110 protein-coding genes, 5 tRNA genes, 3 rRNA genes and 3 pseudogenes (2 of these 121 only partly in view) are annotated in these 109641 nt (G+C 64.5%); 60 read left to right on the plus strand and 61 right to left on the minus strand.

All coding sequences use genetic code 11. The features are described from left to right. The 5 genes from LPB260_RS09180 to rrf form a co-directional block, all read left to right on the plus strand. Nucleotides 1-1155 (plus strand): 16S ribosomal RNA (locus LPB260_RS09180); it begins 382 nt to the left of the window's first position. Nucleotides 1156-1220: 65 nt separating this feature from the next. Further along, nucleotides 1221-1297, plus strand: a tRNA-Ile gene (locus LPB260_RS09185). A gap of 31 nt (nucleotides 1298-1328) precedes the next feature. Continuing rightward, nucleotides 1329-1404, plus strand: a tRNA-Ala gene (locus LPB260_RS09190). 250 nt (nucleotides 1405-1654) lie between these two features. Next, nucleotides 1655-4545, plus strand: a 23S ribosomal RNA gene (locus LPB260_RS09195). Nucleotides 4546-4685: 140 nt separating this feature from the next. Then, nucleotides 4686-4801 (plus strand): 5S ribosomal RNA (gene rrf / locus LPB260_RS09200). Together the 16S, 23S and 5S rRNA genes with 2 tRNA genes alongside form the textbook arrangement of a ribosomal RNA operon. Nucleotides 4802-4875: 74 nt before the next feature. Here the strand turns inward: rrf and LPB260_RS09205 are convergent. From LPB260_RS09205 to imuA, 3 genes and pseudogenes are all read right to left on the minus strand, one after another. Continuing rightward, a pseudogene (locus tag LPB260_RS09205) lies at nucleotides 4876-7978 on the minus strand (error-prone DNA polymerase). Then, a complete protein-coding gene (locus LPB260_RS09210; RefSeq protein ID WP_208708380.1) occupies nucleotides 7954-9369 on the minus strand; it encodes a DNA polymerase Y family protein in 1416 nt (471 codons plus the stop codon). Before LPB260_RS09210 ends, LPB260_RS09205 begins: the two are co-directional and overlap by 25 nt. 6 nt (nucleotides 9370-9375) lie before the next feature. After that, complete coding sequence (gene imuA / locus LPB260_RS09215; protein ID WP_208708381.1) at nucleotides 9376-9993, minus strand: translesion DNA synthesis-associated protein ImuA; 618 nt, start codon at nucleotides 9991-9993, stop codon at nucleotides 9376-9378. Between the two features lie 314 nt (nucleotides 9994-10307). Between imuA and LPB260_RS09220 the strand changes: the two genes are divergently transcribed. Genes LPB260_RS09220 through LPB260_RS09230 form a run of 3 tightly spaced genes read left to right on the plus strand, consistent with a single transcriptional unit; the run spans nucleotide 10308 to nucleotide 13876 of the window. Then, nucleotides 10308-10967, plus strand: a complete 660-nt coding sequence (locus LPB260_RS09220) for a paraquat-inducible protein A (protein ID WP_208708382.1) — start codon at nucleotides 10308-10310, stop codon at nucleotides 10965-10967. After that, complete coding sequence (locus tag LPB260_RS09225; protein WP_208708383.1) at nucleotides 10954-11577, plus strand: paraquat-inducible protein A; 624 nt, start codon at nucleotides 10954-10956, stop codon at nucleotides 11575-11577. The genes LPB260_RS09220 and LPB260_RS09225 overlap by 14 nt, the downstream gene beginning before the upstream one ends. Beyond that, entirely contained in the window at nucleotides 11570-13876 is a 2307-nt protein-coding gene (locus tag LPB260_RS09230) for a PqiB family protein (protein WP_208708384.1), read from the plus strand. Before LPB260_RS09225 ends, LPB260_RS09230 begins: the two co-directional genes overlap by 8 nt. Nucleotides 13877-13926: 50 nt before the next feature. Here the strand turns inward: LPB260_RS09230 and mksF are convergent, their stop codons facing one another. The 3 genes from mksF to mksB form a co-directional block, all read right to left on the minus strand. After that, entirely contained in the window at nucleotides 13927-16761 is a 2835-nt protein-coding gene (mksF, locus tag LPB260_RS09235) for an Mks condensin complex protein MksF (RefSeq protein WP_208708385.1), read from the minus strand. After that, complete coding sequence (mksE, locus tag LPB260_RS09240) at nucleotides 16758-17462, minus strand: Mks condensin complex protein MksE (protein WP_208708386.1); 705 nt, start codon at nucleotides 17460-17462, stop codon at nucleotides 16758-16760. The genes mksF and mksE overlap by 4 nt, the downstream gene beginning before the upstream one ends. 84 nt (nucleotides 17463-17546) lie before the next feature. Beyond that, nucleotides 17547-18788 (minus strand): Mks condensin complex protein MksB, encoded by a 1242-nt coding sequence (gene mksB, locus LPB260_RS09245; RefSeq protein ID WP_208708387.1) that lies wholly within the window; start codon nucleotides 18786-18788, stop codon nucleotides 17547-17549. A 353-nt stretch (nucleotides 18789-19141) separates the two neighbouring features. On the opposite strand from mksB, the gene LPB260_RS09250 reads away from it, so the two are divergent. From LPB260_RS09250 to rimI, 3 genes are read left to right on the plus strand one after another with little or no spacing between them, the layout of a single operon-like run. Continuing rightward, nucleotides 19142-20689: a 2-isopropylmalate synthase gene (locus LPB260_RS09250; RefSeq protein ID WP_208708388.1), complete on the plus strand. Its 1548-nt coding sequence runs from the start codon at nucleotides 19142-19144 to the stop codon at nucleotides 20687-20689. After that, nucleotides 20686-21483 (plus strand): energy transducer TonB, encoded by a 798-nt coding sequence (locus tag LPB260_RS09255; protein ID WP_208708389.1) that lies wholly within the window; start codon nucleotides 20686-20688, stop codon nucleotides 21481-21483. The genes LPB260_RS09250 and LPB260_RS09255 overlap by 4 nt, the downstream gene beginning before the upstream one ends. Beyond that, on the plus strand, nucleotides 21480-21932 hold the full coding sequence (gene rimI / locus LPB260_RS09260) for a ribosomal protein S18-alanine N-acetyltransferase (RefSeq protein WP_208708390.1): 453 nt from the start codon (nucleotides 21480-21482) through the stop codon (nucleotides 21930-21932). Before LPB260_RS09255 ends, rimI begins: the two co-directional genes overlap by 4 nt. Nucleotides 21933-21936: 4 nt before the next feature. Here rimI and LPB260_RS09265 read toward each other — a convergent pair whose 3' ends face one another. Then, nucleotides 21937-22308, minus strand: coding sequence for a serine kinase/phosphatase (locus LPB260_RS09265; protein WP_208708391.1), 372 nt, complete (start codon nucleotides 22306-22308; stop codon nucleotides 21937-21939). Between the two features lie 225 nt (nucleotides 22309-22533). Here LPB260_RS09265 and can point away from each other — a divergent pair, with 225 nt between their 5' ends. The 5 genes from can (at nucleotide 22534) to LPB260_RS09290 (ending at nucleotide 26437) form a co-directional block, all read left to right on the plus strand. Then, the gene (gene can / locus LPB260_RS09270; protein WP_208708392.1) at nucleotides 22534-23178 is read left to right on the plus strand and encodes a carbonate dehydratase; all 645 of its coding nucleotides are present in this window, start codon (nucleotides 22534-22536) and stop codon (nucleotides 23176-23178) included. Nucleotides 23179-23183: 5 nt separating this feature from the next. After that, nucleotides 23184-24089 (plus strand): DMT family transporter, encoded by a 906-nt coding sequence (locus LPB260_RS09275; protein WP_208708393.1) that lies wholly within the window; start codon nucleotides 23184-23186, stop codon nucleotides 24087-24089. Nucleotides 24090-24403: 314 nt separating this feature from the next. Further along, nucleotides 24404-25069, plus strand: a complete 666-nt coding sequence (locus LPB260_RS09280; RefSeq protein WP_208708394.1) for a hypothetical protein — start codon at nucleotides 24404-24406, stop codon at nucleotides 25067-25069. A 102-nt stretch (nucleotides 25070-25171) separates the two neighbouring features. Next, nucleotides 25172-25477, plus strand: coding sequence for a panthothenate synthetase (locus tag LPB260_RS09285; RefSeq protein ID WP_208708395.1), 306 nt, complete (start codon nucleotides 25172-25174; stop codon nucleotides 25475-25477). 231 nt (nucleotides 25478-25708) lie between these two features. Further along, nucleotides 25709-26437 (plus strand): MBL fold metallo-hydrolase, encoded by a 729-nt coding sequence (locus LPB260_RS09290; protein WP_208708396.1) that lies wholly within the window; start codon nucleotides 25709-25711, stop codon nucleotides 26435-26437. Nucleotides 26438-26580: 143 nt separating this feature from the next. On the opposite strand, the gene LPB260_RS09295 is transcribed toward LPB260_RS09290, so the two are convergent. Further along, entirely contained in the window at nucleotides 26581-27255 is a 675-nt protein-coding gene (locus tag LPB260_RS09295) for a hypothetical protein (protein ID WP_208708397.1), read from the minus strand. Nucleotides 27256-27904: 649 nt separating this feature from the next. On the opposite strand from LPB260_RS09295, the gene LPB260_RS09300 reads away from it, so the two are divergent. The 11 genes and pseudogenes from LPB260_RS09300 (at nucleotide 27905) to LPB260_RS09350 (ending at nucleotide 36968) form a co-directional block, all read left to right on the plus strand. Beyond that, nucleotides 27905-28597 (plus strand): SOS response-associated peptidase, encoded by a 693-nt coding sequence (locus tag LPB260_RS09300; protein ID WP_208708398.1) that lies wholly within the window; start codon nucleotides 27905-27907, stop codon nucleotides 28595-28597. Between the two features lie 152 nt (nucleotides 28598-28749). After that, a complete protein-coding gene (locus LPB260_RS09305) occupies nucleotides 28750-29817 on the plus strand; it encodes a P-loop NTPase (RefSeq protein ID WP_305888805.1) in 1068 nt (355 codons plus the stop codon). Between the two features lie 391 nt (nucleotides 29818-30208). Next, nucleotides 30209-30865 (plus strand): hypothetical protein, encoded by a 657-nt coding sequence (locus tag LPB260_RS09310; protein WP_208708399.1) that lies wholly within the window; start codon nucleotides 30209-30211, stop codon nucleotides 30863-30865. A 44-nt stretch (nucleotides 30866-30909) separates the two neighbouring features. Further along, nucleotides 30910-31560 (plus strand): hypothetical protein, encoded by a 651-nt coding sequence (locus LPB260_RS09315; protein WP_208708400.1) that lies wholly within the window; start codon nucleotides 30910-30912, stop codon nucleotides 31558-31560. Nucleotides 31561-31897: 337 nt separating this feature from the next. Next, nucleotides 31898-32128 (plus strand): GNAT family N-acetyltransferase, encoded by a 231-nt coding sequence (locus LPB260_RS29340; protein ID WP_371926131.1) that lies wholly within the window; start codon nucleotides 31898-31900, stop codon nucleotides 32126-32128. A gap of 560 nt (nucleotides 32129-32688) precedes the next feature. After that, the gene (locus LPB260_RS09325) at nucleotides 32689-33120 is read left to right on the plus strand and encodes a hypothetical protein (RefSeq protein WP_208708402.1); all 432 of its coding nucleotides are present in this window, start codon (nucleotides 32689-32691) and stop codon (nucleotides 33118-33120) included. Between the two features lie 513 nt (nucleotides 33121-33633). After that, nucleotides 33634-34044: a hypothetical protein gene (locus LPB260_RS09330; RefSeq protein ID WP_208708404.1), complete on the plus strand. Its 411-nt coding sequence runs from the start codon at nucleotides 33634-33636 to the stop codon at nucleotides 34042-34044. 231 nt (nucleotides 34045-34275) lie between these two features. Continuing rightward, complete coding sequence (locus tag LPB260_RS09335) at nucleotides 34276-34905, plus strand: hypothetical protein (protein ID WP_208708406.1); 630 nt, start codon at nucleotides 34276-34278, stop codon at nucleotides 34903-34905. A gap of 82 nt (nucleotides 34906-34987) precedes the next feature. Continuing rightward, nucleotides 34988-35266, plus strand: a complete 279-nt coding sequence (locus LPB260_RS09340; protein WP_208708408.1) for an MAPEG family protein — start codon at nucleotides 34988-34990, stop codon at nucleotides 35264-35266. Nucleotides 35267-35367: 101 nt separating this feature from the next. Then, nucleotides 35368-35983 (plus strand): annotated as a pseudogene (locus LPB260_RS09345) (hypothetical protein); the annotation flags it as partial. Then, nucleotides 35980-36968: pseudogene (locus LPB260_RS09350) on the plus strand (tyrosine-type recombinase/integrase). The pseudogenes LPB260_RS09345 and LPB260_RS09350, both read left to right, overlap by 4 nt. Here LPB260_RS09350 and LPB260_RS09355 read toward each other — a convergent pair. Continuing rightward, nucleotides 36953-37588 (minus strand): hypothetical protein, encoded by a 636-nt coding sequence (locus LPB260_RS09355; protein WP_208708410.1) that lies wholly within the window; start codon nucleotides 37586-37588, stop codon nucleotides 36953-36955. The pseudogene LPB260_RS09350 and the gene LPB260_RS09355 overlap by 16 nt on opposite strands. A 618-nt stretch (nucleotides 37589-38206) precedes the next feature. Between LPB260_RS09355 and LPB260_RS09360 the strand changes: the two genes are divergently transcribed. The 4 genes from LPB260_RS09360 (at nucleotide 38207) to LPB260_RS09375 (ending at nucleotide 41637) form a co-directional block, all read left to right on the plus strand. Continuing rightward, complete coding sequence (locus LPB260_RS09360) at nucleotides 38207-38923, plus strand: SOS response-associated peptidase (protein WP_208708412.1); 717 nt, start codon at nucleotides 38207-38209, stop codon at nucleotides 38921-38923. 76 nt (nucleotides 38924-38999) lie between these two features. Continuing rightward, the gene (locus tag LPB260_RS09365) at nucleotides 39000-39863 is read left to right on the plus strand and encodes a restriction endonuclease (RefSeq protein ID WP_208708414.1); all 864 of its coding nucleotides are present in this window, start codon (nucleotides 39000-39002) and stop codon (nucleotides 39861-39863) included. Nucleotides 39864-39951: 88 nt separating this feature from the next. After that, nucleotides 39952-41007 carry a DUF262 domain-containing protein gene (locus LPB260_RS09370; protein WP_208708415.1) on the plus strand — a complete coding sequence of 352 codons (1056 nt, stop codon included), beginning with the start codon at nucleotides 39952-39954 and terminating at the stop codon, nucleotides 41005-41007. A gap of 3 nt (nucleotides 41008-41010) precedes the next feature. Then, nucleotides 41011-41637: a hypothetical protein gene (locus tag LPB260_RS09375; RefSeq protein ID WP_208708417.1), complete on the plus strand. Its 627-nt coding sequence runs from the start codon at nucleotides 41011-41013 to the stop codon at nucleotides 41635-41637. Nucleotides 41638-41789: 152 nt separating this feature from the next. Here LPB260_RS09375 and LPB260_RS09380 read toward each other — a convergent pair whose 3' ends face one another. From LPB260_RS09380 to LPB260_RS09390, 3 genes are read right to left on the minus strand one after another with little or no spacing between them, the layout of a single operon-like run. After that, a complete protein-coding gene (locus LPB260_RS09380) occupies nucleotides 41790-42119 on the minus strand; it encodes a hypothetical protein (protein ID WP_208708419.1) in 330 nt (109 codons plus the stop codon). Between the two features lie 45 nt (nucleotides 42120-42164). Next, the gene (locus tag LPB260_RS09385; protein WP_208708421.1) at nucleotides 42165-42374 is read right to left on the minus strand and encodes a hypothetical protein; all 210 of its coding nucleotides are present in this window, start codon (nucleotides 42372-42374) and stop codon (nucleotides 42165-42167) included. Between the two features lie 54 nt (nucleotides 42375-42428). After that, entirely contained in the window at nucleotides 42429-42701 is a 273-nt protein-coding gene (locus LPB260_RS09390; protein ID WP_208708423.1) for a DNA-binding protein, read from the minus strand. A gap of 122 nt (nucleotides 42702-42823) precedes the next feature. On the opposite strand from LPB260_RS09390, the gene LPB260_RS09395 reads away from it, so the two are divergent. The 12 genes from LPB260_RS09395 to LPB260_RS09450 all read left to right on the plus strand — a co-directional run bounded on the left by LPB260_RS09395 (nucleotide 42824) and on the right by LPB260_RS09450 (nucleotide 50578). Beyond that, on the plus strand, nucleotides 42824-43096 hold the full coding sequence (locus LPB260_RS09395) for a DNA-binding protein (protein WP_208708425.1): 273 nt from the start codon (nucleotides 42824-42826) through the stop codon (nucleotides 43094-43096). Further along, the gene (locus tag LPB260_RS09400; protein ID WP_208708427.1) at nucleotides 43089-43253 is read left to right on the plus strand and encodes an Arc family DNA-binding protein; all 165 of its coding nucleotides are present in this window, start codon (nucleotides 43089-43091) and stop codon (nucleotides 43251-43253) included. The genes LPB260_RS09395 and LPB260_RS09400 overlap by 8 nt, the downstream gene beginning before the upstream one ends. A 39-nt stretch (nucleotides 43254-43292) precedes the next feature. Further along, nucleotides 43293-43625, plus strand: coding sequence for a DUF5447 family protein (locus LPB260_RS09405; RefSeq protein WP_208708429.1), 333 nt, complete (start codon nucleotides 43293-43295; stop codon nucleotides 43623-43625). Nucleotides 43626-44096: 471 nt separating this feature from the next. Beyond that, on the plus strand, nucleotides 44097-44456 hold the full coding sequence (locus tag LPB260_RS09410) for a hypothetical protein (protein ID WP_208708431.1): 360 nt from the start codon (nucleotides 44097-44099) through the stop codon (nucleotides 44454-44456). 15 nt (nucleotides 44457-44471) lie between these two features. Then, nucleotides 44472-44657, plus strand: a complete 186-nt coding sequence (locus tag LPB260_RS09415; RefSeq protein ID WP_208708433.1) for a hypothetical protein — start codon at nucleotides 44472-44474, stop codon at nucleotides 44655-44657. Beyond that, a complete protein-coding gene (locus tag LPB260_RS09420) occupies nucleotides 44654-44866 on the plus strand; it encodes a hypothetical protein (RefSeq protein ID WP_208708435.1) in 213 nt (70 codons plus the stop codon). Before LPB260_RS09415 ends, LPB260_RS09420 begins: the two co-directional genes overlap by 4 nt. A gap of 14 nt (nucleotides 44867-44880) precedes the next feature. Continuing rightward, the gene (locus LPB260_RS09425; protein ID WP_208708436.1) at nucleotides 44881-45123 is read left to right on the plus strand and encodes a major capsid protein; all 243 of its coding nucleotides are present in this window, start codon (nucleotides 44881-44883) and stop codon (nucleotides 45121-45123) included. A 151-nt stretch (nucleotides 45124-45274) separates the two neighbouring features. Next, nucleotides 45275-46636, plus strand: coding sequence for a virulence factor TspB C-terminal domain-related protein (locus LPB260_RS29015; protein WP_256625584.1), 1362 nt, complete (start codon nucleotides 45275-45277; stop codon nucleotides 46634-46636). After that, nucleotides 46636-46962 carry a DUF2523 domain-containing protein gene (locus LPB260_RS09435; protein ID WP_208708438.1) on the plus strand — a complete coding sequence of 109 codons (327 nt, stop codon included), beginning with the start codon at nucleotides 46636-46638 and terminating at the stop codon, nucleotides 46960-46962. The genes LPB260_RS29015 and LPB260_RS09435 overlap by 1 nt, the downstream gene beginning before the upstream one ends. A 12-nt stretch (nucleotides 46963-46974) precedes the next feature. Continuing rightward, nucleotides 46975-48165 (plus strand): zonular occludens toxin domain-containing protein, encoded by a 1191-nt coding sequence (locus LPB260_RS09440; protein ID WP_208708439.1) that lies wholly within the window; start codon nucleotides 46975-46977, stop codon nucleotides 48163-48165. A 140-nt stretch (nucleotides 48166-48305) separates the two neighbouring features. Then, nucleotides 48306-49589 carry a hypothetical protein gene (locus LPB260_RS09445; RefSeq protein WP_208708441.1) on the plus strand — a complete coding sequence of 428 codons (1284 nt, stop codon included), beginning with the start codon at nucleotides 48306-48308 and terminating at the stop codon, nucleotides 49587-49589. After that, nucleotides 49586-50578 (plus strand): tyrosine-type recombinase/integrase, encoded by a 993-nt coding sequence (locus LPB260_RS09450; RefSeq protein ID WP_208708443.1) that lies wholly within the window; start codon nucleotides 49586-49588, stop codon nucleotides 50576-50578. Before LPB260_RS09445 ends, LPB260_RS09450 begins: the two co-directional genes overlap by 4 nt. 2 nt (nucleotides 50579-50580) lie before the next feature. Here LPB260_RS09450 and LPB260_RS09455 read toward each other — a convergent pair whose 3' ends face one another. The 11 genes from LPB260_RS09455 to LPB260_RS09505 all read right to left on the minus strand — a co-directional run bounded on the left by LPB260_RS09455 (nucleotide 50581) and on the right by LPB260_RS09505 (nucleotide 58473). Next, complete coding sequence (locus tag LPB260_RS09455) at nucleotides 50581-51228, minus strand: hypothetical protein (protein WP_208708445.1); 648 nt, start codon at nucleotides 51226-51228, stop codon at nucleotides 50581-50583. Nucleotides 51229-51338: 110 nt separating this feature from the next. After that, nucleotides 51339-51415, minus strand: a tRNA-Met gene (locus tag LPB260_RS09460). Nucleotides 51416-51492: 77 nt separating this feature from the next. Beyond that, on the minus strand, nucleotides 51493-52593 hold the full coding sequence (ychF, locus tag LPB260_RS09465; RefSeq protein WP_208708447.1) for a redox-regulated ATPase YchF: 1101 nt from the start codon (nucleotides 52591-52593) through the stop codon (nucleotides 51493-51495). 39 nt (nucleotides 52594-52632) lie between these two features. Next, the gene (gene pth / locus LPB260_RS09470) at nucleotides 52633-53217 is read right to left on the minus strand and encodes an aminoacyl-tRNA hydrolase (protein ID WP_208708449.1); all 585 of its coding nucleotides are present in this window, start codon (nucleotides 53215-53217) and stop codon (nucleotides 52633-52635) included. A 68-nt stretch (nucleotides 53218-53285) separates the two neighbouring features. Continuing rightward, complete coding sequence (locus tag LPB260_RS09475) at nucleotides 53286-53927, minus strand: 50S ribosomal protein L25/general stress protein Ctc (protein WP_208708451.1); 642 nt, start codon at nucleotides 53925-53927, stop codon at nucleotides 53286-53288. 113 nt (nucleotides 53928-54040) lie between these two features. Continuing rightward, the gene (locus tag LPB260_RS09480) at nucleotides 54041-54982 is read right to left on the minus strand and encodes a ribose-phosphate pyrophosphokinase (RefSeq protein ID WP_208708453.1); all 942 of its coding nucleotides are present in this window, start codon (nucleotides 54980-54982) and stop codon (nucleotides 54041-54043) included. Nucleotides 54983-55027: 45 nt separating this feature from the next. Then, nucleotides 55028-55102 (minus strand) — tRNA-Gln (locus LPB260_RS09485). A 54-nt stretch (nucleotides 55103-55156) separates the two neighbouring features. Then, nucleotides 55157-55231: transfer RNA gene (locus tag LPB260_RS09490), tRNA-Gln, on the minus strand. 22 nt (nucleotides 55232-55253) lie between these two features. Next, entirely contained in the window at nucleotides 55254-56129 is an 876-nt protein-coding gene (gene ispE, locus LPB260_RS09495; protein WP_208708455.1) for a 4-(cytidine 5'-diphospho)-2-C-methyl-D-erythritol kinase, read from the minus strand. Beyond that, nucleotides 56126-56743, minus strand: a complete 618-nt coding sequence (gene lolB / locus LPB260_RS09500; RefSeq protein ID WP_208708457.1) for a lipoprotein insertase outer membrane protein LolB — start codon at nucleotides 56741-56743, stop codon at nucleotides 56126-56128. The genes ispE and lolB overlap by 4 nt, the downstream gene beginning before the upstream one ends. Continuing rightward, the gene (locus LPB260_RS09505) at nucleotides 56743-58473 is read right to left on the minus strand and encodes a tetratricopeptide repeat protein (protein WP_208708459.1); all 1731 of its coding nucleotides are present in this window, start codon (nucleotides 58471-58473) and stop codon (nucleotides 56743-56745) included. The genes lolB and LPB260_RS09505 overlap by 1 nt, the downstream gene beginning before the upstream one ends. A 185-nt stretch (nucleotides 58474-58658) precedes the next feature. Between LPB260_RS09505 and hemA the strand changes: the two genes are divergently transcribed. The 6 genes from hemA to LPB260_RS09535 all read left to right on the plus strand — a co-directional run bounded on the left by hemA (nucleotide 58659) and on the right by LPB260_RS09535 (nucleotide 64109). Next, nucleotides 58659-59936 carry a glutamyl-tRNA reductase gene (hemA, locus tag LPB260_RS09510; protein WP_208708461.1) on the plus strand — a complete coding sequence of 426 codons (1278 nt, stop codon included), beginning with the start codon at nucleotides 58659-58661 and terminating at the stop codon, nucleotides 59934-59936. Next, nucleotides 59936-61018, plus strand: a complete 1083-nt coding sequence (gene prfA / locus LPB260_RS09515; RefSeq protein WP_208708463.1) for a peptide chain release factor 1 — start codon at nucleotides 59936-59938, stop codon at nucleotides 61016-61018. Before hemA ends, prfA begins: the two co-directional genes overlap by 1 nt. 79 nt (nucleotides 61019-61097) lie before the next feature. Continuing rightward, complete coding sequence (gene prmC / locus LPB260_RS09520; protein ID WP_208708465.1) at nucleotides 61098-61931, plus strand: peptide chain release factor N(5)-glutamine methyltransferase; 834 nt, start codon at nucleotides 61098-61100, stop codon at nucleotides 61929-61931. Further along, complete coding sequence (locus LPB260_RS09525; protein ID WP_208708466.1) at nucleotides 61924-62697, plus strand: molybdopterin-synthase adenylyltransferase MoeB; 774 nt, start codon at nucleotides 61924-61926, stop codon at nucleotides 62695-62697. The genes prmC and LPB260_RS09525 overlap by 8 nt, the downstream gene beginning before the upstream one ends. Further along, a complete protein-coding gene (gene murI, locus LPB260_RS09530; RefSeq protein ID WP_208708468.1) occupies nucleotides 62687-63475 on the plus strand; it encodes a glutamate racemase in 789 nt (262 codons plus the stop codon). The genes LPB260_RS09525 and murI overlap by 11 nt, the downstream gene beginning before the upstream one ends. A 118-nt stretch (nucleotides 63476-63593) precedes the next feature. Beyond that, entirely contained in the window at nucleotides 63594-64109 is a 516-nt protein-coding gene (locus LPB260_RS09535) for an acyloxyacyl hydrolase (protein WP_208708470.1), read from the plus strand. 64 nt (nucleotides 64110-64173) lie between these two features. Here the strand turns inward: LPB260_RS09535 and LPB260_RS09540 are convergent, their stop codons facing one another. The 12 genes from LPB260_RS09540 to LPB260_RS09595 form a co-directional block, all read right to left on the minus strand. After that, nucleotides 64174-64491: a YkgJ family cysteine cluster protein gene (locus LPB260_RS09540; protein ID WP_208708472.1), complete on the minus strand. Its 318-nt coding sequence runs from the start codon at nucleotides 64489-64491 to the stop codon at nucleotides 64174-64176. Between the two features lie 37 nt (nucleotides 64492-64528). Next, nucleotides 64529-65053, minus strand: coding sequence for a DUF2878 domain-containing protein (locus LPB260_RS09545; protein WP_208708474.1), 525 nt, complete (start codon nucleotides 65051-65053; stop codon nucleotides 64529-64531). Continuing rightward, nucleotides 65046-66320: a cyclopropane-fatty-acyl-phospholipid synthase family protein gene (locus LPB260_RS09550; RefSeq protein ID WP_208708476.1), complete on the minus strand. Its 1275-nt coding sequence runs from the start codon at nucleotides 66318-66320 to the stop codon at nucleotides 65046-65048. Before LPB260_RS09550 ends, LPB260_RS09545 begins: the two co-directional genes overlap by 8 nt. Further along, complete coding sequence (locus LPB260_RS09555; protein ID WP_208708478.1) at nucleotides 66307-67107, minus strand: DUF1365 domain-containing protein; 801 nt, start codon at nucleotides 67105-67107, stop codon at nucleotides 66307-66309. The genes LPB260_RS09550 and LPB260_RS09555 overlap by 14 nt, the downstream gene beginning before the upstream one ends. Next, a complete protein-coding gene (locus tag LPB260_RS09560; protein ID WP_208708480.1) occupies nucleotides 67107-68354 on the minus strand; it encodes an NAD(P)/FAD-dependent oxidoreductase in 1248 nt (415 codons plus the stop codon). Before LPB260_RS09560 ends, LPB260_RS09555 begins: the two co-directional genes overlap by 1 nt. Continuing rightward, complete coding sequence (locus LPB260_RS09565) at nucleotides 68351-69130, minus strand: SDR family oxidoreductase (protein WP_208708482.1); 780 nt, start codon at nucleotides 69128-69130, stop codon at nucleotides 68351-68353. Before LPB260_RS09565 ends, LPB260_RS09560 begins: the two co-directional genes overlap by 4 nt. Then, entirely contained in the window at nucleotides 69127-69549 is a 423-nt protein-coding gene (locus LPB260_RS09570) for a nuclear transport factor 2 family protein (RefSeq protein WP_208708484.1), read from the minus strand. The genes LPB260_RS09565 and LPB260_RS09570 overlap by 4 nt, the downstream gene beginning before the upstream one ends. Further along, the gene (gene phrB / locus LPB260_RS09575) at nucleotides 69549-70991 is read right to left on the minus strand and encodes a deoxyribodipyrimidine photo-lyase (RefSeq protein ID WP_208708486.1); all 1443 of its coding nucleotides are present in this window, start codon (nucleotides 70989-70991) and stop codon (nucleotides 69549-69551) included. Before phrB ends, LPB260_RS09570 begins: the two co-directional genes overlap by 1 nt. Further along, complete coding sequence (locus tag LPB260_RS09580) at nucleotides 70979-71944, minus strand: MerR family transcriptional regulator (RefSeq protein WP_208708488.1); 966 nt, start codon at nucleotides 71942-71944, stop codon at nucleotides 70979-70981. Before LPB260_RS09580 ends, phrB begins: the two co-directional genes overlap by 13 nt. Beyond that, nucleotides 71941-72909 (minus strand): DUF523 and DUF1722 domain-containing protein, encoded by a 969-nt coding sequence (locus LPB260_RS09585; protein ID WP_208708490.1) that lies wholly within the window; start codon nucleotides 72907-72909, stop codon nucleotides 71941-71943. The genes LPB260_RS09580 and LPB260_RS09585 overlap by 4 nt, the downstream gene beginning before the upstream one ends. Before the next feature lie 129 nt (nucleotides 72910-73038). Continuing rightward, nucleotides 73039-73272, minus strand: a complete 234-nt coding sequence (locus LPB260_RS09590; protein ID WP_208708492.1) for a TIGR02450 family Trp-rich protein — start codon at nucleotides 73270-73272, stop codon at nucleotides 73039-73041. Nucleotides 73273-73291: 19 nt separating this feature from the next. Beyond that, nucleotides 73292-74284, minus strand: coding sequence for an NAD(P)/FAD-dependent oxidoreductase (locus LPB260_RS09595; protein ID WP_208708494.1), 993 nt, complete (start codon nucleotides 74282-74284; stop codon nucleotides 73292-73294). A gap of 197 nt (nucleotides 74285-74481) precedes the next feature. Here LPB260_RS09595 and LPB260_RS09600 point away from each other — a divergent pair, with 197 nt between their 5' ends. Both LPB260_RS09600 and hemH read left to right on the plus strand, forming a co-directional pair. Next, nucleotides 74482-75387, plus strand: coding sequence for a TIGR01777 family oxidoreductase (locus LPB260_RS09600; protein WP_208708495.1), 906 nt, complete (start codon nucleotides 74482-74484; stop codon nucleotides 75385-75387). A gap of 12 nt (nucleotides 75388-75399) precedes the next feature. Next, nucleotides 75400-76422 carry a ferrochelatase gene (gene hemH, locus LPB260_RS09605; RefSeq protein ID WP_208708496.1) on the plus strand — a complete coding sequence of 341 codons (1023 nt, stop codon included), beginning with the start codon at nucleotides 75400-75402 and terminating at the stop codon, nucleotides 76420-76422. A 129-nt stretch (nucleotides 76423-76551) separates the two neighbouring features. Here the strand turns inward: hemH and LPB260_RS09610 are convergent, their stop codons facing one another. Both LPB260_RS09610 and upp read right to left on the minus strand, forming a co-directional pair. Next, nucleotides 76552-77817 carry a uracil-xanthine permease family protein gene (locus LPB260_RS09610; protein ID WP_208708497.1) on the minus strand — a complete coding sequence of 422 codons (1266 nt, stop codon included), beginning with the start codon at nucleotides 77815-77817 and terminating at the stop codon, nucleotides 76552-76554. Between the two features lie 2 nt (nucleotides 77818-77819). Next, nucleotides 77820-78458 (minus strand): uracil phosphoribosyltransferase, encoded by a 639-nt coding sequence (gene upp, locus LPB260_RS09615; RefSeq protein ID WP_208708498.1) that lies wholly within the window; start codon nucleotides 78456-78458, stop codon nucleotides 77820-77822. A gap of 259 nt (nucleotides 78459-78717) precedes the next feature. On the opposite strand from upp, the gene LPB260_RS09620 reads away from it, so the two are divergent. From LPB260_RS09620 to LPB260_RS09630, 3 genes are all read left to right on the plus strand, one after another. Then, a complete protein-coding gene (locus tag LPB260_RS09620; protein WP_208708499.1) occupies nucleotides 78718-79275 on the plus strand; it encodes a hypoxanthine-guanine phosphoribosyltransferase in 558 nt (185 codons plus the stop codon). Between the two features lie 4 nt (nucleotides 79276-79279). Further along, entirely contained in the window at nucleotides 79280-79753 is a 474-nt protein-coding gene (locus LPB260_RS09625) for a WbuC family cupin fold metalloprotein (RefSeq protein WP_208708500.1), read from the plus strand. A gap of 101 nt (nucleotides 79754-79854) precedes the next feature. Then, nucleotides 79855-80865 carry an Ldh family oxidoreductase gene (locus LPB260_RS09630; RefSeq protein ID WP_208708501.1) on the plus strand — a complete coding sequence of 337 codons (1011 nt, stop codon included), beginning with the start codon at nucleotides 79855-79857 and terminating at the stop codon, nucleotides 80863-80865. A 333-nt stretch (nucleotides 80866-81198) separates the two neighbouring features. On the opposite strand, the gene LPB260_RS09635 is transcribed toward LPB260_RS09630, so the two are convergent. From LPB260_RS09635 to LPB260_RS09700, 14 genes are all read right to left on the minus strand, one after another. Next, complete coding sequence (locus LPB260_RS09635; protein ID WP_208708502.1) at nucleotides 81199-82782, minus strand: aldehyde dehydrogenase (NADP(+)); 1584 nt, start codon at nucleotides 82780-82782, stop codon at nucleotides 81199-81201. 111 nt (nucleotides 82783-82893) lie between these two features. Then, the gene (locus LPB260_RS09640) at nucleotides 82894-83841 is read right to left on the minus strand and encodes a dihydrodipicolinate synthase family protein (protein WP_208708503.1); all 948 of its coding nucleotides are present in this window, start codon (nucleotides 83839-83841) and stop codon (nucleotides 82894-82896) included. A gap of 148 nt (nucleotides 83842-83989) precedes the next feature. Next, nucleotides 83990-85021 (minus strand): proline racemase family protein, encoded by a 1032-nt coding sequence (locus LPB260_RS09645; protein WP_208708504.1) that lies wholly within the window; start codon nucleotides 85019-85021, stop codon nucleotides 83990-83992. Nucleotides 85022-85146: 125 nt separating this feature from the next. Next, a complete protein-coding gene (locus tag LPB260_RS09650) occupies nucleotides 85147-85869 on the minus strand; it encodes an amino acid ABC transporter ATP-binding protein (protein ID WP_208708505.1) in 723 nt (240 codons plus the stop codon). After that, nucleotides 85862-86512 (minus strand): amino acid ABC transporter permease, encoded by a 651-nt coding sequence (locus tag LPB260_RS09655; protein WP_208710149.1) that lies wholly within the window; start codon nucleotides 86510-86512, stop codon nucleotides 85862-85864. The genes LPB260_RS09650 and LPB260_RS09655 overlap by 8 nt, the downstream gene beginning before the upstream one ends. A 13-nt stretch (nucleotides 86513-86525) precedes the next feature. Further along, nucleotides 86526-87191, minus strand: a complete 666-nt coding sequence (locus LPB260_RS09660; RefSeq protein WP_208708506.1) for an amino acid ABC transporter permease — start codon at nucleotides 87189-87191, stop codon at nucleotides 86526-86528. A gap of 3 nt (nucleotides 87192-87194) precedes the next feature. Further along, nucleotides 87195-88964, minus strand: coding sequence for an aconitase X (locus LPB260_RS09665; protein WP_208708507.1), 1770 nt, complete (start codon nucleotides 88962-88964; stop codon nucleotides 87195-87197). Nucleotides 88965-89037: 73 nt separating this feature from the next. After that, nucleotides 89038-89856: a transporter substrate-binding domain-containing protein gene (locus tag LPB260_RS09670; RefSeq protein WP_208708508.1), complete on the minus strand. Its 819-nt coding sequence runs from the start codon at nucleotides 89854-89856 to the stop codon at nucleotides 89038-89040. A gap of 622 nt (nucleotides 89857-90478) precedes the next feature. Beyond that, nucleotides 90479-91240 carry an AraC family transcriptional regulator gene (locus LPB260_RS09675; RefSeq protein ID WP_208708509.1) on the minus strand — a complete coding sequence of 254 codons (762 nt, stop codon included), beginning with the start codon at nucleotides 91238-91240 and terminating at the stop codon, nucleotides 90479-90481. 62 nt (nucleotides 91241-91302) lie between these two features. Then, nucleotides 91303-92604, minus strand: coding sequence for an FAD/NAD(P)-binding oxidoreductase (locus LPB260_RS09680; protein ID WP_208708510.1), 1302 nt, complete (start codon nucleotides 92602-92604; stop codon nucleotides 91303-91305). Next, the gene (locus LPB260_RS09685; RefSeq protein ID WP_208708511.1) at nucleotides 92601-92837 is read right to left on the minus strand and encodes a (2Fe-2S)-binding protein; all 237 of its coding nucleotides are present in this window, start codon (nucleotides 92835-92837) and stop codon (nucleotides 92601-92603) included. The genes LPB260_RS09680 and LPB260_RS09685 overlap by 4 nt, the downstream gene beginning before the upstream one ends. Further along, nucleotides 92834-93955, minus strand: a complete 1122-nt coding sequence (locus LPB260_RS09690; RefSeq protein WP_208708512.1) for an FAD-binding oxidoreductase — start codon at nucleotides 93953-93955, stop codon at nucleotides 92834-92836. The genes LPB260_RS09685 and LPB260_RS09690 overlap by 4 nt, the downstream gene beginning before the upstream one ends. Beyond that, nucleotides 93952-94887, minus strand: a complete 936-nt coding sequence (locus LPB260_RS09695) for a 4-hydroxyproline epimerase (RefSeq protein ID WP_208708513.1) — start codon at nucleotides 94885-94887, stop codon at nucleotides 93952-93954. Before LPB260_RS09695 ends, LPB260_RS09690 begins: the two co-directional genes overlap by 4 nt. A 149-nt stretch (nucleotides 94888-95036) precedes the next feature. Continuing rightward, entirely contained in the window at nucleotides 95037-95252 is a 216-nt protein-coding gene (locus LPB260_RS09700) for a hypothetical protein (protein ID WP_208708514.1), read from the minus strand. Between the two features lie 164 nt (nucleotides 95253-95416). Between LPB260_RS09700 and LPB260_RS09705 the strand changes: the two genes are divergently transcribed. Continuing rightward, on the plus strand, nucleotides 95417-95758 hold the full coding sequence (locus tag LPB260_RS09705) for an FKBP-type peptidyl-prolyl cis-trans isomerase (protein WP_208708515.1): 342 nt from the start codon (nucleotides 95417-95419) through the stop codon (nucleotides 95756-95758). A gap of 22 nt (nucleotides 95759-95780) precedes the next feature. Here the strand turns inward: LPB260_RS09705 and LPB260_RS09710 are convergent, their stop codons facing one another. Next, a complete protein-coding gene (locus LPB260_RS09710) occupies nucleotides 95781-96455 on the minus strand; it encodes a GntR family transcriptional regulator (protein ID WP_371926170.1) in 675 nt (224 codons plus the stop codon). A gap of 201 nt (nucleotides 96456-96656) precedes the next feature. Between LPB260_RS09710 and LPB260_RS09715 the strand changes: the two genes are divergently transcribed. Beyond that, nucleotides 96657-96944 (plus strand): PA4642 family protein, encoded by a 288-nt coding sequence (locus LPB260_RS09715; protein WP_208708517.1) that lies wholly within the window; start codon nucleotides 96657-96659, stop codon nucleotides 96942-96944. A gap of 52 nt (nucleotides 96945-96996) precedes the next feature. Here LPB260_RS09715 and LPB260_RS09720 read toward each other — a convergent pair whose 3' ends face one another. From LPB260_RS09720 to LPB260_RS09750, 7 genes are all read right to left on the minus strand, one after another. Further along, complete coding sequence (locus tag LPB260_RS09720) at nucleotides 96997-98328, minus strand: DUF58 domain-containing protein (RefSeq protein WP_208708518.1); 1332 nt, start codon at nucleotides 98326-98328, stop codon at nucleotides 96997-96999. A gap of 22 nt (nucleotides 98329-98350) precedes the next feature. Next, the gene (locus LPB260_RS09725; protein ID WP_208708519.1) at nucleotides 98351-99403 is read right to left on the minus strand and encodes a MoxR family ATPase; all 1053 of its coding nucleotides are present in this window, start codon (nucleotides 99401-99403) and stop codon (nucleotides 98351-98353) included. After that, nucleotides 99400-100608, minus strand: coding sequence for a DUF4350 domain-containing protein (locus LPB260_RS09730; protein ID WP_208708520.1), 1209 nt, complete (start codon nucleotides 100606-100608; stop codon nucleotides 99400-99402). Before LPB260_RS09730 ends, LPB260_RS09725 begins: the two co-directional genes overlap by 4 nt. Next, on the minus strand, nucleotides 100605-102173 hold the full coding sequence (locus LPB260_RS09735; RefSeq protein WP_208708521.1) for a DUF4129 domain-containing protein: 1569 nt from the start codon (nucleotides 102171-102173) through the stop codon (nucleotides 100605-100607). Before LPB260_RS09735 ends, LPB260_RS09730 begins: the two co-directional genes overlap by 4 nt. Continuing rightward, a complete protein-coding gene (locus LPB260_RS09740) occupies nucleotides 102160-103140 on the minus strand; it encodes a stage II sporulation protein M (protein ID WP_208708522.1) in 981 nt (326 codons plus the stop codon). The genes LPB260_RS09735 and LPB260_RS09740 overlap by 14 nt, the downstream gene beginning before the upstream one ends. Continuing rightward, nucleotides 103137-103862 carry an RDD family protein gene (locus tag LPB260_RS09745; protein ID WP_208708523.1) on the minus strand — a complete coding sequence of 242 codons (726 nt, stop codon included), beginning with the start codon at nucleotides 103860-103862 and terminating at the stop codon, nucleotides 103137-103139. Before LPB260_RS09745 ends, LPB260_RS09740 begins: the two co-directional genes overlap by 4 nt. Nucleotides 103863-103970: 108 nt before the next feature. After that, nucleotides 103971-104732, minus strand: a complete 762-nt coding sequence (locus LPB260_RS09750; RefSeq protein WP_208708524.1) for a hypothetical protein — start codon at nucleotides 104730-104732, stop codon at nucleotides 103971-103973. Nucleotides 104733-104898: 166 nt separating this feature from the next. On the opposite strand from LPB260_RS09750, the gene sbcB reads away from it, so the two are divergent. Then, the gene (gene sbcB / locus LPB260_RS09755; protein WP_256625587.1) at nucleotides 104899-106326 is read left to right on the plus strand and encodes an exodeoxyribonuclease I; all 1428 of its coding nucleotides are present in this window, start codon (nucleotides 104899-104901) and stop codon (nucleotides 106324-106326) included. 388 nt (nucleotides 106327-106714) lie between these two features. On the opposite strand, the gene mvaT is transcribed toward sbcB, so the two are convergent. Continuing rightward, nucleotides 106715-107089: a histone-like nucleoid-structuring protein MvaT gene (mvaT, locus tag LPB260_RS09760; RefSeq protein WP_208708526.1), complete on the minus strand. Its 375-nt coding sequence runs from the start codon at nucleotides 107087-107089 to the stop codon at nucleotides 106715-106717. A 340-nt stretch (nucleotides 107090-107429) separates the two neighbouring features. Here mvaT and purU point away from each other — a divergent pair, with 340 nt between their 5' ends. The 3 genes from purU (at nucleotide 107430) to LPB260_RS09775 (ending at nucleotide 109050) form a co-directional block, all read left to right on the plus strand. Then, nucleotides 107430-108281, plus strand: coding sequence for a formyltetrahydrofolate deformylase (gene purU, locus LPB260_RS09765; protein ID WP_208708527.1), 852 nt, complete (start codon nucleotides 107430-107432; stop codon nucleotides 108279-108281). A 48-nt stretch (nucleotides 108282-108329) separates the two neighbouring features. Beyond that, the gene (locus LPB260_RS09770) at nucleotides 108330-108752 is read left to right on the plus strand and encodes a CBS domain-containing protein (protein WP_208708528.1); all 423 of its coding nucleotides are present in this window, start codon (nucleotides 108330-108332) and stop codon (nucleotides 108750-108752) included. 109 nt (nucleotides 108753-108861) lie between these two features. Continuing rightward, the gene (locus LPB260_RS09775; protein ID WP_208708529.1) at nucleotides 108862-109050 is read left to right on the plus strand and encodes a hypothetical protein; all 189 of its coding nucleotides are present in this window, start codon (nucleotides 108862-108864) and stop codon (nucleotides 109048-109050) included. Nucleotides 109051-109094: 44 nt separating this feature from the next. Here LPB260_RS09775 and LPB260_RS09780 read toward each other — a convergent pair whose 3' ends face one another. Next, nucleotides 109095-109641 carry the end of a methyl-accepting chemotaxis protein gene (locus LPB260_RS09780; RefSeq protein WP_208708530.1) on the minus strand. It continues 1331 nt past the right edge of the window, so only the last 547 of its 1878 coding nucleotides appear in the window; the start codon falls outside the window, past its right edge; its stop codon occupies nucleotides 109095-109097.

Consider the following 109641-nt stretch of genomic DNA (forward strand, 5'->3'; position numbering starts at 1 on the left):
ATCCAGCCATGCCGCGTGTGTGAAGAAGGTCTTCGGATTGTAAAGCACTTTAAGTTGGGAGGAAGGGTTGTAACCTAATACGTTGCAATTTTGACGTTACCGACAGAATAAGCACCGGCTAACTCTGTGCCAGCAGCCGCGGTAATACAGAGGGTGCAAGCGTTAATCGGAATTACTGGGCGTAAAGCGCGCGTAGGTGGTTTGTTAAGTTGGATGTGAAAGCCCCGGGCTCAACCTGGGAACTGCATCCAAAACTGGCAAGCTAGAGTACGGTAGAGGGTGGTGGAATTTCCTGTGTAGCGGTGAAATGCGTAGATATAGGAAGGAACACCAGTGGCGAAGGCGACCACCTGGACTGATACTGACACTGAGGTGCGAAAGCGTGGGGAGCAAACAGGATTAGATACCCTGGTAGTCCACGCCGTAAACGATGTCAACTAGCCGTTGGAATCCTTGAGATTTTAGTGGCGCAGCTAACGCATTAAGTTGACCGCCTGGGGAGTACGGCCGCAAGGTTAAAACTCAAATGAATTGACGGGGGCCCGCACAAGCGGTGGAGCATGTGGTTTAATTCGAAGCAACGCGAAGAACCTTACCTGGCCTTGACATGCTGAGAACTTTCCAGAGATGGATTGGTGCCTTCGGGAACTCAGACACAGGTGCTGCATGGCTGTCGTCAGCTCGTGTCGTGAGATGTTGGGTTAAGTCCCGTAACGAGCGCAACCCTTGTCCTTAGTTACCAGCACGTTATGGTGGGAACTCTAAGGAGACTGCCGGTGACAAACCGGAGGAAGGTGGGGATGACGTCAAGTCATCATGGCCCTTACGGCCAGGGCTACACACGTGCTACAATGGTCGGTACAAAGGGTTGCCAAGCCGCGAGGTGGAGCTAATCCCATAAAACCGATCGTAGTCCGGATCGCAGTCTGCAACTCGACTGCGTGAAGTCGGAATCGCTAGTAATCGTGAATCAGAATGTCACGGTGAATACGTTCCCGGGCCTTGTACACACCGCCCGTCACACCATGGGAGTGGGTTGCACCAGAAGTAGCTAGTCTAACCGCAAGGGGGACGGTTACCACGGTGTGATTCATGACTGGGGTGAAGTCGTAACAAGGTAGCCGTAGGGGAACCTGCGGCTGGATCACCTCCTTAATCGACGACATCAGCTTCCTTATAAGCTCCCACACGAATTGCTTGATTCATTGCGAAAGACGATTGGGTCTGTAGCTCAGTTGGTTAGAGCGCACCCCTGATAAGGGTGAGGTCGGCAGTTCGAATCTGCCCAGACCCACCAATTGTTGTGGGGTTTGGCCTTGTACGAATATGGGGCCATAGCTCAGCTGGGAGAGCGCCTGCCTTGCACGCAGGAGGTCAGCGGTTCGATCCCGCTTGGCTCCACCACTTACAGCACCGGTATGTAGAGTTCAGAAATGAACATTCCTGAGACTGTCAGTTGAATGTTGATTTCTGGTCTTTGACCAGTACGAAAATCGTTCTTTAAAAATTTGGGTATGTGATAGAAGTGACTGATTAATTACTTTCACTGGTAATTAGTTTGGTCAAGGTAAAATTTGCGTTGTTCTCAAGTGCAAATTTTCGGCGAATGTCGTCTTCACGTTATAGACAATAACCAGATTGCTTGGGGTTATATGGTCAAGTGAAGAAGCGCATACGGTGGATGCCTTGGCAGTCAGAGGCGATGAAAGACGTGGTAGCCTGCGATAAGCTTCGGGGAGTCGGCAAACAGACTTTGATCCGGAGATCTCTGAATGGGGGAACCCACCCAGCATAAGCTGGGTATCACACACTGAATACATAGGTGTGTGAGGCGAACCAGGGGAACTGAAACATCTAAGTACCCTGAGGAATAGAAATCAACCGAGATTCCCTTAGTAGTGGCGAGCGAACGGGGACTAGCCCTTAAGCTTCTTTGATTTTAGCGGAACGCTCTGGAAAGTGCGGCCATAGTGGGTGATAGCCCTGTACGCGAAAGGATCTTAGAAGTGAAATCGAGTAGGACGGAGCACGAGAAACTTTGTCTGAATATGGGGGGACCATCCTCCAAGGCTAAATACTACTGACTGACCGATAGTGAACCAGTACCGTGAGGGAAAGGCGAAAAGAACCCCGGAGAGGGGAGTGAAATAGAACCTGAAACCGTATGCGTACAAGCAGTGGGAGCCCACTTTGTTGGGTGACTGCGTACCTTTTGTATAATGGGTCAGCGACTTATATTCAGTGGCGAGCTTAACCGAATAGGGGAGGCGTAGCGAAAGCGAGTCTTAATAGGGCGTTTAGTCGCTGGGTATAGACCCGAAACCGGGCGATCTATCCATGGGCAGGTTGAAGGTTAGGTAACACTGACTGGAGGACCGAACCGACTACCGTTGAAAAGTTAGCGGATGACCTGTGGATCGGAGTGAAAGGCTAATCAAGCTCGGAGATAGCTGGTTCTCCTCGAAAGCTATTTAGGTAGCGCCTCGTGTATCACTGCTGGGGGTAGAGCACTGTTTCGGCTAGGGGGTCATCCCGACTTACCAAACCGATGCAAACTCCGAATACCAGCAAGTGTCAGCACGGGAGACACACGGCGGGTGCTAACGTCCGTCGTGAAAAGGGAAACAACCCAGACCGTCAGCTAAGGTCCCAAAGTTATGGTTAAGTGGGAAACGATGTGGGAAGGCTTAGACAGCTAGGAGGTTGGCTTAGAAGCAGCCACCCTTTAAAGAAAGCGTAATAGCTCACTAGTCGAGTCGGCCTGCGCGGAAGATGTAACGGGGCTCAAACCATACACCGAAGCTACGGGTTCATCTTAGGATGAGCGGTAGAGGAGCGTTCTGTAAGCCTGTGAAGGTGAGTTGAGAAGCTTGCTGGAGGTATCAGAAGTGCGAATGCTGACATGAGTAACGACAATGCGAGTGAAAAACTCGCACGCCGAAAGACCAAGGTTTCCTGCGCAACGTTAATCGACGCAGGGTGAGTCGGCCCCTAAGGCGAGGCAGAAATGCGTAGTCGATGGGAAACGGGTTAATATTCCCGTACTTCTAGTTACTGCGATGGAGGGACGGAGAAGGCTAGGCCAGCACGGCGTTGGTTGTCCGTGTTTAAGGTGGTAGGCAGAGTGCTTAGGTAAATCCGGGCGCTTAATGCCGAGAGCTGATGACGAGCGTTCTTTTAGAATGCGAAGTGGTTGATGCCATGCTTCCAGGAAAAGCTTCTAAGCTTCAGGTAACTAGGAACCGTACCCCAAACCGACACAGGTGGTTAGGTAGAGAATACCAAGGCGCTTGAGAGAACTCGGGTGAAGGAACTAGGCAAAATGGCACCGTAACTTCGGGAGAAGGTGCGCCGGTGAGGGTGAAGCATTTACTGCGTAAGCTCATGCCGGTCGAAGATACCAGGCCGCTGCGACTGTTTATTAAAAACACAGCACTCTGCAAACACGAAAGTGGACGTATAGGGTGTGACGCCTGCCCGGTGCCGGAAGGTTAATTGATGGGGTTAGCGAAAGCGAAGCTCTTGATCGAAGCCCCGGTAAACGGCGGCCGTAACTATAACGGTCCTAAGGTAGCGAAATTCCTTGTCGGGTAAGTTCCGACCTGCACGAATGGCGTAACGATGGCGGCGCTGTCTCCACCCGAGACTCAGTGAAATTGAAATCGCTGTGAAGATGCAGTGTATCCGCGGCTAGACGGAAAGACCCCGTGAACCTTTACTATAGCTTTGCACTGGACTTTGAGTTTACTTGTGTAGGATAGGTGGGAGGCTTTGAAGCGTGGACGCCAGTTCGCGTGGAGCCATCCTTGAAATACCACCCTGGTAACCTTGAGGTTCTAACTCTGGTCCGTTATCCGGATCGAGGACAGTGTATGGTGGGTAGTTTGACTGGGGCGGTCTCCTCCTAAAGAGTAACGGAGGAGTACGAAGGTGCGCTCAGACCGGTCGGAAATCGGTCGTAGAGTATAAAGGCAAAAGCGCGCTTGACTGCGAGACAGACACGTCGAGCAGGTACGAAAGTAGGTCTTAGTGATCCGGTGGTTCTGTATGGAAGGGCCATCGCTCAACGGATAAAAGGTACTCCGGGGATAACAGGCTGATACCGCCCAAGAGTTCATATCGACGGCGGTGTTTGGCACCTCGATGTCGGCTCATCACATCCTGGGGCTGAAGCCGGTCCCAAGGGTATGGCTGTTCGCCATTTAAAGTGGTACGCGAGCTGGGTTTAGAACGTCGTGAGACAGTTCGGTCCCTATCTGCCGTGGACGTTTGAGATTTGAGAGGGGCTGCTCCTAGTACGAGAGGACCGGAGTGGACGAACCTCTGGTGTTCCGGTTGTCACGCCAGTGGCATTGCCGGGTAGCTATGTTCGGAAAAGATAACCGCTGAAAGCATCTAAGCGGGAAACTTGCCTCAAGATGAGATCTCACTGGAGCCTCGAGCTCCCTAAAGGGCCGTCGAAGACTACGACGTTGATAGGTGGGGTGTGTAAGCGCTGTGAGGCGTTGAGCTAACCCATACTAATTGCCCGTGAGGCTTGACCATATAACACCCAAACAATTTGCTGTTTGTGTGCCAGACGGTTGAAGTCGACAACAAACCGAAAATTTGCCAGAACACGCAATACCAGACATCACATACCCAATTCGGGGAAGCGCCTTAACCGCGAATCCCCAGCTGAATTGCTTGACGACCATAGAGCGTTGGAACCACCTGATCCCATCCCGAACTCAGTAGTGAAACGATGCATCGCCGATGGTAGTGTGGGGTTTCCCCATGTGAGAGTAGGTCATCGTCAAGCACCTATCCCGAACCCCCGACCCGCGAAAGCAGGTCGGGGGTTTGTCTTTGCGCGCTGGAAAAATTTGCCGGGCTTCACTGGAAATCGCGGCTGCGTACCGCCAGCCCGGCCAGCAGCGGGGTCAGGTCCAGCAGGCGGCCGGCGATCACATGGCGGACGTTTGAGGCCTCTTCCAGATGGCCATCGACCTGCAGCAACTGCGCTTCCAGCAGCACGCGGCGCTGACGTTCTGCCAGATCGCGCCAGACCACCACATTGATCATGCCGTGTTCGTCCTCCAGGGTGACAAAGGTCACGCCGGCGGCGGTTTGCGGGCGCTGGCGACCGACCACCAGGCCGGCGACGCTGAGGGTGCGGCCATGGGCGATAGCCCGTAGCTCTCGCGAGCTGCGACAGCGCCTGCGCTCCAGCTCGCCGCGCAACAGCGACAGCGGATGGGGCCCCAGGGTGGTACCCAGCGTGGCGTAGTCGGCCTGCAGGTTTTCCCCCTGCGTGGGCTGAGGCAGGAGTACTGGCGCCTCGGCTTGAGCGGGCAGGTGGGCGAACAGGGGCGTCTGCTCCCCGATACCGGCGACTGACCAGCGAGCCCGGTGACGGTCGCCGGCCAGTCCCTGCAGGCAGCCGGCGTCGGCCAACTGGGCGAGGGCGCGGGAGTCGAGCACGGCGCGCCTGGCCAGGTCGTACGCATCCTCAAAGGGCGCTGCTGTTCTGGCCGCTTCGATACGCCGGCCAGCGGATTCGCGCAGGCCGCGTACCATGCGCAAGCCGAGGCGGATGGCCGCTTGGCCAGTGTCGGTCTCCAGGGTGCAATCCCAGTCGCTGCAACACACGTCCGCGGGGCGCGTCTCGATCCCGTGGCGGCGGGCATCCTGCAGCAGCTGGTCGGGGCTGTAGAAGCCCATCGGCCAGCTGTTGATCAGGGCGCAGGTGAAGGCCGCCGGTTCGTGGCACTTGAGCCAGCAACTGGCGTAGGTCAGCAGGGCGAAGCTGGCGGCATGGGACTCGGGGAAACCATAGCTGCCGAAGCCCTTGATCTGCTCGAAGATGCGCGCGGCGAATTCGCCGCTATAGCCGCGCGCGAGCATGCCCTGGGTCAGACGCTGGCGATGGGGCTCGAGGCCGCCATGGCGTTTCCAGGCGGCCATGGCGCGACGCAGCTGGTCAGCCTCGCCCGGACTGTAGCCGGCCGCGACTATTGCCAGCTCCATGACCTGTTCCTGGAACAGCGGCACGCCGAGGGTGCGCTCGAACACCTTGCGCAGTTCCTCCGAGGGATAGCTGACCGCCTCCTCGCCATTGCGCCGGCGCAGGTAGGGGTGGACCATGTCGCCCTGGATCGGCCCCGGGCGGACGATGGCGACTTCGATGACCAGATCGTAGAAGCACCTGGGCTTGAGTCGCGGCAACATGGCCATCTGCGCCCGCGACTCGATCTGGAACACGCCGATGGTGTCGGCGCGGCTGATCATCGCGTAGGTCTGCGGGTCTTCGGCCGGGATGCTGGCCAGGCTCAGGTCGCGGCCACGATAGCGGCGCAGCAGATCGAAGGTGCGGCGCAGGGCGCTGAGCATGCCCAGGGCGAGGATGTCGACCTTGAGCAGGCCGAGCATGTCCAGGTCATCCTTGTCCCACTGGATGATGGTGCGCTCGGCCATGGCTGCGTTCTCCACCGGTACCAGGCCATGCAGGGGCTGCTCGGAGATGACGAAACCGCCCGGATGCTGGGACAGGTGGCGGGGGAAGCCGATCAGCTCGGCACTGAGGGTCAGCACCCGGCGCAGCAGCGGACTGTCGGGATCGAAGCCGCCCTCCAGCAGCTGCTCGGCCGGCGGCAGTCGGTCGCTCCAGCGTCCGCAGCAGGCGGCCAGGGCGTTGAGCTGGTCAGGTGGCAGGCCGAGGGCCTTGCCGACATCGCGCACGGCGCCGGCTCCATGGTAGGTGCTGACCACGGCGGTGAGCGCGGCACGCTCGCGGCCATAGCGCTGGAACACATACTGCAGCATGCAGCACTTCTTCGCGGCGCTCGTGTTCGAAGTCGACGTCGATGTCCGGCGGCTCGTTGCGCTCCCGGGAGATGAAACGCTCGAACAGCATGTTCATCCGCGCCGGATCCAGCTCGGTGATGCCCAGGGCGTAGCACACCGCCGAGTTGGCCGCCGAACCGCGGCCCTGGCAGAGGATGTTCTGGCTGCGGGCGAAGCGCACGATGTCGTGCACCGTGAGGAAGTAGCTCTCGTAGCCCAGCTCGGCGATCAGCGCCAGTTCGCGCTCGATCAGCTGCCGGGCCTTCGGCGGAGCGCCCTGGGGCCAGCGCCAGGCCATGCCCTGCTCGGTTAGTTGGCGCAGCCAGGTGCTCGGCGTCTGGCCCTGGGGGACCAGTTCGCGCGGGTATTGGTAGTGCAGTTCGCTGAGGTCGAACCGACAGCGCCGGGCAATGCGCAGGGTCTCTTCCAGCAGTTGCGGGGGATAGAGCTCGGCCAGCGCCTGCGGGGCGCGCAGGTGGCGTTCGCCATTGGCGAACAGCCGCAAGCCGGCTTCGCCGACCGGCAGGTGCAGGCGGATCGCCGTCATGCAGTCCTGCAGGGCGCGGCGGCCACGGGCGTGCATGTGCACGTCGCCACTGGCGACCAGCGGCAATTCCAGCTCGGTGGCCAGGGCCTGCAGGTCAGCCAGGCGCTGGCTGTCGTCCGCGCCACGGTGCAGCTCCACCGCCAGCCACAGGCGCTCGGCGAATATGCCGCGCAGCCAATGGCCCTCGCTGGCATCGCCAGGCGAACCGGGCAACCAGAGCGCCAGCAGGCCCTCGGTTGGCTCGGCGAAGTCGTCGCGGAGCAGGCGGTAGTGACCCTTGGGCGCGCGCCGCCGGGCCTTGCTGATCAGCCGGCACAGGTGCTGGTAGCCGCCGAGGTTTTCCACCAGCAGGACAAACTTGGGCCCCTCCTCGATGCACAGTTCGCTGCCGACGATCAGCGGCACGCCGCTGTCCTTGGCCGCCTGCCAGGCGCGTACGATGCCGGCAAGGCTGCATTCGTCGGTGATGGCCAGGGCCCGGTAGCCCAGACGGGCGGCGCGGCTGAAGAGTTCGCCGGCACTGGAGGCGCCGCGCTGGAAGCTGAAGTTGGACAGGCAGTGCAGCTCGGCGTAGTCGACGCTCATGCGAACCACCCGTGCAGCCACAGCGGCCCCGCCGAGCCGACCGGGCGGAAGGCCCAGGCGCGCTGGCCCGAGCTGGTCTCGATCAGGTAATAGTCGCGGCGCTGGTCGTTGCCGTCCCACCAGCCGGACTCGATGCGTTCCGGGCCGGCGAGCAGGCGCGGGGCCGCGTCGTCCAGGGCCAGTGGCTCTGCGAGCAGCCAGCCGGGCCTGGGACCGGTCGCGCCGGGGACAGTCGTCGCGGCTGCGCTGTATGGCCGCCAGGCCTGTTCGGGGCGGTGATCGGCGTGCACGCCGAGGCCCTGCACCGCCGCGTCGCCCAGGCGCGCGCGCAGGCGTTCGCGCAGCTGCTCCCAGGCCAGCGTCTGTTGCGCACGTTCGTCGAACAGGTTGGCGTGCGCCGGGACGAAGTCCGGCAGGTCCCGGGCCTGCAGGCGCAGCGCCTCGACCGGGGCGGGTAGCTGCAGGCGCTCCAGGCGTTCGCGGGTCAGCTCGAACAACAGGGTTGCGTCGCGCTCGGCGCCGAGCAGTCCGACCGCCACCAGGCTGTCGGCGCGGGCCCGGTGTTCCAGGTGCAGGACGAAGCGCTGCACGCCGCTGTCGCGGCCGGCCAGGTAGGCGGCCAGATCGTGGATCAGGCGGCGCAGGGGAAACAGCAGGGCCTGGTGGGATTCGACATCGAAGTTCAGCTCGATACGCTCATCGAAGTGGTCCGGCGGGCTGTAGCAGTCCAATGCCAAGGGGCGCAGACCGAGCAGGGTGTCGAGGTGGCGCAGCATCTCGGCGGGGAAACGCCGGGCCAGGCCGTCGCGGGGCAGGTCCAGGACCTGGCGCAGGGTGCGCAGGCCCATGCGGGCCAGGGCGCTGGCTACCTCGCGGGGCAGGCCGAGGCGCTCGATCGGCAGTTGTTCCAGCTGCTGGCGCAACGCGGCCGCATCGGCGATTGCCAGGCCGTCATGGGCATTGGCCAGCACCCTGGCCGCGGCCGGGTTCGGCGCCAGGGTGATGCGGTGGCGAAAGCCCAGAGCCTGCAGTTCGGCGCGCAGGCGTGCCTCGAAGCGCGGCCAGGGGCCGAACAGGGCGAGGCTGGATTCGACCTCCATGAGCAGCGCGCGCGGGTAGTGCAGGCTGACCTGGGAGCTGAAGCGATAGGCCCAGGCCGCCAGGAAGCGCTGACAGCGCTCGATCTGCTGCGTGTCGTACTCGGCCGTGGCGAAGTCGCGGCTCAGGGCCTGGGCTGCGTTCAGCGACTGGCCGGGACGCAGGCCGAGGGCGCGAGCGGCCGGATTGACCGCCTGCAGCACGCGTCGCTGCGCCGGCCCGCTGAGCAGCACCAGAGGCGCGGCGGGATCGGCGCAGCGCCGCAGCACCGCATCCAGTGCCAGCTGCGGCAGCACTATGCAGGCCCAGCGCATGGCGGCTCACGCCCCGACGGCGAAGCACAGCGGCGCCGCCGGGGCCAGGCCGCCGCGACACTTGAGCACCCGGACCTGGCCCCGCCGGCCGTCCAGGGCCAGGCGCAGGGCGGCCGGCGACGGGTTGTGCGCCTCGCGCAGCGGGCGATAGGCGAACGCCAGGCTCTGGCCGCCTTCGGCGGCGACCTGCAGGCGCCGCAGGGCGCGGTCGTCGGCGCGCTCAGGCCAGCACAGCAGTGCCGCGCAACTGCCCGAGCGCAGGCATTGTTCGGCCGCCCACAGGGCATCGCGGCCGCTCGCCTGGATCACCTCGAGGCGGCGCAGGTCGAGTCCGGCGGCCTGCCAGGCCGGGGCGTAGGGCACGAAGGGCGGTGCGACCAGGATCACCCGTTCGGCTGCCCGGGTCAGGCGCGCCAGGGTCGGCCACAGCAGGTGCAGTTCGCCGAGGCCAGGTCCGGGCATGAGGATCTCGGAGAGCGCCGACTCCGGCCAGCCACCTGTGGGCAGGGCGGCATCCAGCGCGGCATGGCCGCTCGGCTGTCGGCCGGCCGTCCGCGCCGTCGGCCGGCCACGCCAGACCCGACGCTCGTCGAGCAAGCTGTCGAGGCTGATCACGGCGCTCATTGGCGTGGGCCTCGGCCGGCCCGGGTGAGGGCGCTGGAACAGGCTCGCGGTTCAATGACTGGTGTGTGGCGGGTAATGAGGCGCATGGGGAGGACTGCCGGAGGAGTTGTTGCCCCGGAGTGGGGCTTGCCGGTTAACTGTATATAAATACAGTAGTCTATCGGCGGGGTGACCGGCAAGCGCCCGGGCCTGGCAGCAGACGGGTGGACCAGGCCCGCTCGTCCTGGGCAACGCGCCCGCGACCGTCGCTTCGCTCTTCACCTGCTGGCGGTCGCGCTCGGCTAGAATAGGCGCACTTTTGCGAGAACCCGTTTATGTCCGATTCGGCCGACCTTCAGCCTTTGCCGGCGCTTGCCGTCGAGCAATTGATCGCCTGCCACGAATGCGACCTGCTGATGCGCAAGCCGGATACCGGCTATGACGAGCGGGTCGAGTGCCCGCGCTGCGGCTTCGAGTTGTATACCCATCGGCATCAGGTGGTGCGCCGCAGCCTGGCGCTGGTGATCACCGCCTTGTTGCTCTATGTGCCGGCCAACTTCCTCCCGATCATGCACCTCAACCTGCTTGGGCAGAGCAGCGAGGACACGGTGTGGAGCGGGGTGCTCGGGCTGTACGAGAGCGGCATGCAGGGTATCGCCGCGGTGGTGTTCCTCTGCAGCATGGCGGTGCCGCTGCTCAAGCTGCTGTGCCAGCTGGCGGTGCTGCTGAGCATCCGCCTGGACCTGGGGCGCAGCTACGGCCTGCTGCTGTACCGCATCTATCACCACCTGCGCGAGTGGGGCATGCTCGAGGTGTACCTGATGGGCATCCTGGTGGCCATGGTCAAGCTGGCCGACCTGGCCGAACTCAGCCTCGGCGTCGGGCTGTTCTGTTTCGTCGCGCTGCTGCTGATCCAGGCCTGGCTCGAGGTGAGCATGGCGCCGCACCAGATCTGGCAGGCGCTGTCGGGGGAGGACCTGCATGCGGGCGATTGATGCGGGGCTGCTGGTCTGCCACGAGTGCCACCTGCTCAACCCCGTGCAGGCCGGAGTCGCCCACCAGCACTGCGAGCGCTGCGGCGGCCTGCTGCACGCGCGGCGGCCGAACAGCCTGGCGCGCACCTGGGCGCTGCTGCTGACCGCGGCGATCCTCTATATCCCGGCCAACCTGCTGCCGATCATGACGGTCAACTCGCTGGGCAAGGGCCAGTCGGACACCATCATGTCCGGGGTGATCGAACTGGTCCATCTGGGCATGCTGCCGATCGCCGCGGTGGTGTTCATCGCCAGCATCCTGGTGCCGACCTTCAAACTGGTCGGCATCGCCCTGCTGCTGTATTCGGTGCAGCGCCATCAGCCCATGTCGCCGCGCCAGCGCATCTTCATGTTCCGCTTCATCGAGTGGATCGGCCGCTGGTCGATGCTCGACATCTTCGTCATCGCCATCCTGGTGGCGCTGGTCCGGTTCGGCAACCTGGCCAGCATCGAGCCGGGGATGGGCGCGGTGGCCTTCGCCAGCGTGGTGATCCTGACCATGCTCGCCGCCCTGACCTTTGACCCACGCCTGATCTGGGATAACACGGAGTCGCAACACGACCATGAATGATCTGCCTCTGGCCAAAACCCGCCCGGCCTCCAACTGGTCGGCCATCTGGGTGCTGCCCATCCTCGCCCTGCTGATCGGCGGCTGGCTGGGCTGGCGCGCCTACAGCCAGGCGGGGATCGAGATCGAGGTGTTCTTCGACAGTGGCGCCGGCATCCAGGCCGGCAAGACCGAGGTCATCTACAAGGGCATGCCGATCGGCAAGGTCAAGGCCCTGGCCCTGGACGACAGTGGCGAGCAGCGCGGGGTGATCGCCAGCATCGAAATGAACCAGGAACTGGACGAGCAGCTGCGCGAAAACACCCGCTTCTGGCTGGTCAAGCCCAGCGTCAGCCTGGCCGGGATCACCGGCCTGGAAACCCTGGTGTCGGGCAACTACATCGCCGTAAGCCCGGGCGACGGGGAGCCGGCGAGGAAATTCCAGGCGCTGCCCGAGGCGCCGCCCTTGGCGGATGACCAGCCCGGCCTGCATCTGACCCTGAAGGCCGAGCGCCTGGGTTCCCTGAGCCGTGACAGCCCGGTGTTCTACAAGCAGATCCAGGTCGGCCGGGTGAAGAGCTACGAACTGGCCAGCGACCAGAGCACCATCGAGGTGAAGATCTTCATCGAGCCGACCTACGCCAGCCTGGTGCGCAAGCACACGCGTTTCTGGAACGCCAGCGGCATCAGCATCAACGCGGGGTTGTCGGGCTTCAAGCTGCGCAGCGAGTCCCTGGCCAGCATCGTCGCCGGCGGTATCGCCTTCGCCACGCCGGAGCACCGCAAGGACAGCCCGCCGACCGACCCGGTCTTCCCCTTCCGCCTCTACGAGGACTTCGACGCGGCCCAGGCCGGCATCCGGGTGCAGGTCAAGTTCAGCGACTTCGAAGGCCTGGAGGCCGGGCGCACGCCGGTGCTGTACAACGGCATCCAGGCCGGCAGCCTGAAGAGCCTCAAGGTCAGCGACGACCTGGCCTCGGCCACTGCCGAGCTGACCCTCGATCCGCGCACCGAGGACTATCTGGTCGAGGGGGCCGAGTTCTGGGTGGTCAAGCCGTCCATCTCGCTGGCCGGCATCACCGGCCTGGAAGCCCTGGTCAAGGGCAACTACATCGCCGTGCGCCCCGGCGAGAAGGGCGCCCCGGCCAAGCGCGAGTTCGAGGCACGGCCCAAGGCGCCGCCGCTGGACCTGGCCGCGCCGGGCCTGCATCTGGTGCTGCTGAGCGACAGTCGCGGCTCCCTGGAGGTCGGTAATCCGATCCTCTATCGCCAGGTCAAGGTCGGCTCGGTGCAGAGCGTGCAGCTGGCCCGCAACGACCAAAAGGTGGCCTTCGGCGTGCACATCGAGCCGGAGTACGCCCACCTGGTCAACAGCAGCACGCGCTTCTGGAACGCCAGCGGTATCACCCTAAAGGGCGGCTTGTCCGGTATCGAGGTCAAGAGCGAGTCGCTGCAGACCCTGCTGGCCGGCGGCATCGCCTTCGAGACCCGCGACCCGCAGGCGCCGGTGGTGACCAAGCGGGTGCAGCGCTTCGCCCTGTACGACAGTCGCGACAGCGCGCTGCAGAACGGCGTGGCGATCAGCGTCCGCCTGGAACGTGGCGACGGCCTGGGGCCGGGCACGGCCATTCGCTACCGTGGCCTGGACGTCGGCAAGGTCGAGCGCATCGAGCTCAGTGACGACCTGCAGAGCGTCATGTTGCATGGGCGGATCACCCTGGCGGCCGAGCGCATCGCCCGCGCCGGCTCGCAGTTCTGGGTGGTCAAGCCGGAGCTGAGCCTGAGCCGGGTGACCAACCTCGACACCCTGGTCGGTGGCCAGTACCTGGAGGTGCTGCCGGCCGAGCGCGCTGGGCCCCAGCAGACCGCGTTCGTCGCCCTGGCGGCGCCGCCGAACCAGGCGCTGCGCGAAGCCGGGCTGCACCTGGTGCTCAGCGCCGCCAGCCGCAACTCGCTGAAGCCCGGCGAGCCGGTGACCTACCGCGAGGTGCCGGTGGGCAAGATAACCGGCGTCGAGCTGAGCCCCAGCGCCAACCGGGTGCTGGTCCACGTGCTGATCGAGCCGCGTTATGCGGTCCTGGTCCACGGCGGCAGCCGCTTCTGGGTCAGCAGCGGCATCGGCGTCGAGGCGAGCCTGTTCAAGGGGCTGAAGGTGCGCACCGAGTCCCTGGAGACCATCATCGCCGGTGGGGTGGCCTTCGCCACGCCGGAGGGCGAGGAGATGGGCGTGCGGGCCCTGCCGGGACAGACTTTCGCCCTGTTCGAGGAGGCCGAGGAGCACTGGCTGCGCTGGGCGCCGAAGATCGACCTGGCGCCGCAGTGAGGCGATGAAAAAGGGCCGCATCTGCGGCCCTTTTCATTGAGGCGGAAGGATCAGGCCGGTTCGGCACTGGCTTCTTCGTGGACGGCCTCGGTCTTGGCCGGTTCACGGGGGCGGATAAATTTCCAGTCGGCCTCGTCGATGTAGATGCCGGCCGGGCCGCTGCCGCCCTCCAGGTCGATGGCCACGTGGGCCGAGACCTGCGGTTTGACCGAGGCGAGGATGGGCACGAAGCCCAGCTGCAGGCTGGTCTCGATCAGCGCCTGCTGGTTGCGCTCGTCGATATCGGCCGCCTCGTCCAGGTAGTAGGGCAGGCGCACGCGTCCGGCCTGCTCGCGGTCCATCAGGTGCAGCAGCAGGTACATGTTGGTCAGCGCCTTGATGGTCATGGTGGTGCCGTTGGACGCCGCCCCGTCGATGTCGGTGTGGATCACCGGTTGGCCGCCGACCTTGGTGATCTCGAACGCCAGCTCGAACAGGTCTTTGAGGCCCAGCTGGTTCTGGTTGGCCGCCACCAGGCGCGCCAGGTACTCCTTGGCCTGCTCGTTCCTGGCGTCCTGCTCGCTGCTCTGCTGCAGGTCGAACACCGACAGGGTCTCGCCTTCCTCGTACTGGCCGGCGCTGTGGATGATCTGGTCGATGTGCTTGAGCGCCTCCTTGTTCGGCGCCAGGACGATGCGGAAGCTCGCCAGGTTGGAGACCTGGCGCTTGTTGATCTCGCGGTTGAACAGCGCCAGCTGGTGTTCCAGGTTGTCGTAGTCGCTGCGGATATTGCGCAGGGTGCGGGCGATATCGGTGACCGCGGCGCGGCGGGCCTTGGCCAGGGTCAGGGCCTCGTCCTGGCGATGGGCGTAGGCGTTGACCAGCAGCTGCAGGCGGCGCTCGACATCGTCCTCGCTGTCGAACTTGGCCACGCCCTTGAGGCGCACCTGGGCATACAGCGCCTCGATCTGCCCGTCCACGCGCTGCAGGCCCTGCCAGGCGTCCTGGTAGTCGTTGAGCAGCGGCAGCAGGTTGTCCAGGCTGTCGTCCACCGGGTCGGTGAAGGGCGTGCCGAACGGCAGGTCGGCCGGCAGCAGCTGGCGGCGGCGCAGGGCGTCGTCCAGGGTGCGCTGCATGGCTTCCAGGTCGGCCAGCTGGCGGCCGACCAGCTGCAACTTGGCCGACAGCTGCTGCACGCGCTCGGCGAAGGCGTCGCTGGTACGGCGCAGTTCGTCCTGGGCGGCCTCCAGCTGCGCCAGTTGCTCCAGCTTGCCGGCTTCTTCGACGGCCAGGGTCTGGCTGCGGCGGTAATCCTCCAGGGCCTTCTGCGCATCCAGCACGGCCTGGTACAGCGCCTCGGCCTGGGTCTTGCTCGCGGCGCGGTCGGCGGCCACCGCCTGCTGGGTCTTGAGCTGCTTGAGCTCTCGCTCCAGGCGGTCCTTCTGGTCGCGCAGGGCGGCGCGGTCGGCCAACGCCTGCAGGGCCGGCGGCTCGATATGGGACAGGTCGATGGACAGGCCCGGGGCCTCGAAGCGCTCGCCCTTGAAGCCATCGAGCACCGCTTCCAGGGATTTGACCCAGGCCTCGCCGTCGTCCAGGGCGATGCCCTTCTCGCCCAGCGGCAGGCTGAACAGCTGGCCGTTGAACAGGCGCATCAGGCGATCGACGTCGGCCTGGCTGAACTCCTCGCGCAGCCTGGCGTAGCTGTTGTTGTCGGCGTGGTCGAGCTGCTGCCTGACCGACTTGAGGCGCTTTTCCAGGTCGCGCAGGCGCTCGTCGAGGTCTTCACTGGAGAACTGCCGCGACTGCGCCAAGGCGCCGGCCAGCTCGTCGTGGGCGTCCTTGGCCGCCAGCAGCTGGGCCTCCAGCACCTGGGCATTGTCGATCAGGGCGAAACGGTTCTTCAGCACGGACAGCTCGCCGAGCCAGCGCTGGATCTCGCTGATCGCCCGCTCCAGGCGCATCAGCTCGGCGGTGCCGCCACGCTGTTCCTGCTGCAGGCCATCCTGCTCGCGCTGGTAGTGCTCGGCCTGGATCACCAGTTCCTCGCGGCGGGCGCCGGCATAGTCCTGCCAGGTGCCGAGCAGCGAGTCGAGCAGCGGCGACAGGCGGTGCAGCTTGCCGCGCAGCTGCTCGCGCTGGGCCACGCCGGCGGCCAGGGCCTCGATCAGCGGGCCGGCGCCGACCAGGGCCTGGTAGTCCTGCTCCATGCGCCGCACGTCGCGGAAGGCCTCCTCGGTGGCGGCGATGTAGTCGACGCTGCCCGAGCGCAGGCTGTGCTCGAAGGCGTCGAGGAACAGCTGCTTGAGCTTGGCCGCGGTAATTTCCCGCATATGCAGCAGGTTGATAAACAGCGCGCGGAAGGTCTTCAGGCTCTGCTCGCTGGTCGAGCGCAGCGGGATCAGGGTCAGGTCCAGGGGGATCGAGGTGTGGCCGCCGACCAGCAGGCGGCGCAGTTCGTCCGGCTTGAGCTCGAAGGCCTTGATGCCGGCCCGCTCGAGGTTGTTGAACAGTTCGCGCTGGCGCAGGCAGGTGCCGTTGTTCTGGTAGTGCTCCAGGTCCAGCTCGCCCTGGTAGGCGAAGAACTGGTGGCCGAAGCCGCCGCCGGGGCCGCGCCCGGCCACGCCGATGACGTGGGGTCCGTGGGGCAGGGCGACCTCGACGAGGATGTAGCTGGTGTCGCTGGCGAAGTAGAACCTGCGCGACTGCTCCAGGCTGTACTTGCCGAAGCTCATGTCCGACATGCGCGCCAGGATCGGGAACTGCAGGGCGTTGATCGAGGCGGACTTGCCCAGGTTGTTGGCGCCATACACCGACAGCGGGTTCTCCAGGGGGAACAGGCCGAGGCTGTAGCCGGCGGTATTCAGCAGGGCGAAGCGGCGAATGCCGTAGCGTTCCTGGCTCATGCGAGGGTCTCCTGCAGGGCGCGTTCTTCGGCCAGGGCGCGGGCCAGGGCCTGTTCTTCGGATTCGTCGGATTCATCGGCGCCGTCGTCGAGGGCGATCAGCGCCTCGCCGCTGTCGTCGTCGATCAGCACCGGCGCCGGCAGGGGCAGGTCGTTGCTGTGCAGGCTGGCGGCCAGGTCGCGGTCGTGCTGTACCGCCAGGCAGACATCGAGGAAGCGGTGCATCGGCGCGAGGAAGCGGTACACGCCGTTGCTGTCCGCGGCGAAACCGAGCTGGGTCAGGCGGCGGATGACCTTGTCCTCCAGCTCATCCTGGGTGGTGACCTCGGCCTGGAGGAACAGGTCGCGGTACTTGTCCAGCAGCGCCGGCAGCTCGTCGCGGCCGATGCTGCCGCCGTCCAGCACGCTGAGCGGGTCGCGGCCCTGGTCGGCCAGGTGCTCGACCAGGATGAAGGTGAACAGCGCCAGGCGCTGGGCGGTCTTGTTGACCTGGGCGCCCATCTGCTCGGGGACGAAGTAGTAGAAACCGCGCGGGTCGCATACCAGCTCGAAGCCGAGGGCCTTGAACAGCGCGCGGTACTGGTCCTGCTGGCTGGACAGCTGGGCGTAGCACTCCGGCTCGCTGCGCGACAGGTGGTAGCCCTTGAACAGCTCGCGGAAGATCGGCGCCAGCTGGGTGAGTTCTTTCAGGTCGATATTCATAGGTGATGCTCACAGGCAATCGTAGGGTGCGCCGTGCGCACCTTGTCGTCGGTGGCGGTGCGCACGGCGCACCCTACGGGCAGTTTAGGCATTGGGGCGGCCCACCAGTGCGTAGGAGCTCAGGCTCAGCTGATGCTCGTGGGTCAGGTAGTCGCGGCGCTCCAGGCGTTCGCGCTGGAAGCGGGCGTCGCGGGACAGGCGCGAGAACCAGTAGAGCAGCTCGTCGGTGGCGCCTTCGGGCTCCTGGTCGAGCAGCCAGAGCATCAGGTCCGGCAGCGGCAGGGCCTGCTCGCAGCGTTCGAGCATCTCGCGGGCGGTGCGCGGCGCCTTGGGGCCGACCTGCTTGCGCGTGCCGCTGGCCTTGGGGAAGTGGCTGGGCTTGGGCTCGAAGCGGGCCAGGGCATAGACATAGGCCTCGACCTGGGACGCGCTGCCGAGGAAGGTGCTCTGCGGCCGGCTGAACAGCGGCAGGGCGGCCTGGGGCACGGCGTCCAGGCCCTTCTTGCGGATCACCGACAGGGCCAGGGCGGCGCCACGGGTCACCGCGTTGTGCCGGCGTGCCTCCTCGCGCAGCGGCAGCAGCAGTTCGCGGGCGCGGCGCAGGGTCAGCTGGGCGGTGGTCTGCATTTCCAGGATGCGCGCGTGGGTGCGCAGCAGCAGGTCGTCGTCGACCAGCTGGCCGAGGCGCTGCTGCTCACCGAGCAGGCGCAGCAGCACGTGCTCGACGCGGTACACGCCCTGCTCGAAGGCACCGTCGGCGGCGACCAGCTGGATCATCGGCTCGACGTACTCGTCCCAGGTGGCCAGCACCTCGGCGTAGCGTTGGCGCAGCGGAATCTGCCGGTCGCTGGTCTTGGCCCGCTCGGCCACGGCGACCAGCGCCTGTTCGTCGTTGGCCAGCTTCTTCAGTACGTCGCGCACGCGCATGTCGAGCAGGCGCAGCTGGCGCGCCAGGTCGGCGGCGTCGCGCACCTCGAAGGCATCCTTGATATAGCCGGCCAGGCGCTCGAGGTGGCGCAGGTAGGCCTCGATCTCCAGGCACAAACCCAAACGGTGTTCACGCCGCAGGTAGGCGAGGAAGTCGTGGATCTGCGCGTTGAGCTCGAAGCGATTGGGGCTCTTGGCCACCGGCACCAGGATGTCCAGGCGGATCCACTGGTCGAGCAGGGCGGTGATGTCCACCGGCGTGCTGTCCGGAAGTTGCGCATTGAGCTGGTTGCGCAGCTCGACCAGGCTCAGAGTGCCGGCATCGAAGCGCTCGCACAGCGGTTCGAGCAGGGTCCAGTGTTCGGCGAGGGCGCGCAGTACGCGCTTGGGGTCGATCATCGCAGGGCCGGTCGCTCAGTCGGAAAAAACGCCGATTGTACTGCATCGCATGGCCCGTGCCGGAACCCCTGCCGATCGGAGGCGTTGCTCCGCGCGCAAAGGCGGAGCCAGGCCATCGAGGCGGCGATTGCCGAGCATCTGCTCGGCCTGTATGACCCTTGCTGAGCATGGCCCGCGCCATCGGTCGTGAGCGCCAGCACGCGGCTTATCGATAGCTGGGCTGACCGCATAGCCGTTGCAGGCTTTCCGTGAGCCCGGTTTCACGCCACAATTCCTCAATTGGGTGCCGCCACCAGCGGGCACTATCTGCCTGAGTCCCGCCGCATCCAAGGCCGGGCCACGAGGAGTCGAGCATGAGCAGCAGCGATCGCGTCATTATTTTCGATACCACCCTGCGCGACGGCGAGCAGAGCCCCGGTGCGTCCATGACCGGCGAAGAAAAGCTGCGCATCGCCAAGGCCCTGGAGCGCCTGCGGGTCGACGTGATCGAGGCCGGCTTCGCCATCGCCAGCCCGGGTGACTTCGCCGCGGTCAAGGCGATTGCCGACAGCATCAAGGACAGCACCGTGTGCAGCCTCTCCAGGGCCGTGGACGCCGATATCGACCGCGCCGCCGAGGCGCTGAAGAACGCCAACTCCGGGCGCATCCACACCTTTATTGCCACCAGCCCGATCCACATGCAGTACAAGCTGCGCATGCAGCCGGATCAGGTGGTCGAGCAGGCGGTGCACGCGGTCAAGCGCGCGCGCAACCTGTGCAGCGATGTGGAGTTCTCCTGCGAGGATGCCGGGCGTTCGGAGATCGACTTCCTCTGCCGCATCATCGAGGCGGCCATCGACGCCGGCGCGCGCACCATCAATATCCCCGACACCGTCGGCTACGCCATTCCGCACCAGTACGCCGAGACCATCCGCCAGCTGCTGCAGCGCATCCCCAATGCCGACAAGGCGGTGTTCTCGGTGCACTGCCACAACGACCTGGGCCTGGCCGTGGCCAACTCCCTGGCCGCGGTGGTGGCCGGCGCGCGGCAGGTGGAATGCACCATCAACGGTCTCGGCGAGCGGGCCGGCAACGCCGCCCTGGAAGAGATCGTCATGGCGATCAAGACCCGCGCGGACCTGCTCGGCGTGCACACCAACATCGACACCCCGCACATCCTCAGCACCTCGCGCATGGTCTCCGGCATCACCGGCTTCCCGGTGCAGCCGAACAAGGCCATCGTCGGCGCCAACGCCTTCGCCCACGAGTCGGGTATCCACCAGGACGGCATCCTCAAGCACCGCGAGACCTACGAGATCATGTCGGCGCAGTCGGTCGGCTGGCACACCAACAAGCTGTCCCTGGGCAAGTTGAGCGGGCGCAACGCCTTCCGCTCGCGTCTGGACGAGCTGGGCATCGCCCTGTCCAGCGAGGCCGAGCTGAACGCGGCATTTGCCCGCTTCAAGGAGCTGGCCGACAAGAAGCACGAGATCTTCGACGAGGACCTGCAGGCGCTGGTCTCCGACACCCTGGGCGAGGAAGCGCCGGAGCACTTCAAGCTGATCAGCCTGGAAGTTGCCAGCAAGACCGGCAGCGTGCCCCAGGCCAAGCTGGTGCTCAGCGTCGATGGCACCGAGCATGCGGCCCAGGCCCAGGGCTCGGGGCCGGTGGACGCGACCTTCAAGGCCATCGAGTCGGTCGCCGCGTCCACGGCCAACCTGCAGCTGTACTCGGTCAACGCCATCACCCAGGGCACCGATTCCCAGGGCGAGGTCACGGTGCGCCTGGAGAGGGCTGGGCGCATCGTCAACGGCAATGGCGCCGACACCGACATCCTGGTGGCCTCGGCCAAGGCCTATATCAATGCCCTGAACCTGATGCAGGCCGGGCAGAAGGCCCATCCGCAGGTGGCTGACGTTTGATCGCAGAACTGCGCCGCCGTGCCTATCTGAGCGCCATGCAGGTGGCCAGCTGGCTGCCGCGGGTGGAGCTGCCGTTCGCCGCGCCGTCGCGGCCGGAGCTGCTGGCGCCGCCCGAGCCTGCGCAACCGGCCGACGAGGCGCCGGCCATGCAGGCGCTGCGCGAGAGCGTGGCACCGACTCCCGTCGTCCCACCCAGCGAGCGGCCGAAGGTCGAGGTGCCGCGCCCCGCGGCTACTGGCCGCGGCGCCAAGCCCGAGGCGGATGAATCGGCGGCCGAAGCGCCCGCGGCGGCCAGGCCTGTGGCCGTGGCGCCGCCGCGCTTTGCCCTGCAACTGCTGCGCGCCGGCGACTGCGCCCTGCTGGTCGAGTTGCCCACCGGCGAGCCGCTGCAGGGGCGTGATCCTGCTTATTTGCTGCTCAAGGACCTGCTGCGCGCCGCCGGATTGCCGGACAGCCCGCAGCTGGTCGGTGAGCCGGTGCGCTGGCCGCTGCTGGTGCGCGGCAATATGGACCAGGGGCCGCAGGCGGCGCTGGAGTTCGTGCAGAGCTTCGTCGGCGCCCGCCTCGAGGAGCAGGCGCCCTGTGCCTGCCTGTGGCTGGTCGGCCTGCCGGCCGTGCGTTTTGCCGGCGAGGCCGACGCCGAGTCCTATAACCGCGAGTTGCAGATCGAGGGACTGGGCGCGGCCTGGGCCTTGCCGGGCCTGGAGCTGCTGATGGAGGAGCCGCAGCGCAAGCGCGAACTGTGGCAGGCGATGCGGCGGGTACGCCAACGCTGGATGAGTCAGGCGCAATGAGTGATGCAATAAGCTTCCGCCCGATGACCGAGGCGGATCTCGAGGCCGTGCTGAAAATCGAGTACGCCGCCTTCAGCCATCCCTGGACCCGCGGCATCTTCACCGACAGTATCAAGTCCTACGACTGCTGGGTGATGTTCGAGGGTAGCCAGCAGGTCGGCCATGGGGTGATCAACGTGATCATCGACGAGGCCCACCTGCTCAACATCACAGTCAAGCCGCAAAGCCAGGGGCGCGGCCTGGGCCTGCGTCTGCTCGAGTTCCTCATGCAGCGGGCCATGCAGCTCAAGGCCGGCGAATGCTTCCTCGAGGTGCGCGCCAGCAACCAGGCGGCTTACCGTCTGTACGAGCGTTACGGATTCAACGAAATCGGCCGGCGGCGCGATTACTACCCGGCAGTCGGGGGGCGCGAGGATGCCCTGGTGATGGCCTGCACCCTGATCGACTGAGCGCCTAGCGATCTTCCTTGGGCGTGGCGCCTCGAGGTGCCCGTTCGTCATCCTTCAGGCTGAAGTCGAGGTCATCCTCGTCGATGATGCTCAGTTCATGGTCTGCCGGCTGGTCGCCACCTTCCTCGTAGGGCGAGCGGGCGCCGTCTTCGTGGATCAGGTCCTCCAGGTCCGCATCGTCCTTGTCGGGGCCATGGCCCGGCGGGGCATCGTCGCTCAGGCCGGCTTCGCGGCGCTGGATGTGCTCGAACTCTTCGATCAGCTCATGCTCATCCTCGAGTTCATCGAGCAGCGGCTCTTCGACGTCGTCCAGAACCGGATCCTCTCGCGGCTTCTTGGTCGAACCGGACCCGCTCGCGGGTGGGGTGACAGGCATCAGTCCTTCTCCTCTGCAGCGGTTACCTAGGGTTTACGCTAGCAGTGGCGCAAGCGTGCGCGGCCGCTGCCTGACCGGCGGCCCCGCCGCAGAGGCCCGACCGTGGCTCGCAGGCAACTACCGGTGATGGCCGGCAACCCGACCTGTGACTGCGTGAGGCGGTAACCTGTCAAAAGCCACGAACGCTCCGTATGGTGAGCATCGGCAATTTACGGAGCAAAAGGCATGAGCGATCTACAGCACCTTTTCGACAACAACGCCCGCTGGGCCGAGGCGATCAACCAGGAAGACCCGGAGTTCTTCGCCAAGCTGGCCCGCCAGCAGGTGCCGGAGTACCTGTGGATCGGCTGCTCGGACGCGCGGGTGCCGGCCAACGAGATCGTCGGTCTGCTGCCGGGCGACCTGTTCGTCCACCGCAACGTCGCCAACGTGGTGCTGCACACCGACCTCAACTGCCTGTCGGTGATCCAGTACGCGGTCGACGTGCTCAAGGTCAAACATATCCTGGTCACCGGCCACTACGGCTGCGGCGGTGTGCGCGCCTCGATGCAGGACACCCAGTACGGCCTGATCGATGGCTGGCTGCGTTCGATCCGCGATCTCTACTACGAGCATCACGAGGACCTGGCACAGCTGCCCGACGAAGAAACGCGGGTCGATCGCATGTGCGAGTTGAACGTGATCCAGCAGGTGGCCAACGTCAGCCATACCACCATCGTGCAGAACGCCTGGCATCGCGGCCAGGCGCTGTCGGTGCACGGCTGCATCTACGGCATCAAGGACGGACGCTGGAAGAACCTCGACGTCACCGTCAGCGGTATCGAGCAGTTGCCGGCGCAATACCGCCTGCGTCCGCTGCGTCAGGTCTGAAGCCAATGACCAGTTCACGCGGCATGGCCACGCTGGGCCTGCTGCTGGCCGTGCTCTGCTGGTCGGGCAACGCCCTGGTGGCGCGGGCCTTCGTCAGCGAGATCCCGCCCTTCGCCCTGTCGTTCTGGCGCTGGAGCCTGGCCCTGGCGCTGCTGCTGCCCTTCGTCGCCGCGCCGTTGTGGCGCCACCGCGCGGCCTTGCGCGACGCCGGCTGGCGCCTGCTGGTGCTCGGCGGCCTGGGCATCGCCGCCTACAACTCGCTGTTGTACAGCGCGGCGCAGACCACCGTGGCGATCAACATCACCCTGGTCAACACCTGCCTGCCGCTGATGACCTTTATCGGCGCCGGCCTGTTGCTCGGCGAGTGGCCACAGCCGCGCGCCTGGTGGGGCATGGGTCTGGCGGCCATCGGCCTGCTGGTGCTGATCGGCCAGGGCAGCCTGGCGGCGCTGATGGCGCTGTCGTTCAACCCGGGCGACCTGATCATGCTTCTGGCCGTGGCCGATTGGGCGCTGTATTCGTTGCTGTTGCGGCGCTGGGCCAGCTACCTGCTGCCGATCCCGCCGCTGGCCTTGCTCGGCGCATTCATGCTGCTGGGCCTGCCGCTGATCCTGCCGTTTTACCTGGTCGAGCTGGCCCGTGGCGCGCACTTCGTGGTCACCCCGGGCACCCTTGGCGCTATCGGCTACACGGCGGTATTCGCCTCGCTGCTGGCCTACCTGGCCTGGAATCATGGCGTGCGGGTGCTCGGCGCGGCCAAGGCGGCGCTGGCCAACTACCTGATGCCGGTGTTCACTGCCGTGCTCGGCTGGCTGCTGCTGGGCGAGGGGCTGCAGCCCTTCCACTGGTTCGGCGGTGGCCTGATCTTCGCCGGCCTGTTGCTCGGCACGCAGCGCTCGGTCAGGGGCTAACGCGGTAGCGGCCGCAACCTGCGGTTCCATACGGCGCCTGGCGGGCTAAATTGCCGTTACTGCTGAGCAGGGCCGGCCATAGGAAAACTCCGTCTAGGAAAAAGCCGCCTGACGTCGCGGATTGGGCGCTCAGGCGCGCCGGTTGGTCTCTACTTCTTGAGTGAGTTCGCGCCTGTTCGACAGCGGCAGTCGTGCCGCCAGGGACCGCTCTGGCAAATCCAGGGCGCGAGGTGCGGCCTGGGTGATAGCGAGGCCGTTGAGGCATCGCTGGGCTGATGCGACAGCCAAGGGCACAGCCAGCAGGGTGAGGCAGCATGAGAACCAAAGGCATTCGGCCACTTCTTAGGACCTCGATCATCCTGTGCGGATGGGCTGCTGCAGCGCTGGTATCTGCCGCCCAGGAACTGACCGAGCGCTCCTATGCCGGGGCCGGCTCGTCCATGGGCGTGATCCTGCTGGGAGTGGGCTGGGGCCGGGCGTGGGGCTATTGTGGGTTCGAGAATGTGCAACTGCGCAGCCTTGGCTTCGACCGCATGCCGGTGCGCAAACTCGGCGACCAGGCGGCCGCCGATATCGAGCTCGAGGGGCCCGGGCTGCTGGCCAAGCCGGTGTCGCAAGACTATGCGCTGCTGGTGGAGCCGGGTGAGTACGCCCTCACCGCGTTCCATATCAAGGCCGCCAGGTCGGTCAACGACGTCGGCGCCTTTCAGGCGCGGCGCACTCAGCTGCTGGACGGCGGCACGCCTCTGGCGGGCAGCTTCAGCGTGGCCGCCAATGAGGTGGTCTATGTCGGCCACTTCGGCCCCGAATGTCTGCAGGCCGGGCAGCCGATGATCTGGCGTTACTACTTGAGCGACGCGCCAGCCTTCATGGACTACCTGGCGAAGGTCAAGCGCCGCTACCCATATCTGGAGGTGGACGCGGCACAGTTCCGGCTGTTCCAGACGAGCACCATCGGTGAGGCGTTCCAGTTGCCTTGAGTGCGAGGCTCAGCTGGGCGTCTCTTGGCTGCCGCCTTGCAGGGCAGTAGCCGGGCGTATGCGGCAGCGCCTTGGCATGCCGCCTCAGCAGGACATCACCCAATGAAGATGCTGCTTTCGGTTGAGTTCCCCCATGAACCCTTCAACGCGCTGGTTCGCAACGGCACCTGTGGTGAGGTCATCGGCCGAATCCTGGATACCATCAAGCCCGAGGCCGCCTACTTCACGGAGGAGGGCGGCAGGCGCGCGGGCGTCTTCGTGATCGAGGTGAAGGAACCCTCCTCGGTGCCGGCGATTGCGGAGCCTTTCTTCCTCAACTTTCAGGCCGACTGCCGGTTCCGCATCCTGATGAGTCCGCAGGACTTGCAGCATGCCGGGCTCGACGCACTCGGCAAACAGTGGGGCTGAGTAACGGGGAGGACGCCGACCCTGGGCGGCCAACCTCCCAGTTAAACGGATGGCCAGGGGATAGTCAGCCTGATGGCCAGGTGTGTGGGCTTATTGGCCGACATTCCCTCCGGACGGGGCGTAGGCTGGCTCTGCGAAACCCGGCGAGTGGCGCGTTATCGCCTAGGTTTCGGACTGTCTGCATATAGAGCCATACAAGGCGAACATTCACGGATACAACGAGGAGGCGTCATGGCCGTTACCAACCATCAGTCCGGCACCAATGTGCATGAGGTGGCCGACGGCATCTACCGCATCAACACGCCGCTGGTCATCCCCGGTGCCGGTGGTTTCTCGTTCAACCAGTACCTGATCGTCGACGACGAGCCCCTGCTGTTCCACACCGGCCCGCGCAAGCTGTTTCCCCTGGTGCGCGAGGCGGTCGCCAGCATCCTGCCGGTCGAGCGCCTGCGCTATATCGCCTTCTCCCATGTGGAGTCGGACGAGTGCGGTTCGCTCAACGAGTGGCTGGCTGCCGCGCCGAACTCCGTGCCGCTATGCGGGGTGATCGCCGCCATGGTCTCCATCGAGGACCTGGCCGACCGCAGTCCGCGAGCCATGGCCGACGGTGAGCGCCTCTCGCTGGGTTCGCGGGTCGTGCGCTGGTTCGACGCACCGCACCTGCCCCACGCCTGGGAATGCGGCTTTCTCGCGGAAGAGCGGACCGGCACCCTGTTCTGCGGCGACCTGTTCACCCAGGGTGGTAGCGACCTGCCGCCCATCACCGAGTCGGACATCCTCGGGCCCAGCGAAGCCTACCGGCATGAACTGGACTACTTCTCCCACACGAAAAATACCCGTTCGTTGCTCGAGCACCTGGCGAGCGCCAAGCCCACCACCCTGGCCTGTATGCATGGCAGCGCCTGGAAAGGCGATGGCGCGGCGCTGCTGCGGGCCCTGGCAGACTCGCTGAGCCGGTAGCGCTGCGCTATCAAGCCTCGGCAGCCGGGTCACGGGCGCGATGTCGGCGCGGGAACAGAATGCAAGACGCCCCCGAACGGCTTGGCGTTCGAGGGCGTCAGGGGCCAGGCCGATGTTCAGCCTGGCGAAGGAATCAGCGTGGCTTATCCCGCTGCCAGTGCCGGGTTGCGAATGACCGGGGCAAGTGCGAGATCGCCTTGCTCTTCGCGGGCTTCACGCTTCATCGCCCACTGGGTGAGCAGCACCATCGCGGCGAAACCACCGACGATCATCACCGGATAGGCAGCGAGAATCTCGGTCAGCGAATACTTCCAGGACAGCGGGCGGCCGATGCCCAGCATCGCCGCATAGAACCAGGACACGCCCGACAGCGCACCGGCGAACAGGGCGAACATGCGCATGCTGAAGTTCAGCTTGAGCAGCGAGCCGGCCTTCTGCAGGGCGGGCAACACCAGGCCATGCAGGAGCATGCCGTTGAAGGTCAGCAGCATCACGATGGTGATCTTGGCCTGCAGCTTGGGGTTGAGCAGGTAGGACAAGCCGCTGGCACTGATATCCAGCCAGATGATCGCCACGCCGCTGACCCAGAGGACCGCCAGGGCGGCGGAAACGGATTTCTGCAGGCTTTCCATATGCTGGCTGTCTTGCAGGTGGGAGTTTCCACCCTTGAACAATTCTTTGATCATCGCGAAGTCGCTGGTCAACACCATGCCGATGGCGACACAGCAGGCGATCAGGTGCGCATAAACAATCCCTAGGCGCATAAACTCCATGGTGGTCTTCTGCTCGAACAGCGCAGTAATGATAGTGAAATCCATGGGTGCCTCTTTTTATCAGGTGAGCCTCACAATCAGGGCGTTGTGGGCATTAGGTTTTTACATTTGCAGTTAAGAAACGCTTCCAGAGCCGGTCTTCGGTTTCAGGATGAAACTGTCGATCCGGTTACCACCTGGCGAATGAGCCTTCAGTCATTCGATTTCCTCTTTCAAAAGTAAAAGCTCCCCCTGCACATGACTCGTGCCTGTGAGAAAAAGCTCCTGGTTTGCTGGAAGGCGGGGCGAATGCCTCCGCCGTCATCTGGCTACTCTCAGAGCGGGCTGAAATCGGTTTGTTCATTTTTTGAGCAGTGACGGCGACGAACGGTAGTGCCGTTCAGGGCGCCGGAAATACTGGCTATTTAGCGGCCAGGCAGCCCCCATCCGCTCTGGTCCGAGGCCTGGCCGGTGCATCGCGTGCCAATACCGAGGTCCACGGCGAATAGGCGTTGCCGGGTCGCAGGCGGAGGCAGACGCGGCTCTACTTCTCTTCCGCGGGGTTCATGATTTTCGGCCGCTGATGGTTGGGTTGCTCGAGTGGCGTGATGAGCCTTGCAGGCACGCCTCGTCTCCCATCCAACCGGACTAACCTGAATACAGCGGTGGGCTCGACACGCCGATCTCGACCAATCCCGACGCTTCGGAGGTGTCCATGTGCGGTCGATACGTCAGCCCCGATGAAGCCGCCATGGAGCGTTACTGGCACATCGGCGCAGGCAACTCCGGGCGGTGGATTCGGCGTATCTACAACGTCGCCCCGACAATGACCGTGCCCGTGGTGCTAAGCAACGAAGAGGGTATAGCCGAAGTGCTGCCGGCTCGCTGGGGGCTGATTCCGGGGTGGTGGAAGAAATCCAGTCTGCCGACCCTGACCTTCAATGCCCGCCGTGAAGAGGCGGCCGAAAAAACCATGTGGCGGCAAAGCTACCGGTCTCGCCGCTGCCTGATGCCAGCCCAGGGCTGGTATGAATGGAACGCTCAGGAACAGGCAGTCAGTCCGAGCGGCCGCAAGGTCAAGCAGCCGTACTACATCCATTGCCCCGATGATTCGATGCTAGCCTTCGCTGCGCTGTGGTCCACCTGGCTGGGCCCGGATGCGCGGCAAGTCCTGTCCTGCGCATTGCTCACCACGGAAGCGTCACCGGCCATTCACGCCATCCACCAGCGCATGCCCGTTGTCCTGGCCCCGCAGCAGTTCGACCTGTGGTTGTCGACCAACCTGTCGGCTGAGCGGGTTGGCGAGGCGCTGACCCACGCTCGGCGTGACCTCATTGCCCATCCCGTCAGCACCGAGGTCAACGACGCCCGCAACGACTACTCCGCGTTGCTCCAGAAACTGAACTAGCCCTTGCCGCCTGATTCGCCTGGCCTGCGTCCTCCCAAACTTCCGGAGGCGTCGCCATCCATCGGGAATCAAACGCGTGTGTAGATTTCCATTAGTGTCACGATTGGCATCAAAGGCATTTATGACATAATCGTGAGGTCAGCTTGTGATGGATGACCTGGATCAGCCTGGGCGATGCGTTGAGCGCGCTGCGGAGCCATCGGTTGAGCTCGCTGATGCTGATCGGTCGGCCGCTGCGAGGCGAGACGAATGATGGGCTCACCAGTAAGGGCATCGCCAGTGAGGGCAGCGTTGTGGCAAATCGTGGGGGGAATCCTGTTCAGGTCGTTGCCGTGACCAGCGGCAAGGGCGGTGTCGGCAAGACGAATGTTGCGGCCAACCTCGCCCTGGCATTGGCCGACCTGGGTAATCGGGTCTTGTTGCTGGATGCCGACCTGAGCAAGGCGAACCTCAATGTATTGCTGGGCCATGCAGCCGAGCGCAGCCTTGCAGACGTAATCAACGGCAAGTTCCGCCTGAGCGAAGTGGTCCACGAGGGTAGGAGTGGCGTTCGCGTGGTTTCCGGCAGTTCTGGCGATCCCGCGATGGGGCGGCTCAGCGCCATGCAGCATGCCGGGCTGATTCACGCCTTCAGCGAGATCGGTGACGCCATGGACTACCTGATTATCGATACGGCCTCGGGCATCAGCGACACGGTGCTGAGTTTCGTGGGCGCCTCCCGGGAAGTGCTGGTGGTGGCCGGTGACGAGCCCAGTTCGATTGCCAGTGCGTCCACGCTGATCGAGTTGCTCAATCGTGAGCATGGCACCACGCGTTTCCATGTGCTGGCCAACATGACCCACAGCCCTCAAGAGGCGCACTTGCTCTTCAGAAAACTGGTGAAGAGCAGCGAGCACCTCCCCGAGGTACTGCTGTCCTACGCCGGCGCCATACCTTTCGACAACTTCGTGCGCCGAGCCGCGCAGAAGGGGCGGGCAGTCTATGAGGCCTACCCCCGTTCAAGGAGCGCGGCGGCCTACAAGGTGCTCGCGCAGCGGGTCTGCCTCTGGCCGTTGCCTGGTGGACCGAGTGGCCGGGTGGAGTTCTTTGTCGAGCGTTTGGTTGCGAGCCCAGCCGCGCCAGTTCGACGTCCGCGCATTCATTTGGCCGCGGACTATCAAGGCGCCGATCATCACGCCGCCTTGTGGCCTGATCTGGCCCGCGTCAGCCTGATCGGCTGAGGCGATCGCCGCGGCTTCTCTACAGTAGTGCAGCCGTTTCCCGAGCAGGTCGCTGTTCATCAGGGCAAACTGAACCGGGCGGCGACCCAGGCAACTGATCCCGCCATTGAGCGGAGGTTAAGCGCCATGAACATCCGACCAGGCAGCCCCACCGACAGTAAGCGCCTTGCCGAACTGATTGAGAGTTTTCAGCCACTGCCTACGCTCGACAATTGGCCTTGTTCTCACGGACCTACTAGAGTCTCGGAAGGGCCGCCGCTGCTACGGCTGACCCATGGATGTGTACTCCATGGACGCTCGACGCGTTAGGTCGGACAGCGTGCAGTTAGAGGCGGTCCAATAGCCTCTATCGGTAGGGGGCTACCTCGATGCATTACGTATAGGTGATGCTATGAATCCGGTAGGTGCGCTACGCCTGGCTCTCTTCACTCTGGCTGTCACCGTACTTCTCGCTGGCTGCGCGACCAGTCCGTCTATACCTGCTATATCTCAACCGAGCGCATCCGCCTTGGTTGTAGATTTAACCTTGAATGCACCGGTCAGTGTATTCACCAATAAACCTGATCAGGTCTATTTTGTCAGGGTCGATAACCAAGACGGTCTTCTTCAACAAAGTATTATCCGCTCCAACTTCGTCAAGGACGGTCGAGCCTATCTACTCAATGCACGACCAGGTACCTATGCTGTGGTTGGCGCGTTTTTTTTGCCACCCATGCAAGCAGCCAGAAGTACCTACACCACCTATTTCTCCAGGGCGATTGTAGAGCAGTCAGTTGTCACTGTTCATGAGAATCAGTTTGTCGTTATGGGGCGCTATGTCGTCAACACATCAGTAGGGCTTGATGGGGCTGATGAGACCCAAGAGCATTATAAAAATGTAATCGCACCTGGGGAGGCTACTGGCCTGCTTGCCATGTCCTTCGGTGGGGCAGTTCATTACCGTGGTGTTCTGCATCAACTAAACAATGACGAGAAAACTCGAAATGAAATCCTTCGACTCGCCAGGCAGGATCTGGCCGGTAGTGGTTGGGCCGATTCTATAAAATGACGTGCTTTCGCCGTCTCGTTTGTGCACTAGTGGAGATAAGGCCAATGAAGACTGTGCTAGCGGTCCTTGTGCTGATGCTTGCTGGCTGTGCGGGGCAAATCACCAATCCCAACGTCGCCGACGTTGATCGGTCCAGCACCCTTTCGGTAGTCGATCGGCGGCCGGAGTCGGAGAAGGAAGCAGAGACGTTTAGCTATTCAATCAGCAACGCTGCGTATGCGACCTATCGTGTGGCTGAAGACGCCGTTTCACCGCCCGGTACCATTCTCCTACGCCATCGTGCGTATGAAAAATTCGGCGCGGCAACGCCGAGCCTTGAACTCGTTGTCCATCATTTTGTTGTGTACTGCAACCTGCAATCAGAGCTTCGCCGTAGCACATTTGGCGGAGTGTTTGCGGGTGCCTTGGGCGCAGTAGTAGTGGGCCAGCTACCGACGACGGTTCCAAATACAGCATGTACATCGGTTGATCGTGCTGGATTCGAGTCGCTAGCATCGGCCGAATACAAACGGGCACTGTACTCGGCGCGAGAAAATCCCAGTCACGCCAGCGTGTATATCGTCTACATAGACGCGGAGATAAATGGCAAACGTGTATTCACTCGAACCATGATGCCGTTTAAAAATGCGGTTGATGCGGACCCTCAGGTAGCTGCCCTAGAGGCGGCTGTTGGATGCCAGCTGTCACAACATTAATAATAGTGAATTACCTCCAGACGTTAGGCGGCGCAAAGATCCATCATGCAGTCGACGGGTAATGTACGAAGGCTCGAAGCAACAGATTGGCTGCTATATAGTCAGCTGCGCCTGCGCGGTCTGACCGAGTCGCCTGACGCCTTCGGCAGTACCCTGGCACTTGAGCAGCAGCGCTCCGCGGAAGAGTGGCAGCGTCGTACGTCCAACGGGGCCGCGTCATCCTCGGATCTTCCCCTCCCGGCTCTCGTGCACAACTATCCTGCTGGACTTGCTTGGGCCAAGGCAGATCCCTCCAACCCCTCTCAGATCAACCTGTTCCAGATGTGGGTCGCCCCCGGTGCACCGAGGCATAGGGCTGGGAAGGCAGCTTTTGCAAGCGGTGATCTCATGGGCGCGAGCGCGCGATGCCACTGCCGTCTGCCTTGGCGTCACGCTGAACAATGGCCCAGCGACGCACCTCTACCTTAAGGCTGGCTTTGTACCAAGTGGTGCAACTGAGCCTTTGCGTCCCGGCTCGGCCTTGCTAGTCCAGTCCATGACGCTCTGCCTTAAAGAAGGGGTTGTCTAACGCTGGCCAGGAGCGGAGGCGCAACGGAGTGTGTTGATTCTGGCTGTCTGCCCATCTCCGACCTCATCCAGGCAATGCTTTCCAGAGAACAGGCTGATGCTGCGGCACATCTCATGAATGGTGTTGGTCGTTTCCCTCTCTCCTGCAACCCCGATAGGCCCGCAGGGTCTGGGTTTCAGCCGGCGCGTGCCTCACCAGTACAGAGTGTTCAGAAACGCTCACCGCATAGTCGTGGCCTATATCAGAGGAGTCCTTCTGTGTGCTGAGGCCAGAGTGCTCAGATTTCATGTGGGATTTATGACTTGCAGGTAGGGTGTTGTTGGCTAGGCTTGTTCCGGTATCCGCATAGGCAGTACTGATTTGAGGATAAATAATTGTAATTTATTGGTGATGTGCCCATAGACAGTGCCAATCGTATTGGCTAATACGATTCACTGTTCAGGTTGCCGTCATAGTCAATAGATGAGGAGGTGTCACTATGGTCTAGCTTGTAAAGGCTTTAAGTGTGAAAGCTATGAACAGGAAGTTTCATTAGCAGTTCTATACGGGATGATAAACTCATGTCTATGTATACCGAAAGCTTTAAGATTGTTAATAACAGCCCTTACTCCTTGACCCTGTTGAATCAGGATAATCAAGGGGATGGGGATTGGCCTAAGTCCATACCTGCCCACTCTACAACGCCTGTCTTCAAGCAGACGGGCCGGTTAAGTATTAATCCAACTGTTACATACGGTTGTGATGGTGCAAGTCCGGCGATTTCGATAACAATGCACTTTTACCTCTGGGGGCTCGATCCGCTGTTAACGGCAAATATGTACATGTCGTTCAGTAATAATGAGCCGTTCAATAATAGCTCAATATACTTGGATAATAATTTCCATGACGGGGCCACCTCTAGCTATCCGCCGGATACCTCGTTGGAAATTAAAACCACGGGCAATGGTAGTTCTACTGGGAATGCAATATTTACGGTGGGGAGCAATAGCTAGTTTTTAAAGCATTTGCTGAGCGGTAGTGGGTGTAGCCTGTGTTGTCTGTCAGTTTTGTCAGTTGCATCCACTTCTTGCAAATAGCCCACTGAAGGAGCTAGCAAATCCGAGTTATCTATATCTAGCGATTGCTGTCCAGCTCCGCTCCGCCGTCAATACGAAGCACCTGAGCGGCTACACCCTTACCCCAGAAGGCCCATTAACAGGCCTTCAGCCTTCCTAGACCCCTGTCTAAACAGAGCTTTCAGAAAAAAGGCCGATGTAGTCACCGTGCCTAGTTCCCTTTTTTCTGACGCTAAGGCATCATCGCGCCGCACTAGTGGCATTATGCCCATCGACCTGCAGGAGTCACGGATGACCTACCGCACCTCAGATACACTTTCGAATACTTCCCCCAACACTCCCTTGATGCTTGCGCTGAGCGGAATGGCGCCTGCGTGCATTGACGATATGACTGCTTCGCTTATTAGCTCAGTCTAAGCATTTCCATCAACTAGAGGGTAGAGGTTCTACATGCTCCAACTGCTGCTTGCTGCTGCGTTTATATTTTTTGTAGTCATCGCGCCAATGGAAAAGGTCATGTTAGCTGCTGTTTCCATATTGCTTATGGTCGGAGTCGCGAAGCTCTGTGCCAAGGTGGTATCTGGATGCTCTCCGTCCTGGGGAGAGTCCTTTAATGCCGTAGCACTCTCTTGCATATTTGCTGTAGTTGCGATGCTGGGGCTGAGTGGGTTTTCGTCAGGCTCTGGTGCGTTTATGTACTCAGGTATCTCGGCACTTGCTGCGCTAGGGGTGTTCTTTTGCTCGTATGTGCTTGGTTTTAGCGTGGCTCTAGGAACAAAATTTGGGCCAAGTGTCATGATTGCGGTCATATCAACTGCGATTACGGAGGGGTTGTTTATTGTCGCTGGGCCGATTATTTAACTGTTATGTTTTAAGTGTTTTGGAGTGCGAAAGTCAGAGGCGTCTAGTGTCCGATACTTGTCGAGGTGCTAGGTGGATTCATGGTTGCGATAATAAGCTTCGTCTTTCCCCGGAGTGCTGAAGCATGGCGGCACCAAACTACAAGAGGTTGGCGAGCAGGAGTGGACTGGTCGTCAATATGTAGTACCCATGGCTTAGGTTAGTCGCTGGGTTTTGGTAAAGAGGGCTGGGATGAGTCGCGTATCTGTTTTGGTATTTTGTGTTTTGCTGCTTTGTGGTTGTGTAACGACCAATGTGTCTAAGAACTACTCACTGAAGGAGAATTCTGGGACTGGGCTTGTTGTTGGCTCCATTACCTATGATGGTTCGTATTCGGGATATGCCGTGTCGTACCGGCGGGCTCCCTCTGAGGCTTCTGGGCGTTTTCAGTCTGGTCAGTCAAATGTGGTGATTCCGTATTTTCCGGCTGGTGAATTTGAGACTATGGGGATCAACGGTAATTTGATCGCTGCTGAACTGCCTGCGGGTGACTACGTTATTGACGCCTGGAGTGTTGGCAGTGGTGCCGCCTTCGTGCGCCCAACAAGGCCATTCTCAATCTTGTTTAGCGTCATCCCAGGCAAGGCGACATACATAGGCAATTTCCACTTCACTCAACTTTCCCGCATGGGCCTAACTGTTACTGGGGCCAAGGTTGATTTTAGTGATAAGCGGGAAAGGGACTCGGATGTGTTGAAAAAGCACTATCCAAATCTATCAACTGTATCGATCGTCTCGGCGGTTGAGCCTGGCCTGCACGTTACTGAGTTGGGAGGGCTTCATCACACCACTATTTCGATAGACGTTCCGATTACATATTGATTGTTCTGTGGGGTAGGTTCTGAGTTGTGCTAGCTGTAGCGAACGTGACCCCGACTCTTGGAATAAATCTATGGTCTTGCACATGACGAACCCAACCATTCTCTACCCCATATTTGCCCTGGCGCTCTGGACCAGCCTGGTTCTGCTGCTGATTCCCATCGCGAGAATGCGGGCAGGCCAGCGACGCGAGATCGTCACCAACGACTTTAAGTACGGTGAGTCGGCCACCGTGCCGCCGCATGTGAGCATTCCCAACCGCAACTACATGAACCTGCTTGAGCTGCCGGTTCTGTTCTACGTAGTGTGCCTGCTGATCTTCGTCACCCGGGGTGCCTCGTCGCTCATGCTCACCTTCGCTTGAGCATTTGTGGCGTTGCGGGTACCTGAGGCGCGAGTGGCTGGCCTGCTGGTTGGTTAAACCTGAGCCTCGGCGCGCTTTTGCTTCTCCTTCTTCCCAGGTGCAAACAGGCCCGCGCCGCGGACAAGCTCGACTACTGGGAAAGCGTCTGGAAGCGCCGTGACAGCTTCGATGAAGGCGACCCGGAGAACTACGATCCGGCGCAAGACGTCTGGCGAGTCGAGCTGCGCTATCACCATTCGATCATCCAGCAGTTCGCCAGCGGGTCTATCGACGTCAAGACGGGGGAGACCATCGACACCCGGTCGTTTGCCGCTTTCTCGGGCCATTTGGACGGCCTATGGCGCTATGGGCCTGGCGCAGTTCAAGTTGCTGGTCCGGCCTGGCTATTTCGAGCCGATCGGGACCCTGATCCGCGATGATGTGCGGGTCGATCTGCCGGTGGACTCGTTGCTCGATCAGACCGAATACAAGCGTTACTACAAGACGAGCCGAGGCTTCTCCGGGAAGAACGTCGAGCTGTTCCTGGGAAACTTCGTCAGCCTGCTGGCAAGGGAGCGGGTGGGCGCAAAAAAGGCCTTTGAGACCCTCCAGCAATGGGACTGCTGGCCGGTGATCCGCGACCACTACGCCGCCAAGGACATGAGCGAGCACGACCTGTACAAGCACATCAAGGCGCTGCTCGAGGAGCGCAATGTCAGGTGGGGCAGGGCGGTATGACCGTTCGCAAAAACGGCAAAACATGGATGGCGGACTTCTATGAGAACGGCCGCACCGGTCGGCGAATCCGCAAGAAGGGCTTCGCGACCAAGTCAGCCGCGCAGCGTTTCGAGTCGGATTACTTCGCGGCGCTAAAGCAGACCGGCAGGCCGCTCGATGATCGCCTCTCCGATCTGGTCACCGTCTGGTATGACCTGCACGGCTGTTCGCTCAAGGATGAGAAGGCCCGGCTGTCTCGGACCATGGCAGTGGTCCAGCGCCTGGGCGACCCTCGCGTCTCCGACTTCGATGTCCTGGCTTGGGCCCGCTACCGTCAGTCACGCTTGAAAGACGCGACGCCCAGCACGGTCAACCACGAGCAGCGCTATCTGTCCGCCGTCTTCTCCGAACTGATTCGCCTGGGCGCTTGGGCGGGCAACAATCCGTTAGCCAAGGTCCGGCAGATAAAGACCGACCAGACCGAGCTGTCGTTTCTGAGCCTGGAGCAGATTCGTCAGCTGCTCGATGAGTGCCGCAGGTCGACGAACAACCACACCTATCCAGTGGCGCTGATCTGCTTGGCTACTGGCGCCAGATGGGACGAAGCGGAGAGTCTGACGCGGGGCGCGATCTTCGGGGGAAGGCGCATTTTCACCGGACCAATAACCGGCAGTCGCGCTCGGTGCCGATACCCAAGGAAGTCGAAGATGCGGTTTTCAAGGTGGCCATGCCTGGGAACGGTCGGCTGTTCATGTCCTGTCGCGCAGCATTTCGTAGCGCCTATGAACGCTGCGGCTTCGATACTCCTGGGCAACTCACTCACATCCTCCGGCACACCTTCGCCAGTCACTACATGATGGCCGTTGGTGACATCCTCAGCCTGCAGCGCATCCTCGGGCATTCTTCGATCACGATGACCATGCGCTATGCACATTTGTCGCCCGATCACTTGGAGTCGGCACTACGACTATCTCCGTTGATTCAGAGTGCTCACTGTGTTCGGTGAGTTACTGCCGCCACAGGGGGATTCCGGCTAACTTTATCGGAGTGGTATCTATAACCACTCCACAAAATTATCGGGTTTTGCCCCGGCGTATCTTCTGCAGCGGCGGTAATTAGGCCGTGTTTTACTCGCCATACGACTAACTTTTTCCCGAATGAATCGGTGCCAAATCTGGCGCCCGGCATCTTGTCGAGGCGTGGGTAGTCGGCAAGCTTTCTCATGAGATAGTCATTCAGACGGTCAAAGCTTCCGGACGCAAATTCGATGCGTACGTTGCTCAGCTTATTCTTGGAGAAAAAGAACGTTACCAGTCGAGCAGGGATGTTGTCATACGCATTGCTGATATGCGCTGAGCACAGGTAGTCATCTTGTGCGCTAATGCGTTCTGCTGGGCCCAAATTGCCATAGCATTTCAACTTGTGGCCGCGAGCCTCATTCTCGCTGATGACTGCGGCTTGGTCTCGTGCAGAGAAATAGTCAGGCGCTTCTGAATAGGTGGGGGTGCCCAAGCGAGCATGCCAGTCGGAAATCGCGTGCTGGTAATGCAGGGGAAGTGTGGGGTATAGGAGTGTTGCGGCGCCATACAACGCGACTACAACGAAGATTGGCTTTAGGAGCTTCATTGCTTTCCTTTTCAGACGTAGTACCACCCATCTTTCCTAGGCGGCTGTGGTTTTAAGAATTAGTGAATAGAAGAAGGGCGGGAGCGATAACGGTTAGAAACGCTAAGCGCTGCTTTTTCCAGGGAATCCAGAGGTATGCGATGGTCGCTAGCGATGTTGCAATATAGAGCAGTAATTTGCTTACTGTTAACGCTACTGCGTAGCAATGCACTGCACTGGCTGGCGCGGGAGGAGGGAGAAAGTAGCATTCAGCTGAGAGCCCAATGAGGGCAAGCCATCCTAGAGCCCCCAACGAGAGAGCGACCCAGCAAATGAACGTGGCGGTCGTTTTCATCGGCATCCTGCCGTATCGATAGGTGTGGGCGCGCCGTAGTCACTTTGTAGTCACTAGCGCCCACAAAAAAGGGCTTACCTTTCGGTAAACCCTTGTTTTGTTTGGTGGCTACGCAGGGACTTGAACCCCGGACCCCAGCATTATGAATCACCTGAGCGGCTACACTCTGAGCCAGGAAAGCCCATAAACCGGGGCTTTCAGCCTGCCTCGGCCCTCGTCAAAACAGAGCTTTCCAGAAAAACAGGCCGATGTAGTCACCCCCGGATTGAGCCCAAGAGGTGCCCATGTGCGGTCGATACGTCAGCCCCGATGAAGCAGCCATGGAGCGCTACTGGCACATCGGCGCGCGAAACTCCGGGCGGTGGATTCAGCGGATCTACAATGTAGCCCCGACCATGACGGTGCCCATCGTCCTGAACAACGACGACGGATCGCCCGAGGTCGTGCCCGCTCGCTGGGGGCTGATTCCGGGGTGGTGGAAGAAGCCCAGCCTGCCAACCCTGACCTTCAATGCCCGCAGTGAAGAAGCCGCCGAAAAGCCCATGTGGCGGCATAGCTACCGTACCCAGCGTTGCCTGATGCCCGCCCAGGGCTGGTACGAATGGAATGCTCACGAATCGGCACGCAGCCCGAGCGGTCGCAAGGTGAAGCAGCCGTACTACATCCATTCCCCTGATGATTCGATGCTGGCCTTCGCCGCGCTATGGTCCAGCTGGCAGGGCCCGGATGATCAGCAAGTCTTGTCTTGCGCACTGCTCACCACGGAAGCGGCGCCGTCCGTTCATGCCATCCACAACCGCATGCCCGTTGTCCTGGCCCCGGAGCAGTTCGACCTGTGGTTGTCGGCCAGTCTCTCGACTGACCAGGTTGGCCAAGTGGTGGCCCAGGCTAGGCATGACCTCATCGCCCACCCGGTCAGCACAGAGGTCAACAACACCCGTAATGACTACCCTGAATTGTTGCACGCCGTGGAGCTATCCACCGGCAATGAACCGCTCTAGTTCCAATGTTTCAGCCTTTGCGGCATTATCCGGTAACGCTAATGGCCATGTGCCAAGGAACAGGTAGGAACCAGGGATGGCACGTCGCAAGAAAACCTCGCCTTTTGAAGACCTTATCTTCATCGCCAGCCGTTTGCCCTGGTGGGTAAGCCTGCTGATCGCCTTGGCCGCAGGGCTGTACTTCCACTCTGTTGCCAATACCCTGTCGCCTACAGCGATAGACCATAAGAATTTTGGCCCTGCCATCGCCGGTCAGGTGTGGCGCAGCCTTGCTCTGTTCCTTCAATACATCATTCCCATTGCCTTTGTGCTGGGCGCCATCGGCTCCATATTCGGCCGAGCCAAGCGTCGCAAGCTGATGGAAGACGTCGCCTCCGCCACCAAGCCGGGCAAGACCCTCGACGGCATCACCTGGCAGCAGTTCGAGCAACTGGTGGGCGAAGCCTTTCGCCGGCAGGGTTTCACCGTCACCGAAACTGGCGGTAACGGCCCGGACGGTGGCATTGACCTGATCCTGCGCAAAGGCAGCGAGAAGCACCTGGTTCAGTGCAAGCAGTGGCGCTCACTCAAGGTTGGTGTTGCCGTGATTCGCGAGTTCTTTGGTGTGATGGCGGCAGAAGGGGCGGCTGGCGGTTTTGTCGTAACCTCGGGCACCTTTACTGATGAGGCCAAGACCTTTGCCAGTGGCCGCAATATTCGCCTGGTCGAAGGCGCCGAGCTCAATCGCTGGGTTGCGGCATCCCGCAGTACGCAAAACAAGCCTCCAGCAGTTACTCCAGTTCCAATAAAACCACTCCAACCTCAGCAGGCACTCGCGCCCAGTTGTCCGGTGTGTAATTCCGTCATGCGGAAACGGACTGCGAAGCGTGGCGCTAATGCGGGAAATGTGTTTTGGGGCTGTGTACAGTATCCTAAGTGTCGTGGAACGATTCCGGGTTGAGGGCTTCTGAGTGATTAATAGCCTACCTCTATAATGTTTCCGATATCGTGTGATTCAGTCCTTTGCCTAAATTTAGTGGACGACGTAAATGAAGAATTTTGATTCGCGCACTTACAGTATTAATGACTTCATTGAATGGCATGAGAATGGTCAGCTTGAATTGTCTCCTAAGTTCCAGAGGCGATCTGTGTGGACAGATACGGCCAGATCCTACCTCATGGACACAATTATTGATGGTAAGCCGATTCCTAAAGTTTTTATTCGTCAGAAAATAAACCCGCAAACCAGGAAATCTATTCGTGAAGTTGTTGATGGGCAGCAGAGATTAAGAACTATTCTGTCTTTTGTCAAGGATGGGTTTGTAATTAGTAAGCGGCACAATAAAGTATACGGTGGTCTCTATTTTAGTCAGCTGGATGGTGTTGATGACGATATCCAGTCTCAAATACTTAATTATGAGATTTCTGTCGATTTATTAGTGAATATGTCGGACCCCGATGTTCTTGATATATTCAGTCGATTGAATTCTTACTCTGTGACGCTAAACGAGCAGGAAAAAATAAACGCCAATCACTTTGGGCCATTTAAACGACTGGCTGACAATGTTGCTCATAAGAATAACGCGTTCTGGATCGATAATAAGATAGTTAGCGAGCAGAATGTTCTGCGCATGCATGATGTTCAGCTGACTGCGGATCTGCTAATCGGTATGGTTGAGGGGGTGCGCAGTAAAAAGCAAATAAGGAAATATTATGAGCAGTATGAACATGAGTTTGAATATGATACTGATGATTTAGAAGCTAGATTCCAGTCTGTAATAGATATTATTAAAGAGCTTTTTGATGATAACTTCAAGAAGAGGGAGTTTAGGCGGCCGCACGTTTTTTACTCCCTCTTTATGACTCTGTATCACATGCAGTATGGAGTTGAAAATCTTTCCTCCCCAAGGGTAGATATGAATCGTATTGGGTATGCGCGAATCTCTCAGAATCTCGAGCGCATTGATTATATTTTTGAAGAGGAGGATAAGCAGTTGTTGAGCCGAGATGAACGGCAGTTTCTTGAAGATTGTCGCCGGGCAACTACAGATACAGCGGTGCGCATCAGGAGAAGTGACTTCATAGCTGGGGTCATTGCGGGGTAGGTTATGTCGCTGGCTGATACGCTTTCCGAATTCAGAAGGGGGATTGCTCTAACTAATAGTTTTGTATCTATGGCTTATGAGCGAGACCAAAATGGGAATGATTTATTTGATGATGTAAAAAAGGATTTTGTTATTTCTTCATCCTTTCTGAAAATGTTTATATATTGGGAGTCTTTTTTGGAAGACTCTTTTGCGAAGTATCTTGCGGGCGAGTTGTCAACTGCGGGGACTCCTGCTCCTGGAATTGTTACTCCTGCAGATAAGCAGCATGCTATAAAAATTTTAGTGGGGACTCAGAAGTATGTGGACTGGGCGAATCATGAGATTGTAAGGAGGCTTGCAGGTATATATTTGGTTGATGGTAATCCACTTCTTACAAATCTATCGTCAATAGCAAGTGAGCTATCGGATTTGAGGACTATTCGGAATGCCGCTGCTCATTTGAGTAGTTCTACACAGGCGCAGTTGGATGCCTTGTCAACAAGAATACTAGGGCGCACTCAAAGAAGTACGACGGTCTCGGGTTTGGTTATGCAGTTGCATCCGGGGGACGCATCAAAAACTGTGCTCCAGTATTATCAGGATATGCTAGATATATGTGCAGACAATATTGCGGCAAATCGAGTGTGAGACTACGTTGTCTCTGTAAGTGAGTAAAGGGTTTGGTTATTGTGCTTATAGGTTGTAGTTATATTGTTTGGTTCTTTATTGTTCTTCAATGCTGCAAGGTTGAGTGCTCTCCTGAAGTGCTCGGGCATATGTCGCAGTTTTATGGGGATAAGTCACCATGTTTTCTCGCGTAGCCCTTCAATGCATTCCTTCACATCATCATCAATGACGTTCCCAGGCTTGATGCACTCTTTCATGCTCTTGCGGGTGCCGCGATTGGCTTCCCGCTCGCGCTGATCCTGCATCCTGAGGTTGGCGCGCGCACCTTCGGCCATCGGGCCTTTGCCGCCGGCCATGATCTCAGTGAAGGTTCTGCTTACGCTTTTACTGAATGCTTCCGCATAGGGGGTAACGGCTTCTGCCGCCTGGGTAGCGACGGGCTTTTCCTCATCGGCAAAAGCGGGCGCTGCCAGGATGAGTAAGGCGATAAGTGCTTGCTTCATGATGTTGCTCCGTTCCTTCGGAAATACCGCGACTCGTATGCCCGCCTAGGGTTGTGGCAAGGCTATGGTCATGCCGCCCAGCAGTGCGCCTACCGAAATCAGCCAGAGCAGGGTGCCGATCAGGCTCAGCACGCTGCCGCCGACGATGATGCCCAGGGCGATCTGCTTCCAGAGCCCCGCATATTGGTTAGGCTGATGCCGTCTGAAGGTCGGCGCCTCGCGCTCGGCCCGGATGTTTTCAAAGCTCTCTTTCACTCGATCTCTCCACCTTTCGGGCGTACCAGCGCTTAGTCACTTCCGTTGTGATTGCTATCCCGCGTTTTGACCGATCAAGTTTCGGTTGGCCTCGTCGTAGTCCGGGCTTGTTTGATCATTCTCTGGCATGACCTCGCCTGTAATCAGCCACCACCGGTAGCGTGGGAATACACGGCCGAGAATCTCGATCTCGTTGGCTCCTATCCTTGCCTTGCCTCGTTTGATGTTCTGCCAGCGGACGTATTCCGTCCCCCCGCTTTCCGCCAGCTCTTTCAAGCTCGCGCGTTCGAGAAGTTGAAGCCCTCTATCAGAAATGCCTTCGCTCATTAAAAAATGCCATGAATGTTCTATGTACACTCTGAGCCATTTGGGTACTATGTACATGTGTATCTAGTACATATTTTGCCGTGAAGGGCACAGCCATTTCGCCGGATTATAGGGGCTTTTACATGGAACAGTCTGGAGTAGTGGGGTTCAACGCACAGGGAAACGCAGAGCGCATCACCGACTTCCGTGATTCGCCTTTTTGCTCCCAGCTGGTTTTCGCCGAAATGCTCGGCATCGAAGACGTCACTCAGGACGTGGTGCGCGGGTGGGTTGAGTCGCAAGCCATCCCGACCGTGAAGATCGGCCGCCGGCGCGTGATCAACCTGCACCGCATCCGCCGCGACCTGGAGAAGGGCAAAACCATCTTTTGCGCCGGGGATTACGCCGATGAGTAGGGCAGATCAGCAATTCAAGCTGCGCATGCCGGCATCCGTTCGCGCTCAGTTGGAGCAGGCCGTCAAGCAGGCCCGCCGCTCTCTCAACGCTGAAATCGTCATCCGCCTTGAGGCGAACTTCGCCCAGGGAGAACCAAAGCAGGAGGCTTCGCTGTGATCTACGCCATTTCCGAGCGCCCAGGCGAGGGCATGACCTATGAATCAGTCCAGCTACAGCCACAAGCCGCATGCCGAGAACTGCGCCTGCTCTGTCTGCTGGTCCAAGGCCGAAATGGCCAGGTCCGATCCTTGCCCATCCACACCATGCGCCCTATGCCGCCGCGCCTCTGCGCTGCCGATTCGCGTCATCAAGATGGGCTTCGTAGCTGGCGCCTGGAAAGTCCTGCTCTCGGACTGGGCGGTGACACCGGCCTTTATCTGCGAGAAACACACGCCACCGCTCCAGCCGCCGAAGTACTGGCGCGTTGTGCAGGACAGCGGCGCCCCCATTCCATCGCTGCCGCCAGTGGATCTCTTCTATGACTTCTGAACAGATCGCCCTGCTCATCTTACTGGCGCCGGCTGCCTATATCGTCGGCCACGGCATCACCCGTTACCTGTGGCGCGAGTGGCTGGCCTGCTGGTTCGTCAAACCCGAACCTCGGCGCGCTTTTGCTTTTCCTTCTTCCCAGGTGCAAACCCGCTTTGCCCAAGGCCCGAGTGGGGCCCCACGTGTGGGGTCGAGGGCTGATAGATATCCACGGGCGCAGCCGGTGGGTATCTGTCCCAGGCAACGCGGGTTGCGCATCCATGCCCCGATCCCCAGCCCGCCCCGACGATGGAGCGGCTGACCAGCAGCCCCAGTGCTGACCCCGTAACAGCTCAACGCAAGACCCGGCTTTAACCCCCGGCAAGTCGAGATAACCCAGTAGGCCGAACTTCACAGTTCACCTGCTCGGGATCGCTCGGCCTGCTGATAGGCAAACCGCGCAATAACGCGCAACTCAACGAGGAAATACCAATGGCACGTTCAACTATGGAAGTTGCATTTCTCGGCACGCAGATGACCCAGGTCGATGACGCCAAATACGCCAAGATTTTCTATGGCGATGAACCGGACGGCAAAAGCGAGCACGGTCTTTCCATCATCGGCATGGCCATCGCCGAAGACGTGGCCGATGAAGTCTTCGCCGCCGGCGCCCAGTTCGACCCGCTGCAGAAGGTGCGTATCACCTTCGACGTAGCCCGAGGCGGGCAGAACAAGGGCAAAAATCTCGCCCTGCACATCGAAGCCGTGGACCCGCGCCCGACCACCCGCCAGACCCCGGCCAGCCCGCAACGGCCGGCCCAGCAGCCGTCGCCTGACGCGGCCAAGAGCTAAGGGGGAGGGCAGACCGTGCTGATCGTCGATCGCGTCATCTGCGACCTGTGCTTGGGCGACATGGGCCAACTGCACCACCAGCCCGCGCCCCAAGCCGATCTGCTGGCCGATCTGCGTTTGGCCCCGGCCTTCACCGTCTGCCCGGATTGCTGGGACTCCAGCGAAGTATCAAGCCCCGTGTTGATTGAGGGCGGGGCATGAATTTCCTGGCCTGTGAGGGCGACTGGTCGAAGGGCGCAGCTGGCGAACCCATCTGCACCGGCGCCTTGGTCTCCCTCACCCGCGAGGAAATGCAGGGCCTTAGCGGCTCTGCACTCACCTGGGATCAGGTAAGCGAACTGCAAGGCGAGGTCATCACCTTGTTCGCCCTGGCGTTTGGCTTCCTGGTCCTGAAAAAAGTCCTGAAATAGCGAGGTACACCACGATGAAACACCTGAAAACTCAGCTGCAGAACGTCGCGTCCGGCTTCGGCCGCCGCTCCCGTCAACTGGCTACCGGCGCTGCCGTTGGCTCCCTGGCACTGGCCGGCTCGGTGCACGCCGCCGTACCGACTGAAGCCACGGCCGCGCTCGATACCGCGGGTACCGACGTCGGCACCATCGGCTGGGCCGTGTTCGCCGTACTGATCGCCGCCATGGCCTTCAAGTACATGCGTCGCGCCCTGTAACCCGACCACACCGCACCTCACCAGTGCCGAAGCAAACCAACCCCGCTCCGGCGGGGTTTCTCTTTCAGGAGGACGCCATGGACTACCAACTGTACGTACTGCTGCTCAGCACCCTGGCGTTTTACCTCGTGTTCTTTGGGCGGGTTTGAATATGGCCGCTATTAGTCGGGTTTTATTGATTCTTGGCCTGTTGATATCGTTGTGCTGGGCTCAGGGGGTTAGTGCTGCGGATTTCTACTGGCAGCGCCCAGGCTATCCGCGCCAGGAAGCTACTCCTTCTGCTCTTTGTAATTACTACCGCACCACAATTGGACAATGCCAATACAGCGAGTGTTCTGGCGAGTTTGTCAGCAACAATACATTCAAGCTGGTTAAGCAGGCAGACACTCAGTTCAAGTGCGAATACTATTCGCAGCCGTCCAACTTTCAATACGGTTCTGTCGTTGCGGTGCGCGGTGGTGACTCGTGCCCGGCTGGCGCTAACTACAACTCCGCCACTGGTGCATGTGATCCTGCCCCTGTAGAGCCGCCACCATCGCCTGACGATTGCTCAACCAAATCCGGTCAATCTACCTCCTGGTCATTGCTGCGGCCTGATACCAACGGCCTCGGCAATATCGAATATGGCTGCTCTGATAGTTGTCGTATTTCCCTTGGCACCTCCACCTGTGCCGCTACGCCTGATGGGGCTACGCCTGGCATTTGTTATGGGACCGGCACCTTCACAGGCGCTGCTTGTTCTCCTGGCGATGAGCCCACTGGCGGTACGCCTCCAACCGATCCCAACAACCCCGACGATCCGCCGCCGCCTAATTGTGGCGACGGTTACAGCTGGTCTGGCACAACCTGCGTTCCGTCGGACGGTGGCAGTCCTGGCGACGGCGGCGACCCGTCCGACCCCTCTGATCCGTCGGACCCTGGCGATGGTGGTGATGGATCTGGAGATAGCGGTGGCGGTGGCGGTGGCGGTGGCGGTAGTGGTGGCGATGGTCCCGGTGATGGAAGCGGCGACGGATCGGGTGATGGATCGGGCGATGATGGCGGAGAAGGAGACGGCGAGGATGAAGGCGCCTGCGATCCCAAGACCGACCCGAACAAGTGCGGTGAAGCCAGCGTCGGTGGGGAAAGCTGCGAAGGGGTTCTGACCTGCTCGGGTGACATCATCCAGTGCGCCATCCTCAAGCAGCAAAAAGAGCTGCGCTGCCACGTCGAGAAGCAAGACGACTTCGCCAAGCAGAAGCCTGAAATCGAAGCGCTCCTGCAGGGTGACAAATTCAAGCTGCAGGACGGCGGCGAAATCGAACTGCCGTCCTTCATCAACCAAGGCACCCGCTTTCTGCCTTCCAGCTGCCCCGCGGCGGAAAGCTTCTCCTTGACGACTGCTGGCGGCCGTACGTTCGCCATCAGCTACGAACCCCTGTGCAATGTCGCCAGCGCGCTCAGTCCGTTGTTTCTGGTGGCTGCCAGTGTCTTTGCCGCTCTCTATGTCGGGCGCTCCGTAGGAGGTCAGTGATGCAATACCTGTTCATCGCCCAGTTGCTCATCATGATCGTCGGCCCCTTGGTAAAGATGGTCCTGCGCATCCTGGGCTTCGGCTTCGTCACCTATTTTGGCTTCAACCTGATCATTGGTCAGGCGCAGAGCTACGTATTCGCCCGCATGGGCGAAGCCGGCCCGATCATTCAACAGATTCTCGGCCTCGCCAAATTCGATGTGGTGATCAACATCTTCTTCGCCGCGATCGCCACCCGCTTCATTTTGGCGGGCATCGACAAGGCCACCGACCGCAAACGCAATCAGGTCTGGCACAAGCCGGGCGGCACCTCCATCGACGCCTAAGGGGAGCGAGCCATGCTCTACATTCGCACCGGTAAACCGGGTCACGGCAAGACCCTCAACACCATCCGCGAAGTCGACCAGAAGGCCCATAGCGAAGGCCGGGTGGTTTACTTCCACAACATCAACGGCCTCAAGCCTGAGCAGCTGCAAGCGCCCTGGTATCCCTTCGAAGATCCCGAGAAGTGGTACGAGCTACCCAATGACGCCATTGTCGTGGTGGATGAGGCCCAGGGATGGTTTGGCAGTCGTGACCCTCGTCAGCGCCCTCCAGAACACATCACCCGCTTCGAAACCATGCGTCACCAGGGCCATGAAGTGCATCTGGTCACCCAGGACCCGCGCTACCTCGATGTGCACCTGCGCCGCCTGTGCAACGGCCATGTCCACTACTGGCGGGTATTCAAATCCCAGCAACTGCTGCGCTTCGAGTCCGAAGCGGTGGTGGAAAAGGTCGAAGTGAAAACCAGCTTCAAGGATGCCGACAAGAAATCCCTGCGCCTGGATAAGCGCTACTTCACCGCCTACACGAGCAGCAACGCCAAGCACCACTTCCAGACCAAGCTACCGACCAAGTTCATCATGGCCGCGCTAGTCATCCTTGCCGCTGGCGTGCTGGTCTATCGCGCCTACGACCGCTACGCAGATGCCAAGACCGACAGCGGAACCCAGGCGGCCACCGCTACCAGCTCGGAAGCCGGGGGCGTGGTCGAACAGGTCAAGTCCACGGTGGGCGCGTTCATCACGCCGGTCGGCGCACCTGAGCAGGCCAGTCCGGAGCAAACGGTCGCTGGCTATTTGGCCAGTCGCCTGCCTCGGGTGCCCGACCTACCGTCCTCGGCTCCAGTCTATGACCACCTCACCGCTCCAGTCTCCCACCCCAGGCTCTATTGTCTGTCCAGTAGTGACCCCGAACTGGTGGCCAGAAGGCCGCCGCAGACGGTGAAGGATGGCGTGTCCTGCCAGTGCTACACGCAGCAGTCGACCAAATACCAGACCTCGTTCGACTTCTGCATCGGTGTGGCCCGGGATGGTTATTTCGATCCGACCGTTCCTGATCGCCAGCCAGCGGAAAACCCAATGCTTGCCCAGGCCGAACCGAGGCCATCAGCCCCAGTGCGCAATCCCGCTGCTGCGGCTGAGGGTAAGCCATCAGGAATCACCGTGACGCGTATTCCCTATGAGAAAGGCGAGTTCCTATGGTGACTGCTCAGCGCCTTCGCTCGGCGCTTTTGGGCGCAGGCGCGAGGGACGAGCGCCGCGCCAAAAGCGCGCGCTGACGTTCCTGTAACACGTCAGATAAACAGAAGTGAACGACCAGACTAAACCAGATTGAAGGGTGTGAAATGGCCAGAGCAAAGGACTTCTCCCGCATCGATATAGAAACCGGCTTGGAGAATTCGAAAAGTCGTCTTTTCGTCGATCCGGGCCATATGGGCTTCGTCGACCTGTCCGGCGTTCGCCTGCTGCGCTGTGGCGTCGATACGGTGCGTCAGCTGTACCGGGGCATGATCCGCCCGGAGATCATGGCGCTGTTTGAGACGCCGGGCGCCATGGTCGATTTTGCCGGCCAGCGCTGGCACTCCGGTCGCGTCGGCCGTGATTCGGGTTACCAGTACAAGCTGCAGAACGCCGACCTGGGCATCATCCTGTTGGTGAAGAATTTCAACTCCAAGCTCGATAGCATCGGCCCCCATCTGAAAATCGAAGTCTCGCCTCACGCCATCGACGCCTTCTCGCCCGAGCGTCTGCAAGAGCGCCTGGACTACTACGCCGACGCCGTGCTGACCCATCTGGAAATGAACCAGTGCGCGGTCCATCTGGCGTTGGACCTGCAGGGCTGGACGCCGCCTGCCGATCTGGTCGCCCGGATGCACTGCAAGGCGCGCACGCACCGCGACATATCCGGCATCAATGAAGTCCATTGGTCCACCAAATCCAGCGTCTACGGTCGCGGCGAAACCTCCATGTTCGGTTCCGCCGGTGGCGTTCAACTGGCCATCTACAACAAGACCGAACAGGCCCGCGCCACCGACAAGCTCGACTACTGGGAAAGCGTCTGGAAGCGCCGTGACAGCTTCGATGAAGGCGACCCGGAGAACTACGATCCGGCGCAAGACGTCTGGCGCGTAGAGCTGCGCTATCACCACTCAATCATCCAGCAATTCGCCAGCGGCTCTATCGACGTCCATACGGGGGAAGCCATCGACACGCGCTCCTATGCGGCGTTTTCGGGCCATCTGGACGGCCTATGGCGCTATGGCCTGGGGCAGTTCAAGTTGCTAGCCCGTCCCGGCTATTTCGAGCCGATATGGACCCTGATCCGCGATGACGTGCGGGTCGATCTGCCGGTGGACTCGTTGCTCGATCAGACCGAATACAAGCGTTACTACAAGACCAGCCGGGGCTTCTCCGGGAAGAACGTCGAGCTGTTCCTGGGAAACTTCGTCAGCCTACTGGCAAGGGAGCGGGTGGGCGCAAAAAAGGCCTTTGAAACCCTCCAGCAGTGGGACTGCTGGCCGGTGATCCGCGACCACTATGCCGCCAAGGACATGAGCGAGCACGACCTGTACAAGCACATCAAGGCGCTGCTCGAGGAGCGCAATGTCAGGTGGGGCAGGGCGGTATGACGGCACGCAAGGAGGGCAAGACCTGGACTGCTGATTTTTATGAGAATGGTCGTACCGGGCGCCGTATCAGGAAGTATGGATTCCTAACCAAGTCGGCGGCTCTGCGCTACGAGTCCGACTTCTTCGCGTCAATGAAACTGACTGGCAGGCCGCTCGATGATCGCCTCTCGGATCTCGTCACTGTTTGGTATGACTTGCATGGCTGCTCGTTAAAAGACGAAAAGGCTCGCCTCTCGCGCACTCTCGCTGTGGTGGAGCGCCTGGGTGACCCTCACGTATCTGACTTCGATGCCCTGGCCTGGGCTCGCTATCGCCAGTCACGCCTGAAAGATGCCACTCCCAGCACGGTCAATCATGAACAGCGCTACCTGTCTGCCGTGTTCTCCGAGCTGATCCGCCTGGGCGCATGGTCGGGTATCAACCCTTTGGCCAATGTTCGTCAGATCAAGACCGATCAGACCGAGCTGTCCTTCCTGACCCTGGAGCAGATAGGCCAGCTCCTTGAGGAGTGCAGGAAGTCGACGAACAACCACACCTATCCGGTTGCCCTAATCTGCTTGGCAACTGGTGCGCGTTGGGATGAAGCGGAGAGTCTGACGCGGGGTGCGATCTTCGGGGGTAAGGCCCATTTCCATCGGACGAAGAATCGGCAGTCTCGCTCGGTGCCGATACCCAAGGAAGTCGAGGACGCCGTGTTCAACGTGGCCATGCCTGGGAACGGTCGGCTCTTCATGTCCTGCCGTGCCGCATTCCGTAGTGCCTATGAGCGCTGTGGCTTCCAGACGCCGGGGCAGCTAACCCACATCCTTCGTCATACCTTCGCCAGTCATTACATGATGGCGGGAGGGGATATCCTCAGCCTGCAACGAATCCTCGGCCACTCCTCGATCACCATGACCATGCGCTATGCGCACTTGTCGCCGGATCATCTGGAGTCAGCGTTGAGGCTTTCGCCTCTTGCGCAAAGCGGAGCCTTCCGGGAGGACTAAGGTCAATGAGCTGCGGTGACTACGATTGGCGGCAGGCAGTCGATGTATTGCGAGTAGATCTCTCGTACGGGCGTAATCACTGTAATGTCGCCTGTGTGCATCGCCATCATAACTGCGGTCATGTGGCTCAACCCATTTGAATTCTTGACCACCTCGATGGCTAGCTCTACGGGAAAGCCTTCGGTGTGCCTCTTGAGTGGATGAATGCCCCCATGCACAAAGGAGTTCAGTGCATTGAGCGATACGCTCTTGAACTCAATGAGTTTGAGGTAGGCGTGGTGTGCTGACTCAATCGCCTGCAGCCTTCCAAGCATCTCATTCAGCCCGGGTAGCTTCTTCGCGGCGTGCTCACTTTCGGCGCTGAGTGGCTGGCAGAGCTGCTCGATTACCTTGTCGCTTGCGCAGTAAAGTAGCCACAGAGCTCTAGTCAGGGTCTCGTACTGAAGCCTGAGCAGGCTAGTTGCACTATTCGCATGGCCTCGGGCTATCAGGGCTCTTAAACCTTCTGCATGCTCCTGCGATAGTGAGCACATACAGAAGCTTGCTTCCACTCGCTCTGTTGGGTAGGGCTTAGTCCCGAGAAGTAGTCTGCTGTAGGCACGATGAAATTCGGCGGACCGGGAGAGGATTTGATCAAGCTCGATCGTCATTCCGTTTACTCAAGCGCCTGATAGGAGCGGCGGTGGTCGGAATGTAGTCTGTTTGTAGTCTGCCGGACAAACAAAAAAGGGCTTAGCTTTCGCTAAACCCTTGTTTTGTTTGGTGGCTACGCAGGGACTTGAACCCCGGACCCCAGCATTATGAATGCTATGCTCTAACCAGCTGAGCTACGTAGCCGAGTGGCGCGCATTATTCGCGGAAGGCGGGCTGCTGTCAACCCTGTTTCGCGAAAATTTCTGCGCGCGATCAAGCGCTTAGACGTTGAAGCGGAAATGCATGACGTCGCCATCCTTGACGATGTACTCCTTGCCTTCCAGGCGCCACTTGCCGGCTTCCTTGGCCCCCGCTTCGCCCTTGTACTGGATGAAGTCGTTGTAGGCGATGACCTCGGCGCGGATGAAGCCTTTCTCGAAGTCGGTGTGGATCACTGCAGCGGCCTGCGGCGCGGTGGCGCCGACGCGAACGGTCCAGGCGCGCACTTCCTTGACCCCGGCGGTGAAGTAGGTCTGCAGGTTGAGCAGTTCGTAGCCGGCGCGGATCACCCGGTTCAGGCCGGGCTCTTCCAGGCCCAGGGACTCGAGGAACATGTCCTTCTCCTCGCCGTCTTCCAACTCGGCGATTTCCGCTTCGATCTTGTTGCACACCGGGACGACGATGGCGCCTTCCTCGGCGGCGATGGCGTTGACCACGTCGAGCAGCGGGTTGTTCTCGAAGCCGTCTTCGGCGACGTTGGCGATGTACATCACCGGCTTGCTGGTGAGCAGGTGGAAGCCCCGGACCAGTTGCTTCTCCTCGTCGCCCAGGGTCTTCAGCAGGGTGCGCGCCGGCTTGCCTTCGCTGAAGTGCGGGATCAGCTTCTCCAGCAGGGCCTTCTGCGCCACGGCTTCCTTGTCGCCGCCCTTGGCGTTGCGCTGGACTTTCTGCAGCTGCTTCTCGCAGCTGTCGAGGTCGGCGAAGATCAGTTCCAGCTCGATGATTTCGATGTCGCGCTTGGGGTCGACGGTATTGGCCACGTGGATCACGTTGTCGTCCTGGAAGCAGCGCACCACGTGGGCGATGGCGTCGGTCTCACGGATGTTGGCGAGGAACTTGTTGCCCAGGCCCTCACCCTTGGAGGCGCCGGCGACCAGGCCGGCGATGTCGACGAATTCCATGGTGGTGGGGATCACCCGCTCCGGCTTGACGATGGCCGCCAGGGCGTCCAGGCGCGCATCGGGCATGGGCACGATGCCGCTGTTCGGCTCGATGGTGCAGAAGGGGAAGTTCTCCGCGCTGATCCCGGCCTTGGTCAGGGCATTGAACAGGGTAGACTTGCCGACGTTGGGCAGGCCGACGATGCCGCAGTTGAATCCCATGGTGTGTTCCTCGCGGAGGTGAATTCGGTGGGGAGAAGGTCAGGCTTTCTGGCTGTGCAGTTGCTGCATGGCCTTGGACCAGTCGCCGGCGAGCATTTGCGGTAGCACGCCGAGGGCGAAATCGATGCTGGTATCGAGCAGTTCCTGCTCGCTGCGCGGCGCGCGGCCGAGCACGTAGCCGGAAACCATGCTGCTGTGCCCGGGGTGGCCGATGCCGAGCCGCAGGCGATAGAAATTATTCTGATTACCGAGCTGGGCGATGATGTCGCGCAGCCCGTTATGTCCGCCGTGCCCGCCACCCTGTTTGAGTTTGGCGATGCCGGGGGGCATGTCGAGTTCGTCGTGAGCCACCAGGATCGCTTCCGGGGGGGTGCGGAAGAATTTCGCCAGCGCCGCCACGGCCTGGCCGCTGCGGTTCATGTAGGTGGTGGGGATCAACAGGCGAACGTCGCGGCCCTGGTGGCTGAACTTGCCCACCAGGCCGAAATACTTGCGATCGACGCTCAGGTTGGCGCCCTGGCTGGCCGCCAGGCGCTCAACGAAAAGGGCCCCCGCATTGTGCCGGGTCTGGTCGTATTCGGGGCCGGGATTACCCAGGCCAACGATCAGTTGTACGGCGGTCATGTCAGGAGCCCTTTAGTGAAAATAGCCCGGCCACCGAGGTGGCCGGGCTGTTTTCGGCGGTGCGAGGGTTACTCGGCAGCGCCTTCACCTTCTTCGTCTTCGACTTTGCTTTCAGCTTCGTCTTCTTCCTTCACCACGCGGGAAGCGTGGATGTTGGCCACGGCCAGGTCGTTGCCGTGAGCCAGTGCCACCAGCTCGACGCCCTTCGGCAGGGTCAGGTCGGACAGGTGAACGACTTGGCCCAGCTCGACCTTGGCCAGGTCAACTTCGATGAACTCCGGCAGGTCCTTCGGCAGGCAGGAAACTTCCACTTCCACCAGGGTGTGGGAGATTTCGCCGCCGCTCTGCTTGACGCCGACTGCGGTTTCTTCGTTGAGGAAGTGCAGCGGAACGTGAGCAGTCAGCTTCTGGCCAGCGATCACGCGCTGGAAGTCGGCATGCAGGACGAAGCCCTTGGCCGGGTGACGCTGCAGCGCCTTGATCAGGACGCTTTCGTTGCTGCCGGCGACGTTCAAGGTCAGAACGTGGCTGAAGGCCGCTTCGTTCTCCAGCAGCTTGGCGAAGTCCTTGGCCAGCAGGCTGATCGATTGCGGGGCTTTCTCGCCACCGTAGATTACGGCAGGAACCAGGCTGGCGTTACGACGCAGGCGGCGGCTCGCACCTTTCCCCAGGTCGGAACGCACTTCGGCATTCAGGGCAAATTCAGTCATTTCATTTCTCCAAAATAACCAAACCGTCCTTCACGCTTGCGACCAGCGACCGGACGGTTGGGCAAAAAGCCCCGCTCGAGGCGGGGCGCATTTCGTTCAGCGGTGATTCCGGGTTAACGGAACATCGCGCTGATCGATTCTTCATTGCTGATGCGGCGGACCGCCTCAGCGACTACCGGTGCGATATCCAGCTGGCGAATACGCGAGCAGGATTGCGCGGCGGCGGACAGCGGGATGGTGTTGGTCACCACCAGCTCGTCCAGCACGGAATTCTCGATGTTCTCGATGGCGCGACCCGACAGCACGGCGTGCGTGGCATAGGCGAAGACTTTGGCGGCGCCATGTTCCTTCAGGGCCTTGGCCGCGTGGCACAGGGTGCCGGCGGTGTCCACCATGTCGTCGACCAGGATGCAGGTGCGGCCTTCCACGTCGCCGATGATGTGCATCACCTCGGAGTGGTTGGCCTTCTCGCGACGCTTGTCGATGATCGCCAGGTCCACGCCCAGGGACTTGGCCACGGCGCGCGCACGCACCACGCCGCCGATATCCGGGGAAACGATCATCAGGTTGTCGAAGCGCTGATCTTCGATATCGTCGACCAGTACGGGCGAGCCGTAGATGTTGTCGACCGGGATATCGAAGAAGCCCTGGATCTGGTCCGCGTGCAGGTCGACGGTGAGAACACGGTCGATGCCTACAACGGTGAGCATGTCGGCCACTACCTTGGCGCTGATAGCCACGCGGGCGGAGCGCGGACGGCGATCCTGGCGGGCATAGCCGAAGTAGGGGATGACAGCGGTGATTCGAGTGGCCGAGGAGCGGCGGAAGGCGTCGGCCATTACCACCAGTTCCATCAGGTTGTCGTTGGTTGGCGCGCACGTCGGCTGGATCAGGAAGACGTCTTTACCGCGGACGTTTTCGTTGATTTCAATGCTGATTTCGCCGTCGGAGAACTTACCGACAGAGGCATCGCCGAGGGGGATGTGCAGCTGACGAACAATACGTCGCGCCAGATCGGGGTTAGCGTTCCCCGTAAAGACCATCATCTTGGACACGCGCAGTACCTGCCGGCTGAGGGTATACCTGGATGAGTATAGAAATGGCAGGGGCGGCTGGATTCGAACCAACGCATGCCAGGATCAAAACCTGGTGCCTTACCGCTTGGCGACGCCCCTGTATCGTGTGTAACCCAATGCTGTCAGTCGTACTCACAACGCCTGTGGCGTTGATGGCAGGGGCGGCTGGATTCGAACCAACGCATGCCAGGATCAAAACCTGGTGCCTTACCGCTTGGCGACGCCCCTAGTACAACTCACTCTTACGCATTCACTTCTTGGCCAGAGCTGCGAGCTTTCGATGCAACATCGAGATGTTGCGACCTTGAGCGACAAAGCTCGGCAAAGCGGCTGGAAGTTGGCGGGCGACTTTATCAGCATCGTCCCGGTTTGGGAAGCTCCCAAACACACAAGCTCCAGTGCCGGTTAATCTAGTTGGAACAAATTTGTTCAACAAGATCAAAGCGTTACGAACAGCTGGGTAACGCTTCTGGACAACCGGCTGGCAGTCGTTACGACCACCCCCCTCAAGAAGGCTGCGAACTTTAATGGGCGGCGTATCGCGTGTCAACTCGGGGTCGGAGAAAACTTCCGCTGTGCTGACAAGCACTTGCGGGATGGCCACGAGAAACCAGGGTTCGGCGAGCTCGACCGGGGTGAGTCTCTCGCCGACGCCCTCGGCGAAGGCGGCGCGGCCGCGCACGAACACCGGCACGTCGGCGCCGAGGCCGAGGCCCAGCGCGGCCAGGCGGTCCTCGTCCCAGTCCAGCTGCCAGAGCTGGTTGAGGCCGAGTAGGGTGGTGGCGGCATCCGAGCTGCCGCCACCGATGCCGCCGCCCATGGGCAGCTGCTTGTCCAGCCAGATGTCGGCGCCCAGTGGACAGCCCGACTGCCGCTGCAACTGCCGGGCGGCACGCACGATCAGGTTGCTGTCGTGCGCCACGCCGGATATCTCGGTGTGCAGGCGGATCTGTCCGTCGTCGCGCAGGGCGAAGCCCAGCTGGTCGCCATGGTCGAGGAACTGGAACAGGGTCTGCAGCTCGTGGTAGCCGTCGGCGCGGCGACCGAGGACGTGCAGCATCAGGTTGAGTTTGGCCGGCGCCGGCAGGGTCAGCTGGGCGGCGGCGGGAATGGCCGGCTGGATCATTGGCCGAGCTGGCGCGGTTGCCAGTCCTTGATCACCAGGGTGACCTGCAGGTCGTGGCCGTCGAGCTTGATGCGCTCGGGCAGCCAGTAGCCGTTCTGCTCGGTGTAGCGCAGGTAGTCGACCTGCCAGCCGTCCTGCTTCAGTTGCGCCAGGCGGCTGTCGCCGTCCAGGGTGACGCGACTCCTGCTGTCGGGCGAGGGCAGGCCGCGGATCCACCAGAGTAGATGCGAGACCGGCAGGTTCAGGCCCAGCTGCTGTTGCAGCAGGGCTTCCGGCGAGGCGGCCTGATAGCGGCCCTGGTTGGCCACTTCCAGGAGGATCGCCCCCGGCCGCCCGGTCAGGCGGGCGGCGCCGCGGCCCAGGGGGCCGGACAGGCGAATGTCGTAGTAGTCCTGGCGCTGCAGCCAGAACAGCGTGCCGCTGCCGGAGTCGCGCGGGGCACGGATGCCGACCTTGCCGCTGATCTGCCAGGCGTCGAGGGTGCTGACCTGCTGCTTGTGCAGCTTCCAGCGGGCCGGATCGCCGGCGCCTTCGAGCGCTTCGCGGGAGGTCAGGCCGGCGCAACCGGCGAGCAGGATGGACAGGCTGAGGAGGATGAGGGTACGGGCGAGCATCACAGGGTCTCGGAGCCGGTCAGGCGCAGCAGGGTGCTACGCAACACGGTGCTGTCGGGTTGATCCTTGAGGGCGCCGGCCCAGACTTTCCTGGCCTCGCGCTGCTTGCCCTGGGCCCAGAGCACTTCACCGAGGTGGGCGGCGACCTCATGGTCGGGGAAGCTGCGCAGGGCCTGGCGCAGCAGGCGCTCGGCCTCGTCCAGGTTGCCCAGGCGATAGTTGACCCAGCCCAGGCTGTCGAGAATCGCCGGGTCGTCCGGGCTGATCTGGTAGGCCAGCTCGATCAGTTCCTTCGCCTCGGCGTAGCGCGTGGTGCGGTCGGCCAGGGTGTAGCCGAGGGCATTGAGCGCCATGGCATTGTCCGGCTCGCGCTCGATGATGAAGCGCAGGTCCCGTTCCAGCTGGCCCAGGTCGTCGCGCTTCTCCGCCAGCATGGCGCGGGTGTAGAGCAGGTTGAGGTCGTCCGGGAACTGCTCGAGCGCCTGCGCGATCAGGGTCCAGGCGGTTTCGTGCTGCTGCTGCTTGGATAAGGCTTCCGATTCGATCAGGTACAGCTGGATGGCGTAGTCGGGCTGCGCTTCGCGCGCCTTGCGCAGGCGTGTCGAGGCCTCTTCGCCGCGCTGCTCGGCCAGCAGCAGTTCGGTCTGGCGCGCCTGGGCCGGCAGGTAGTCGTTGCCGGGGCCGACCAGGGCGTACTCCATCAGCGCGTTCTTCGGCTTCTTCAGCGCCTCATAGGCACGGGCCAGATTGAAGTGGGCGGCGTCGACATGGCTGCCACGCTCGACCAGTTCCTGCAGGTAGACGATGGCCTCTTTCCAGGCTTCCGCTTCCAGGCAGACCAGTGCCAGGGAGAAGCGCAGGTCATCATCCGTGGGGAATTGCTGCAGGAGCTTGGCGAACTCGCCCTTGGCGTCCTCCAGGCGGTCCTGGGTGACCAGCATGCGCGCGTAGGTCAGGCGCAGGCGCTTATCCTCCGGGTGGCGCTTGAGGCCCCGCTCCAGCAGTGGCAGCGCTTCATCGCCACGCTCGAGGCCCTGCAGCAGGCGCGCGCGCAGCAGCAGTGGCGCCACGTTGTCGAGCTTGGCGGCCTGCTCCTCGAGCAGCTCTAGGGCCTCCTGGGGGCGCTCGTCCTGCTGCAGCAGCAGGGCCTTGCCGAACAGCAGTTGGCCGTTGTCCGGGTGCTTTTCCAGCAGCTGGTCGAAGCTTTGCAGCAGGCCGGCGCGGGTGTCCGGGTCGGTTTCTGCGGCGGACAGGGCGAGGAAGTCGAAATGGGTATCGCCCTGGCGTTGCAGGACGCTTTCCATATAGTGCATGGACTCGTCGTAGCGCCCGGCGCGGGCTAGTTGCACGGCGGCGGCGCGCTGGGCGTCGAGGTTGTCGGGAGCGTTCTTCGCCCAGATCAGCGCGGTATCCAGGGCCGCCTGCTCGGCACCGAGGTATTCGGCGATGCGGAAGCCGCGCTCGGCGACCCCGGCGTCCTGGGTGGCGTTGGCCTGCTGCACGTAGTTGCCCAGGGCGATATCGAAGCGGTTGCGCTGCCCGGCCAGCTCGGCGGTGAGCAGGGCGAACAGGGTTTCCTGGCTGAACGAGGCATATTCCTTGGGCGTCGGCGCTTGCGTTGCCGGGGAGGCCTCCTCCACGGGCGGCGTGCCGTCCGGAACGGCAGGGCTGAGCACTTGGCAGCCGCCCAGCAAGGCCAGGGCGGTCAGTAACGCGAAGGATCTATTCATAGGGGCAAAGACGACTAACCTGCGGTCGGGGCATCATGACACAAGCCGTAGGGCAAGCCCATGGGGCAGGCCTCACGGCGCTGCAGTGGCGCACACGCTTGGCTAGGACAGTGGTCGGCGGTGGTTGTTCTCGTACCGGCGAAGTAGGACAATTGCGCGCTTCCCTCTTCTGTCAGCGACCTTGCATGGCCTTCATCGCCCTCGGCATCAACCACAAAACCGCCTCGGTGGACGTCCGCGAACGCGTGGCCTTCACCCCCGAGCAGTTGGTTGAAGCCTTGCAGCAGCTGTGCCTGCGCACGGCGAGCCGCGAGGCGGCGATCCTCTCGACCTGCAACCGCAGCGAGCTGTACCTCGAGCAGGACAGCCTGGCGGCCGACGCGGTGCTGGCCTGGCTGGCCGAGTTTCACCAGCTCAGCCTCGATGACCTGCGCGCCTGTGCCTATGTGCACCAGGACGACGCGGCGGTGCGCCACATGATGCGGGTGGCCTCCGGGCTGGACTCCATGGTGCTCGGCGAGCCGCAGATCCTCGGCCAGATGAAGTCGGCCTACGCCGTGGCCCGCGAGGCCGGTACCCTGGGGCCGCTGCTCGGCAGGCTGTTCCAGGCCACCTTCAGCACCGCCAAGCAGGTGCGTACCGATACCGCGATCGGCGAGAACCCGGTGTCGGTGGCCTTCGCCGCCGTCAGCCTGGCCAAGCAGATCTTCAGCGACCTGCACGACAGCCAGGCGCTGCTGATCGGCGCCGGCGAGACCATCACCCTGGTTGCCCGTCATCTATACGAGCAGGGCGTCAAGCGCATCGTCGTGGCCAACCGCACCCTGGAGCGGGCCAGCAGCCTGGCCGAGCAGTTCGGCGCCCACGCCGTGCTGCTCTCGGACATTCCCCAGGAACTGGTGCACAGCGACATCGTCATCAGCTCCACCGCCAGCCAGCTGCCGATCCTCGGCAAGGGTGCGGTGGAAAGCGCGCTGAAGCGGCGCAAGCACAAGCCGATCTTCATGGTCGACATCGCCGTGCCGCGGGACATCGAGCCCCAGGTCGGCAAGCTCGACGACGTCTATCTCTATACCGTCGACGACCTGCACGAGGTCATCGCGGAAAACCTCAAGAGCCGCCAGGGCGCCGCCCAGGCCGCCGAGGAGCTGGTCAGTGCCGGGGCCGAGGACTTCATGCTGCGCCTGCGCGAGCTGGCCGCGGTGGATGTGCTCAGGGCCTATCGCCAGCAGGCCGAGCGCCTGCGCGACGAGGAACTGGCCAAGGCCGTGCGCCTGCTCGGCCGGGGCGCCTCGGCCGAAGAGGTGCTGGCCCAGCTGGCCCGCGGGCTGACCAACAAGCTGCTGCACGCGCCCAGCGTGCAGCTGAAGAAACTCTCCGCCGACGGCCGCATCGATGCGCTGGCCGTGGCTCAGGAACTCTTTGCCCTCGATGAGGGCGTGCCGTCCGACAAAGGCCTGTGATGAAAGCTTCACTGATCAACAAACTCGACTTGCTGCAGGATCGTTTCGAAGAATTGACCGCGCTGCTCGGTGATGCCGAAGTCATAAGCAAGCAGAGCCAGTTCCGCGCCTATTCCAAGGAGTACGCCGAGATCGAACCGGTGATCCTGGCGTTTCGCGAGTTCTGCAAGGTGCAGGGCGACCTCGAGGGCGCCCAGGCGCTGCTCAAGGACAGCGACCCGGACCTGCGCGAGATGGCCGAGGAAGAAGTGGCCAGCGCCAAGGCCCAGCTGCTCGAGCTGGAAGACCGTCTGCAGCGCATGCTGCTGCCCAAGGACCCCAACGACGGGCGCAACGTCTACCTCGAGGTGCGGGCCGGTACCGGCGGCGACGAGGCGGCGATCTTCTCCGGCGACCTGTTCCGCATGTACTCGCGCTATGCCGAGAAGCAGGGCTGGCGGGTCGAGGTGCTGTCGGCCAACGAGGGCGAGCACGGCGGCTACAAGGAGGTGATCGCCCGGGTCGAGGGCGACAACGTCTACGCCAAGCTGAAGTTCGAGTCCGGCGCCCACCGCGTGCAGCGCGTGCCGGAAACCGAGTCCCAGGGCCGTATCCACACCTCCGCCTGTACCGTGGCGGTGCTGCCGGAGCCGGATGAGCAGGCGGCGATCGAGATCAACCCGGCGGACCTGCGGGTCGACACCTACCGCTCCTCCGGCGCCGGTGGCCAGCACGTCAACACCACCGACTCGGCGATCCGCATCACCCACATTCCCACCGGCATCGTGGTCGAATGCCAGGAGGAGCGCTCGCAGCACAAGAACCGCGCCAAGGCCATGGCCTGGCTCGCCGCCAAGCTCAAGGACCAGCAGGAGGCCGCCGCGCACAAGGAGATCTCCGACACGCGCAAGCTGCTGGTCGGCTCCGGCGACCGTTCCGAGCGCATCCGCACCTACAATTTTCCCCAGGGCCGGGTCACCGATCACCGCATCAACCTGACCCTGTATTCGCTGTCCGAGGTCATCGCCGGCGGCGTCGATGCGGTGATCGAGCCGCTGCTGGCCGAGTACCAGGCCGACCAGCTGGCCGCGCTGGGCGATTGAGTCCAGTGGTGCGCATAGTGCTCCCTACGGCGTGCCATGTAGGGTGCGCCGCGCGCACCAACCACCCTACGAGAGGAATATGGCCAGCATCGAATCCCTGTTGAGCGCGGCCGAGCTGCCCGACTCGCCGACCCCGCGGCTGGATGCCGAGCTGCTCCTGGCCAGCGCCCTGGGCAAGTCGCGCAGCTACTTGCACACCTGGCCGGAGCGCGAAGTCGAGGCCGCGCAGGCCGAGCGCTTTGCCGCCGACCTGGCGCGCCGCCGCGCTGGCGAGCCGGTGGCCTATATCCTCGGCCAGCAGGGCTTCTGGAGCCTGGAGCTGGAAGTGGCGCCGCATACCCTGATTCCCCGCCCGGACACCGAACTGCTGGTGGAGACCGCCCTAGCGCTGCTGCCGGCGACGCCGGCCAGCGTGCTCGACCTCGGCACCGGCAGCGGCGCCATCGCCCTGGCCCTGGCCGCCGAACGGCCGGCCTGGCGGGTCACCGGCGTGGACCGGGTGCCCGAGGCGGTGGCCCTGGCCGAACGCAACCGCCAGCGGTTGAAACTGAACAATGCCGCCTTCTGCGCCAGCCACTGGTTCGCCGCTTTGGGCGCCGGGCGCTATGCCATGATCCTCAGTAACCCACCCTATATCGCCGCCGATGACCAGCATCTGCGCGAGGGCGACCTGCGCTTCGAGCCGAGCAGCGCGCTGGTCGCCGGCGCCGATGGCCTGGACGATATCCGCGAGATAGTCGCCCGGGCCCCGGAGCACCTCGAAGCGGGCGGCTGGCTGCTGCTCGAGCATGGTTTCCAGCAGGCCGCGGCGGTCCGCAGCCTGCTGAGCGCGCGCGGGTTCGTCGAGGTGCAGAGCCGGCGCGACCTGGGTGGCCATGAACGCATCAGTCTGGGACGTTTTCACCATGAATGAGCCGAACACGCTGAACGATGAGGAGCTGCTGCGCTACAGCCGGCAGATTCTCCTGGCGCAGATCGATATCGAAGGGCAGCTGCGTCTCAAGGGCAGCCGCGTGCTGATCGTCGGCCTCGGCGGCCTCGGCTCGCCGGTGGCGCTGTACCTGGCGGCGGCCGGTGTCGGCGAGCTGCACCTGGCGGACTTCGACGCGGTGGACCTGACCAACCTGCAGCGACAGATCGTCCACGACAGCCCGAGCATCGGCCAGGGCAAGGTCGACTCGGCCATGGCGCGGCTGGCGGCGCTCAACCCGCAGGTACGCCTGCAGGCGCACCGCACCGCCCTGGATGCCGACTCGCTGGCCGCGGCGGTGGCGGCGGTAGATCTGGTGCTGGACTGCTGCGACAACTTCGCCACCCGCGAGGCGGTCAATGCCGCCTGCGTCGCCGCGCGCAAGCCCCTGGTCAGCGGCGCGGCGATCCGCCTGGAAGGGCAGTTGTCGGTGTTCGACCCGCGTCGCGACGACAGCCCCTGCTACCACTGCTTGTACGGCCATGGCAGCGAGGCCGAGCTGACCTGCAGCGAAGCCGGGGTGGTCGGTCCGCTGGTGGGCCTGGTCGGCAGCCTGCAGGCGCTGGAGGCGTTGAAGCTGCTGGCCGGCTTCGGCGAGCCGCTGATCGGTCGGTTGCTGCTGGTCGATGCCCTGGGCTCGCGTTTTCGCGAACTGCGGGTCAGGCGCGATCCGGCCTGCAGCGTCTGTGGCGGTGGCCATGGCCGATAACGCGCCGGTCGGGGTATTCGACTCCGGCGTCGGCGGCCTCTCGGTGCTGCGCGAGATCCGCGCCCTGCTGCCATCTGAGTCCCTGCTCTACGTGGCCGACAGCGGCCATGTGCCCTACGGCGAGAAGAGCCCGGAATTCATCCGCGAGCGCTGCCGGACGATCGCCGATTTTCTCCTCGGGCAGGGCGCCAAGGCGCTGGTGCTGGCCTGCAACACCGCCACCGTGGCCGGTATTGCCGAGCTGCGCGAGCTGTACCCGCAGCTGCCGATCATCGGCATGGAGCCGGCGGTCAAGCCGGCGGCGGCGGCGACCCGCGCCGGGGTGGTGGGCGTGCTGGCCACCACCGGCACCCTGAAGAGCGCCAGGTTCGCCGCCTTGCTCGACCGCTTCGCCAGCGACGTGCGGGTGGTGACCCAGCCCTGCCCGGGTCTGGTGGAGTGCATCGAGGCCGGCGAGCTGGACGGCGCGGCGACCCGCGAGCTGCTCCAGGGCTTCGTCGCCCCGCTGCTGGCCGAGGGCTGCGATACGCTGATCCTCGGCTGCACCCATTACCCCTTTATCAAGCCATTGCTGCGCGAACTGCTGCCGGCTTCGGTCAGTCTGATCGATACCGGCGCGGCGGTTGCTCGGCAGTTGCAACGGCGTCTCGACGAGCAGCGGCTGCTGGCCGCTGGTCCGGCGCGGGCCGGGCGCTTCTGGAGCAGTGGCGATCCCGGGCAGATGCAGGCGGTGCTGCCACTGCTCTGGGGCGATGCGGCGGACGTCAGCCGGCTTTGACAGCCCCGGGCGGCGATGCTGTTATGCAATAGTCTGCTTGTATTAATAACCAAGACTTCGATACTTTCAGGTGACTGCACGGGGATGCCCCGGACCTGGTGATAAAAGGAAATTTACAATGAAGAAGTTGTTCGCTTTGGCTGCCCTTGCAGCCGTGACCATGGGATCAGTGGTGTCGGCGCAGGCGGCCGATGTGACCTTCTCCGTAGGCAGCACCGACGAGTCGACCATGGTCTACCGTCTCGGTACCCAGTTCGACTTCAGCAGCCGCTGGTTGGAAAGCGGCACCGGCCATCTCGGCGGCTACTGGGATGCCGGCTACACCTACTGGCAAGGCGATGAGTCGGCCAGCAACCACAGCCTGTCGTTCTCGCCAGTGTTCGTTTATGAGTTCGCCGGGGACAACGTGCGGCCCTACATCGAGGCCGGCATCGGCGTGGCCTTCTTCTCCAGCACCGAGCTGGAGGGCAGCAAACTGGGTTCGTCCTTCCAGTTCGAGGATCGCCTCGGCGTCGGCCTGCGTTTCGCCGACCAGGAGGTTGGCCTGCGCGCCTGGCACTACTCCAATGCCGGGCTCAAGGAGCCGAACAATGGCATCGAGGCCTATACCCTGCATTACCGCATGGGTTTCTGAGGCGCGGCGTCAGATCGAAAAAAACCGGGCCATGGCCCGGTTTTTTCGTTTCGGCGGGGCACCCTCAGCGATAGATGCCGGCCATGCCCTGGCGTTCTTCCAGGCACTCGCCCGAGCCCATCTCGAAATCACGGCAGATCTGCGGGCGCTGTTCGTAGATGCTGCAGCGCATGCTGTCGCGGTCCAGGGCCGCGCACCAGCCGTCGTCGAGGCGGCGCATCACCTCGCCACCCCAGGCATCGGTGCCGATGAAGCGTTGCGGCACGCCGGTGTCGCTGATCAGCATGACTTCCAGCTGGCAGCAGCAGGCGGCGCAGTTCGAGCAGCTGACGGCCGGCTCATCGGGCAGTTGGGTGTGGGCAATGGGCGGGAGATGACTCATGGGCCGCAGTGTACGCCAGCCATGGTCGCTGCGGCGCTCAAGCCGACCGGCGCGCGCGCAGGCTCTGCTGGTACTGGCTGCGATAGAGCCTGGCGAAACCGTGCAGCACGGGCATCACCAGGGCCCAGATCAGCGCCACCAGGGCCAGGGTCGGCCAGGTGCCATAGGGCAGGGTGACGTCGGCCAGCTGGGCGCCGGCATAGTAGGACAGCGGCCCGCCGACGGCGCCGAGCAGGCTGCCACGCCACCAGGGTTGCGCCGTCCAGGCCAGGCAGTGGTTGAGGGTGGTCGCCAGCAGCAGCCAGAGCAGCGCCAGCCACAGCGGGATCAGGGTGCGCGGCTCGCCGAAGTCGAACACCCCGAGGTTGAGCAGAAAGCTGTCCAGGGCGCTGCCGGCGAGGAACACGCTGAACAGCAGCTTGCCTTCGGCGGCCCAGCTGGCGGTCCACAGCAGGTGCACCGCGACGGCCAGGGCCACCAGCAGCAGCCAGGGGCCGCCGCCCAGCACGCAGGCCAGCCAGCCGAGTTGGAACAGCAGGGCGTTGGCGATCAGTTTAGGCATCCAGGCGTCCCAGTAGCGGTTGCGGTCGCGCCGCCGGCTTGGCCAGCAGCAGTTGAGCGGTGCCGATGGTGCGCTCGATGAAGCCGCCCTCGCAATAGCACAGGTAGAACTCCCACAAGCGGTAGAAGTGCTCGTCGTAGCCGAGTTGCTCCAGCTTGTGCCGCGCCTGGCGCAGGTTGTCGTGCCACAGGCGCAGGGTGCGGGCGTAGTGCAGGCCGAAATCCTCCATGTGATGCAGGTTCAGGTCGGTGCGGCTGCCGACTATCTCCAGCATCTTCTGCAGCGAGGGCAGGGCGCCGCCGGGAAAGATATAGCGCTGGATGAAGTCGACGCTGCGCCTGGCCTGCGCATAGCGCTGGTCGCGGATGGTGATGGCCTGCAGCAGCATCAGGCCGTCGTCCTTGAGCAGCTTCGCGCACTGCTGGAAGTAGGTGGGCAGGAAGCGGTGGCCGACCGCCTCGATCATCTCGATCGACACCAGCTTGTCGTACTGGCCGGCGAGGTCGCGGTAGTCCTCCAGCAGCAGGGTGACGCGCTCGCCCAGGCCCTGCTCGGCGATGCGCCGGGCGGTGTAGTCGTACTGCTCGCGGGACAGGGTGGTGGTGGTGACCCGGCAGCCATAGTGGCTGGCCGCATAGATCGCCATGCTGCCCCAGCCGGTGCCGATCTCCAGCAGGTGGTCGTCGGGGCGCAGGGCCAGCTTCTGGCAGATGCGTTCGAGCTTGTTCAGCTGGGCCTGCTCCAGGCTGTCGTCGGGGCCCTCGAACTGCGCCGCGGAATACATCATGGTCGGGTCGAGGAACTGCTCGAACAGTGCATTGCCCAGATCGTAGTGGGCGGCGATGTTCTTGCGCGAGCCGCGCCGGGTGTTGCGGTTGAGCCAGTGCAGGCCCTGGATCAGCGGCCGGCCGAGGCGGGCCAGGCCGCCCTCCAGGGCATCGAGCACCTCGAGGTTGCTGACGAACACGCGCACCACCGCGGTCAGGTCCGGGCTGCTCCAGTAGCCATGGATAAAGGCCTCGCCCGCGCCAATCGAACCGTTGCCGGCGACCAGCCCCCAGACGGCGCCGTCGAGCACCTCGATCTGCGCGCTGAGGCTGGCCTGCGGGTCGCCGAACGCCAGGCGCTGCTCGCCCTCGATGATCAGCAGGTGGCCATGGCGCAGCTGGCTCAGCTGGTGCAGCACGGCGCGGCGCAGCAGGCCGGCGCCGAGGCCCTGGCCGGCGACCAGGGAGTATTTTCCGGTGGTTGGGCTAGTGCTTTTCATGGGATACGTCCTTCGCGTGTGCCCGGGCCGTGCGGAAGCCGTCGTCCGCGACCTGGTGGCTGAACAGGGGAGTGCGTTTGAGCAGCAGGCGCAGGGCCTGCCAGTAGATGGCGGCGAGGGTCTTGCCGGTCATCCAGGGGAAGCGCAGCAGGTAGCGGTGCAGGCTGGCGCGGTCGAGGGGCTCGCGCTGCAGGCTGAGGCTGGCGTCGAACAGCTTGTCCTCGCCCTGCCAGTCGGCCATGTGCAGGCCCAGGCGCTGGCCGGGCGCGGCGAAGCTCATGCGGTATTGCAGTTCGCGGGGCAGGAACGGCGAGACGTGGAAGGCCTTGGCCACGGCGACGTGCTGCTGGCCCGCGCCTTGTGCCGGCAGCACGTAGTGGTAACGCTCGCGCCAGGGCGTGTTGCTGACTTCGCAGAGGACCGCCGCCAGGCGCCCGTCGGCCTCGAAGCAGTAGAAGAAGCTCGCCGGATTGAACGCCAGGCCCCAGCTGCGCGGTTGGGTCAGCAGGCGGATCGCCCCCCCGGGCGCCTCGCCCAGGGCCTCGGCGACCCGCTGGCGTACCGCGTCGACCAGGCGCATGCCGTGCCTGGTGAATTCCGGCAGGTAGTCGCTTTCGCGGAAGGCGAAGGGCGCCCAGCGACCGCCGCCGGCCAGGGGCGAGAGTGCCAGCACCTGCTCCTGCTCGGCCAGGTCCAGGTACAGCAGGCCCATGCGGTAGCGGAAGCTATGGCTCCTGGGGGCGAAGCGCCGGTGCTGCACCCAGCCGCTGTACAGGGCGCTGTGCATCAGAGTTCCTCGCCGAAGGCGCGGGCCACGCGCAGGGCGCTGACCACCCCGTCCTCGTGGAAACCGTTGGCCCAGTAGGCGCCGCAGTAGTAGCTGTGCTGGGCGCCGAGCAACTCCTGCCAGCGCGCCTGGGCGGCCATGCCGGCCAGGCTGTACTGCGGATGGGCGTAGCGGTAGCGGCCGAGGATCTTGTCCGGGTCGATCGCCGCGGTCTGGTTGAGGCTGACGCAGAAAGTGGTGTCGCTGTGGATGCCCTGGAGGATGTTCATGTTGTAGGTCACCGCCGCCGCCTGCTCGCTCGGCCCGCCCAGTCGATAGTTCCAGCTGGCCCAGGCCAGGCGGCGCCGGGGCAGCAGGCGGGTGTCGGTGTGCAGCACCACATCGTTGTCGGCGTAGGGCAGGGCGCCGAGGATCTCCCGCTCGGCCTGGCTCGGCTGGGCCAGCAGGGCCAGGGCCTGGTCGCTGTGGCAGGCCAGCACCACCTTGTCGAAGCGTTCCGTGCCGGCGGCGCTGTGCAGGGTCACGCCCGTCTCGTAGCGCTCGATGCGCTGCACCGGGCAGTTCAGGCGGATGCGCTCGGCGAAGGGGGCGCTGAGCGGCGCCACATAGCTGCGCGAGCCGCCTTCGATCACCCGCCATTGCGGGCGGTCGCTGACCGACAGCAGGCCGTGGTTCTTGAAGAAGCGCACGAAGAACTGCAGGGGGAAGTGGAGCATCTCGGCCAGGGACATGGACCAGATCGCCGCGCCCATTGGCACGATGTAGTGCTCGATGAAACGGCTGCCGTAGCCGCCACGCTGCAGGTAATCACCGAGGGTGACATGCGCCTCCATGCGCCCGGTGCCGAGGTCGGCGAGGGCTTCGCGGTTGAAGCGCAGGATGTCGCGCAGCATGCCCCAGAATACCGGCGACAGCAGGTTGCGGCGCTGGGCGAACAGGCTGTTGAGGTTGTTGCCGTTGTATTCCACGGCGCTGTGCGGATCGCGCACCGAGAAGCTCATCTCGGTGGCTCTGGAGGCGACGCCGAGCCGGTCGAGCAGGCGGATGAAGTTGGGATAGGTCCAGTCGTTGAACACGATGAAGCCGGTATCGATGGCGTAGTCGCGACCGTCCACCCGCACATCGACGGTATGGGTATGGCCGCCGACCCAGTCGCCGGCCTCGAACAGGCTGATGTCGTGACGCCGGTTGAGCAGGTAGGCGCTGGTCAGGCCGGCGATGCCGCTGCCGATGATGGCGATCTTCATGGGCGTTCCTTCGACGATGTTTCGCGGCGCGCCATGCGTCGGCCGATGGCCAGTTGCAGGCGCCCCGGCAGGTGGGCGAGCAGCCGCAGCGCGGCGATGAACGGCCGCGGGAAGGCGATCTCCAGTGGCCGCTTGTCCAGGCGGCTGGCGATATGGGCGGCCGCCCGCTGCACCGGCCAGCGCATCGGCATGGGGAAGTCGTTCTGCCGGGTCAGGGGCGTGTCGACGAAGCCTGGGCTGACCAGGGTGACGTCGATGCCTTCGTCGGCCAGGTCGATGCGCAGCGCCTCCAGCAGGTAGCGCAGGCCGGCCTTGGAGGCGCCGTAGGCCTCGGCGCGGGGCAGGGCCAGGTAGGTCACCGAACTGCCGACGCCGACCAGGTGCGGCTGCCAGCCGCGGCGCAGCAGCGGCAGGGCGGTCTCGATGCAGTAGCTGGCGGCGAACAGGTTGACCCGCATCACCCGCTCGATCATCGCCGCCTCGAAGGTCCGGGCATCGACGTATTCGCAGGTGCCGGCATTGAGCAGCAGGGTATCCAGGGCACCCCAGCGCGAAGCGATGCGCTCGCCGATGTCGCGCACCTGCTCGGCGTCGCCGAGATCGCCGGGGGCCAGCAGCACCTGTTGTGGATAACGGTCGGCCAGGGCGCGCAGCGGACCCGGGCGGCGCGCGCTGAGCGCCAGGCGGTGGCCAGCCTTGAGCAGCAGTTCGGCCAGGGCGGCGCCGATGCCACTGCTGGCGCCGGTGAGCCAGATGCGTCGCGATTCGCTGTTCATGCCAACCTCCGCTTCAGCCAGCGGATCAGCCGGCCGATCAGGGGCGCGTGCTCGTAGAGCAGGGCGCCGGCGTCGAAATAGTCGCGGTGGCGATGGACCTTGCCGTTCCACAACAGATGGGAGCAGCCCTCCACCCGGATCAGCTGGCCACCGGCCAGGCGTGGATGGCGGTAGCTCATGGTCCAGCGCAGGTAGCCCTCGCCCTCGCGGACCTGGTCGAAGCCGTAGAAGTCGAAGCGCAGGTCGCTGACGTTGGCGTACAGCTGGGCGAAGTAGCGGTGCAGGTTGTCCAGCCCGCGCACCTCGTGCAGTGGATCGCAGAACAGCGCATCGTCGCTGTACAGCTGGCCCAGGCGCTCGAGGTTGTCCTTGTCGAGGCTGGCGAAGTCCTTGGCGAAGCGGCGCAGGAAGTCGCTCATCAGCTGGCCTCCCGAAGCAGCGGCGGCAGGTTCTTGAAGGCCGCCAGGGCCCGTTCGCGACTGTGGCTGAGGTCGACGATCGGCCGTGGATAGTCGAGCGAGTCGAACAGCCCGCCGCGCACCGTGCTCGGGTCATGGATGGCCTTGTCGTCGAGCCCGGCCAGCTCCGGCAGCCAGTGGCGGATGAAGCGGCCCTGGGGATCGAAGCGCCGCGACTGGCTGACCGGGTTGAACAGGCGGAAGTAGGGCACCGCGTCGGTGCCGGTGGAGGCGCTCCATTGCCAGCCGCCGTTGTTGGCCGCCAGGTCGCCGTCGATCAGCTGGCGCATGAAGTAGCGCTCGCCGGCGCGCCAGTCGATCAGCAGGTTCTTGGTCAGGAACATGGCCACGACCATGCGCAGGCGGTTGTGCATCCAGCCGGTGGCGTGCAGCTGGCGCATCGCCGCGTCGATCAGCGGGAAGCCGGTGCGGCCCTGCTGCCAGGCGGCGAGCTCGTCCGGGGCGTCGCGCCACGGCAGCGCCTCGGTCTCGGGGCGGAAGGCGCGGTGCCGCGAGACGCGCGGGTAGCCGACCAGGATGTGTTTGTAGAACTCGCGCCAGAGCAGCTCGTTGATCCAGGTGACGACGCCGTTGTTGCCGCCATCGAATTCGCCTTGGTTGACCTGCAGGGCGGCGTGCAGGCACTGGCGCGGCGACAGCACGCCGGCGGCGAGGTAGGCCGACAGCTGGCTGGTGCCGGGCTTGGCGGGGATGTCGCGGGCGTCCTGGTAGTAGTCGATCTGCTCGTCGGCGAAGCGTGCCAGGCGCTCATGGGCGCTGGCCTCGCCGGCCGGCCAGAGCTGGCGCAGCGCCTCGGCCGCCGGGCCGAAACCGGCGACAGCGGCGGGCACGGCATCGCTCGCGAGCGCCAGGGGCGCCTGCGCCGCCGGGGTCGGCAGCAGGGGCGGCAGGGCGGTGTGCAGGCGCTGGTAGCAGAGCTTGCGGAACTGGCTGTAGACCTTGAAGTAGCCGCCGGACTGGGTCAGCAGGCTGCCCGGCTGGAACAGCAGCTGATCGAGGTGACCGTGGAAGGCCACGTCCTGTTCGTCGAGGCGCCGGGCCACGGCCTGGTCGCGGCGCTGCTCGTTGATCCCGTACTCCTCGTTGACCCGCACGGTGCTGATCCGCAGCTCGCGGCACAGCGCGCCTATCACGTCGGGCGCGGCGTCCCAGCTGTCGGCCTGGCGGATCAGCAGCGGCACGTTGAGCCGGCCCAGGGCGGTGGACAGCTCGGCCAGGTTGCGCAGCCAGAAGTCGACCTTGCACGGCGCGTCGTCGTGCCGCTGCCACTGGCCGGGGCTGAGCAGATAGAGCGCCACGGTCGGCCCGGCCGCCATGGCGGCGGCCAGGGCGCTGTTGTCGCGTACGCGCAGGTCGCTGCGCAGCCAGATCATTTGCCGCATGGGGTCACCTGTGAAGGGGCCTGTAGGTTGAGCTGGTCCAGCGCTCGCAGCGCCGCCAGCGGGTCTTCCGCCAGGCGCAGGTCGGCGCGCGCGGCGGTCAGTTCGGCCAGGGCCTGTCGATGAATGCGTACCGCCGGCCCGGCCAGCACCGTGGGGCAGCGGCCGGCGCCGAGCAGGCGTGGCAGCTGCTGGCCGTCGAGGGCCTGGCTGGCGTACAGCAGCAGGGCGCAGGGGCGGATGCGTTCCAGGGCCAGGCCCAGCTCGGCGGTCGGCACCGGCCAGTCGAACACTTCCACCGCATGCCCGGCACTGCTGGCCAACCAGGCGCTGAGCCACAGGCCGGGCTCCATCGGCGGTTCGCATAGGTTGATCAACAGCACCGGCGCGCCGCCATGCAGGCGGTTGTTGTGGTACAGGCGCGCGCCGAGCTTGCTGCGCAGCCAGGAGAGGAAGAACACCCGCTCCAGCTCCGCGCCGAACTGGCCGCGCCAGCGCAGTTCCAGGGCCTGCAGCAGCGGCAGTAGCAGTTGCTGGCACAGGGTCTGCGGCGGGTACAGCGCCATTTCGCCATTGAAGCAGTCGTCGAGGCGGCGTTCGGCCAGGTCGCCGATGGCCGCCAGCAGCTGGTCGCGCTTCTGACCCCACTGCGACAGGTTTTCCTCCGGCGCGCTGCGTTCCGCTTGCAGCAGGCCCTTGACCTGGCTGACCGAGACGCCGCGCTCGAGCCAGGTAAGGATCGCCTGGACCCGAGCGATGTGCGCTTCGGAGTAGAGTCGATGGCCCTTGGCGGTGCGGTGCGGCACGATCAGGCCATAGCGGCGCTCCCAGGCGCGCAGGGTGACGGCATTGACGCCGGTCAGCCGCGCCACCTCGCGGATCGGCAGCAGGCCCTCGCCCAGCGCCTCGCTGGCCGGGTCGCCGCCGGGGGCAGCAGGGCGGGCTTCGCCGTTCATAGGGCGTTGCGCAGGCTGAGGTTTTCCGGATGGGGCTGCAGGTAGGCCTGCTGCGCCACGTAGGCGTCCGGGTGGCGGCGGAAATGGTGCTTGAGCAGGGTCAGCGGCACCACCAGCGGCACCATGCCGTCGCGGTACTGGCCGATCAGCTGGTGCATCTCCTGGCGCTCTTCGCGGCTCAGGCCCTGCTTCAGGTAGCCGCACAGGTGCTGCAGCACGTTGCTGTGGGTGCCGCGGGTGGCGCACTGCTTCAAGGCGGCCATCAGCTCGCTGAAGTAGCGCGGCGCCAGTTGCGCCAGGTCATGCCGGCCGAGGTCGCCGAGCAGTCGGCCGAGGGCCTTGTACTGCAACGGCGCGGTGGCCATCAGCAGGTACTTGTAGCGCGAGTGGAAGGCGATCAGGGTCTTGCGCGTCAGGCCCTCGTGCAGCAGGCGCTGCCATTCGGCGTAGGCGAATACCCGGGTGAGGAAGTTCTCGCGCAGCACCGGGTCGTTGAGCCGGCCATCTTCTTCCACCGGCAGATCCGGGTGCCGTGCGATCAGGGCGTTGGCGAAGATGCCCCGGCCACTGGCCTCGCTGGGCCGGCCGCGGTCCTGGTAGACCTTGACCCGTTCCATGCCGCAGGACGGCGACTTCTGCATCAGGATGTAGCCGCAGATGCCGTCCAGTTCCTCGGCCATGCGCGCACCGTAGGCCGCCAGGCGTTCGGTCACATCCAGGGTCGGGTCGACCGTGCCGACTGCGCGCGGCGCCTGCGGATCACCGACCAGGCGGATGGGTTCGCGCGGCGTGCCGAGGCCGATGGCGACCTCCGGGCACAGGGGGACGAAGTCGAAGTGTTCACCGAGTACCTGGCTGCACAGGCGCGATTCCTTGTGCCCGCCGTTGTAGCGCACGGTGTTGCCCAGCAGGCAGGCGCTGATGCCGAGCTTGGGTCTGGCGTGGTGGGCTTGGGCAAGGGACATGGCGCGACCTCCGATGAAGACTTGTACAGGTAATATTTCCTGTACAACCTGTGTCCATCATAGGAGTGGGGCTGGCCTTGTACAAGTATTTTGTACAAGATTTGTATAGGTCGTGTGTGGGGAGGGGGGTTACTGCCAGCCCATGCGCCAGTGCCGGGCGTCCTGCAGGGCGCGCCAGGGCAGGCGCTGGTTGCGTTGACTGAGCACCGCCTGCAGCTCGACCGCGACGACGTTGTCGTCCTCGTCGCGCAGCAGTTCGATGACCAGGAAGTGCTTCTCGCGGTTCTGTGGCTGCACCGCTGTCCACTTGGACAGCAGCAGCTTGCGCGGATTGAGGCGGTGGCGCGGCAACCCGGCGTTCATCGTCCCGCTCCGGCTCCGCTCACTGCAGGTGGCCGAGCAGCTTGCGCGCCGCCTCGTGGCCGCTCAGCCAGGCGCCCTCGACGCGACCGGACAGGCACCAGTCGCCGCAGGCATACAGCCCCAGGTCGGCATCGGCCAGCGCGCCCCACTGGTGGGCGTTGCCCGGGCGGGCATAGAGCCAGCGATGGGCCAGGCTGAAGGACGGCGCCGGCACGGTGCAGCCGATCATCTCGGCGAAGGCGCCGAGCAGGTGCTCGATCACATCTTCCTTGGGCAGGTCCAGGTGCTGCTTGCTCCAGCTGCTGCTGGCGTGCAGCACCCAGGTGTCCAGGGTGGTCTCGCGGCCGGGCTTGCTGCGGTTGCGCGCCAGCCAGTCGAGGGGGCTGTCGTGCACGAAGCAGCCCTCCACATCGGTGTCCAGGGGGCTGTCGAAGGCCAGCGCGGCGGCCCAGGTCGGCTCCATCGGCACGCTGGCGGCGGCCGCGGCGAGCTTGGGGGCGCTGGCCAGCAGGGCGCTGGCCTGGGGCGCCGGGGTGGCGATCAGGACATGGCTGAAGGGGCCGTGGCTGCGCCCGTCGGCATCCTGCAGGTGCCAGTACTGTTCACCGCGGAACACCTCGGTGATGCGGCAGGAGAAGTGCACCGGCAGGGCGCCGAGCAGGGCGCGGGTGATCGCGCTCATGCGTGGGATGCCGACCCAGCGCAGCTGCTCGTCCGGCGAGGAGGCGAGCTGGCCGTCGCGGTAGTGGTAGAGGCTCGGTTGCCATTCGGCGACCCAGCCGCGGGCCTGCCACTGCTGGACCGCCTCGACGAAGCGGCGGTCGCGCGCGGTGAAGTACTGCGCGCCCAGATCGAGGGCGCCGGCGTCGCTGCGCCTGCTGGCCATGCGCCCGCCGCTGCCGCGACTCTTGTCGAACAACTGCAGCTCGTGGCCCGCGGCGTGCAGGGTCTGGGCGGCCGACAATCCGGCCATGCCGGTGCCGATGATGGCGATGGGGGCGAGTGCTGTCATGGTCTACCTCATGTGCTAGAGCGCGAGATTACGCTTTAGACAAAAGCTATACAATATTATAGTTGTGTATAAACTTGTGCGGTTCCTCGGCCGTCTCTCTATATTTAGGACAACCTGCCTGGGGATAAAAGGCACGTGCCCTCTTATAAAACAGACTAGGGCGATAACCCGCTGTTACGCCATGCGAGGAAGATGCCATGCACATATTGCTGACCGGCGGTACCGGTTTGATCGGACGTGCCCTGTGCCGCCACTGGCTTGCCCAGGGCCACCAGCTGACCGTGTGGAGCCGCAGTCCGCAGCGGGTATCGAGCCTGTGTGGCGCCGCGGTGCGCGGCATCGGCCGCCTCGAGGAGCTGGGTGAGGAGCCGCTGGATGCGGTGATCAACCTGGCTGGCGCGCCGATCGCCGATCGGCCCTGGACGCGCAAGCGCAAGACCCTGCTGTGGGCCAGCCGGATCGGCCTCACCGAGCAGCTGCTGGCCTGGCTGGGGCAACGCGGGCAGAAACCGCAGCTGTTGCTGTCCGGCTCGGCGGTCGGCTGGTACGGCAATGGCGGCGAACGCGAACTGCTCGAGGACAACCCCCAAGTCACCGACGACTTCGCCGCCCAGCTGTGCGGCGCCTGGGAGGAGACCGCCCAGCGCGCCGAGGCCATGGGCATCCGCGTGGTGCTGGTGCGCACCGGCCTGGTGCTGGCCAGGGAAGGCGGCATGCTCAAGCGCCTGCTGCTGCCGTTCAGGCTCGGCCTGGGTGGGCCGCTGGGCGACGGCCGACAGTGGATGCCGTGGATCCACCTGGACGACCAAATCGGCCTGATTGATTTTCTCCTGCACCAGCAGCAGGCCGCGGGTCCCTATAATGCCTGCGCGCCGGCGCCGGTGCGCAACGCCGAGTTCGCCCAGGCGCTGGGCAAAGCCTTGCACCGCCCGGCGATCCTGCCCGCCCCGGCTTTCGTGCTGCGCGCCACCCTGGGCGAGCTGTCCGAGCTGCTGCTCGGTGGGCAGCGCGCGCTGCCGGCGCGCCTGGAGGCGGCGGGCTTTCGATTTCGCTTTACCGATCTGGATGCGGCCCTCGAGGATCTTCTGGCCGGCCGCCATTGAATAGGACTGTTTATGACCGATCACGCCCTGCTGCTGGTCAACCTGGGCTCCCCGGCATCGACCGACGTGGCCGATGTGCGACGCTACCTCAATCAATTCCTCATGGACCCCTACGTCATCGACCTGCCCTGGCCGCTGCGCCGGTTGCTGGTGTCGCTGATCCTGATCAAGCGTCCGGCGCAGTCGGCCCATGCCTATGCGTCTATCTGGTGGGACGAGGGCTCGCCCCTGGTGGTGCTGAGCCGGCGCCTGCAGGAGGCGATGCGCGGGCACTGGGGCCAGGGGCCGGTGGAGCTGGCGATGCGCTACGGCGAGCCGTCGATCGAGTCGGTGCTGACCCGGCTGGCCGCCCAGGGCATTCGCCAGGTGACCCTGGCGCCGCTCTATCCGCAGTTCGCCGACAGCACGGTGACCACGGTGATCGAGGAGGCCAAGCGGGTGGTGCGTGACCAGCGCCTGAAGCTGGACTTCGCCATCCTGCCGCCGTTCTACGACCAGCCGGAGTACCTCGATGCCCTGGTGGACAGCGCCAAGCCCCACCTGGAGCAGGACTTCGACCACCTGCTGCTGAGCTTCCACGGCCTGCCCGAACGCCACCTGCACAAGCTCGACCCCAGCGGCCACTGCCTGAAGGGCGCCGACTGCTGCCGCACGGCACCGGCCGAGGTGCTCGCCACCTGCTACCGCGCCCAGTGCCTGCGCAGTGCCGAGGCCTTCGCGGCGCGCCTGGGGCTGCGTCCCGAGCAATGGTCGGTGTCCTTCCAGTCGCGCCTGGGCAAGGCCAAGTGGATCGAGCCTTACACCGAGACCCGCCTCGACGAGCTGGCCGGGCAGGGGGTGAAGAAGCTGCTGGTGATGTGCCCGGCTTTCGTCGCCGATTGCATCGAGACCCTGGAGGAGATCGGCGACCGCGGCCGTGAGCAGTTCCAGGCGGCCGGCGGCGAGAGCCTGCAGCTGGTGCCTTGTCTCAACGATCACCCGAGCTGGGTGGCGGCCCTCAAGCGCCTGTGCGAACGCGCGCCGACGATGCTCTAGAGCCTGGCGGCGATCTTTTCTGGGGGTATTGGTGCGCGTGGCGCACCCTACGGGAAATCGTGAACTGGCTGTAGGCGGCGTGTGCAACGAAGAAGCCCCGCATCGGCGGGGCTGCTTCGTCTGGGCCGCTTAGCCCTGCTCTTCGCTCAGCGCCTTGCTGCGCCAGCCCTGGCCGCCGGGTAGCAGCAGGTTGAGCAGGATGGCGATGATGCCGCACAGGGAGATGCCCTTGAGGCTGACGTCGCCGGCGCCGATGACCATGCCGCCGATGCCGAACACCAGGGTCACGGCGACGATCACCAGGTTGCGCGCCTCGGACAGGTCGACCTGGTGGCGGATCAGGGTGTTCAGGCCGACCACCGCGATGGAGCCGAACAGCAGGCAGAGGATGCCGCCCATCACCGGCACCGGGATGCTCTGCAGGGCGGCGCCGAACTTGCCGATGAAGGCCAGGGCCATGGCGATCAGCGCGGCCCAGATCATCACCTTGGGGTTGAAGTTCTTGGTCAGCATCACCGCCCCGGTGACTTCCGAGTAGGTGGTGTTGGGCGGGCCGCCGAGCATGCCGGCGGCCGAGGTGGCCAGGCCGTCGCCGAGCAGGGTGCGGTGCAGGCCGGGCTTCTTCAGGTAGTTCTTGCCGGTCACCGTGCCGATCGCCAGCACGTCGCCGATGTGCTCGATGGCCGGGGCGATGGCCACCGGCAGGATGAACAGGATCGCCCCCCAGTGTAGCTCCGGGGCGACGAAATTCGGCACCGCCAGCCAGGGCGCGGCGGCCACGCCGCTGAACTCGACCACGCCGAACAGCACGGCCAGCACGTAGCCCACGGCGACGCCGCAGAGGATCGGGATCAGGCGGAAGATGCCGCGGCCGATTACCGCGACGATCAGGGTGGTGATCAGCGCCGGCAGGGAGATCATCAGCGCCGTGTCATAGGGCACCAGCTGCACGCTGGCGTCGCCGGCCTTGCCCATCGCCATGTTGGCCGCGACCGGCGCCAGGCCCAGGCCGATGGCCATGATCACCGGGCCGATCACCACCGGCGGCAGCAGGCGGTCGATGAAGCCGGTGCCCTTCAGGCGCACCGCGCCGGCCAGCAGCATGTACATGCCGCCGGCGGCCACCAGGCCGCCGAGGGTCGCCGGCAGGCCGAAGTCGTTCTTCGCGGCGAGGATAGGGGCGATGAAGGCGAAGCTGGAGGCGAGGAACACCGGCACCTGGTTCTTGGTCACCAGCTGGAAGATCAGGGTGCCGAGGCCCGCGGTGAACAGCGCCACGTTGGGGTCCATGCCGGTGATCAGCGGCATCAGCACCAGGGCGCCGAAGGCCACGAAAAGCATCTGCGAGCCGGCCAGGGCCTGGCGCCAGGTGGGGTCCTGCATATGGTCCTGCATGCTCAGGCGTCCTTCTGCTTGGTGCCGAAGATCTTGTCGCCGGCATCGCCCAGGCCGGGAATGATGTAGCCGTGCTCGTTGAGCCGCTCGTCGATCGAGGCGGTGTAGATCTGCACATCCGGGTGGGCGTCGTTGACCACCTTGATGCCCTCCGGCGCGGCGACCAGCACCATGGCGCGGATTTCCCTGCAGCCGGCCTTCTTCAGCAGGTCGATGGTGGCGACCATGGAGCCGCCGGTGGCCAGCATCGGGTCGATGATCATCGCCAGGCGCTCGTTGATCTCCGGTACCAGCTTCTCCAGGTAGGTGTGCGCCTGCAGGGTCTGCTCGTTGCGTGCCACGCCCACGGCGCTGACCTTGGCCCCCGGGATCAGGCTGAGCACGCCGTCGAGCATGCCGATGCCGGCGCGCAGGATCGGCACCACGGTGATCTTCTTGCCGGAAATCTTCTCCACCTGCACCGGCCCCGCCCAGCCCGGGATCTCGTAGCTTTCCAGGGGCAGATCCTTGGTCGCCTCGTAGGTCAGCAGGGCGCCGACTTCCTGCGCCAGTTCGCGGAAGTTCTTCGTGCTGATGTCGGCGCGGCGCATCAGGCCGAGCTTGTGGCGGATCAGCGGGTGGCGGATCTCGAGAGTGGGCATGCGGGGTCTCCGACGGGGCTGGCGAAAAATGGCGTTAGAGTAATGCATTGCGCCGGGCAAGTGGTGCGCGGTTTGCCGAGTCTTGCCGGAGGATTGCGTTTAATATCCCCCCGTTCGCCGAGGTAGCCGGCTTGTGGCCACGTTTGTCCGCCGGGGCTTGCTCCGCGCCGGCCGGATGCGTACCTTTGCCGACTTTTATTTTGACGACCCGATCAGGTTCTCTGCCTCGAGCAGGGCCATTCACTCAAGAGGAATCATCATGCCCGCCGATCTCGCGCACATTCGCCAAGTCATGGCGGAAGCCGATTGCCTGTACAGCGAAGCCGAAGTGGAAGCGGCCATCGACCGGGTCGCCGCGGCGATCAACGGCGAGCTGGCCGAGCGCAACCCCGTGGTGTTCTGCGTGATGAACGGCGGCCTGATCTTCTCCGGCAAGCTGCTGCCCAAGCTGGACTTCCCCCTCGAGTTGTCCTACCTGCACGCCACCCGCTACCGCAACGAGACCAGCGGCGGCGAGCTGTTCTGGAAGGCCAAGCCGGAAATCTCCTTTATCGACCGCGACGTGCTGATCATCGACGACATCCTCGACGAGGGGCACACCCTCGGCGCGATCATCGACTTCTGCCGCCACGCCGGCGCGGCGGCGGTGCACACCGCGGTGCTGATCGACAAGGACCACGACCGCAAGGCGCGCCCGGACCTCAAGGCCGATTACGTCGGCCTGCCATGCATCGACCGCTACATCTTCGGCTACGGCATGGACTACAAGGGCTACTGGCGCAACGCCGCCGGCATCTTCGCGGTCAAGGGCCTGTAACGCCATGGCCGCGCCGCGCCTGCTCGACCGGCGCCTGTTCAGCGAGCTGGCCGAACAGGCCGCGGCCAACCCGCGCCAGCGCCAGCACCACAACTTCCATGCCATGGAGGAGCCCTGCCACCGCATGGCCGTGGGCCTGCAGCCGGACACCTATATCCCGCCGCACCGCCACCTTGCGGCGGACAAGGCCGAGGCCCTGCTGGTGCTCAAAGGGCGCCTGGGCCTGCTGATCTTCGACGAGGCCGGTGCGCTGCAGGACCAGCGGGTGCTGGAGGCCGGCGGCGACTGTGTCGGCGTCGACCTGCCGCCGGGGGTGTTCCACGCCCTGGTGGTGCTGCAGGCCGACAGCATCCTGTTCGAGTGCAAGGCCGGGCCCTACCGGCCGGTCGGCGAGGGCGAGCGCGCGCCCTGGGCGCCAAACGAAGGCGAGCCCGGCGCGGCGGCCTACCTGGCGTGGATGCGCGCGCAGTTCGCCTGAGCGCGGCTGTGCCGAATTCGTCAGTTTCCCCGGCTAAACGGCTCAAGCCGCTGCAGGGCCGAGGCGCCACGCTAGCCGTTGGTTAGCAGAGGAGCCGCACCGTGATTCGATTGACCCTGGAACAAGCACGCGAACTGGCGCAGGACATCCTGCGCCGCAATGGCTTCAGCGAGCCCCACGTGCAGGCGGTCAGCGCCACGGTGCTGGCCGGCGAGCGCGACGGCTGCGCCTCCCACGGCCTGTACCGGCTGCTCGGCTGCGTGCGCTCGCTCAAGGCCGGCAAGGTGGTCGCCGACGCCGCGCCCGAGGTGTTCGACCAGGCGCCGGCGATCGTCCGCGTCGATGCCCGCGGTGGCTTCTCCCAGCTGGCCTTCCAGGCCGGCCTGCCGGTGCTGCTGAGCAAGACCCGCGACTGCGGCATCGCCGCCCTGGCGATCAACCATTGCGTACATTTCTCCGCCCTGTGGGTGGAGATCGAGGCCCTGACCGCGGCCGGCCTGGTGGCCCTGGCCTGCACCCCCAGCCATGCCTGGGTGGCGCCGGCCGGCGGCAGCCAGCCGGTGTTCGGCACCAACCCGATCGCCTTCGGCTGGCCCCGGGCCGGGCACGACCCGTTCATCTTCGACTTCGCCACCAGCGTCATCGCCCGCGGCGACATCGAGCTGCACCGCCGCGCCGGCAAGCCGATCCCCGAGGGCTGGGGCGTCGATGAGCAGGGCCGGCCCAGCACCGATGCGGCGGCGGTGCTGCGCGGCGCCATGCAGACCTTCGGCGGACACAAGGGCTCGGCCCTGGCGGCGATGGTCGAACTGATCGCCGGTCCCTTGATTGGCGATCTGACCAGCGCCGAGTCCAAGGCCTTTGACGGCGGCGGCGACTGCTCGCCCTATCACGGCGAACTGATCATCGCCCTCGACCCGCGGCGCTTCCTCGGCGACGCGGCCGCACAGCACCTGGCGCGGGCCGAAACCCTGTTCGAGAGCATCCAGGGCCAGGGCGCGCGTCTGCCGTCGCAGCGCCGCTACGAGGCGCGGGCGCGCAGCGCCGAACAGGGTGTGCAGATTCCCCAGGCGCTGTACGACGACCTCCAGGCATTGCTTGTCGCCGGATGACGGCCTGAGCGCATAAGAAGCATATCCGTAGGGTGGGTTAGCCGCGTAGCGGCGTAACCCACCACAGCGTTCCAACAGACGAGAACCTTGCTCGGTTACGGCGCCGCAGACTCGAAAGCCGCAAACCATCTTTGGCAGACCTATGGATTGCCTGGTGGGTTACGCGGTACGCCGATTCTATAGGTGGTGCTTAGCTACCCGTCCTGTGTCGCCCACCCTACGTCCTTTGTTGGAACGGACGAGTGCAGTGGTGGGTTACGGCGCCACAGATCCGGTAGCAGCCAACAACCTGTGCCAGGCGCCTAACCCACCCTACGACCTGGCCGACAGCTTTCAGGTCAGGGCTTGCCGCGTGGTCTCGCCGTCCACCAGGCGGGCGATGCCCAGTGGGTTGGCGTTCTGCAGGGCGGCCGGCAGCAGCGCGTCCGGGCAGTTCTGGTAGCAGACCGGGCGCAGGAAGCGCTCGAGCGCCGCGCTGCCCACCGAGGTGCCGCGGGCATCGGAGGTGGCCGGGTAGGGACCGCCATGCACCATGGCGTCGCCCACCTCGACCCCGGTCGGGTAGCCGTTGAGCAGCAGGCGCCCGGCCTTCTGCTCAAGCAGCGCCAGCAGTGGTGCACAGCTGTCCAGGTCCGCCGGGTCGGCGATCAGGGTGGCGCTCAGTTGCCCGTGCAGGCCATGCAGGGCCTGGGTCAGCTCGGCCATGTCGGCCACCTCGACAACGATGCTGGTCGGGCCGAACACCTCTTCCTGCAGCAGCTCGTCGCCCCCGCGCAGCAGGCGGGCATCGGCCTGGAACAGCTGCGGCTGGGCCTGCTTGCCGGCCTGCGTGCGACCCGCCAGGTGGCGAATGCCCGGGTGGCCGTGCAGCGCCGCCACGCCTCGCTCATAGCTGCGCAGGGTGCCGGCGTTGAGCATGGTCTGCGCCGGCTGCTCGGCCATCCGGGCGGCCAGGTCCTGCACGAAGGCGCTGAACTCGGCCGAACGGATGCCGATCAGCAGGCCGGGATTGGTGCAGAACTGGCCGCAACCCAGCACCACCGAGGCGCTCAGCTCGCTGGCGATCTGCGCGCCGCGCTGCTTCAGGGCTGCGGGCAGCAGCAGCACCGGGTTGATCGAACTCATCTCGGCGAACACCGGGATCGGCTGCGGGCGCGCCGCCGCCAGGTCGCACAGCGCCCGGCCGCCCTTGAGCGAGCCGGTGAAGCCGACGGCCTGGATGGCCGGGTGCCTGACCAGGTCGGCGCCCACGCCGTTGCCGTAGACCATGTTGAACACCCCGGCCGGCATACCGGTCTTCTCCGCCGCCTGGATGATCGCCTGGGCGACCAGTTCTGCCGTGGCCATGTGCCCGCTGTGGGCCTTGAACACCACCGGGCAGCCGGCGGCCAGCGCCGCGGCGCTGTCGCCGCCGGCGGTGGAGAAGGCCAGGGGGAAGTTGCTGGCGCCGAACACCGCCACCGGACCGAGGCCGATGCGGTACTGGCGCAGGTCCGGGCGCGGCAGCGGCTGGCGCTCGGGCAGCGCGCGGTCGATGCGCGCGCCGTAGAAATCGCCACGCCGCAGCACCCGGGCGAACAGGCGCAGCTGGTTGCTGGTGCGGCCGCGTTCGCCCTGGATGCGTGCGGCGGGCAAGGCGGTCTCGCGGCACACCAGGGCAACGAAGTCGTCGCCCAGGGCGTCGATCTCGTCGGCGATGGCCTCGAGAAACTCGGCGCGGCGCTCGGCCGAGAGTTGCCGGTAGCGCGGGTAGGCGGCTGCCGCGGCGCGGGCGGCGGCATCCACCTCGGCCTCGGTGGCCTGGTGGAAGCTGTAGGGCAGCGCCTCGCCGGTCGTGGCGTCGAGGCTCTGCAGGATGACCTCACCGGCGGCGCTGCGGTCGCCGGCGATGAAGTTGTGGCCGATGGTAGCGGGCATTGCTAGCTCCTGTTGGGGGCCTATAAACAGGTACGGAATGTTCGGTTGAACTCGGTTATTGCAGGCCAGATCGGCCGACTGCGCTGGAAGCACCCGGCCGAAGTACCGCGATCAGGCGAGGTTCTGTTCGGCCGACCAGTTGGCGTACCACTGGCGGAACAGGTTGTACTGGGTCTCGGCGTAGTGACGTTGGGCGGCGCTGAGCGCATCGGTTTCGTTGAAGTGCAGGGCGTATTCCTGGTCGCCGCCCAGCACCATCAGGTGTTTGTAGTAGAGAACCAGGTCGGTGCCTTCGTCGAAAGACGACAGCACGTTCAGCGCCTCGGACAGCTCCAGGGCGCGGCGGCGGGCAATGGCGTCGCCCTTGGCGGCCTGCTTGCTCAGTTCCACCAGCTGCAGCACTTCGCGCGGCAGGGCGTTGCCGATACCGGTGATGGCGCCGGTCGCGCCGCAATTGACGAAGCCATGCATGACCTGGGTATCGACGCCGGCCATGAGAATCACTTCGTCATCCTGCGAGGTGATGTGCTCGGCGGCGTAGCGCATGTCGGCGGCGCCGCCGAATTCCTTGAAGCCGATCAGATTGGGGTATTGGCGGCGCAGTTTGAAAAACAGTTCGGCGCGGGTTGCAAAGCCGTAGTACGGGCTGTTGTAGATCACCGCCGGAAGCTGCGGCGCCGCTTCGAGAATGGCGGAGAAGTGCGCCTCCTGGGCGGCTGGCGAAGCACCACGGGACAACACGCGGGGGATGACCATCAGGCCATGGGCGCCGACCTTGGCGGCGTGGGCGGCGTGGGATACCGCTTCGCGACTGTTCACCGCACCGGTGCCGACGATAGTCGGGATGCCGGCGGCGACCAGGCGCGCCACCCCTTCCTGGCGTTCGGCCTCGGTGAGCAACGGCCAGTCGCCCATGGAGCCGCAGTAGACCACCGCGCTCATGCCGGCTTCGATCATTTCGCGGCCCTTGCGCACCAGGGCGTCGAAGTCCGGCTTGCGCTCGGCGGTGCAGGGGGTCATCAGGGCGGGGATGGTGCCGGTGAAGATGTTGCTGTTCATGCTGTCGCCTCCTGGGCAGATTAAAAGTATTTCGTATACGAAAATAAATGGCCGTTATAAACCCTTGTTGCCATTGGTTGGGTCCAGGCCCGGTTCATGGCGCCGGCGAGGCGGCGGTTTTCAGATCTTCAAAGAACAGGGTTTAGCGCTACAGCTCGACCGGCCAGGTATCCGAGAGGCGGTAACCGGTCGGCCAGGGGTCGCTCGGGTCGAGCAGGTGCTGGTGGGTGCCGGTGATCCAGGCCCGGCCGGACAGGCAGGGGATGATCGCCGGGCGCCCGGCCACCTCGGTGAGGCTGTCGATGCGGCAGTGGAACTCGGAGCCGATGATCGAGCGGCCGATAAAGCGCTCGCCCACCGCCAGCTGGCCCCTGGCATGCAGCACCGCCATGCGCGCCGAACAGCCGGTGCCGGTGGGTGAGCGGTCGACCTTGCCGGGGCGGATCACCACGGCATTGGCGGCGCTCAGCACACCCTGCTGCCGCTGCAGCGGACCGGCCAGCTGGCAGAAGGAGATATGCTCCCAGTCGGGGTTCAGCGGGTGGACGAAACCCAGCTGCTCATTGGCCGCGCGGGTGATCTTCAGGCCCATGGTCGCGAGGTCCGCCGCCTCGTCGGCGCCCAGGGCAAAGCCCAGGGCCTGGGCGTCGGCGATGACGAAGCTGTCGCCGCCGTAGGCGGTGTCCACCTGCAGCGAGCCGATGCCCTCCACCTCGATCCAGGCGTCGAGCCGGTCGGCGAAGGAGGGCAGGTTCTTCACCTCGACCCGCTCGACCTTGCCGTCGCGGCACTGGGCCAGCGCCTCGATCAGGCCACCCGGCGCTTCCAGCACCAGGCGGGTCTCGGGCTCCGTCATCGGCAGGATGCCGCTCTCCAGCAGCACGGTGGCCACGCACAGCGAGTTGGAGCCGGACATCGGCGGGGTGTCGGCCGGCTCCATGATGATCCAGGCCATCTGCGCCCGTGGGTCCTTGGCCGGCAGCAGCAGGTTGACGTGGCGGAACACCCCGCCGCGCGGTTCGTTGAGCATGAAGTTGCGCAGCGTCTGGTCCTCGGCGATCCAGCGCGATTGCGCCCAGACCGTGTCGCCGGGTGGCGGCGCCACGCCGCCGACTATCACGTCACCCACCTCGCCCTCGGCATGGCAGCTGACCACATGGATGATCTTCGATGAACGCATGAATGACTCCTGGTGTGCTGTCTCGCTGATCCGTTGTTCAAGCGTCTGCGCTTGGCATCTGTAGGGTGCGCCCTGCGCACCATTGACATTGTTGCTGGTGCGCAGGGCGCACCCTACGCAGCTCGCTAGAGCACGGACTTGAGGAAGTCGGCGGTTTCCGCGCGCTGCGGATTGCCCAGCACCTGCTCGGGCGTGCCGATCTCGTGCACCAGGCCGTTGCGGAAGAACGCCACGCGGTCGGACACCTCACGGGCGAAGCTGATCTCGTGAGTCACCAGGACCATGGTCATGCCTTCCTCGGCGAGCAGGCGCATGGTGTCCAGCACCTCGCCGACCAGCTGTGGGTCCAGCGCGCTGGTGGCCTCGTCGAACAGCATATAGTCCGGCGACATGGCCAGGGCGCGGGCGATGGCCATGCGCTGCTGCTGGCCGCCGGAGAGCTTGCCGGGGAACACCCTGAGCTTGTCGCCCAGGCCGACGTGGGTCAGCTGCCTGACCGCCATTTCCTCGGCTTGCTCGCGGCTCTGGCCGAGCACCTTGCGCGGCGCCAGCATGACGTTCTCCAGTACGGTCAGGTGGGGGAAGGCGTTCCATTGCTGGAAGACGATGCCGATCTTCTGCCGCAGCTTGTTCAGGTCGGTGGCCTTGGCGTGCACCTCGGTGCCGTCGACGCGGATGCTGCCCTGCTTGATCGATTCCAGGCCGTTGATGCACATCAGCAGGGTCGACTTGCCCGAACCCGAGCCGCCGATGATCGAGACCACCTCGCCCTTGTTCACCGTCAGGCTGACGCCCTTGATCACGTCCAGGTCGCCGAAGGATTTGTGTACGTTGTCGATCTCAATCATTTTCCTGCCACCTTTTCTCCAGTTGGTTGCCCAGGCGGGCAACGACCAGGCTGATGAAGTAGTAGATGAGCCCGGCGATGCACAGCACCAGCAGCGGCTCCTGAATGCGCGTGACGATGGTCTGCGAGGCGCGCAGCAACTCGATGATGCCGATCCACATGACCAGGGCGGTGTCTTTCATCACCGACAGGCACAGGTTGAGCCAGCCGGGAAAGGCGATGCGGGTGGCCATCGGCAGGACGATATGGCGCAGGTCCTGCCAGTAGCTCATGCCGAGCGAACGGGCGGCGCGGCGCACGTTGGGCGACACCGCCAGCACGCCGCTGCGCACGATCTCCGTGCAATAGGCCGCGGCATACACGCCGAGCACCCCGCAGGCGACGGAAAAGGCGCTCCAGTCCAGGCCGGCGATGCTCTTGAGCGAGTTGAACAGGACGAACTGGATCAGCAGCGGCACGCTGCGAAACACATCCAGCAGCCAGGCCAGCGGCAGGCTGGCGCGCGGCAGGGTGGCCCGCAGCAGGCCGCAGAGCACGCCGCCGAGGGTGCCCAGGAGCATCGCGCCGAGGGTCAACAGGATGGTGGTCCAGGCGCCCTGCAGGAGGAACAGCAGGTCGGTCGAGGTAAGGCTGGTAGCGAACATGGCCATGGCCCTCTCAGTAGCGGAACAGGCGCCAGCCCAGCAGGCGGGCGGCCAGTACGATGGCTTTGGCGATCAGGTAGTAGAGCACCGCCGCCAGGGCGAAGTACTCGAAGGTGCGGAAGGTCTTCACGTTGTAGTCCTGGGTGACCCCGGTGAGGTCGTTGTTGAGGCCGACGATCACCCCCAGGGAGGTCATCAGCACCGCCCAGACCATCTGGTTGGTCAGCGGGTAGAAGACGATGCGCAGGAGCTGCGGCACGACGACCAGCCGGTAGGCCTTGAAGGCGCTCATGCCCAGGGAGCGGGCCGCGCGCATCTGCGTCTCCGGCACCGCCTTGAGGCCGCCGCGGAAGTTCTCCGCCAGGTAGCCGGCGTTATTGAAGGTGATGCCCGCCAGCAGCGCGGCCCAGGAGCTGATATGCAGGCCGAAGGAGCCGAGGCCGAAATACAGCAGGTAGATCTGGAACAGCGACGGCGTGTTGCGCGCCACCGACACCCAGGCATCGGCGAAGCCGCGGGTCAGCGGGTTCTTCATCTGTCGCATCAGGGTCAGGCACAGGGCGATCAGTACGCCGAAGATCATCGACAGGGCGGCGGTCTCGAAGGTCACCCAGGCGCCGCTGAGCATGTCGGGCAGGGCCTTGAGGGCCGAGCGCCAGTGGAAGCTGTAGTCGAACATCGCTCAATGGCCTCCTTGGCTGCTGGTGGCCGGGTTCAGCCAGGCCGGCAGCGCGCCGCTGGCCTGGCCGCTGCAGGCGGCCTCGACGCACGCCGCCAGGCCGGCGAAGTGCACGCGGCGGCCGACCAGGCCCGGGGCGTAGTGGGCGTACTTGCCGGAGTTGGTCATCAGGGTTGTGGCCGCCACCGGCAGCACCGGCTCGCCGAGCATGCACCAGCAGGTGTCGGTGACGAACTGCGCGCCGAAGGCCGCAAGCGCGGCGACGTGGCCGGCTTGGCTAGCCTGCTCGAGCACCTGGCGACCACAGGTGATCACCAGGGCCACGTCGGGGTGCTTGCGCCGGCCGGCGCAGAGACGGGCCAGGGCGGCGCATTCGCTCAGGGAGAAGTGCGGGTTGCCCAGGGCCACCAGGCCCAGCTGCGGGCTGTCGGCGCTGTTCAGCTCGCGCCAGCTGGCGAGCAGGTCCTGCACAGTGATCCTGAGTCGGCGGCGCGGCGGCATGCCGACCAGGGCCTGCTCGGCCGTCGCCGCCTCCGGGGTCACCCCGGCGATATGGAACATCGGTGCTCCGGAGGTGGTGGCGAAGGCCGCACCGAAGGCCTTGAGCTCGTCCAGGCTCGGCGCGCTCTGCTCCAGGCCGGTGATCAGCGGGATCTGGCTGCCGGCCAGGGCGCCGATGTGGTAGCCCAGCAACGGATAGTAGGCATCGTCACGCCGCTCCGGCGGCGTCACCTCGACCAGCAGGCTGGGCACACGGCCGCTGTCGAGATGGCAACCGGAACGTGGTGCGCGGCCGGTCAGGGCGATGCAGATGTCGAGAAAATCCGGGTATTTCTGGGTGCGCGCGGCCAGCACGCTGTTGGCATACACCACCGCGTTGGACTCGGCCCAGACCACCTGCTCGCCGGCCTTGGGCGCGCTGTCCAGCAGGTAGGGTGCGCAGGTGAAGCTCATCTGCGCACCCATTGCCATGTAGACGTCACCCAGGGCGCTGGCCGGTTCGCCGAAGGCCGGGTCGATGCCCTGGGCGCGCCAGAGACGCTGGTCCACGGAGATGGCGTTGAGGGTGGTCGGCACCCGCACCTGCGCGCCCCAGTCGAGCAACTGACGGGCGAAGCGCAGGCTGGCCGGGCCGGTGTAGATGCAGCCATCGATATGCGCCTGGGCGATGTCGATCAGCTCGCTGGCGCCCTGCAGCTCGGCCATCTGCAGGACGATCTGCATGGCCACCTGGGCGGCCTTGCCGTGGTGGCCGTCGAGCAGCGCGCGGTCGCCGTCGCTGAGTGTGAAGCTGCTGGCAACGGGATGGCTCGCGAGATCGTCCGGCTTCGGGCGCCAGGCGTCGGCGGGCGGCGCGTCGAAGGCCTCGACCCGACTGCCTTCGATTCGCACGAAGCGGCAGTCCTGCAGGCAGGCGAAGGCCTCCTCGCCAACGCAAACCACCGGCAGGTCGCGCTCGAACAGGGCCTGGGCCACCAGCACGCCCAGGCTGAGAATCTCCTCGGGCTGCGCCACCACCAGGGCGGCGGGCCCATGACCGTTGAGAATCAGTTCCAGCAGCACGCTGCTGCCGGTGCAGGAGCCGCGACCGCTGGGGATCGCCAGCACGCGCCCGGCGATGACCCGGCCACTCAGGGGGTGATGGCGATCGATCACCTCGCCGCTGCTGGGGTCGACTCCGCCCCAGAAGCTCAAGCCAACATCGGCATACAGCAATTCGCCTTGCGCGTTGCCGGCAACCAGGCTGCGCGCTTGTATCGACAGTTCAGGCATCTGTAGCTCCCGTGCGACCCGTGGGGCCGCACGTTGATTGGTGAATGTGCGCGGGTTTGGCTGGCTGTGCGGCTCAGTAGTACACGCCCGGTACGGCCAGGTTGGCTGGCGCGACCTCTTCGCCGACCCACTTGTTCCACAGCTCCTGGTAGCGACCGGTGCGCACCTGCTGGTTGACGAACAGGTTCATGTAGTTGAGCAGGCCGTACTCGTTGCGCTTGGCCGCCAGGGACACGTAGTCGATGGTGTAGGGCGCGTCGCCGGCGATCTTCAGGCCCTTGTACTTGCCGGATTTGAGGGTCGAGGCGGCCACCGTGTTGGTCACCACCGTGGCGTCGATGTGACCCTGGGTGACGGCGAGGATGGTGTCGTTGAGGCTCTGGTAGGCGCGGAAGCTGCCGCCGCCCCAGGCCTTGACGTCCTTCTCCAGGGCGATGGCCTCGTAGGTGCCGCTGGTGTTGCCGACCGGGCGGCCCTTGAGGTCCTGGTAGCTGCTGATGCCGCTGTCGTCGCGGGTCAGCACCACCATCTGGAAGGCGAAGTAGGGCACGGTCATGCCGACGGTCTTGGCCCGCTCCAGGGTGTCGGAGGTGGAGGCGACGATGACGTCGGCGCGGCCGGAGATCAGCGCCGGGATGCGGTCCGGGAAGGGGGTTTCCACGACTTCTGGGGTGACGCCGAGAATCTTCGCCAGGTCGGCGCAGTAATCCACGTCGAAGCCGGCGGGCTGGTTGGCTTCGTCACGGAAACCCATGGGCGGGAAGTCCAGGGTCACGGCGCAGCGCAGCTTGCCCGACTCGATGATGTCGTCGAGCTTGTCGGCCTGGGCCAGGTTGATAAAGGAGGTGCTCAGGACAGCGCTGAGGGCTACGGCGATTGTTGGTGTTTTCATAGGGGCCTCGTGGTCTGGTGGGGTCGAGCGGATGGGGTAACGGACGCCTTTCGTATAGATGATTTCGTATACGATATTTTATATGCACTGGCTGTGCCAGAAACCTGGCAGGGTCGGCACGAATCGCCGGGAGAGGCTTTGGCGTGGGCCGCAGGCCCCGAAGCGCGGGGCGTCAGGCCTGGCCCGGGCCGGGTCGCAGGCGTGCCAGCAGCCGTCGCGGGTGAGCCCGTGGCGGGGCGTGGCGTCACAAAATGAAGCAGGACGAAGCGGGTTTGCACCCAAAGGTGACACGGGGGTAACAGGCGACGACAAAACCGAGGGGCCGCCGGGTGTGGGGTTTATGGTGTTTGGTGCGCGCGGCGCACCCTGCGGGGGGTAGATGTTTGGTTTACGACAGCGCCCCCGCCGGTTGGTCGTCGAATCGGCGTAGGGTGCGCCATGCGCACCATTGGCCCCGGTTGCAGGGTGGTTGGCGCTTGGTGCGCGCGGCGCACCCTACGGGTTGGGATGTCTGGCTTGCGGCGGCGCCCCGCCGGTTGGTCGCCGAGTCGACGTAGGGTGCGCCATGCGCACCGTCGGCCCCGGTTGCAGGGTGGTTGGCGCTTGGTGCGCGCAGCGCACCCTACGCGCCGCGTTGGCGCTCGCGGTACTGGCTGGGGGACAGGCCGGTGAGGGCCTTGAATTGGCGGCTGAAGGCGCTGTGGTCGGTATAGCCGCAGCGCAGGGCGATCTCGGTGATCGGCAGTTCGCCGCTCAGCAGCTGGGAAGCGGCGCCCAGGCGTGCGCGGTGGATCATCTGCCGCGGGTTGAGGCCGAAGATGCGCTTGCACAGGCGCTCCAGCTGGGCGACGGACAAGCCGGCGATGGCGCAGAGGTCCTTCACCGCGATGGGCTGGGCATAGTACTGGCGGATATGCGCGTCCACCGCCGCCAGCTTCTGGTAGGCCGGGTGGCTGGCCTGGGGCGCCTGCAGGTCGGCGGAGATGCCGGCCATGCCGATGATCGCGCCGTCACGGTCGCGCAGGGCCAGCTTGTGGGTCAGGCACCAGCCGGGCTGGCGGCCGGGGTAGAGGTGCAGCTCCAGCTGGTCGCGCAGTTGCTCGCCGCCCTCCAGCACGCGGCGATCCTGCTCGGTATAGAGCGGGCCGAAACGCGAGGGGAATACCTGTTCGGCGGTCATGCCGAGCAAAGCCTGGCGCTCCTTGAGGGCGCAGCGTTGTAGCAGGGTCTGGTTGACCAGCACGTAGCGCGCCTCGGTGTCCTTGATGAAGAACACCAGGTCGGGCATGGCATCGAGCAGGGGGGCGATCAGCTGCAGGCTGCCGAGCAGTTCCGGCAGGTCGCGGGGCGTGGGCAGGTGCTGGAGCTGGAGCGGCAGGGGCATGCGCAGGCGAGGTCCGGGCAGGGCGGGAAAGGGCGCGCTCGCGAGGCGAGCGCGGCCCTACTCTACGACCCGCGCCGCGCTCGGGGAAGCGCCGGCTCCTCGGCCGGGCGTGTCTGGGGCACGTCGGCCAGTTGCAGCAGGCTGTCGATGCGCGCCGGCGAGAAGGGTGGCCGCGGCGTCGGTGCCGGCCAGTCGAACAGGAAGCGGGTGGCGCCGCCACAGATGCGCCCCTGGCAGGCGCCCATGCCGCAGCGGCTGTGCAGCTTGGCGTCGGTCCAGTCGCTGCGCCCGGCGAGCGCGGCATAGGGCACATCCTCGCAGCGGCACACCAGGGTGTCGGCATCGGCCAGTTGCTTGAGTCGCGGGTCGAGGGCGAAGCGGCGGCCGAGCTGCGCGGCGAAGGCCTGCCAGCGCCGCCGTTGTGGCCACAGGGCGCGGGCTTCGGCCTGTTGGCCGACTGCCGCGTGGCCGGCGATGGCGCCCTCGACCAGGGCCAGCTCGCTGCCGCCGAAGCCGGTGCATTCGCCGGCGGCGTAGTGGTCGTCCAGGCTGCAGGCCTGCCAGGCATCCACGGCGATGGCCTGCTCGCTCAGCTCGCAGCCGAGGGCCTGGCCCAGCTGGGTGTTGGGGACCAGGCCGAAACCACAGGCCAGGCGTTCGCAGGCCATCTCCGCTACCTTGCCGTTCTGCCACAGGCGCACCCCTTCCAGGCGCTTGTTGCCGAGGGCGGCGAGCACAAAGCTGCCGCTGCGGTAGTGGCGGTCGAACAGTTGCCCGGCCTGCAGCAGCTTGCCGGGCCAGCGCGGCAGTTGCAGGGCGAAGGCCGCCAGGGCGCCGAAGCGGGCCTGTTCGGCGATGCGCAGGATCTGTGCGCCGGCCTGTTTCGCGGTGGCGGCGCTGGCCAGCAGCAGTGGACCGCTGCCGGCGATCACCAGGCGCTCGCCGGCGACCGGCACGCCGCCCTTGATCAGCGCCTGCAGGCCGCCGGCGCCGGTCACCCCGGGCAGGGTCCAGCCGGGGAAGGGCAGCAGCAGCTCGCGGGCGCCGGTACAGAGGATCAGCTTGGCGTAGCGTGCCTGCCAGGCGCTGCTGTCGTCCTCCAGCAGCAACAGCTGCGGGGCGGCGATGGCCACCACCCGGGTGGAGCTGAACAGCTGGATATTGCCCGCCGCGGCCAAGGCCTCGCGGTAACGCAGGGCATTGTCCGGCAGCTGCGCCCGCACGCCATCGCGCCAGATCTGTCCGCCGGGCGCCGGGTTGTCGTCGATGATGGCGATGCGCGCGCCGCTAGGGGCGGCGGCCAGGGCCGCGGCCATGCCGGCGGGGCCGGCGCCGATGATCAGCAGGTCGAAGTCGCGGGTCATGGCCGGGTCTCCACCTGCATGCCGGGCTGACACAGGGTCTGGCAGGCCAGGCGGCGCCGGCCGTCGATGCTGACCCGGCACTCCTGGCATACGCCCATGCCGCACAGCGGCGCGCGACGCTGGCCGCCGACCGCGGTGCGGCTGCTGCCGTCGCCACCCAGGCAGAGCGCGGCCGCCACGGTGCAGCCGGCGGGCACGCGCAAGGGTTGGCCATCGAGGCTGAGTTCGATCATGCGCCTTGCTCCATGGGGACAGTCATGTGGATGAAACGCTCGGGGCGGTAGGGCTCGAGGTCGATGGCCGGGCGCTCGTCGAACAGCTGGGCGGCGAGCAGCCGGGCGCTGCCCGGCGCGGTGGTGACGCCGAGTCCCTCGTGACCGACCGCCAGCCATAGGCCGGGCTGCTGCGGATGCTGGCCGAGCAGCGGCAGGCCATCCGGGGTGGCGGCGCGAAAGCCGGTCCAGCTGCGGATGGCGTTCATGCTCGCCAGCCCCGGCAGGTAGTCGAGGGCGCGCGCCAGCATGCGCGCCAGCAGTGGGCCCTCGACGGCGGGGTCGAGGCTGTCGAACTGCCGCGAGGAGCCAAGCAGGATCTGCCCGGTCGGCCGGGGCTGGGCATTGAATGCCACCGAGCTGCCGCTGTTGGCGTGGGCGCTGGCGGCATAGCCGAGTTCCACCAACTGATGCTGGATGCGCCCGGGGTAGCGGTCGGTGATCAGCAGGTGGCCCTTCTTCGGGCGGATCGGCAGTTCCGGGCACAGCTCGCTGGCATGGATGCCGGCTGCCAGCACCACGAACTGGGCCTGCAGCCACTCGCCGCCCTCCAGGCGCAGGCGGTTGCCGGCGACCTCGACGACCCGCGCCCGGCGCTGGCGGATGCGCATGCCGCCCTGCTCCAGTAGCCAGCGCGCGGCATTGGGTGCGTAGAGGATGCTGTCGCCTGGCACCTTCAGGGCGCCGCTCAGGTCCTGGCGCAGCATCGGCTCGGCCTGACGCAGCGCGGCGGCGTCGAACATCTGGCAGGCGATGCCGGCCGCGCTCAGGGTGTCGCGCTTGTGCTCGGCGGCGCCCAGCTCCTCGCGGTCTGTGGCCAGCCACAGGGTGCCGCAGTTGTGGTAGGCGCAGTCGGCGGGGAGCTGCGGCGCCCACTGGCGCCACAAATCGATGGAGTAGCGGCTGAGGGCCAGCTCCGCCGGGTTGTCGTCCATCGCTACCAGGTGGCCCATGCCCACCGCCGTGGCGCCGCCGCGCTGGCTGTCCAGCACCAGCACGTCGAGGCCGCGGCGGGCGAATTCATAAGCGCAGGCGCTGCCGACTATGCCGGCGCCGATGACGATGACGTCGGCATTCATCCGCGAATGCCCCAGGCGAAGGGATCGTCGTCCTCCAGCAGCAGGGTCGCCTCGGCGCTGATATGGGCGCGGCCGCGGATGGTCGGGACGATGCGGCGTTGGTCCTGCCACTCATAGCTGGCCTCGAACTGGCTGCCGATCACGCTGGCCTGGCGCCACAGGGCGCCGGGCGCCAGCTTGCCGTCGGCGGCCAGGCAGGCCAGCTTGGCGCTGGTGCCGGTGCCGCAGGGCGAGCGGTCGTAGGCCTTGCCGGGGCACAGCACGAAGTTGCGGCTGTCGGCCTCGGGGTCGTCGGCGAAAAGCTCGATATGGTCGATCTCGCCGCCGTCCTCGCCGCGCAGGCCCTGGGCCTCCAGGGCCTGGCGCACGGCCCAGGTGTAGGCGGTCAGCGCCTCCAGGTTGTCGCCGGCGATGCGCTGGCCGTGCTCGGCGATCAAAAAGAACCAGTTGCCGCCCCAGGCGATATCGCCCGTGACCTTGCCGTGGCCCGGCACTTCCAGGGGCACCGCCTGGCGGTAGCGGTAGGCGGGCACGTTGCGCACGCTGACCGAGCGATCCGCGTGCAGGGTCGCCTCAACAGTACCCACCGGTGTCTCGATGCGGTGCAGGCCGGGCTGGATGCGCCCCAGGTGGGCCAGGGAGGCGATCAGGCCGATGGTGCCGTGGCCGCACATGCCGAGATAACCGCTGTTGTTGAAGAAGATCACCCCGGCGCTGGCGCTCGGGTCCGCCGGCTCGCACAGCAGCGCGCCGACCAGCACGTCGCTGCCGCGCGGCTCCAGCACCGTGGCGGCGCGCCAGTCGTCATGGTGCTCGGCCAGGCGCTGGCGGCGTTCGAGCATGCTGCCGCGGCCCAGCTCGGGAAACCCGTCGATTACCAGGCGGGTCGGTTCGCCGCCGGTGTGAGAGTCGATGACTTGGATGTGTTTCATGGCTGCCGGCACCTGCACAGAAAGGATGCCTGTAAGACTGGCGTCTCGAGGCAGCGCCGGCTTGATGGCTTTCGTGGTGCGTGATGACGAAATCGGCACAGCTTACGCCTTAGTGAGCGTGCCTTTGCCTGGCCTCGCAGCAGGCAGGCTCAGGCGCGCCTAAGGCCCTGGCCGGCAATCTCGTCACGGGCCAGGCGCAGCTGGGCGGCGTCCTGATTCATGCGCTGGATCAGGTTCAGCAGTTGCTGGCGGAGCACCTCATCGCCCAGGCGCTCGGCGGCGCGCATCACCGTGACCGTGCCGGCCTCGTTATTGGCGGCCACCATATCCAGGGTCTTGCAGAGGGTGCGGGTTGTTCGGCTCACGTGCCCATCGTCCTTGTGAAAGCGTGCCGGCACTCTAGAACCGGGTTGTTTCAGTTTGATGGCGGCGCCTGCACAGCGGTTCGGGCGCTTGCCAGGCCGCCGGTTTCCTGAGAAAACGCTGCCCGGTAGGCGGCCACCGGCCGGCGAACTGACAGGAGGGTGTGATGATCAGCGAATTGCAGGTGATAGATATTCAGCTGGGCGACGGCAAGGAAGTGGTCAAGGGCGCCTTGATCACCACCCAGTACCGCGGCTTTCTCGAGGACGGCACGCCGTTCGATTCCTCCTACGAACGCGGCAAGCCGTTCCAGTGCGTGATCGGCACCCGGCGGGTGATCCAGGGCTGGGACAAGGGTTTGATGGGCATGCGTGTCGGCGGCAAACGCAAGCTGCTGGTGCCGGCTCACCTGGCCTATGGCGAGCGGCAGATCGGCGAGCATATCCCGGCCAACTCGAACCTGATCTTCGAGATCGAGTTGCTCGAAGTGCTGACCCGGGACGACTGAGCGCCCGCCCTGGGCGGCGCGATCAGCTGGGGCTGAGCCGGTTCGGCAGGTGCTCGTAGAGGGTGCGGCAGACGCCGATGATGTGCTGCTCGATCAGTTCCGCGGCCTTGTCGGCATCGCCGGCGCGGCAGGCGGCGAGGATCTCGCGGTGTTCCTGGTCGGCGCGGTTCTTGCCGGCGGACAGGCTCATCTGCATGCGCAGGTAGCGCTCGACCTTGTCATGGATGGAGCGGATCAGGTTGACCAGGAAGGGCCGTTGCGCCGGTTCGTAGAGGCAGGCGTGCAGTTTCCAGTTCAGCTCGGCCCAGTGGCCGATGTCGGTCTCGCCGACGAACTCCTGGCAGATGCTTTCGGCGCGGGCGAAGGTTTCCTCGGTCATGTTCGGCACCGCCAGGCGGATCGCCTGCACCTCCAGCAGCACCCGCACCTCGAAGATCTGCGCCAGTTCCGGTTCGGAGATACGCGTCACCACCGCGCCCTTGTTGCGCTGGAACACCACCAGGCCCTCGGCCTCCAGGCGCTTGAGCGCCTCGCGCACGGGGATCTTGCTGACGTTGAACAGGCGCGCGACGTCGTCCTGGCGGATCGGCTCGTCCTCGGCGAAATGGCCGCCGATGATCGCCTCGCGCAGGTGCTTGGTGATGACTTCCGAGGCGGTCGGGGTGACGCCGAGGTTGGGGGCGTTGAAACTGGGCAGCGGCAAGGGAAGGTCCTGCAATGATCGGTGATGCGGATATTGTATACGAGGCGCTGGGCCTTGCGCCTGCCGCTCGCCCACTCGGAGCGAGCTGCGCGCTGGGGGGATCGGCGCTCCGTGAACGTGGTCACGCGTTGAGCGCCGGGGCGTCGCGGAGGTACACTGCCGCCCCCCGTGTGGCCTGGTTAGCTGGAGTGAACGATGCGCAAAGACAAGAAGCAGGTGATTGGCGAAGAGATCGGTGACGAGTCGATCAAGCTGTTCCTCGACGTGGAGCCGGCCGACGCCACGCCGCCAGCGCTGCACAAGCTGATCAAGGCCTACCGCGGCCTGCGCGTCGACGACTTCGAGCGCTTCGTCGGTTTCTTCGTCGAGGCCGGCTACGACCTCGACGCCAAGGACGAGCAGGGCAACGACTTCATTGCCCTGATCCAGGATCAGCGCCAGGCCGAGCCCTATATCGAGGTGATCAAGGCCGCCCGCGGCTGATCGCTCGAGCGAATCGAGAGCCCGCCCAGCCGCGGGCTTTTTTCTGCCTGCGCTACAGCACCCCGGCCTTCTTCCAGGCCAGGTAGCGGCTGACCAGCTGCGGGCCCAGCTCGCTGGGGCGGGCATCGAGCACCGGCACGTTATGCGCGGCCAGGCGTTCATGCAGGCTGGCGCGGGCGTTGAGGTAGTCCACCGTGCCGCAATAGGTCAGGGCACCCTCGAAATCCTCCACCGGGGCCTGGCGCAGCTGGTCGAGCACCTCCTCGCGCAGGCTGGCGATCAGTACCCGGTGCTGGCGGCCCAGGCGCCTGACCGCGGCCAGCAGGTCCTCATCGTCTTCGTCGCGCAGGTTGCTCACCAGCACCACCAGAGCGCGGCGCCGCTGACGGCTGAGCAGCAGGTCGGCGGCCGCGGCGAAGTCGGCCGGTTGGCCGGTGGTCTGCAGGTCGTACACGGCATTGAGCAGCACCTTGAGCTGGGCGGCGCCCTTGACCGGTGGCAGGAAGCGGCTGTGCTCGCCGGCGAAGGTCGCCAGGCCCACCGCGTCGCCCTGGCGCAGGGCCACGTAGCTGAGCAGCAGGCTGGCGTTGAGGGCATGGTCGAAGTGCGCCAGCTCGCCGTCCTGGCTGCGCATGCGGCGGCCGCAATCGAGCAGGAAGACGATCTGCTGGTCGCGTTCGTCCTGGTATTCGCGGGCGATCGGCGTGCGCTTGCGCGCCGTGGCCTTCCAGTCGATCTGGCGCAGGCTGTCGCCGTCGCGGAACTCGCGCAGCTGGTGGAACTCCAGGCCCAGGCCGCGCCGTGGGCGCTGGCGCACCCCGAGCTGGCTGAGCCAGTCGTCCACCGCCATCAGCTGGGCGCCGTAGAGGCGGGCGAAGTCCGGGTAGACCCGGGTTTCCCCCGCCAGCGCCAGGTGGCGCCGCGCCTGCCACAGGCCCAGGGGGCTGGGCAGGCCGATTTCGCACAGGGGGAAGTGGAAGTGGCCGCGCTGCAGCGGGCGCACGCGATAGCCGACACGGGTCAGTTGGCCCGGCAGCAGGGCGACGCGCTGCGGCAGGTGCTCGACGGCCATGCCGGCGGGAACGTGATCGAACAGCTCCAGCTGTAGCGCGCGCGGATAGTCGTGGTGCAGGCACAGCTGCACCTCGTGCCAACGCCCCAGCGGCAGGTTGCCCGGTAGCTGGCGCTCGATGCGCGGCGAGGGCCGGCGGCGCAGGCGCAGGGCATCGAACAGCGCCGCGCCGAGCAGGGTCAGCAGCAGCGCCCACCAGAGCGCCGGCAGCGTCGGCGGCAGCTTGATCGCCAGGGCGTGGAGGACGCCGAGCAGCAGGGCCAGGCCGAACAGACCGGCGACCAGCGCCAGCAGCAGGCGCGACGGCTTCATGACGCCTCCCTGTTCGAGTCGCTCATAGGCGCGGCGCCGCCACCTGGTCGAGCAACTGCTGCAGCACCTGGTCGACCGACAGACCTTCGATATCCAGCTCCGGTGCCAGGCGCACGCGGTGACGCAGCACCGCCAGGGCGCCGCTCTTGATGTCGTCGGGCAGGACGAAGTCGCCGCCGCGCAGCAGCGCACGGGCGCGCCCGCCGCGCACCAGGGCGATGGAGGCGCGTGGCCCGGCGCCGATGGCCAGGCCCGGCCAGCTGCGCGTGGCGCGGGCCAGGCGCACGGCGTAGTCGAGGACCTGGTCGTCGATGGGCAGGTCGCTGGCGATCTTCTGGATGGCCAGCATGTCCTTGGCCTGCAGCAGGGTGCGCAGCGGGGTGACTTCGAGCATGTCGGCCTTGGTCGAGCGGGTGACCTGGCGGACCAGGCGCAGCTCCTCGTCCTGCTCCGGGTAGTCCATGCGCAGCTTGAGCATGAAGCGGTCCAGCTCGGCTTCGGGCAGCGGGTAGGTGCCTTCCTGCTCGATCGGGTTCTGCGTGGCCAGCACCATGAACGGCAGCGGCACCGCCAGAGCGCGGCCCTCCAGGGTCACCTGGCGTTCCTGCATGACCTCCAGCAGGGCCGCCTGGGTCTTGGCCGGGGCGCGGTTGATCTCGTCGGCCAGCAGCAGGTTGGTGAACACCGGGCCCTTGCGCAGCTTGAACTGCTCGCTGGCCAGGTCGTACACGGCATGGCCGGTGACGTCGCTGGGCATCAGGTCCGGGGTGAACTGGATGCGCGCGAACTCGCCGCCGAAGCAGCGCGCCAGGGCGCGCACCAGCAGGGTCTTGCCCAGGCCCGGCACGCCCTCGACCAGCACATGGCCGCCGGCTACCAGGGCAGTGAGCACGTCGTCGATCACCGCGGTCTGGCCGATCAACGCCTTCTGCAGCTCCAGGCGCAGGGCCTGGAGCAGCTGGCTGGCGCGCTGGCGCTGGGGCGGCGGATTGACCGGGGCGGTCGCCGGCGCCGTGGCGGCAACTGGGGCGTCGACAGCCGGGCTGTCGGGCTGTTCGGGCGTGTATTCGCTCATAGGGCATTCCTGAGGGTTTGCAGGTGCGCGACCTGACGGGTGAAGTCGGCGGCGGCCAGGCGCTGCTGGGGCAGCGGCCGCATGGCTTGGCTGATGGCTCGGGGTGGCAGGCGGCTGAGGCGGCTGAGCAGCTGCCACTGGTCGGCCACGCCGAGGCGTTCGAATCCGGGATGTCGTTGCCGCGCGCGGCGCTGGATGTCCTGCTGCAGGGCTTGCAGCAGGCTGTGCTGGCCGCTGCGCCGGAGCAGGAAGTCGGCGCTGCCGCGCAGGTGCTCGCGCAGCTGCCGGCGCGCCCGGCTGGCCGCCGGCTGCAGCGGGCCCTGGCGCATGCCGACGTGCCACAGGCCGAGGACCAGCAACAGCCCCAGGGCCGTCAGGGCCAGGGGGAAGTGGCGCAGCAGCAGGCTCGCCAGGCCGTCGCGGTCGGCGCGGTAGAGCAGGGTCACGGCGCTGTCCTGGCTGAGGTACCAGAGCAGCCAGGCGTTGTCGTATTGATCGATCTTGTCGTTGCGCCAGATCCAGGCGTCGCTCAGCACGCTGATCAGGCCGTCGCCGTGGTACAGCTGCAGCATGTGCGTGGCGGCGCCGCTGTTGGCCCAGGCATGGGCACGATTCTGCGCGTCGTACAGGTGGAAGTCGGTATCGAACTCGATGTAGGCCGGCGCGGTTTCGTTTTCCAGGTACAGCTGGGTCAGCTGCGGGTAGCGGTTCGCCTCCTCGAGGGGCTCGGCCGGCGCATCGCCTGCGCCTGCGCCTGCTTCGGCCTCGCCGTCCTCCTCGTCGAGCGCGTCGCTCTGGTACTGCTGGATGCCCAGGCGATCGAGCAGCAGGTCGCCGCTGACGCCTGTCTCTTCGTCCCACAGGCGTTCGGCGACGAACAGCAGGTGGCCGCCCTTGGCCGCCCACTCCAGCAGGCGGTCGGTCTGGCGCGGGGTCATGCGCTGACGGTCGCCGAGCAGTAGCAGGGTCTGGCCGGCGCTGGGCAGGCTCGACAGCTGCTGCAGGCTGTCGGCGCGCTGCACCTGCAGGCCCTGGCGGCGCAGGAAGTGCTCGGCGGCCAGGTAGGGGTTGGCCCGCGCCTCGGGGGCCGGGCCGTGCTCGAGGGTTTCCTGGTAGGGCTCCAGGCGCCCCAGCAGGTACACGCCGAGCAAGCCGAGGGCCAGGCACAGCGCGCAGACTAGGAGGAAGCGGCGCTGTCGGTTCATGGCCGCACCTCGCCCGCAAACAGGCGCCGCCAGCCGTCGCACAGCTGTGCCTTGAGCTCCTCCGGCGGCAGGCGATGGCCATAGGCGAGGTTCTGCCAGTGCTGGGTCAGCGCCCGGCTGAAGCCATCCAGTTCGCCCTGCTCCAGGGTTGCCACCAGGCGCAGCATCTCGGCCTCGGTGTGGGCGCCGCTCAAGGGCAGGCGATAGTCATGCAGCAGGCGGCTGAGCAGGGCGCGGTAGAGCAGGCCGAGGGCGGCGCGGGGCTGCTCGGCCCACAGTCGTTCGGCTTCGCCGGGGACATCCGCGGGCAGGCTTTGCGGCGCGACTTCCAGGCCGAACAACTGGCTCGGCGGCGCGGCTGCGGGGCGTGGTGCCACGCCCAGGCGGCCGGCGAACGCCGCGAGCCAGTCGCGGTAGCGCCAGGCCAGCATGGCCAGCAGGGCGAACAGGCTGGCCCACAGCAGCACCTCGAAGAACAGTGCCACGCTGTCCAGGTGCTTCCAGAACTCGATCAGCGCGCGGAGTTTCTCCAGCAGGGCCTCCAGGTCCAGTTCCCCGGACGGTTCGGCCGCCTCCTGGGCGCCGAAACGCCAGAGCGTGACGGTTTCGCGGTGCTCGAACGGCGGCTCATCGAGCAGCTGGGCGATGCTCCGCTGCGCGGCCTGGCTGGTCAGTGGCTGCTGCAGCAGGCGCGGCGCCTCGGGGCCATGGGGATCCTCCTGCGGCAGTGGGCAGCTGCTGCCGGCGGCCAGCGCCACGCCCGGCGTCTGCGCCAGCAGCAGTCCCAGGCCGAGGACCAGGGCATAGGCCACGCCGGTCAGGCGCTGGCGCAGACGGCGGAAGCTCAGTTCGATGTCCCAGGCCTCCAGCGCAGTGCGCCGGTTGAGGTAGAGGCTGAAGCCGCAGGCCACATAAATGGGCTCCCAGAGCACCAGCACCAGGGCGTAGAGCAGGTTGGACAGGTGCTCCAGCCACAGCCAGTCGCCGGCATCGGCCTGAATCAGGCTCTGCCAGCTCCAGTCCAGCTCGATTTGCTGCGGCAGCAGCAGATAGAACAGGCTGACCAGGCCCAGCCACAGGGCCATTTCCAGGTGCACGCCGACCAGGGTCAGCCAGGTCGCCGGTGCCGAGTCGCGCTGACCCAGCACCGCCAGCCGCGCGCTGCGCGCCTGCCCGGCCAGGCCTTCGAGCTGCAGCACCGGCAGGTCGAAGCTGCGGGTGGGGCTGAGCCGGCGCCAGGTCAGGCTGGCCAGCAGCTGCGGCTTGAGCAGGCCGGGCCAGGCCTTCAGGGCCTGCTTGAGCGTCGGCGTATCGCCGAACAGGGCGCGGCCGAGGATATACAGTGGCAGCCGCTCGAAGGCCGGCTTCAGCCACCAGAAGGCGAGCATGGCCCAGCCGGGGGAGTCCCACAGCAACAGGCAGAGCAGGGCGAACACCGGCAGGCTGACCAGCGCCCAGCTGGCCATCAGCAGCCCGGCATGGCGGCGCGCCAGGAGCACGCCGAGGTCCAGCGCCTCCCAGGCGCTGCGCGGTCGGATCGCCACGCTGGCGTCAGTCAGGCGCATGGTGACCTCGTCCGGCCAGCAGCAGGTAGGCCAGCACCAGGGCCCAGAGCCCCGCGCCGACCAGGTACTTGAGTTGGGCGCCGGCCAGGGTCATCGACGACCAGTAGGCCTCGATGAAGGCCGCCAGCAGCAGGAACAGGATGACCCCGCCGACCAGGCGCACGCTGCGCGCGGCGGCCAGGCGCAGGGCTTCGCTGCGCGGCAGCCGGCCGGGGGCGAGCAGTGCCCAGCCGAGCTTGAGGCCGGCGGCACCGGCCAGGGCGATGGCGGTGAGCTCGAAGGCGCCGTGGCCGATGACGAACGACCAGAAGGTCTGGCCATAGCCGATCTGCGTCAGGTGGCCGGCCACCGCGCCGATCATCAGGCCGTTGAACAGCAGGTAGAACAGGCTGCCGAGGCCCAGCAGCAGGCCGCTGGCGAAGGTCTGAAAGGCGATGCCGATGTTGTTCATGATGTAGAAGCCGAACATCATCCAGTCGTCGCCCGAGTCGCGCTCGGCGAAACGCCCTAGGCGGCTGGCGTCCGGGTCGTACATCCGCTCCATGCTGCTCACCTGCTCCGGGTCGACCAGGCTGTAGACCAGGTCCGGGAACAGGTAGACCAGCACGCCCATGCCCAGCAGGCTGCCGAAGAACAGCAGGCTGGCGCTGAGCACGCAGCGCCATTCCTCCCGTACCAGGCGGGGAAAGCCGCCAAGCAGGAAACCGAGCAGCTGCGCGCCGAGCGGGCTGCGGTGGCGGTAGAACTGCTGATGGCCACGCATGGCCAGCTGCTGTAGCTGCTCGACCAGGCGGCTGCTGTAGCCGCGCGCTTGGGCCAGGGCCAGATGCTGGCACTGACGTCGGTAGGCGGCGGCAAAGCCACGGCTGTCCTGGCTGTCCGCCTTGCCGCGCTCGAGTGCCTCGAGCAGGCTGGCGAAGGCCTGCCATTCGGCCTGGTGGCGGCTTTCGAACAGGCTCTGCTTCATGTCGACCCCAGCAAGCTGCGGGCGATGCCGTGAAGCCGCTGCTCGGCCTGCTCCGGCGGCACCTGCAGTGGTTCGGCGAGAATCGCCGCCAGTTCGCCGCGGCGGGCGCTGGACAGTTGCTCGGCGCGCTCGGCGAATGCCAGCAGGGCACGCTGTTCGCCCTGGCTGAGGCCGATGGGCGCCGGCACGGGCTCGGCGGACGGCAGGCTCTGCGGCGCTGGCGGCGTGTCGCGATAGACCACCAGGGTGCCGGCGGCGAGATCGCCGAGGCGCTTGAAGGCCGGGTGGTTGAGGCAGCTGAGAATGCCCAGGAAATAGGCGAACGGCAGGATATCGACGAAGCGCAGCAGGTTGCGGGTCAGCGAGGCGGCCCATCCGACCGGCGTGCCGTCATCGTGCACCACGCGCAGGCCGAGCAGCTGTTTGCCCGGTGAGCGCCCCTGGTTGAGCACCTCGAACAGCACCATGTACCACCAGGTCACCAGGAACAGCATGATGGTCGCCAGGCCCATGCCGAACTGGCCGAGCAGACCGAGGACGATGAACAGCGCCGCCAGCAGCAGACCGCGGATCAGCAGGTCGATGGTGAATGCCAGGGCGCGCGGCACCAGGCCGGCGGGGCGCAGGCTCAGGTCGATGCCTTCCGGTGTTTCCACCGGATAGCGGGTGTCCAGCGGCGGGCGTTGCACGGCGCAAGGGGTAATGGCGGAGGAGAGCGGCATCGGCAGACTGCGTCGAAGAAAGCCCGATGCTAGCCAGCAGCAGGCGGGTAAGCAACCGGGCTCAGTGACGAGCCCGGTGCCTCGGGTGCGTGGCTAGCGAGCCAGTGCTCACTTGGCCACGGGTAACACGCCGAAGATGGTGCGGTAGAGCACGCCCATGGCGACCACGAACAGCGGAACGCTCCAGATCAGGCCGATACCCAGGGGAAGGACGGCGACCAGGTTGATCAGGCAAAGCAGCAGGAACAGGCCGAAGACCTTGAACCAGTGCTGGCTGATGGCCTTGCGCGAGGCTTCCAGGGCTTGCCAGGGCGACAGGCGCCGTTCGACCACCAGGGGGATCGCCAGCAGATAGGCGATGGACAGATAGACGCCGGGAATGACCAGCAGCATAGAACCCAGGTTGACCAGTACCAGCATGATGATGGCGGTGATGATCAGCGGCAGGCTGCGCCCGAGGTGGGCGAACACCTCGCTGAACCTGACCGGTTGATCGGCCGCCCGGCGGATGCCGACCATGTTGATGCCGGCCATGAAGGGGTAGGCCAGGGAGGTGATCAGCAGGGACAGCAGCATCGTGGCGACCATCAGGGTCGTCACGTCGTGGCTGATCATCAGCACGAAGCTGAACGCCTGGCTGAGGACCAATCCGCACAACATCAGGGCCACGAAGCAGGCGATGAAACCGCCGATGATGATGCCTTTGGTGCCTTCGACACGCTGCCAGGATTCGCTCAGCAGTTCGCCGATACGGAAGTCGTAACCGCGGCTCAGGGCCTGCTCGATGCTCGGTGCCTGGGCATCGCCACGGGCCTCCTGCAGGTCGCTGGTCGGCGCGGCGTAGGGGTTGGGGCTGGTGATTTCGCTCATGGGACATCCTTGTGCGCGAGTTGATCGAGGCAGGCACTCTAGCCCCGCGGGCATGCCGAGGACAAGGCGCGCGCCGGTGCGGCGTGCGCTGGCGCAAGGTTCGCTGGCGACGATCCGTCGTGGCCTGGATGCTAGACTGCCGCGGCCTCTGACTCAGGACAGCCACGTGACTTCCATCTTCTGGTACGACTACGAAACCACCGGCATCGACCCGCGACGCGACCGCCCCTTGCAGGTCGCCGGCATTCGCACCGACGAGAATCTCCGGGAAATCGGCGAGCCGCTTAACATCTACTGCCAGCCCAGCGACGACATCCTGCCGCATCCGGCTGCTTGCCTGGTCACCGGCATTACCCCCGGGCGGCTGGCGCAGCAGGGCCTGGGCGAGGCCGAGTTCATGAGCCGCGTGCACGCCGAGCTGGCGCAGCCCGGCACCTGCGGCGCCGGTTACAACAGCCTGCGTTTCGACGACGAGGTCACGCGCTACAGCCTCTACCGCAACTTCTTCGACCCCTATGCCCGCGAATGGCAAGGCGGCAACAGCCGCTGGGACCTGATCGATCTGCTGCGCACCGCCTACGCCCTGCGCCCAGAGGGCATCGTCTGGCCAGAGGAGGAGGGCCGCGTCAGCCTCAAGCTGGAGCGCCTGACCCAGGCCAACGGCATCGACCATGGCCAGGCCCACGATGCCCTGTCCGACGTGCGCGCGACCATCGCCCTGGCGCGTCTGCTGCGCGACCGGCAGCCGAAGCTATACGACTACCTCTATCAATTGCGCAGCAAGCAGCGCGTGCTCGATCAGATTCGCCTGCTACAGCCCTTGGTGCACGTGTCCGGCCGCTTCGCCGGCTCTCGCCATTACCTGGCGCTGGTCCTGCCCCTGGCCTGGCACCCGCGCAATCGCAATGCCCTGATCGTCTGCGACCTGCAGGCCGATCCGACGCCCCTGCTGGCGGAAGATGGGGAAACCCTGTGCCGGCGTCTGTACACCCGGCGCGAGCAGTTGGCCGAAGGTGAGCTACCGGTGCCGCTGAAGTTGTTGCATATCAACCGTTGTCCGGTGGTGGCGCCGTTGAAGGTATTGCGCGACGAGGATATTCAGCGCCTGCAGTTGGATATGTCGACTTGTCAGGCGCGGGCCAAGCAGCTCGCGGACACTCAAGCACAATGGCAGGACAAACTTGCCCAGGTTTACCGCGAGGAAGACTTCGCCGCGAGCGAGGACCCGGAGCAGCAGTTATACGAGGGATTTATCGGCGATCGCGACCGGCGACTGTGCGAGCAGGTACGTAATGCCGAGCCGCAACTCTTGGCCAGACAGAGTTGGCCGTTTGACGATGCGCGGCTGCCGGAGTTGCTGTTCCGCTATCGTGCGCGGAATTGTTTCTCCAGTTTGACCGAGGCCGAACAACAGCGCTGGCGTGAGTTCTGCCAGCTGCGATTAAGCCGGGCCGAGTACGGGGCGCCGAATACCCTGGCGAATTTCGAAGCGGCGGTGGCGGAAATAATCCCGACGGCGTCACCGGAGCAGCAGGCGATATTGGCCGAATGGCAAGGTTACGCGCAGCAGTTGCGTGAGCGATACGCGCTTTAAAAAGAACGCCGGCGCGGGTTACTGGCGCTGGTGCATGGCTCGCCATAATTAGACTGCGTGGTCGGCGTTCGATACTGGTCGGTCAATAGCGCTCGCATTGTTGTTGCGGGAGTCTCGCCGGCGAACGGCGAGTCGGATATTCCCTGCGTTTCGGGTTGCTTCGAGCACTAAGGCAGTCTTCGCTCCAGTGCTGGACGAAGTTGCGCTATTGGCGATAGCCGCGGTCGGCCTACTGTTTGCGCTGAGGGGCTTTCTGCCAAGCCGTTATGGCGATAGCCCGCGCGGATGTCGCTGAACCAGTGTCGATGCGCACATTCCTGCCGCCATAAAAAAACGCCAGCATGGCCGGCGTTTTTTTATGTGCTGAGAAGCAACCTAGTAGCGGGGATCAACCCAGCAGGGTGGCCCAGCTTTCTACGGTGTCGGCGCCCCACTTGGCTTTCCACTCTTTCAGAGTCTTGTGGTTGCCGCCTTTGGTTTCAATCACTTCGCCAGTGTTGGGGTTCTTGTACTGCTTTACCTTGCGCGCGCGCTTGGCGCCAGCGGGCTTGGTGGCGCGGCCGGCCTTGCTGACCTTGGCTTCGGGATCGAGCAGGGCGATGATGTCGCGCAGGGACTTCTGGTATTCGCCCATCAGTGTGCGCAGCTTGCCTTCGAATTCCAGTTCTTTCTTCAGTTTGTCGTCTTGCGACAGGGTTTTCAGGCGCTCTTGCAGTTCTTTGATGGCTTCTTCGGCAGCGCGATATTCGTTGATCAGCGACATGGGATTTCCTTGGTACGCAAGTGGCAGATGGCTAAGTGTCAGTAATAATAGTCAGGCACTTTTCACAAGTAAACTGCTTTGTTGAAAATTGCCAGTGGGCGTCATATTTAGTTGCGCTTTTAGCCGCGAACTAACTCCTGGCTGCGGCAGCTGAGGTAATTGTCTGCGGCGCGTAAACCTCGTGGCCGCGACGGCAAACTCCCAGCGACTCAGTCTTGTCCGTGGTTTGGCGGTTGCCTCAGGCCATTGCAGGTGTTTTTTCGACGCCACCGCCGCGCTACTGCAGTTTTTCCGCGTGCTGGCTAGAATGGCCGCCTTTGCGAAAACTCTGGAGTCTCTAATGCGCACTTTTCGTCTGGTCATTGCCTGCCCGGACCGCGTCGGTATCGTGGCCAAGGTCAGTAACTTCCTGGCGACCTATAACGGCTGGATTACCGAGGCGAGCCATCACTCGGATACCCAGAGCGGTTGGTTCTTCATGCGTCATGAGATTCGTGCCGATTCGTTGCCGTTCGATATAGACGGCATGCGCCAGGCGTTTGCGCCTATCGCCCGGGAGTTTTCCATGGAGTGGCGGATTACCGATTCGGCGCAGAAGAAACGGGTGGTGCTGATGGCCAGCCGTGAATCGCATTGTCTGGCGGACTTGTTACACCGCTGGCACAGCAATGAACTCGACTGCGATATTCCCTGTGTCATTTCCAATCATGACGACTTGCGCAGCATGGTCGAGTGGCATGGTATTCCCTACTTCCATGTTCCGGTCGACCCCCAGGACAAACAGCCGGCCTTCGCCGAAGTGGAACGGCTGGTCAAGGCGCATGCGGCCGATGCCATCGTCCTGGCCCGCTACATGCAAATTCTGCCCGAGCAACTCTGCGCCGAGTTCGCCCAGCGGGTGATCAACATCCATCACAGCTTCCTGCCGTCGTTCGTCGGCGCCAAGCCCTATCACCAGGCGTCGCTGCGCGGGGTGAAGCTGATCGGCGCCACTTCGCACTACGTCACCGAGGAGCTGGATGCCGGACCGATCATCGAACAGGACGTGGTGCGGGTGAGCCACCGCGACAGTGTCGAGGAAATGGTTCGCCTGGGTAAGGATGTGGAGAAAATGGTGCTGTCCCGTGGACTACGCTATCACTTGGAAGACCGGGTGCTGGTACACGACAACAAGACGGTGGTGTTCGACTGACACTTGCTGACGTGGGCCGCTTGGGGTGGACGATACAGGAGTTCGCTAATGCTCAAGTCAATCAAGGTGCGGGATTACATGACGCGCCACCTGGTGACCTTTCGGTCCGACACCGATCTGTTCACCGCCATCAACCGCCTGCTGGAGCACCGCATTTCCGGTGCCCCGGTGGTCGACTCCCAGGGCCATCTGATCGGTTTGCTGTCCGAGGGCGACTGTCTGCGCGGGATACTCTCCGGCGCCTACTACGAGGCCATCGGCGGCACGGTCAGCGGCTATATGGTCACCGAGGTGGAGACCATCTCGCCAGAGGTCGACATCATTGAAGTCTCCCAGCGCTTCCTGCGCGGCCGTCTCGGGCGCATTCCGGTGATCGAGGGTGGTCGGCTGGTCGGCCAGATCAGTCGCAGCGATGTGTTGCGCGCGGTCAAGGAGTTCGCGCAGCACGAGCAGGGCGCCAAGCAGGAGTAGGCCCGCTGGCCACTGGGCGCGCGACTGGGATTGGCTGCGCCTTGCGCCGAAGCCGGGCGCGGCGGATGCTGCAAGGCGACTCGCCCCGTTAGCCACCGAGAATGAAGTCATGACCGATCCACTCGAACGCGCCACCTCCAGGCCGCCGCCGACGCTCGGCGAGGGATGCGTGCGGCGTTACGACCCAGAGTCCATGGATGACAGCGTCGGCAGCGATTTTCCCGGTGCCGCCGAACTGTGGCAGCAGCTGCAGACTGAACAGGCGCAGGCGCAAGAAGCAAAACCGCCGCGCAAATGAATCGGGGCGCTGTCTGAGCGCCCCGTTGTCGTTTCCCGGCGGGATCAGATGCGGAAGCTGTCCACCAGCTGCTTCAGGCGCGCGGCCTGCTGCTCCAGGTCACCGCAGGCACGCAGGGTGGCGTGGAGGTTCTCCACACCCTCCTGGTTGAGGGTGTTGATCTCGGTGATGTCCATGTTCAGCGACTCGATCACCGAGGTCTGCTCTTCGGTGGCGGTGGCCACCGACTGGTTCATGCCGTCGATCTCGCCGATGCGCTGGGTCACGCTGCTCAGGCGCTGGCCCGCCTGGTTGGCGATCTCCACGCTTTCCTCGCTGTAGCGCTGGCTCTCGGTCATGGTGGTGACCGACTCGCGCGAGCCGACCTGCAGTTCCTCGATCATGCTCTCGATTTCCTGCGCCGACTCCTGGGTACGGTGGGCCAGGTTGCGCACCTCGTCGGCGACCACGGCGAAGCCCCGGCCCGCTTCGCCGGCCCGCGCGGCCTCGATGGCGGCGTTGAGTGCCAGCAGGTTGGTCTGCTGGGAGATGCTCTTGATCACCTCGAGGATCTGGCCGATGTTTACCGTCTTGCCGTTCAGCGTCTCGATG

This window comes from Pseudomonas sp. LPB0260 (assembly GCF_013388395.1).

Excerpts from the sequence above, each read along its gene's own strand:
- LPB260_RS09210 (WP_208708380.1), bottom strand. The coding sequence starts at position 9,369 with ATGCGCTGGGCCTGCATAGTGCTGCCGCAGCTGGCACTGGATGCGGTG.
- imuA (WP_208708381.1), bottom strand. The coding sequence starts at position 9,993 with ATGAGCGCCGTGATCAGCCTCGACAGCTTGCTCGACGAGCGTCGGGTC.
- LPB260_RS09220 (WP_208708382.1), top strand. The coding sequence starts at position 10,308 with ATGTCCGATTCGGCCGACCTTCAGCCTTTGCCGGCGCTTGCCGTCGAG.
- LPB260_RS09225 (WP_208708383.1), top strand. The coding sequence starts at position 10,954 with ATGCGGGCGATTGATGCGGGGCTGCTGGTCTGCCACGAGTGCCACCTG.
- LPB260_RS09230 (WP_208708384.1), top strand. The coding sequence starts at position 11,570 with ATGAATGATCTGCCTCTGGCCAAAACCCGCCCGGCCTCCAACTGGTCG.
- mksF (WP_208708385.1), bottom strand. The coding sequence starts at position 16,761 with ATGAGCCAGGAACGCTACGGCATTCGCCGCTTCGCCCTGCTGAATACC.
- mksE (WP_208708386.1), bottom strand. The coding sequence starts at position 17,462 with ATGAATATCGACCTGAAAGAACTCACCCAGCTGGCGCCGATCTTCCGC.
- mksB (WP_208708387.1), bottom strand. The coding sequence starts at position 18,788 with ATGATCGACCCCAAGCGCGTACTGCGCGCCCTCGCCGAACACTGGACC.
- LPB260_RS09250 (WP_208708388.1), top strand. The coding sequence starts at position 19,142 with ATGAGCAGCAGCGATCGCGTCATTATTTTCGATACCACCCTGCGCGAC.
- rimI (WP_208708390.1), top strand. The coding sequence starts at position 21,480 with ATGAGTGATGCAATAAGCTTCCGCCCGATGACCGAGGCGGATCTCGAG.
- LPB260_RS09265 (WP_208708391.1), bottom strand. The coding sequence starts at position 22,308 with ATGCCTGTCACCCCACCCGCGAGCGGGTCCGGTTCGACCAAGAAGCCG.
- can (WP_208708392.1), top strand. The coding sequence starts at position 22,534 with ATGAGCGATCTACAGCACCTTTTCGACAACAACGCCCGCTGGGCCGAG.
- LPB260_RS09275 (WP_208708393.1), top strand. The coding sequence starts at position 23,184 with ATGACCAGTTCACGCGGCATGGCCACGCTGGGCCTGCTGCTGGCCGTG.
- LPB260_RS09280 (WP_208708394.1), top strand. The coding sequence starts at position 24,404 with ATGAGAACCAAAGGCATTCGGCCACTTCTTAGGACCTCGATCATCCTG.
- LPB260_RS09285 (WP_208708395.1), top strand. The coding sequence starts at position 25,172 with ATGAAGATGCTGCTTTCGGTTGAGTTCCCCCATGAACCCTTCAACGCG.
- LPB260_RS09290 (WP_208708396.1), top strand. The coding sequence starts at position 25,709 with ATGGCCGTTACCAACCATCAGTCCGGCACCAATGTGCATGAGGTGGCC.
- LPB260_RS09295 (WP_208708397.1), bottom strand. The coding sequence starts at position 27,255 with ATGGATTTCACTATCATTACTGCGCTGTTCGAGCAGAAGACCACCATG.
- LPB260_RS09300 (WP_208708398.1), top strand. The coding sequence starts at position 27,905 with ATGTGCGGTCGATACGTCAGCCCCGATGAAGCCGCCATGGAGCGTTAC.
- LPB260_RS09305 (WP_305888805.1), top strand. The coding sequence starts at position 28,750 with ATGACCTGGATCAGCCTGGGCGATGCGTTGAGCGCGCTGCGGAGCCAT.
- LPB260_RS09310 (WP_208708399.1), top strand. The coding sequence starts at position 30,209 with ATGAATCCGGTAGGTGCGCTACGCCTGGCTCTCTTCACTCTGGCTGTC.
- LPB260_RS09315 (WP_208708400.1), top strand. The coding sequence starts at position 30,910 with ATGAAGACTGTGCTAGCGGTCCTTGTGCTGATGCTTGCTGGCTGTGCG.
- LPB260_RS09325 (WP_208708402.1), top strand. The coding sequence starts at position 32,689 with ATGTCTATGTATACCGAAAGCTTTAAGATTGTTAATAACAGCCCTTAC.
- LPB260_RS09330 (WP_208708404.1), top strand. The coding sequence starts at position 33,634 with ATGCTCCAACTGCTGCTTGCTGCTGCGTTTATATTTTTTGTAGTCATC.
- LPB260_RS09335 (WP_208708406.1), top strand. The coding sequence starts at position 34,276 with ATGAGTCGCGTATCTGTTTTGGTATTTTGTGTTTTGCTGCTTTGTGGT.
- LPB260_RS09340 (WP_208708408.1), top strand. The coding sequence starts at position 34,988 with ATGACGAACCCAACCATTCTCTACCCCATATTTGCCCTGGCGCTCTGG.
- LPB260_RS09355 (WP_208708410.1), bottom strand. The coding sequence starts at position 37,588 with ATGAAGCTCCTAAAGCCAATCTTCGTTGTAGTCGCGTTGTATGGCGCC.
- LPB260_RS09360 (WP_208708412.1), top strand. The coding sequence starts at position 38,207 with ATGTGCGGTCGATACGTCAGCCCCGATGAAGCAGCCATGGAGCGCTAC.
- LPB260_RS09365 (WP_208708414.1), top strand. The coding sequence starts at position 39,000 with ATGGCACGTCGCAAGAAAACCTCGCCTTTTGAAGACCTTATCTTCATC.
- LPB260_RS09370 (WP_208708415.1), top strand. The coding sequence starts at position 39,952 with ATGAAGAATTTTGATTCGCGCACTTACAGTATTAATGACTTCATTGAA.
- LPB260_RS09375 (WP_208708417.1), top strand. The coding sequence starts at position 41,011 with ATGTCGCTGGCTGATACGCTTTCCGAATTCAGAAGGGGGATTGCTCTA.
- LPB260_RS09380 (WP_208708419.1), bottom strand. The coding sequence starts at position 42,119 with ATGAAGCAAGCACTTATCGCCTTACTCATCCTGGCAGCGCCCGCTTTT.
- LPB260_RS09390 (WP_208708423.1), bottom strand. The coding sequence starts at position 42,701 with ATGAGCGAAGGCATTTCTGATAGAGGGCTTCAACTTCTCGAACGCGCG.
- LPB260_RS09395 (WP_208708425.1), top strand. The coding sequence starts at position 42,824 with ATGGAACAGTCTGGAGTAGTGGGGTTCAACGCACAGGGAAACGCAGAG.
- LPB260_RS09400 (WP_208708427.1), top strand. The coding sequence starts at position 43,089 with ATGAGTAGGGCAGATCAGCAATTCAAGCTGCGCATGCCGGCATCCGTT.
- LPB260_RS09405 (WP_208708429.1), top strand. The coding sequence starts at position 43,293 with ATGAATCAGTCCAGCTACAGCCACAAGCCGCATGCCGAGAACTGCGCC.
- LPB260_RS09410 (WP_208708431.1), top strand. The coding sequence starts at position 44,097 with ATGGCACGTTCAACTATGGAAGTTGCATTTCTCGGCACGCAGATGACC.
- LPB260_RS09420 (WP_208708435.1), top strand. The coding sequence starts at position 44,654 with ATGAATTTCCTGGCCTGTGAGGGCGACTGGTCGAAGGGCGCAGCTGGC.
- LPB260_RS09425 (WP_208708436.1), top strand. The coding sequence starts at position 44,881 with ATGAAACACCTGAAAACTCAGCTGCAGAACGTCGCGTCCGGCTTCGGC.
- LPB260_RS29015 (WP_256625584.1), top strand. The coding sequence starts at position 45,275 with ATGGCCGCTATTAGTCGGGTTTTATTGATTCTTGGCCTGTTGATATCG.
- LPB260_RS09435 (WP_208708438.1), top strand. The coding sequence starts at position 46,636 with ATGCAATACCTGTTCATCGCCCAGTTGCTCATCATGATCGTCGGCCCC.
- LPB260_RS09440 (WP_208708439.1), top strand. The coding sequence starts at position 46,975 with ATGCTCTACATTCGCACCGGTAAACCGGGTCACGGCAAGACCCTCAAC.
- LPB260_RS09445 (WP_208708441.1), top strand. The coding sequence starts at position 48,306 with ATGGCCAGAGCAAAGGACTTCTCCCGCATCGATATAGAAACCGGCTTG.
- LPB260_RS09450 (WP_208708443.1), top strand. The coding sequence starts at position 49,586 with ATGACGGCACGCAAGGAGGGCAAGACCTGGACTGCTGATTTTTATGAG.
- LPB260_RS09455 (WP_208708445.1), bottom strand. The coding sequence starts at position 51,228 with ATGACGATCGAGCTTGATCAAATCCTCTCCCGGTCCGCCGAATTTCAT.
- ychF (WP_208708447.1), bottom strand. The coding sequence starts at position 52,593 with ATGGGATTCAACTGCGGCATCGTCGGCCTGCCCAACGTCGGCAAGTCT.
- pth (WP_208708449.1), bottom strand. The coding sequence starts at position 53,217 with ATGACCGCCGTACAACTGATCGTTGGCCTGGGTAATCCCGGCCCCGAA.
- LPB260_RS09475 (WP_208708451.1), bottom strand. The coding sequence starts at position 53,927 with ATGACTGAATTTGCCCTGAATGCCGAAGTGCGTTCCGACCTGGGGAAA.
- ispE (WP_208708455.1), bottom strand. The coding sequence starts at position 56,129 with ATGATCCAGCCGGCCATTCCCGCCGCCGCCCAGCTGACCCTGCCGGCG.
- lolB (WP_208708457.1), bottom strand. The coding sequence starts at position 56,743 with ATGCTCGCCCGTACCCTCATCCTCCTCAGCCTGTCCATCCTGCTCGCC.
- LPB260_RS09505 (WP_208708459.1), bottom strand. The coding sequence starts at position 58,473 with ATGAATAGATCCTTCGCGTTACTGACCGCCCTGGCCTTGCTGGGCGGC.
- hemA (WP_208708461.1), top strand. The coding sequence starts at position 58,659 with ATGGCCTTCATCGCCCTCGGCATCAACCACAAAACCGCCTCGGTGGAC.
- prfA (WP_208708463.1), top strand. The coding sequence starts at position 59,936 with ATGAAAGCTTCACTGATCAACAAACTCGACTTGCTGCAGGATCGTTTC.
- prmC (WP_208708465.1), top strand. The coding sequence starts at position 61,098 with ATGGCCAGCATCGAATCCCTGTTGAGCGCGGCCGAGCTGCCCGACTCG.
- LPB260_RS09525 (WP_208708466.1), top strand. The coding sequence starts at position 61,924 with ATGAATGAGCCGAACACGCTGAACGATGAGGAGCTGCTGCGCTACAGC.
- murI (WP_208708468.1), top strand. The coding sequence starts at position 62,687 with ATGGCCGATAACGCGCCGGTCGGGGTATTCGACTCCGGCGTCGGCGGC.
- LPB260_RS09535 (WP_208708470.1), top strand. The coding sequence starts at position 63,594 with ATGAAGAAGTTGTTCGCTTTGGCTGCCCTTGCAGCCGTGACCATGGGA.
- LPB260_RS09540 (WP_208708472.1), bottom strand. The coding sequence starts at position 64,491 with ATGAGTCATCTCCCGCCCATTGCCCACACCCAACTGCCCGATGAGCCG.
- LPB260_RS09545 (WP_208708474.1), bottom strand. The coding sequence starts at position 65,053 with ATGCCTAAACTGATCGCCAACGCCCTGCTGTTCCAACTCGGCTGGCTG.
- LPB260_RS09550 (WP_208708476.1), bottom strand. The coding sequence starts at position 66,320 with ATGAAAAGCACTAGCCCAACCACCGGAAAATACTCCCTGGTCGCCGGC.
- LPB260_RS09555 (WP_208708478.1), bottom strand. The coding sequence starts at position 67,107 with ATGCACAGCGCCCTGTACAGCGGCTGGGTGCAGCACCGGCGCTTCGCC.
- LPB260_RS09560 (WP_208708480.1), bottom strand. The coding sequence starts at position 68,354 with ATGAAGATCGCCATCATCGGCAGCGGCATCGCCGGCCTGACCAGCGCC.
- LPB260_RS09565 (WP_208708482.1), bottom strand. The coding sequence starts at position 69,130 with ATGAACAGCGAATCGCGACGCATCTGGCTCACCGGCGCCAGCAGTGGC.
- LPB260_RS09570 (WP_208708484.1), bottom strand. The coding sequence starts at position 69,549 with ATGAGCGACTTCCTGCGCCGCTTCGCCAAGGACTTCGCCAGCCTCGAC.
- phrB (WP_208708486.1), bottom strand. The coding sequence starts at position 70,991 with ATGCGGCAAATGATCTGGCTGCGCAGCGACCTGCGCGTACGCGACAAC.
- LPB260_RS09580 (WP_208708488.1), bottom strand. The coding sequence starts at position 71,944 with ATGAACGGCGAAGCCCGCCCTGCTGCCCCCGGCGGCGACCCGGCCAGC.
- LPB260_RS09585 (WP_208708490.1), bottom strand. The coding sequence starts at position 72,909 with ATGTCCCTTGCCCAAGCCCACCACGCCAGACCCAAGCTCGGCATCAGC.
- LPB260_RS09590 (WP_208708492.1), bottom strand. The coding sequence starts at position 73,272 with ATGAACGCCGGGTTGCCGCGCCACCGCCTCAATCCGCGCAAGCTGCTG.
- LPB260_RS09595 (WP_208708494.1), bottom strand. The coding sequence starts at position 74,284 with ATGACAGCACTCGCCCCCATCGCCATCATCGGCACCGGCATGGCCGGA.
- LPB260_RS09600 (WP_208708495.1), top strand. The coding sequence starts at position 74,482 with ATGCACATATTGCTGACCGGCGGTACCGGTTTGATCGGACGTGCCCTG.
- hemH (WP_208708496.1), top strand. The coding sequence starts at position 75,400 with ATGACCGATCACGCCCTGCTGCTGGTCAACCTGGGCTCCCCGGCATCG.
- LPB260_RS09610 (WP_208708497.1), bottom strand. The coding sequence starts at position 77,817 with ATGCAGGACCATATGCAGGACCCCACCTGGCGCCAGGCCCTGGCCGGC.
- upp (WP_208708498.1), bottom strand. The coding sequence starts at position 78,458 with ATGCCCACTCTCGAGATCCGCCACCCGCTGATCCGCCACAAGCTCGGC.
- LPB260_RS09620 (WP_208708499.1), top strand. The coding sequence starts at position 78,718 with ATGCCCGCCGATCTCGCGCACATTCGCCAAGTCATGGCGGAAGCCGAT.
- LPB260_RS09625 (WP_208708500.1), top strand. The coding sequence starts at position 79,280 with ATGGCCGCGCCGCGCCTGCTCGACCGGCGCCTGTTCAGCGAGCTGGCC.
- LPB260_RS09635 (WP_208708502.1), bottom strand. The coding sequence starts at position 82,782 with ATGCCCGCTACCATCGGCCACAACTTCATCGCCGGCGACCGCAGCGCC.
- LPB260_RS09640 (WP_208708503.1), bottom strand. The coding sequence starts at position 83,841 with ATGAACAGCAACATCTTCACCGGCACCATCCCCGCCCTGATGACCCCC.
- LPB260_RS09645 (WP_208708504.1), bottom strand. The coding sequence starts at position 85,021 with ATGCGTTCATCGAAGATCATCCATGTGGTCAGCTGCCATGCCGAGGGC.
- LPB260_RS09650 (WP_208708505.1), bottom strand. The coding sequence starts at position 85,869 with ATGATTGAGATCGACAACGTACACAAATCCTTCGGCGACCTGGACGTG.
- LPB260_RS09655 (WP_208710149.1), bottom strand. The coding sequence starts at position 86,512 with ATGTTCGCTACCAGCCTTACCTCGACCGACCTGCTGTTCCTCCTGCAG.
- LPB260_RS09660 (WP_208708506.1), bottom strand. The coding sequence starts at position 87,191 with ATGTTCGACTACAGCTTCCACTGGCGCTCGGCCCTCAAGGCCCTGCCC.
- LPB260_RS09665 (WP_208708507.1), bottom strand. The coding sequence starts at position 88,964 with ATGCCTGAACTGTCGATACAAGCGCGCAGCCTGGTTGCCGGCAACGCG.
- LPB260_RS09670 (WP_208708508.1), bottom strand. The coding sequence starts at position 89,856 with ATGAAAACACCAACAATCGCCGTAGCCCTCAGCGCTGTCCTGAGCACC.
- LPB260_RS09675 (WP_208708509.1), bottom strand. The coding sequence starts at position 91,240 with ATGCCCCTGCCGCTCCAGCTCCAGCACCTGCCCACGCCCCGCGACCTG.
- LPB260_RS09680 (WP_208708510.1), bottom strand. The coding sequence starts at position 92,604 with ATGACCCGCGACTTCGACCTGCTGATCATCGGCGCCGGCCCCGCCGGC.
- LPB260_RS09685 (WP_208708511.1), bottom strand. The coding sequence starts at position 92,837 with ATGATCGAACTCAGCCTCGATGGCCAACCCTTGCGCGTGCCCGCCGGC.
- LPB260_RS09690 (WP_208708512.1), bottom strand. The coding sequence starts at position 93,955 with ATGAATGCCGACGTCATCGTCATCGGCGCCGGCATAGTCGGCAGCGCC.
- LPB260_RS09695 (WP_208708513.1), bottom strand. The coding sequence starts at position 94,887 with ATGAAACACATCCAAGTCATCGACTCTCACACCGGCGGCGAACCGACC.
- LPB260_RS09705 (WP_208708515.1), top strand. The coding sequence starts at position 95,417 with ATGATCAGCGAATTGCAGGTGATAGATATTCAGCTGGGCGACGGCAAG.
- LPB260_RS09715 (WP_208708517.1), top strand. The coding sequence starts at position 96,657 with ATGCGCAAAGACAAGAAGCAGGTGATTGGCGAAGAGATCGGTGACGAG.
- LPB260_RS09720 (WP_208708518.1), bottom strand. The coding sequence starts at position 98,328 with ATGAAGCCGTCGCGCCTGCTGCTGGCGCTGGTCGCCGGTCTGTTCGGC.
- LPB260_RS09725 (WP_208708519.1), bottom strand. The coding sequence starts at position 99,403 with ATGAGCGAATACACGCCCGAACAGCCCGACAGCCCGGCTGTCGACGCC.
- LPB260_RS09730 (WP_208708520.1), bottom strand. The coding sequence starts at position 100,608 with ATGAACCGACAGCGCCGCTTCCTCCTAGTCTGCGCGCTGTGCCTGGCC.
- LPB260_RS09735 (WP_208708521.1), bottom strand. The coding sequence starts at position 102,173 with ATGCGCCTGACTGACGCCAGCGTGGCGATCCGACCGCGCAGCGCCTGG.
- LPB260_RS09740 (WP_208708522.1), bottom strand. The coding sequence starts at position 103,140 with ATGAAGCAGAGCCTGTTCGAAAGCCGCCACCAGGCCGAATGGCAGGCC.
- LPB260_RS09745 (WP_208708523.1), bottom strand. The coding sequence starts at position 103,862 with ATGCCGCTCTCCTCCGCCATTACCCCTTGCGCCGTGCAACGCCCGCCG.
- LPB260_RS09750 (WP_208708524.1), bottom strand. The coding sequence starts at position 104,732 with ATGAGCGAAATCACCAGCCCCAACCCCTACGCCGCGCCGACCAGCGAC.
- mvaT (WP_208708526.1), bottom strand. The coding sequence starts at position 107,089 with ATGTCGCTGATCAACGAATATCGCGCTGCCGAAGAAGCCATCAAAGAA.
- purU (WP_208708527.1), top strand. The coding sequence starts at position 107,430 with ATGCGCACTTTTCGTCTGGTCATTGCCTGCCCGGACCGCGTCGGTATC.
- LPB260_RS09770 (WP_208708528.1), top strand. The coding sequence starts at position 108,330 with ATGCTCAAGTCAATCAAGGTGCGGGATTACATGACGCGCCACCTGGTG.
- LPB260_RS09775 (WP_208708529.1), top strand. The coding sequence starts at position 108,862 with ATGACCGATCCACTCGAACGCGCCACCTCCAGGCCGCCGCCGACGCTC.